A 115343-nucleotide genomic window follows, 5' to 3' on the forward strand; every position below is an offset into this window, starting at 1 on the left:
TAGTGGGTTGCCCCATTCGGAAATCTACGGATATAACTCTTATGTGCAAATCCCCGTAGCTTATCGCAGCTTATCACGTCCTTCTTCGCCTCTGAGAGCCTAGGCATCCGCCATACACCCTTAATTAGCTTATTGTACTCTTTTGCGTCTTTAATTTTTACAATCTTGCGATTGTTGTATTTTTATTAATCGTCTATCTAAATGATAAACGATAATGTCTACTCAAGTAATATTATTTTTATAATATTATTATCAATATGTCAATGAACTTTCTTTCAATTTTCAATCTTACAATGTGCAATGAACAATTTTTTAATTGCTAATTCCCAACTGTTAATTGTTAATTGAATCGTGGAGAATATCGGAGTCGAACCGATGACCTCTTGCGTGCAAGGCAAGCGCTCTAGCCAGCTGAGCTAATCCCCCATTACTAGTAGTTAGTAATTAGTTTTTAGTCATTAGTAATTACTAATTCGTAATTGTAATTATTTCTGCTTCTAGAATTTCCTGTTTCACAAAAACACATACTATAGTTGTAGTCTCGGGCAGACTCGAACTGCCGACCTCTACATTATCAGTGTAGCGCTCTAACCAGCTGAGCTACGAGACTCAATATGTGATTGTGTATATATATAAAAATTAACAGCTAATTAAAAAGTAAATAGACTTCTCATAACATACATCTCTTTTCTCTAGAAAGGAGGTGTTCCAGCCGCACCTTCCGGTACGGCTACCTTGTTACGACTTAGCCCTAGTTACCAGTTTTACCCTAGGCGGCTCCTTGCGGTGACCGACTTCAGGCACCCCCAGCTTCCATGGCTTGACGGGCGGTGTGTACAAGGCCCGGGAACGTATTCACCGCATCATGGCTGATATGCGATTACTAGCGATTCCAGCTTCATGGAGTCGAGTTGCAGACTCCAATCCGAACTGTGACAATGTTTAAAGATTCGCATCCTGTCGCCAGGTAGCTGCCCTCTGTCATTGCCATTGTAGCACGTGTGTAGCCCAGGACGTAAGGGCCGTGATGATTTGACGTCATCCCCACCTTCCTCTCGGTTTGCACCGGCAGTCTCTCTAGAGTCCTCAGCTTAACCTGTTAGCAACTAAAAATAGGGGTTGCGCTCGTTATAGGACTTAACCTGACACCTCACGGCACGAGCTGACGACAACCATGCAGCACCTTGTAAGAAGTCCGAAGAAATGTCTATCTCTAAACAATGCATCCTACATTTAAGCCCTGGTAAGGTTCCTCGCGTATCATCGAATTAAACCACATGCTCCACCGCTTGTGCGGGCCCCCGTCAATTCCTTTGAGTTTCAATCTTGCGACCGTACTCCCCAGGTGGGACACTTATCACTTTCGCTTAGTCACTGAGCTAATGCCCAACAACTAGTGTCCATCGTTTACGGCGTGGACTACCGGGGTATCTAATCCCGTTCGCTCCCCACGCTTTCGTTCATCAGCGTCAGTATATACGTAGTAGACTGCCTTCGCAATCGGTATTCTATGTAATATCTATGCATTTCACCGCTACACTACATATTCTATCTACTTCCATATAACTCAAGACTAACAGTATCAAAGGCAGTTCCATCGTTAAGCGATGGGATTTCACCTCTGACTGATTAGCCCGCCTACGAACCCTTTAAACCCAATGATTCCGGATAACGCTTGGACCCTCCGTATTACCGCGGCTGCTGGCACGGAGTTAGCCGGTCCTTATTCGTAGAGTACCGTCAGTGTGGTACACGTACCACAGTTTCTTCCTCTATAAAAGAAGTTTACAACCCATAGGGCAGTCATCCTTCACGCGGCATGGCTGGTTCAGAGTTGCCTCCATTGACCAATATTCCTCACTGCTGCCTCCCGTAGGAGTCTGGTCCGTGTCTCAGTACCAGTGTGGGGGATCTCCCTCTCAGGACCCCTACCTATCGATGTCTTGGTAAGCCGTTACCTTACCAACTAACTAATAGGACGCATAGCCATCTTAAACCGATAAATCTTTAATTAATAATCCATGCGAATTATTAACACCATAGGATATTAGTCCACGTTTCCATGGGGTATCCCCTTGTTTAAGGTAGGTTCTATACGCGTTACGCACCCGTTCGCCGGTCGTCAGCAAATTGCAAGCAATCTCTGTTACCCCTCGACTTGCATGTGTTAAGCCTGCCGCTAGCGTTCATCCTGAGCCAGGATCAAACTCTTCATCGTTATTTTGTTTGACATATTGCTATGCCTTAAATTATGATGATGCTCAAAAAAATCTTCATACTCAATATCTGAAAAACTAATCCCAAATATCAGCATGTAATTTACTCTTTAATTTTACGCTGTCAATTTTCAATAGTATCAATGAACTTACGTCTTTTCAGACTCTTCATACAACTAACTCCCTTAGAAGTTAGTAACTTAGCTGCTTCGCTAAGCGGATGCAAATATAAGAACTTTTTTCTTTCTAAAACAAATAAAATTTAAAATATTTTTAAATCTTTTTTCTTCTATCGCGAAGCTTGTTAAAACCTCTTCTAAAAACCCTTAAAACCTTATATGAACTTCAACTTTAAACTAGTTGCCTAGTCGCTGTTGCGGCTGCAAAGATACGCACCTTTTTTGCTTTTTTCCTAATCTTTTTCAACCTTTTTTTATTTATTTTTTTCTAAAATACCTAAACCCCTTATTACTCGTACTTTATACACTAATCTTAACTCTTTCTTTTTTTAATATAGCTTTCTTTATTACTTATTATATAGATGCGTTAGGGATAGAACGACTTGTTTGAGCTCTTTTTTGAATTGTTGAAATATGAAAAGATTTAGGATGGTTACCCCATAAACAATCTTTATTACTCTTATTTAAAACCAAAAAAAGCGAGTAGTGATAGCCCGACCTGAAAGGTAACGACACAATAAATCAAAAAAGACTTGTTTAACTATACTCCTTTCCTCTATATAAAGGTTTAAAATGCTCATTGTAAATTGTGGCAATAAAAAAAGTGATGGGGTGTTATAAAATCAAAAAGCCATTTAGATTAATATCTAAATGGCTTTTTGATTTATATGTTTTTGATTATCCTCCAAAGTCATCAAAACGTACGTTTTCTTTTGGCACTCCAAAATCATCACACATTTTAACTACTGCTTGGTTCATCATAGGTGGTCCACAGAAATAGAATTCTATATCTTCTGGTGCCTCATGATCGTTTAAGTAATTATCAATTAAAGATTGGTGTACAAATCCTACAAAACCGTCACCTTCTTTATCATGAATATCTTTTTTAATCTTCCAGTTATCTTCTTCTAATGGTTCAGACAACACTAAGTACAATTGGAAGTTAGGGAATTTTTTCATTAAATCTTCAAAATAGTGAATGTAGAACAATTCACGCTTAGAACGACCTCCGTACCAATATGATACTTTACGACCTGTTTTCATGGTATGGAACAATTCATATAAGTGAGATCTCATTGGTGCCATACCAGCTCCACCTCCTATATAAATCATTTCAGCATCAGAATCTTCGTTAATAAAAAATTCTCCATAAGGTCCTGAAATGGTTACTTTGTCTCCTGGCTTTTGATTGAATACATAAGAAGATGCAATTCCTGGGTTTACATCCATCCATCCACCTTTTACTCTATCAAAAGGAGGACATGCTACACGTACATTCAACATAATTTCTCTTCCTTCTGCAGGGTAAGAGGCCATTGAGTATGCACGTTCTACTGTTTCTGGGTTTTTCATTACCAACGGCCATAAACCAAATTTCTCCCATTCTGTTTGGAATTTATCAGGTTCACCTGGGTGATCTGTTGGGTGTGCTGTAATATCCATATCAGAATACTTGACCTCACAAGGTGGAATTTCAATTTGAATATATCCTCCTGCTTTGTAGTCCATATCTTCTGGAATTTCTACTACAAACTCTTTAATAAATGATGCTACGTTGTAGTTACGAACTACGGTAGCTTCCCATTTTTTGATTCCGAAAATTTCTTCTGGTATAGAAATATCCATATCATTTTTAACTTTTACCTGACAACCTAAACGAGCTCCTTTAGCTAATTCTTTACGAGTAAAGTGAGGTGTTTCTGTAGGTAAAGCTTCACCTCCTCCAGAGTGAACGTGACATTCACACTGCAAACAAGTTCCACCTCCACCACAAGCCGATGGTAAAAATATTTTTTCGTTACCTAAAGTTGCTAATAAAGAACTTCCTGTATCTACTTCGATTGTTTTTTCTCCGTTGATCGTAATTTTTACTTTTCCTGATGGTAATAACTTTGCCTTAGCTCCTAATAAGATACTTACTAAGATTAAAACAATAATCAAGAAAACAACGATACTAATTGCAATTACATTCATAATTATATCTGTTCTTTATTATTATAATTTGATTCCTGAGAAACTCATAAATCCTATCGCCATTAACCCTGTAATGATGAAAGTAATTCCTAATCCCTTTAATGGTCCAGGAATATGAGAATATGCTATTTTTTCTCTAATGGCTGCAATCGCAACAATTGCCAATAACCATCCTATTCCAGATCCTAATCCGTACACAGCAGATTCTCCTACATTAGCAAAATCTTTTTGTTGCATGAATAATGATCCTCCTAAAATTGCACAGTTTACTGCTATTAACGGTAAGAAAATACCTAATGCTCCATATAGTGCTGGTGCAAAACGCTCAACAATCATTTCTACCAATTGTACCATAGATGCAATTACTGCAATAAACATGATAAAACTTAAGAAAGATAAATCTACACTAGCATACTCTTCTCCTAACCAAGATAAAGCTCCTGGTCTTAATAAATATGAGTCTATTAAAAAGTTTACAGGAACTGTAATAGACAATACAAATACTACTGCCGCTCCTAAACCTACAGCTGTATTTACTGTTTTTGATACTGCCAAGTAAGAACACATTCCTAAGAAATATGCAAATACCATGTTCTCAATAAATATACTCTTTACAAAGATGTTAATATATTCCATTTTTTTGTTGTTTAATCGTGGAATCGTTTAGCGTTTGATTTTAAATCTGAAACGTTAAAACGAATCAACATTGATTAGTGTTGTTCAATTAATTTTCTGTTCTTAGAACGTTGTACCCAAATAATGATACCCACTGTGATTAATGCCATTGGAGACAACAACATAAACCCATTATTTTCGTATCCTAATGCGTACAAACCTGTAGAATCTGCAATAGTTTTAGCTTTGTGACCTAAAATCTCAATTCCAAATAATTTACCAGACCCTAGCAATTCTCTAAATACAGCTACCAATACTAAGATTAATGCATAACCTGCACCGTTACCAACTCCATCTAAGAAAGATTTCCATGGTCCGTTTGCCAAAGCGAATGCTTCTAAACGTCCCATTACAATACAGTTGGTAATAATTAACCCAACAAATACTGAAAGCTCTTTACTTACATCATATGCATATGCTTTTAACACCTGATCTACTAAAATTACCAAAGAGGCTACAATTAATAATTGAACGATGATACGAATACGACCTGGAATTAAATTACGTATTAATGATACAATTACGTTAGATGCGATAACTACAAACAATACCGCTAAAGACATTACTACAGCTGGTTTTAATTGAACTGTAATTGCTAATGCCGAACATATACCTAATACCTGAACTGAAATTGGGTTGTTATCATTTAATGGATCTGATAACAACGCTTTATTTTGCTTTGAAAATAATGCTTCTTTTGATTCTGCCATGACTAGTTGTTTTTAAAATAAGGTAAATAACGAGACAATCTTTCTTCAATCATAGCTGTTACTCCATTAGAAGTAATTGTACCTCCAGAAATAGCATCTACTCCATGTTCATCATCTGCTTTTGCACCACCTTTAACGGCAACTACAGAAACAAACTCGTTAGACTTGTCTAAAATTTTCTTTCCTTCATATTGATCCTGAAACCACTCTGTTGTAATTTCTGCACCTAAACCTGGAGTTTCTCCTTTATGGTCATAGCTAGCACCCACTATAGTGTTTTCATCTTCATCAAGAGCAATATATCCCCAAATAGCATCCCAAAGTCCAGCTCCATATAAAGGAACTATGTAATATTTCTTTCCATCCTTTTCAGCAATGTAAAGAGGGTATCTTTGATCTTCTATTGGTTTTTTAATCTCATTCTTTAATCCTACGGTAAAAGCATCTGTTCCTTTGTCTACTTTTCCATCAAAAGTTAATGCCAATTGCTCTTTAATATATTTGTTAAAGTTCTCTTGAGCATCATCTCTACTTTCTACATCTACACCAATGGTAGATAATATGTTTTGCATTTTTTCTGCTTCTACATTTGCATCCTGTAAAGGTTTTAAATTGGTAGCGGTAAATGCTAATAATCCTGCAATAATTGTTACAATAATGATTGCGAAGATAAACGTATATGCGTTACTATTCTTGTTCATAATTATGCAGTTTTTAAACGGTTTTTACGTTTTTTTATGTTTCCTGCAATCACGTAGTGATCGATAGTTGGAGCAAAAACGTTCATTAATAAAATGGCCATCATCATTCCTTCTGGATACGCACCATTAAAGACACGAATCATTATTGCAAAGAATCCAATTAAGACACCATAAATCCACTTTCCTTTTTCTGTTTGTGCTCCGGACACTGGGTCTGTTGCCATAAATACAGCTCCAAAAGCAAAACCACCTACTAATAAGTGTTGCCACCATGGAAAGTTCATTAGCTCATTTACACCAAGTGCATTAAATATTAATCCCATTGCAGCACCTCCAATTAAAGTACCTGTCATAATTTTCCAAGAACCTACTCCTGTAAAAATTAAAATGGCAGCTCCTATTAAAATGGCTAATACCGATGTTTCTCCAACAGAACCTGGAATAAATCCTAAAAACATATCCATTACAGACCAACCTGCTTCTGTTCCTGCTGCTAATTGTCCTAAAATAGTTTCTCCCGACACTGCATCAATTGTACTTGCATCGGCTACCCAAACTTTATCTCCAGACATTTGTGGTGCGTAAGAGAAAAATGCAAAAGCACGAGCAATTAATGCTGGGTTAAAAATATTCATTCCTGTTCCTCCAAATGCTTCTTTTCCAATAAACACAGCAAAAACAACTGATACTGCCAACATCCACAAAGGAAAGTCTACAGGCATAATTAAAGGAATTAACATTCCTGAAACTAAATATCCTTCATTAACTTCGTGTTGATTGTAAACTGCAAAAGCAATTTCTATAGCCAAACCAACACCGTAAGAAACCAACAACATTGGTAAAAATTTCCAAGCTCCAAAAATCATACAGTCTAAAACAGCTGTACTTTCTCCTAACTGAGAAAAGTGTTGGTATCCTAAGTTATACATTCCGAAGAACATAGCTGGTAACAATGCAAAAATTACAGTTACCATTACTCTTTTTAAATCTACTCCGTCTCTAATATGTGCTCCTTTGGCTGTGTTGTGTTTTGGCACAAACAATAAAGTATCAATAGAATTGATTGCTGGGGCAAATTTTTCAAGTTTACCTCCCTTATTGAAAGGTTTTCTTATTTCGTCAAATTTCTTTCTTAAAAAATCCATTATCCTACTTCTTTAATCATTAAGTCTAATCCCTTTCTGATGATATCTTGAGCTTCTAATTTAGAAGTGTTGGTATAATCAACTAAAGCAAAATCTTCAGGAGCTACTTCGTAAATCCCTAAATTTTCCATTTTCTCAATATCATTTGCAATACATGCTTTTAATAGTTGCATTGGATAAATATCTAAAGGCACTACCTTTTCCATTTCTCCTGTAACTACTAGGGCTCTATCTTCTCCGTTTGTACTTGTAGTTAACTCATACTCTTTGTTAGGGTTTAACCATGCAAAAGATGTTTTTGAGTTACTATGAATTGATCCACTTCCTACAAATGGCAACCATCCAAAGAAACGATGTTCTTTTCCTTCAGGAATAATTGTAATTACATTGTCATAGAAACCTAAAAAGTCATCTACCTCTATTTGGGTTCCTGTTAAAACATTCCCAGAAATTACTCTAGCACCTTCTACAATTGCATTTTGAGTAACAACTTCTTGAATGTTTTGACCTGCTGCCAATAAATGGTATTGAGGATTGTTTACTTGAGAACCTGCCAATGCAACAACTTTAAGCGCATTGTATTTTCCTGTTAAGAACAATTCTCCAATAACAGCAACTCCCTGTGGGCTTACTGTCCAAACTCTCTCACCTTGATTTACTGGATTTGTAGCAGCTATTTGCGTTCCAACGTTTCCGGCGGGGTGCTTACCGTAAACATTTAAAATGTTTGCGTTTTCAATCTTGCTAAAGAAAGTAGCTTGGCTACCATCTACCGCTAAATTTACAGTTCCCTCCGTTAATTTTGTTAACGCATTAATTCCTGCTTGAAAAGCCTCTTCTTTCCCTTTTAGTGCATATGCATAATCAGGTCCTAGTGGAGCAGTATCAAATGATGAAACAAAAATCGCTTTAGGAGCATCTGCCGGATTTGCAACAACATCGTAAGGACGTTGTTTTACATACGCAAAGCTTCCACTCTCTAAGATTTTTTCTAAGACAGCTTCTTTATCTAAATCTAAAGGATTTGCTGCTTCAAAATCTTTGAACTGATCTTCTGATTTTGCCTCAATAATAATTGCTAAAACTTTACGCTTAGCCCCTCTTTTAATCTCTTTCACAATTCCACTTACAGGAGAAGTAAACTTAATCCTGTTATTTTCTTTTGAAAAGAAAACCACATCACCAACAGCAACTTCATCACCTGCCTTAACAACAAGCTTTGGTGTAATACCATGAAAATCTGTAGGTTTAATAGCGTAGAAAGCGGAACGAGAAGTTGCAGCTGTAGTCAGAGCTGCCTGTCCTTTAAGCTTAATTGTTAAGCCTTTTTTTACCCTAATGTCTTGTGACATATTTATAAATTTAATTTATTTTGTACGTATAAAATATGCAACAAATTTAAATAAATTGATTCTTGATAGATGTACAAAAGTACCTTTTATTTAGGGTCATTGTTTTATTTATAATAATTCTAAGTAATTTTATTTCAATTATTTCGTTGATTTAAAACGCACCTTGAAAAATAAATACTAATTAATTTGAAAACAGTATTTTAACAAAAAAAAATTATGATTTACAAACTCTTTTTTTTCTTTCTTTTTATCAACAGTTATTTATTTTCTCAAATAAATGATGCTGATTTTATTAAAAGCGTATACATCAAAAATAACCAAAGTGAATTCCCTCATACTGTACATCCAATACAGAGTACTATTACTTTTAGTTTTGATGATGTTAACGGGTATCAAGACGAATATTATTATTTAATTACACATTGTGAAATAGATTGGACTCCATCTGGTTTGCCAACCTCTTACTACATTGATGGTTTTAACAATTTACAGATAAATGATTTTGAAAACTCTTTTGGAACTTTACAGAATTACACCCATTATAATTTTACCATTCCTAATGAAAACACCACAATTACCAAAACAGGAAATTATCTTTTTCAGATTTTAAACGAAGAGGAAACGGTTGTTTGTGAACGAAAAATTACACTTTATGAACAAAAAATTAATGTTGGTCTTAAAATATCAGAAAGTAGAGATTTAGCAAATCTTAACAAAAAACAAGCTGTTGCTTTAACAATACACACAAATGGTTTAAATATTAATTATCCCAATCAGGAACTAAAAACATTTATTTATCAGAATGGAGATAGACAACACAGAACTCCTTTTTTAAAACCTACGTTTATAAATAACAACACCTATACTTACAGACCGTCTGACAAAACTGAATTTTATGCAGGCAATGAGTTTTATTATTTTGACAATAATGAAATTTTAAGAAATTCAAGATTTGTTGCTAAAAACTATAGAGAAGATAATAATTTTCATTCTGTACTCTTTCCTAAAAAAAGTAGAGCAAATAGCCTTTATGTTTACAATCCTGATATTAATGGGAGCTTTGTATTTAGAAACTTTAACTCTGAAAATACTGCTACCGAAGCAGAATATAGCAAAGTTCATTTTGCTTTGGAAAGTCAGGAAGATTTTAAAAACAAAGATATTTATGTATATGGTGCATTTAATAACTTTCAGCTAACCAAGAACAACAAACTACATCTTGACGAATCTGGCAAATACTTAACCACAAGCCTTTTACTAAAACAAGGTTTTTATAACTATGATTTTGTAATAAGAGAGGATATTTTAGACAAACATACCCTTAGCGGTTCTTTTTACGAAACCGAAAACAATTACGAAAGCTTGGTTTATTACCAACCTATAAACTCTATATATTACGAAGTTGTTGGTTATGGAATTGCCAACAGCAAGCAACAAATAGAAAATTAGTTGTTTTCTAATTTTTTCTTGATTATATTTAAATACATCAATTTTAATGAATGACTGAAGCGACTACTCAAGGAATTAAAATATCAGTAAATTCTGTTTTTTGTGGCATGCAAGAACGCAACCAACAAAAACATTATTTATTTGATTATTATATTATTATTGAAAACTTATCTCCATACACCGTTCAATTATTCTCTAGACATTGGGAAATTTACGATTCTTTGAATCAAACCGAAATTGTAGAAGGAGAAGGAGTTGTGGGCATACAGCCCATATTAAAAAGTGGAGAAAGACACGCATACAAATCGCATTGCATATTACTTTCCAATTGCGGATCTATGAAAGGACATTACAACATGTTAAATTTAGATACAAAAACTACGTTTAAAGTTACTGTTCCTAAATTTCAACTACAAACAGATTCTTTTCTTAACTAACTCTATAAAATAAAAATTTATTATTTTCTTGAATTACAACCACCTCTTTACAATTGGTTGGGTGTACAAAGTAATACGGTTTATTTATATCAAACTTTTCTGATTCACAAACAAAACTTCCTGTAAAATCATTTTTTCCGCTTGCTGTATATCTTTTTATTTGAAATTTATTTTCTATCTGTATTTCCATCTTAAACCAAGCACCACTACCAATACCACCAAGCCAAGTTGCATTTTCTAAACTAAACAAATCTTTATTAGGTAACTCGGTTCCTATTCTATTTAACTCTCCATTAAATTTATTGGTAAAACAAGTAAAATATTCCTTTAAAACAGATCTGTTGGTATAGTAATTTACTTGCTGATTTTGTACTACAAAAATCACATTCTCGGTAGTACCTTTGATGGCATTTCCTATAGGACTTGGAGTTAATAAATTAGATGTTTTTAATTTGAATTTTACCCGTAACAATGAACATGAATTAATAATTGTATCTGTTACAAACCTTGCACAATTACTCCCATTTTTTACAAAAGCACCATAAGGAACTTCTTTTTTCATAATTAAATCATCAATAAACTTTTGGGCTTTTTTATAACAAATTTGCTTGTTAACACTAGCTACCAGTCTTCCCTCACCATGTGTTTTTTCAGGATGCTTATCTAACCACAACAACAATTCATCTAAATTCTTTAATTCATTGTTGTATAGTATGGCTTTTAAGGGAACTTCTAACTCTACATCCGTTTCTTTAGACCGCACCCTTCCTGTTCCGTAAGAGGTAATGTACCTTCCAAAATCATAATAATCAACAGTTCCCAATGATTTGTTTATTAACAACAAAGCAGCATGTCCCGCTTGCACTGCATTTTTACTCCCCACCCCTATTAATGGCCAAATTTTACTAGAAAACTCGGTATGTGCAGGACGAACAACAGTATCTGGATACGACAATATTACTATAATTCCATCAGACTCCATAAGCTATGCGTTCACTTCAGAAAAAAGATTGGAAAGCGTTTGTTTTTTGTTTACAGTATAATCATGGTATTCCATAGACAAGTCTACATTATTTTTAACCACCATTGTTGTACTAATTGTTTCTACCAATTTTCTTTTCATTTTAGGAGCCGTTTCTACATTTCCTAAATCTTTATTCTGATGAAATTCTAAAACTTTTTCTTTGGTAACACTCTTACCAGACAACACCTTTTTTGCAAACCACTTTTTACGTTCGATTTTTATTTCATCGGTATATAAAGTAGATGAAGACCATATATAAGGAACATCTATATTAAGTTCTGTAATGTGTTTTTCATTTTTACACCAAACCAATTCATATGCTTTTTGATGATTTTCCCAATCTAATGCTATTAAAGTAAAAGGAGCTACTCCATCTAAATCAATAGACTCCAAAGTATTTTGCAAATTACGACTGGTTAATATAGTAGTAACTACCACTCCTCTACTTTTAGGAAACTTTACAGTAGGATCATGATACACAAACCCTCCGTTTAACAAACAAACCAAACGTTTATGTTCTGTTACACCTATCCAAGTTCCTCCGGCTACTTTATCTTTAGGATATACTAAATTCACTCCCAATTCTTTATAACAAGCAGGTGGCAAAGTTTCTCTTATAGCCTGTTCATCTCTATTAGATGTAAAAATAAACCCATTAGTTGTTGGAACATAAGTTACGGTACACATAAGCTCTTCTTCATATAGTTATCATACTTTTGTCTGTAAATCTATTAAAAATTACACTTCTTTAATATTTAGAGCGTGGCAGTTTGTTAAGATTGTTAAATTTGCACCTTCAATAAACCAGCATGCAACGCGTACAGAAACATTTTCCTATTGATTGCCTCTCTCAAATTAAAAATCAAATTTTAACTTGGGGAAACAATCATTCTACAGTTGCTTGGCTAGATTCAAATGAAAATTCTAAATCTACCACAGAAGGATTCTTGGCCATAAACACTATTAGTTTTCTAAAAACTGACAGTAAAAATGCTTTTAACAAATTAAAACAATACATTAATAGTATTCATGATTATGCTTTTGGTTATCTAGGATATGATTTAAAAAATGATGTAGAAAATTTATCTTCTAACAATATAGATGGTAGCAGTTTTCCTGATTTGTATTTTTTTCAGCCCGAAAAACTAATCGAAATTACCAAAAACAGCATTGTATTTAGATATCCGGATTATTTGCAAAACGATATTGAAACCGATTGGAATAAAATATTACAAACCAAATACATTCCACACACTAAAAACAACTTAACTATTAAAAGTAGAGTTGACAAAAGCACTTACATAAAACAAGTTGAAAAAGCGCTGCACGAAATTCATCTAGGCGAGGTATATGAACTAAACTATTGTCAGGAATTTTACGCAGAAAATGCAAACATTACCCCTTTAGATACTTATTTTAAATTGAACAGTATTTCTACAGCTCCTTTTGCTACCTATTTAAAATTAAATGATTTGTATTTACTATCTGGATCGCCAGAAAGGTTTTTAAAAAAACAAGGAGACACCTTACTTTCCCAACCAATTAAAGGAACAGCTAAAAGAGACAAAAACACACTAAAAGATCAAGCTCTAATAAATGCTTTAAAAAACAACACCAAGGAAATAGCAGAAAACATAATGATTGTAGACTTGGTTAGAAACGATTTGTCTCATATTGCTAAAAAAGGAAGTGTTAAAGTGAGTGAATTGTGTAAAATTTATACTTTTAAACAAGTTCATCAAATGATTTCTTCTATAACCTGCAATATTAAAGACAACATTCATGCTGTAGATGCTATTAAAGCTTGCTACCCTATGGGAAGCATGACAGGTGCTCCAAAAATTGCAGCAATGAATTTTATTGAGGAACTGGAAGCCAACAAAAGAGGAATTTATTCTGGAGCTGTTGGTTACTTTACTCCCAACCAAGATTTTGATTTTAATGTAGTTATTAGAAGTATTGTTTACAACCAAACCCAAAAATACGTGTCTTTTTCTGTAGGTAGTGCCATTACCGCAAAAGCAAACCCCGAAAAAGAATATGAAGAGTGCTTATTAAAAGCCAAAGCAATGAGAGAAGTACTAACACAATAAGATTTCATAATTTTAACAAAAAACAACCCCGTGCTTCTAAAGTTACAAAACCACTTAGCAAACAACTTTCCTTTTTTAAAGGATCAAAAACTATTGATAACTGTTTCTGGTGGAATTGACAGTATTGTATTGGCCTATTTATTTCATCAATTAGATTATAACCTTGGAATTGCACATTGCAACTTTCAATTAAGAGCCCAAGAAAGCGATGCCGATGAGTTTTTTGTGGAAAATTTTGCTCAGAAAAACAACATTCCTTTTCATGCAATTAAATTCAACACTCAAGAATATTGCACAAAAAATAAAGTATCTACACAAATTGGTGCTAGAGAATTAAGGTATAAATGGTTTACAGAACTGTGCACAGACTTTAATTACGATTATATTTTAACAGCACATCATTTAAACGATGTTATGGAAACTTTTTTCATCAACTTGTCTAGAGGAACAGGCATTGATGGGCTGACAAGCATTCCCCCAATCAATCAAAATATTATTAGACCTTTGCTTGCTTTCTCAAGAAAAGAAATAGAAACATATGCTTTAGAACATCATATAAAATGGAGAGAAGACCAAAGCAATGCAGAAACAAAATATTTAAGAAATAAAATTAGGCACTATATTGTTCCAGAACTTTACAAGTTAACCCCTAATTTTGAGGAAAATTTTAAAACTACTATTGCTCATCTTCATCAAAGCAAAACTTTTATCAACGCTAAAATTCAAGCTTTAAAAAACTCAATTTTTCGTGTAGAGAACAATATCATCAGCATTCAAAAATCAACACTAACACTTTTAAGTGTTTTTGAAATTTATGAATTGTTTAAACCTTACGGATTTCATTCATCTTCCGAAATTATAAAATTGCTGCAAGCACAAACAGGTAAAAAAACAGTATCAAGCACACATACCCTATTAGTTCATAGAAATGTGCTTCTTTTACACCCAAACCATCATCAAGAAACAAAAGAACACTACTTACTTAGCAACTTTAGTGAATTAGATGAGTTGCCCATTCAACTAAACGTTTCTAAAACAGCCGTAGAATTATCTCCAAACGCAATTGCTATTGATGCGGACAAAATTCAATTTCCATTAATAGTAAGAAAATGGCAAGAAGGCGATTATTTTTATCCGGTTGGAATGATGGGAAAGAAAAAAATTAGCAAATACTTTAAAGACTTAAAACTCTCTGAACTAGAAAAAAAAGCATGCTGGTTACTTTGCAACTCTAACAATCAAATTATTTGGGTAATAGGCTATAGAGCAGACCGAACCTTAACTACCAACAAGCCTAAAAAAAACGCTATTTTTTTACAAAAACAATGATATTCGTCAACATTGGTATCCGTTGTTAACTCTATAACTATTTAGTTATAACTGTATTTTTTTACTATATTTTTTTACAGTACACGTCCATGTTGTATATTTATAAAAATTAATCTAATAAAACATGTCTAAACAAACCAAACTAACAAGATTCAACGACAATGTTCTTGCTAAATATCAGGTTTACAACAGTGTTTTTTCCACCTTACCTTTTGACAGTGTAAGCAAAACAGGAACACTATTACCCCTATTTAATGAGAGCTGTATTGAAGGTTTTAAAAGTGGCAAAACTCCCACAGAAATAGTAGATGAATTCTTTGACAAATACAAAACTGGAACTTCTGAAGAAGAAAAAATCAGTTTTTTATTCAAATTTATTCAATACATAGAACGTCAGGTAGTATTGTTTGATGCTATTGAAGATGCTGCATTCCCTATTGTAAACAACATGGCGGGTGTTGGTACCATCAGAAACATTAAAGAAGAAGCTAGTTCTAAACGCGTTAGAAAAGAATTAAGACAATACTTAACAGAGTTTAAAACTCGTTTGGTATTAACTGCACACCCTACGCAATTTTACCCAGGTACTGTTTTAACTATTTTAACAGATTTACAAGAAGCTATTAAAAATGACGATTTAAGTTTGATTAAAAAGTTATTAGCTCAATTAGGTAGAACAACTTTCTTTGCAGATAAAAAACCTAGCCCATATGATGAAGCAATTAGCTTGATTTGGTATCTAGAAAACGTATTTTATCACTCAATTAGTAAAATTTACGATTACATTCAATCGCACTTATTTGATGGTGATGATATTGATAATGAGATCATCAACTTAGGATTCTGGCCATGTGGAGATAGAGATGGTAACCCATTTGTAACCACAGAAACTACCTTAAAAGTTGCTAGAAAACTAAGACAAACCATTCTTAAAAATTACTACAGAGACGTTCGTCAACTAAAACGTAGATTAACATTCCCTGGTATTTTTGAGTTAATGAATGAAATAGAATCTGCTTTGTACGACAGCTGCATTACAGAAAATTCACCTATCAGAATATCTGTAGAGTCTTTATTAAGCAAAATGATTTCTATTAAGAAAACCTTAAAAGAAGAACACAGTAATTTATTTGTTGATGAAGTGGATAGCTTTATTAACAAAGTAAAAGTATTTGGATACCATTTTGCAACTATGGACATCCGTCAGGATAGCCGTGTGCACCACGATGTATTTACAGGTATTGTAAAAGAACTACAAGAAAAAGGAGACACTACTTTCCCTGCTAATTACTTAGAACTATCTCCTAACGAGCAAATAGAAGTATTAGCAAAAGTAAAAGGAGACATCAATCCAGATCAATTCTCAGAAGAAATGGTTGTTAGAACTTTAGGTTCTATTAGAGCTATAGGAACTATTCAAAGAGAAAATGGAGAAAAAGGTGCCAACCGTTACATTATTAGTAACAACCAAACAGCTTTAAACGTAATGGAAACCTTTGCAATGTTAAACCTATCTAATTTTGAAGATGGTTTAAAAGTAGATGTTGCTCCGTTATTTGAAACAGTAGACGATTTAGCCATTGCTCCAGAAGTAATGAGACAATTGTATTCTATTCCAGAATATAGAGCTCATGTTGCTAGTAGAGGAGACAAACAAAACATTATGTTAGGTTTCTCTGATGGTACCAAAGATGGTGGTTATTTAATGGCCAACTGGGGAATTTACAAAGCCAAAGAAGAATTAACAAAAGTATCTCGTGAATTTGGAATTAAAGTTATATTCTTTGACGGACGTGGTGGACCACCTGCTCGTGGAGGAGGAAAAACATCTAAATTCTACGCTTCTTTAGGAGAAAACATAGAAAACAAAGAGATTCAATTAACCATTCAAGGACAAACAATTAGTTCTAACTTTGGTAACTTAGACTCTTCTCAGTACAACATAGAGCAATTATTAGGAGCTGGAATTACCAATAAGATTTTTAACGATCCTATGAATGCTTCTTTATCTGACGAACAAAAAGAATTGTTAGAAGATTTGGCTGAATCTAGTTTTAAAGCATATTCTGACTTTAAAAACCACGAAATGTTTGTGCCTTACTTAGAACGTATGAGTACTTTAAAATTCTATGGTAAAGCTAACATTGGTTCTCGTCCTTCTAAACGTTCAAAGTCAGACAAATTAAACTTTAGCGATTTAAGAGCCATTCCTTTTGTTGGATCATGGTCTCAATTAAAGCAAAACGTTCCTGGTTTCTTTGGAGTAGGTACAGCCTTTAAAAAGTACGAAGATGCAGGAGAGTTTGATAAAATTCAAGATCTATACAACAACTCTAACTTCTTTAAAACATTGTTAGAAAACAGTGTAATGTCTATGGAAAAATCTTTCTTTGATTTGACTAGATATATGGCAAAAGATGCAGAGTTTGGTGAGTTCTGGAACATTATTCATGATGAATTTGAATTGACAAAGAGATTGTTATTAAAATTAACAGGACACACAGAGTTAATGCAAAATTATCCTGATGGAAAAGCATCTATTGCTGTTCGTGATTCTATTGTATTGCCATTGTTAACCATTCAACAATATGCATTAAGAGAAGTACAAAACATGAGTAGAGAAGCAAATCCTGATGCGAAACGCTTAGAAACTTTTGAAAAAATTGTAACTCGTTCCCTATTTGGAAATACAAATGCTAGTAGAAACTCTGCTTAATATTAAAAAGTAGTTTATACATAAAAAGCCTTTCTAACTATTTAGAAAGGCTTTTGTTTTTTGTAAAAGAACTTAGTCTATAAAAAGTTCTTATTTATTTTTTGTTATACAGCATCGGATTCAACTCTTCGTCATTATACATTTTCATTTGTTTGTAAACCTTCATGTACTTTTCTCCTTTTTCTATATCTTCAATTAAATCATTAATTGCCGTAGACAAATCTACTCTTTGTTCCAATAGAATATCTAATTTTTTCTGACAAGCTGCTTTATGATTCTCCGAAGCAGACTCACGGGTAGCTTCTTCTTTCATATGATATATTTTTAAAGCTAAAATAGACAGCCTATCAATAGCCCAAGCCAGACTTTCAGAATTAATTTTAGCTCCTTTATTCACTTCTACATCTGCATATTTCTGTAAAAAGTAGCTATCTATATACTCCACCATATCGGTTCTATCTTGATTAGAAGCATCTATCTTTCTTTTTAAAGCCAAGGCTTCTGTAGGATTTATTTCTGGCAAACGAATAATATCTTCATAATGCCATTGAACAGTATCAATCCAACATTTTCTATATAACAAATGCTCTAAAGTACTTGCATCATACTCATTCTTAAAAGGCTGATCTACATCATCCACTATGTGATATTTTGCTATCACTGCATCAAATATTTTATTAAAATCTTGTGCTTTTAAACTCATCTTTAATTAAATTTCCTTTCTATTAATAACAACAACCTTTCCTCATAAATTTCTTTTCCGTCCCAATTATAATCTTTTTTTATCATTTTTAGGAAAGTTGTAGCATTTTTTTGAGAATCCATTGTATTCAGCTGCGAAATTACTCTATTAAAATCTTCCTGACTGCCATCAAACAAATTTTTTACAAAAGCAATTCTATCGTTTAAATCTATTTGCAGATTTTTTTGCTGCATTATAGATTCATTTATCGATTTTTTGGGGTTTATTCTCTCTGCATTTTCAAAAATATCAGTAGCTACATCTAAAGAAACTGTAGCTCCAAATTCTTTTTCTAATGTATTTTTCAACTCTTTAGAACTATCATCTGAGCTATGTTTTATATCATCAACCTTAGAAAACAAATCTACAACACTATCTTCTTTAGGTTCTTTGTGTATGTCTGTTTCTACATGTACTATTTTTTCTTCTACCACTGTTTCTTGGACTATGGTTTCTTGAATTGTAGTAGATTCTGTAATAGCTTCAACCTCCTTTATGTCTTTTTCATCCACTTCTTCTAGCAAAGGTTCTGCAACAGTTTCTTTAGGTGTTACAAACGTTTCCTCAATTAGTTCACTTACCGTTTTTTTATTTTGTGGCGTTTCTTTAACATAATTTTCTATATATGCCAAAACCGTTAGTTTTTCGTATACCTGGTAGGCTTTGTTTTTTAACAAAACCACATCATCTCCTTTTTTTAATTTTAGAATACTATGAGCCAAACTCATTAATTCTGCTTCTAATTTTTTTTGCATAAATAGTTTGATAAATTTTGATTCGAGAGGTTCATTTTTATTTGATAAATTTGTGCAACTTATCAATGTGCTAAATTAAGCATATTAGATAGACACTAACACTGATAAAATTACAAAATGTTTCTTGAAAACACCGTAAACCATAAAGAGCAATTTGGTTGGATTGAAGTTATTTGTGGTTCTATGTTCTCTGGTAAAACAGAAGAACTAATTAGACGACTACGACGTGCACAAATTGCCAAACAAAGAATAGAGATTTTTAAACCCTCTATAGATACAAGATATGATGAAGAAAATGTGGTTTCTCATGATGAAAAACACATTAGATCTACTCCCGTTCCTGCAGCTGCTAATATTAGGTTGTTAGCCAATGATGTTGATGTAGTAGGAATTGATGAAGCTCAGTTTTTTGACGATGAAATTGTAAGCGTATGTAATGATTTGGCCAATAAAGGAATTAGAGTTATTGTTGCTGGCTTAGATATGGATTTTAAAGGAAACCCTTTTGGACCTATGCCTCATTTAATGGCTACTGCAGAATATGTTACCAAGGTACATGCAATTTGCACCAAAACAGGAAATTTAGCTCACTACAGTCACCGTAAAACAACAAGCAACAACAAACAAGTTATGTTAGGTGAAAACGATGCTTATGAACCATTGAGCAGAGCTGCTTATTACAAAGCTAAAAATAGCTCCAATGAAAAATAAGCACGTTACAGAATTACAGATTAATTTATCTGCCTTAAAACACAATTACCAATATTTAAAAAGCAAAACAAAACCCAATACAAAAGTGTTGGCTGTGGTAAAAGCTTTTGCTTATGGATTAGAGCCTAGCAACATTGCTAGCGAATTAGAAAAAGAAAGGGTTGATTATTTTGGTGTTGCCTATGCTAACGAAGGGGTTTTATTAAGAGAAAAAGGCATTAAAACTCCTATTTTGGTGTTGCACGCACAACCACAAAATTATTCTTTATTGGTTGAGTACAAATTAGAACCTAATATTTACTCACTACATACTTTAAAACAATTTTTAACTTTTGCTAAAGAGCAAAAGTTAAAAGAATATCCTGTGCATTTAAAGTTTAATTCTGGTTTAAATCGTTTAGGCTTTAATGAAGATGAAGTTGAGGAACTTTTAGAAGTTATCACAAACAATTCAACCATTAAAATTGCCTCTGCATTTTCGCACATAGCTGCTAGTGAAGATTTAAATGAAAAAGAATTTACGGAGAAACAAATCACAACTTTTAACAATATTATTACGCAACTACAGTCAAAATTAACTGACCGTTTTACGGTTCATATGAGTAATACATCGGGAGTTATTAACTACCCTAATGCTCATTTTGATATGGTTAGATTGGGAATTGGTTTGTATGGATTTGGAAACGATGCTAAAGAAACTGCTCAATTAAAAAACGTAGCCACATTAAAATCTGTTATTTCACAAATTAGAACTGTAAAAGCAGGAGAAAGTATTAGTTATAACAGAGCTCTAATTACCCAAAAGGACGAAAAAATAGCCATTATTCCAATTGGCCATGCCGATGGCTTTTCTAGGCCTTTAGGTTGTGGAAATGGATATGTTACCATTAACGGACAAAAAGCATACACTGCAGGAAATGTTTGTATGGATATGATTTTGGTAAACGTAACTCACATTAACTGTAAAGAAGGTGATGAAGTTGTTATTTTTAACAACCAAAAAACCGTAGAAGAATTTGCTACAATATGCAACACCATTTCTTACGAAATTCTAACGGCTATAGCACAAAGAATTAAAAGAACATTTATTTATTAAACCATTTTTATGGAAGCACTTAAAACTAAAACCACAGGTTTTTACAAAGAGTTTAAAGCTTTTTTAATGAAAGGCGACATTGTAAGTTTGTCTACAGCCGTAATTATAGGGGGAGCTTTTAAAACAATTGTAAGCTCTTTAGCTGCAGACATTATTATGCCGTTTGTGGGTTTATTTTTAACAGGAAAAAACGTAAATAATTTATTTCTTGTTTTAGGCAAAGGAAAATTTAACACCCTAACCGAAGCCAAACAAGCTGGAGCCGTTGTAATTACTTACGGAAATTTTATACAAGCTGTTATTGATTTTATTATTATAGGCTTTGTCATTTTTGTTTTCTTAAAAGCCTATGAAAAAACAAAAAAGAAAGAAATTGCCAAAGCCAAAGGACCTACACAAGAACAATTGTTAGCAGAAATTAGAGATTTGTTAGCAAAAAAATAAACTTAAAACCTTAATCAAAACTTTGGTAAAGCATAAGTTGTAATAGGTCTTTACAAACAAAATTTTACCTTTCAGACATCAGATTAAAAAAGTAACTTTACACCTTTAATTTAAAGCATAAAAATGTACAGAAGTCATACTAACGGAGAGTTAAGAATAGAAAATATAAATCAAGAAGTTACCTTATCAGGATGGGTTCAAAAATCAAGAGATAAAGGATTCATGATATGGGTTGATTTACGTGATCGTTACGGAATTACTCAATTGATTTTTGATGAAGAAAGAACAGAAGCTTCTGTAATTGAAAAAGCCAAAACTTTAGGACGTGAATTTGTAATTCAAGTACAAGGAACTGTTATTGAAAGAGAGGCTAAAAACAAAAATATTCCTACTGGAGATGTAGAAGTTTTGGTTAAAAAATTAACCATTCTTAACCAAGCCAACTTACCTCCTTTTACCATTGAAGACGAAACCGATGGTGGAGAGGATATTCGTATGAAATATCGTTACCTAGACATTCGAAGAAATCCTGTAAAAAACAACTTAATTTTTAGAAGTAAAGTTACTCAAGAAGTTCGTAACTACTTATCTAATCAAGATTTTATAGAAGTTGAAACTCCTTATCTAATTAAATCAACTCCAGAAGGAGCTCGTGATTTTATTGTACCTTCTAGAATGAATGAAGGAGAGTTTTATGCCTTACCACAATCACCACAAACCTTTAAACAATTATTAATGGTAGGTGGAATGGACAAATATTTTCAGATTGTAAAATGTTTCCGTGATGAGGATTTACGTGCAGACAGACAGCCGGAATTTACACAAATTGATTGTGAATTGGCTTTTGTGGAACAAGAAGATATTTTAAACATTTTTGAAGGAATGACTCGTCATTTACTAAAAAAAGTAAACAATGTAGAAATTGGAGATTTTCCAAGAATGACTTTTGAACACGCCATGAAAACTTATGGTAACGACAAACCAGACATCCGTTTTGGAATGGAGTTTGGAGAGTTGAATAATGTTGCGCAACAAAAAGAATTTAAAGTATTTAACGATGCTGAATTGGTGGTGGGTATTGCTGTACCAGGAGCTGCTAGTTATACCCGAAAAGAAATTGACAAATTAATTGATTGGGTAAAACGTCCGCAAGTAGGTGCTTTAGGAATGGTTTATGTAAAATGTAACGAAGACGGTACCTTTAAATCATCTGTAGATAAGTTTTACGATCAGGAAGATTTGGCTGCATGGGCAAAAGCAACAGGAGCCAAACCAGGGGATTTAATTTGTGTATTGTCAGGTCCTGCAAATAAAACAAGAGCTCAACTTTCTGCTTTGCGTATGGAATTGGCAGAACGTTTAGGTTTAAGAAAACCTAACGAGTTTGCTCCATTGTGGGTGATAGATTTTCCTTTGCTAGAATGGGATGAAGAAACTGAAAGATACCACGCAATGCATCATCCTTTTACAAGTCCTAAACCAGAAGACATGCCTTTGTTAGACACCGATCCTGGAAAAGTAAGAGCCAACGCATATGATTTGGTTTTAAACGGAAACGAAATTGGAGGGGGATCTATTAGAATTCACGATAAAGAAACACAATCTTTAATGTTTAAACATTTAGGATTTACAGCAGAAGAAGCCAAAGAACAATTTGGATTCTTAATGAATGCTTTTGAATATGGAGCACCCCCACACGGAGGTTTGGCTTTTGGTTTGGACCGATTGGTTGCAATTTTAGGAGGACAAGAAACCATTAGAGATTTTATTGCTTTCCCTAAAAACAATTCAGGTAGAGATGTAATGATTAATGCTCCTGCTGCTGTTACGCAAGAAGTTTTGTCTGAACTACATATAAATCTAAACACTTCAAAAGAATAAAGTTGTAATACTTTATAGAGTTCACTAAATTTAACATAAATCTTAAAAAAGTCATCCGTATTGTTTTTTTAAAATTTATCATAATCAACTAAAAAATAAAAATATGTTATCAATAACCATAGAAGAAGCACTAAATACACAAATACAATTAGAAGCTAACGCATCTATGAAATACTTAGCCATGGCAACGTGGGCAGAAGTAATAGGATACAATGGTGTGGCTGGTTTCTTTTACAACCAATCCGAAGAAGAAAGAGTTCACATGCTTAAATTGGTAAAGTTTGTAAACGAACGAGGAGGAAAAGCAACCATTCCTAGTTTAGATGCCCCTAAAGATGCTTTTAAAGATTTACACGAACTTTTTACTATGTTTTTAGAAAGTGAAGAAGCCGTTACAGAAAGTATCAACCATTTAGTATTTCAAACTTTAGAAGAAAAAAACTACACTGTACACAACTTTTTACAGTGGTACGTAGCAGAACAAGCAGAAGAAGAAGCTTTGGCAAGAACCATATTAGATAAGTTAAAAATTATTGGAGACGACAAAAGTGGTACTTATTTATTTGACAAAGATATAGAAAGCATTGTTGCTCAGACAGAAATAAATGCCAAAAACGAATAGTTAATTTAGATTTATTTAAAATAAAACTTATATTTGCACTGATTTTAAGATACTTAATCAGTGCAAATTATGTTTAAAAACGTACCTACTCAAGTTGTAGCTCCTGAACAAAGCTCATGTTGTTTTGCATATTTAGCAAAAGGCAAGAAGAAAAAATGCTGCAAAAAATATCAAAAAAAAGGTAAAGAGCATTGTAAAAAATGCCCAATACAGGCTTAAGTTAATTTGTTTTATTTTACTAATAAACACTATCTTAGCCATCCCAAAAAACAACAGGTATGCCTCAAAGAAAAAGGAGTTTATTGAATCAGTTTTTGATTTGGAAATACAAACACATTTCACAAGAAAACTTTCTTTATATATTAAGTACCATTGTAGGTTTGCTAGCCGGACTTGGTGCTGTTACCCTTAAAAATTTAACTCACTTTATTTTTGAATTTCTTAAAACGGGATTCATCAAAGACATTCATATAGGATTCTACTTTATTTTTCCGATTGTGGGGTTGTCACTTACCCTATTGGTTGTAAAATATATTATCAGAAAAAAAATTGGACACGGTATTCCTGCCACTTTATATGCTATCTCTAAAAGAGAATCCATCATGCACCGTTACCAAATGTGGGCATCGGTAATTACAGCTCCACTAACTGTTGGTTTTGGAGGTTCAGTAGGTTTAGAAGGACCTACAGTTGCTACAGGTTCAGCCTTAGGATCTAACTTTGCAAGAGTTTTTCATTTAGACCAAAGATCTAGAACATTATTAGTAGGTTGTGCTGCTGGTGCTGCTATGGCATCTATCTTTAAAGCTCCTATTGCTGCCATTGTATTTGCGGTAGAAATTTTTAGTCTAGAGCTCACTTTAGCCTCTATGATTCCCTTACTTTTAGCTTCTATATCAGCCGTATTGACTTCTTACTTTTTCTTAGGTGATGAAGTTTTATTACACTTTGAAGTGTCTGATAGTTTTGAATTAAAAGATGTTGCCTTCTATATTATTTTAGGTTTAGGTTGTTCATTAATATCAATCTACTTTACAAAAGTCTATTTTTGGTTTCACGATTTCTTTAAGAAAATTGAAAATCCTTGGTACAAACTATTACTGGGTGGTAGTTTAATTGGTGTGATTGTTTATTTTATTCCCCCTTTATTTGGTGAAGGTTTTGAAACCATAAATGCTGTTTTAAGAGGAGATGCTTCTACCATTCTAAAAAACAATATATTTAATACAGAAGCAGATACCATTTGGATGATTGTAGGTCTTTTAATAGGGTTGATCTTATTTAAAGTAATTGCCATGGCTTTAACTTTTGGAGCTGGTGGTATTGGAGGTGTTTTTGCTCCTACTCTATTTATAGGAAGTATAACAGGTTATGTAGTAGCAACCGTTGTTAATCACGCAAAGGTGTTAGCTCACTCTGTATCACAAAGTAATTTTGCCATGGTAGGTATGGCAGGTTTAATGGCCGGGGTTTTACACGCACCTTTAACAGCAATTTTCTTAATTGCAGAAATTACAGGAGGATATGATTTGTTTATTCCTTTAATGATTGTTTCTTCTATCTCTTTTTTAATTACTAAAAAATTTATCCCACACAATATATATACATCCGAATTGGCCAAAAAGGGACAGTTAATGACTCATGACAAGGATAAAAACGTATTGATGATGATGAACATTGATAAAGTTGTAGAAAAAGACTTTATTATTACCACTCCTAACATGACTTTAGGAGAGTTGATTCATAAAGCCATTGTAAAATCTAAAAGAAATAATTTTCCTGTGGTTAACAAACATAAAGAACTTATAGGTGTAATGCACATGGATGATATTCGCCCAATTATGTTCAATACCGAGTTGTATACATGTACTGTGGTTTCTGATTTAATGAATACCCCTGCAGAAGTAATTGACTACGACAAAGACTCTATGGAAGAAATAATGGAAAAATTTAAAATTACTTCTGCATGGAACCTTCCTATTATTAAAGATGGAAAATACCATGGTTTTATTTCTAAATCTAGATTGTTAAATGCATACAGAAGAAAATTAATTATGGCTAGCGACTCTTTTTCTTAAAATAATTGTTAGCCTTGTCTGGATGATCTGTAAATATTCCATCTACATTTAAGTCTTCTGCAATTTTTAACACCTCATCAAAAGAAGCGTTATTCCCTAAGTCATCTGCTCTAAAAGTAAAAGCATGTACTTTTAAATTTTGTTGATGAGCGTAGCTTACCAAGTTTTCAAAATCTTTGATATTCGTTTTATCCCCCCCTTCTATCATCTGCTTATACCAAGGTCCAATTCCGTTTGCATAAGTAGCCGTATGTGCTACCATTTCTTTAGGAGTCATGTTTTTAAAAACAGCATCGGAATACCCTATTTCTAACAACTGTACTAAAAACAAATTCGATTTGTAATTGTTTCTTATTTTCTGTAACTCAACAGCATCAAAACACTGCACAATACAATTGTCCTTTTTTGATGAGTAACCATAATTAGACAAAGTGGCTAGTACAATTTTAGAAATATCTTTCCCTTCATTTCTATGGAACTGAGGTTCTTTTATTTCTACATAAATACCTATATTTTTTTGCATAGAAATATTTAAACCTTGAATCAGTTCAATTTCATCATTTAACGTATGTAGTTTAAAGTGTGATGTATTGATTGGAAACCTGTTTTTATAAACAGCTTGTTGTGTTGTGGCATTAAACCTTTCTGACACCTTTAACGTTTGTAATTCTTCCCAAGTAAAATCTACCACATAAAATTTACCATCTGCCCTAGCTCTATCAGGATATACCTTGGCAACATTGGTTGTTGTTTCTAAATGAATATCATGAATAACAACAGGCACATTGTCTTTAGACAACACTACATCTTGCTCTATAAAATTTGGAAACATACCATAAGCCAAGGCTTTGGCTGGCAACGTGTGTTCTGGCAAATATCCAGAAGCCCCTCTGTGAGCAATAATTAGCATTTCTTTATGTTTAATAGGTTGTTTACAGCCCAATAATAATCCTAAAATTAAAAAACAATATTTATAAATAGTCGTTGCGAACTTCATAGAATGTATAGCTAATTTAAATCCAAATTAACTAATTTTACACTGTTTTATATCATAATCTATATGAAGGTATTATTAAAGTTATTAGTAAGCATTGTTTTAGTTCTTTGGAGCATTGGAGGTGTTTTGTATATAATGAACAACCCTATTAATTCTAAATTTATAGGATTTGGTGTGATTATTCTGACTATTGTACTAATGCCTTTGTTTATTTATTACAGATACAAAGGAAAAGATTTGACCAAATATTCTTTACCTCACAACGATCCTAATGCTAGTAAAATAGAAGATTAATTTGTGTTTCTTTTAGACAGAAAAAAATCTTTTAAGAGTTGACTACATTCTAATTCTCTTACTCCAGAAATTACCTTTGTTTTGGGATGTAGCAGCGTTTTTAATTTAGAATATCCTCTTTGTAAGTCTGAAGCTCCATAAACTATTTTACCAATCTGTGTCCAATAACTAGCACCTGCACACATTTGACAAGGTTCTAAGGTTACATACAACGTACAATCTTGTAAATATTTACCGCCTAAAAAGTTAGATGCAGCCGTAAAAGCCTGCATTTCAGCATGAGCTGTTACATCATTCAATTGTTCTGTTAAATTGTGTCCTCTAGCAATAATTTGATTGTTCATTACAACCACAGCTCCTACAGGAACCTCTCCTTTTTCAAAAGCTATATAAGCTTCCTCTAAGGCTTTTTTCATAAAGTAATCATCATCAAAAGGATCTATCATAATTTAGGCAGCATAAAATACATACATCTAAACTACTTTATTGATTGATAAGTTGCAAGGACAAATCTCAAAATTGTAATTTTGTGGTCGTGAAAAACATCCTTAATAACATAAATTCTCCGCAAGACCTAAAAAGTCTTTCTGTTTCTGAACTAGAACAATTAGCTCAGGAACTCCGAAATTTTATCATTAATATCGTATCTACCAAAGAAGGTCATTTAGGAGCTAGTTTAGGAGTTGTCGAACTTACCATTACTTTACACTACGTATTTAACACTCCTAAAGACAAATTAATTTGGGATGTAGGTCATCAAGCATACGGACACAAAATACTAACGGGCAGAAGAGATGTTTTTGAAACCAACCGTCGTTTGAATGGTATTTCTGGCTTTCCTAATATTTTTGAAAGTGAGTACGATGCTTTTGGAACAGGACATTCCTCTACCTCTATTTCTGCAGCGTTAGGAATGGCCATGGCTGCTCAAATTCAAGGAAACACTAAACAACAGCACATTGCTGTAATTGGTGATGCTTCAATAGCATCGGGAATGGCTTTTGAGGCTCTAAATCACGCTGGTGTTACCAATGCAAATTTGTTAGTAATTCTAAACGACAATGCCATAGGTATAGATCCAAGTATTGGTGCTTTAAAAGATTATTTAACCCAAACTAAAAACGGAAAACAATCTAACAGAGATAATATTTTTGAAGCGTTAAACTTTGACTATTCTGGTCCTATTGATGGACATGATTTACCTACATTAATTACCGAATTACAAAGACTTAAAAACACCAAAGGCCCTAAGTTTTTACACATTGTAACTACTAAAGGAAAAGGCTTGCAAAAAGCAGAAGAAGATCAAATTACTTACCACGCTCCTGGTAAATTTAACGCTATAACAGGAGATAGAATTACAGCAAAAACAGAAAATTCGCCGCCAAAATACCAAGATGTATTTGGACACACAATTATAGAATTGGCTGAACAAAATCCTAAAATTGTTGGAATTACTCCTGCCATGCCCACAGGAAGTTCTCTAAAATATATGATTGCTAAAATGCCCGACAGAGCTTTTGATGTAGGAATTGCAGAACAACATGCTGTAACTTTAGCAGCTGGGATGGCTAAAGAAGGTTTGATTCCTTTTTGCAACATCTATTCAACATTTTTACAAAGAGCATACGATCAAGTTATTCACGATGTTGCCATTCAAAAACTACCTGTTATTTTTTGTTTGGACAGAGCTGGCCTTGTAGGAAATGATGGAGCTACACACCATGGTGTTTTTGATATTGCTTTTTTAAGATGCATTCCCAATCTACTTATTTATGCTCCTATGAACGAAGTAGATTTAAGAAACATTATGTACACCGCTCAACTAGGTTTAAATACCCCTATTGCCATTAGATACCCTAGAGGAATTGGAGAAATTTTAGATTGGAAACAACCTTTTCAAAAAATTACTATTGGAAAAGGAAAAACCCTTAAAAAAGGAACAAACATCGCTATTTTAAGTATTGGTACCCTTGGGAATATTATTAATTTTGCCATAGAGCAATTGTCTAAAGCTCAAAAGAAAAATATTGGGCATTACAATATGCAATTTATAAAACCGTTAGACATAGAATTGTTGCATGATATTTGCAAGAACTATGGTACTATTATTACTTATGAAGATGGTGTTATTCAAGGAGGATTTGGTTCTTCTATTGGAGAGTTTGTTTTAAAAAACAACTATACTACCAAAGTTATAATGGGTGGTATTGATGATTGTTTTATGGAACATGGAAAAACACAAGAATTAAAAACATTGGCAAAAATTGATGAAGCCTCAATTTTAAATACTATTTTATCTACCTTATAATGATATTTATACATACCCTTATCTCTTCTTTTTTAAAACTTAAAAAACATATACTTTGTGTTTTTATGGTTCTTTTATTAGGACACAAAGGCTACTGTAGTTCTACTTTTTACCTAGACACAATTCCAACTCCCAAAGCAATAACCAACATTAAAAAAGTTTTTTCTAAAAAAAGTAAAGACTCTATACGTATTGCTAAAACTGAAAAAAGAGACACTATTAAACAAATATTAAAAGAAAGTGTTAAGCAAAACTATTGGAAACACACCAACAAACCAGAAATACTACTAACTCAAACATCCTTTTTTAACTGGACAAAAGGAGGAAATAATACGGTTGCCGGAATTGTATCTTTTAGAGGTGATTACAACTACAAGAAAGGACAATTATTTTGGAAAAACGGAGTATTATTAAGGTACGGATTAAGCAAAGAAGATGGTATTGATCATTCTAAAAAAACAGATGATATTATCGATTTAAAATCAAGTGTAGGATATAGAGCTTCTATAGAATCTAAATGGTATTACTCTGGTGACTTTAACCTAACTACCCAATTTAGCAAAGGGTATAAAGGAAACAACAGAACTACTGTAATTTCTAACTTTTTTGCACCGGCCAGAATGCGTTTAGGGGTGGGTGCTGCTTACACAGACAATGAAGATAATTTTAAACTAAACTTATCTCCATTAACCAACCAGGTTACGTTTGTATTGGATCAAGACCTTGCAGACAAAGGAGCATTTGGTGTTACTCCAGCCGTAAAAAACGATGCTGGTGAAATTATAAAAAAAGGAGAAAGCATTTCATCAGAATTTGGAGCCTTAATTCGAGTAGAATATCAAACTCCAATTATGAAGAACATGAACTTTAGCATAAAAAGCTCTTTTTACTCTGACTATTTAGACAAATTTGGAAATGTGGATAGTGATATAGAATTAAATATTGACATGAAAGTCAATCAATTTATAAATTCCAGAATCAGTTCTCACTTACTATATGATGATGATGCAAAAATATTGCAATCTGATGGTACTCAAATTGGTCCAAAACTACAATTAAAACAAATTTTAGGTGTAGGAGTTACTTATGTTTTCTAATTAGCTATTATTATTTTTTGAGTATAACTTTTTCCATCGCAATATATTTTAATCAAATACACTCCTGGTTGAAAAGGAACCTCAACTGTTTGTAAACTTCCGCTTGTAGGGTTTATTTTGTGCTGAGCTACCGTATGACCATTTATTGTATACACTAAAAGATCAAAAACAACATCAATATCGGACAGTTTTAATTGTAACAATTGGTTGTTAACAACACTGTTGCTTATTGCTATTTTTTCTTTTAATTTTTTACCATTTCCAAAAAAACTTAAAGATTCTTGAAAACTTCCTGTAAACAAACCTCTTCCATAAGTAGCTGCCAAAACAGTATGGTCTTCAGTTCTCATATCAAACTTAGTAACTTTTACACTAGACATTCCGTTTTGAGATTGCTCCCAACTAGGACTATCTGATAAAAAACTAGATGTTTTCCAAACTCCTGCATTTGTTCCAATAATTACTTCGTTTTGATTGTTTGGGTTCATTTTAATTGCCTTTACTGGAATGTCTGGAAAATCTCCATCTTTCTCCAACCAAGTTGCACCGTTATCTGGTGAGTAATAAATGTTATTTACTCCATAATTGTGCAATGTAACTAATAATTCATTTTCATTGGTTCCAAAATCAATACAAGAAATAGCCCCTGTGTTTATTTGGCTTGTTGGGTCTAAATTTACCCACGTTGGCGATTCTGTATTTAAATTGGTGGCTTTTAAAACAGAAGCTCCTTGAGTTCCTATAAACACTGTTGAAGAAGTTGTTGTATACGGAGATACTTTTATGGCTGTAGGAGGTTCAAATAAATTAGAATTAGTAATTGTTTTTTTAACCGGTGTTCCTAATAAATTTGTATATCTAAACAGTTTTTCACTAGTAGAATTGGTTCCGTAACCTGTGGTTCCATCCGCATACAAAATATCTAAATTATGATCTAAATCTGCAATGTTAGCAAATGCACCAGAACTCTGGTCGTCTGCTATTTCTACCAAATCATCCGCATCATTAAAAGGTAAAGGATACGCTGCATACACATTGTGTACATATGATACTATTAGGTAATTATTGTCTTTATCTACAAAGGTTTGTATTCCATCTCCTCCATAAATATCTACAAAGGTATTGGTTCCTGCATTTACCGTAAAGTTTACAGGGTTAATACTTGAATATCCTATTAAAGAACCATTATCTTGTGCACCTCCTAACAACAATTCGTTGTTTTTATTTTGACTAATAGCAGCAGAATAAAATTGAGTTATATTATATCCTTTATTTCTACTTTTTATGGCTGTAGTGCTATTACTAGCAGAACTTACGTTGGAACTGTAATAAATACCTCCATCGTTAGCAAAAATGGCCTTATTACTATCTAAAGGGTTAAACGTTACCGCATGATGATCTGCATGTACAAGTGATACATTTAAGTTTTCTAAATTGTTATTGTTAGACCATTTGGAAATTTGTGACCAAGTAGTTCCAGAATTGGTAGAACGAAACAAATCTATTCCCCCTGCATACAAAATAGCATCATTGGTTGGATCTACTTCTAAAGTTAAGTTGTAAAAACCTTGATTTCTAGCAAAATCATTAGCAGATATATCAGTATCTACATCATTAGGTCTGGTCATAGAAACAAAATTATTTCCATCGGTAGTTTTAACCAAATCTACCCTTGTACTATTGTAGGTTGATGCTAGTGCGTATATTATATTTGAATTTTGTTTAGATACTGCTAACTCTACCCTACCACCGTTGGTAAAAGAGTATTTTTCTGTAAAATTTTCTCCATCTGTACTTTTAAAAATCTTTCCTCCTCCTTCTCCAAAAAGATTGTCTTTGGTTGCTGCCCATATAGAATTATCGGCAGCTACTTCTACATCACTAAATACATAGGGAGTTTCCCCTTCTGTAAAAAAATTGATTCTATTAAATGTTCCTCCTTCTACTTTCCACCAACCAGAAGCATTGTAACCTACCGGATCTTCATCAAACTGACCATCTAACGAGAAAAAAACTTCTGTACTTCCGTTGTTATTCCAGGCCAATATTTGATTTACAAAGTATACTCTTTGTGTTTCGGATACATTTAAATTGACTCCCAAATATTTAGACCATGTACTTCCTCCATTTGTCGAAATCCAAATTCCATTTCCAACTCCATCATCTCCCGTATAAGCCTCTCCTGTTCCTATATACCAAATATTAGAATTGTTGGGATCTATAGCGTAACATGAAACGGCTAAATTTTCATCAATCCCAACTTGAGTCCACATAGAGTTTGCATTGCTAATATCATTATTTACCCACAGTCCGCCAGAAACACCTCCTGCAAAAACACGTTTTCCTGTAGCATCATTAGGGTCATAAAATACAACTCTAGTTCTTCCTCCTATATTGTTAGGACCTCTTTCTTCCCAAGCCATTTCTGCATTTTGACCTGGCACAGCAGAAAAACGCTGAATCGATTTTGTTGCTGTTTTGATTTTTTCTAAGTTTTCTGGATAGGTTTTTCCGGTAGCAGGATCCATTTCTAACAAATATTGTTGATCAAAATACCTGTTTGGGGGAATCCCTTGTTTTTTCCTTTGCTTTTTAGACAGCTTTAATCTTTTTTGTATTGGATGGTTTTGAACGAACTGATTGTATTCTTTTTTTGAAACGTGGGATTTGTCATAAACAACATATGCTATTAATAAACAAAGTAAAAAAGGAACTAAATAACGTAATTTTTGTTTCATAGATTGCGTTTTACAGAGGTGTTTTCTCTCTTAAAAAAGTTAAGACACAATAACCCCACTAATTTTTTTGTGAACTAAAATAGCATAACTGTCTGACATTCCTGCTATATATGAACAAACATTCATAATACGCATGTACAAACTTTCTGAATAATGCTTAAATTCTTGTGGCAACATTAGTAAAATTAGCTTGTCGTAATTAGATACTTTTCCCAAATACGAATTGTTTACTGCGTTGATAAACACATCTAACAAATCGGCAATTACTTTGTAACCTGCTACTTCTTTTTCTATAACGCTTCTACTATTGTAAATTTTATCAATACTTAGTTTGATAATATCGTTTATTTGCGCTTCATATTGGCACTTGTCTAACAATGATTTTTCAAAAGTTCCATTTAAAATGGCATCTTCGTTTTCTATAAAAATGGTAGCTGCCTGCTCTATTAAAGTACTAATTGCTAAGGCTCTTAAATAACTTACTCTATCTTTTTTTAAACCTAAAGAATGGTATTTTTTGGTGTCTATTTTATTTTGAACCAATTTTATCATGTATTCCAAAGCAAATTCTTCATCTACCAAGCCTAAATTAATTCCGTCTTCAAAATCTATAATAGTGTAACAAATATCATCAGCAGCTTCTACCAAATAGGCTAATGGATGCCTGTGATAAGCAATGTCTTTTCCAGATCTCATTACTTTTAAACCTAAGGTTTCGGCTACATCTTTAAACTTTTCTTTTTCCGATTGAAAAAAGCCAAATTTTTTATCTACTATATGTTTTGTGGCTTTTTTAGGTAAGGATTCTTTAGGGTATTTCATAAAAGCACCCAAGGTTGCATAGGACAATCTAAGACCATCTTTTACTCCTTGACCGTCTTGTGTTAAAATTTTAAATCCGTTGGCATTTCCTTCAAAATCAATTAAATCTTGCCATTCTTTGGCATTTAATTCCTCTTTGTATTTTTGACCTGCTCCTGTATTAAAATATTCTCCAATAGATTTTTCTCCGCTATGTCCAAAAGGAGGGTTTCCGATATCGTGAGACAAAGCTGCAGCTGCTACAATGGCTCCAAAATCGTTAAAAGTATATCCTAATTCTTTTAAATACGGATGTTTTTCTAACAACTGTTTTCCTACCACTCTACCTAAAGAACGTCCTACTACAGACACTTCCATGCTGTGTGTTAAACGTGTATGTACAAAGTCGGTATCGGACAACGGAATTACTTGTGTTTTGTCTTGTAAACTTCTAAATGCTGATGAGAATACAATTCTATCAAAATCTACTTCAAATCCTAATCTTGTTTCGTCTTGATCTTTTCTAAATCTACCATTTGTATCGCCAGCTCTCTTAAGAGATAATAATTGTTCCCAGTGCATGTTTAAAATTTAAATGAAAGTCCAGCCACTAACTGAAAACCTTGTACTTGATAATTGTTGTAGGATTGATAATTGTTGTCTAGTAAATTGTAAATATTTACGTGAGCATTTAATCTTTTATTGATTTTGTATCCTCCTTTTACATTTAAGTCTAAAAATCCATCAATTTTGGTAGCTACTCCTTCTACTAAATCATCTCTACTATCTACTAAATCATCTCTACCGTCTACTATATTTAATCCTACTTGACCAAACCATTTTTTGTGGGTGTAGTTTGCATAGGTCTCTATGGTCATGTTTGGCAAGTTCCACGCTTCTGCTTGTGTATCTGGACTGTAACTATTAAGTGTTGCCAACACTCCTCCTGTTAATTGTTTAGAAAACATCATTTCTATAGCTCCTTTTACAGACAAAATAGTTACATCATCATACACAACACCAAAACTATTTCCCATTTGGAATGGTTGATTGATTGATGTGGGTGCTAAAGCATCATTATGTACAAACAAAGCTTTGTTTTTTACTTGTTTGTAACTAGCTTCTGTTGAATAAGAAATTGTTTTGGTTAATTTTCCATCTAAACCTACAAAAACATCTACAGGAGTTGTTGTGGTTAAAATTTCAGCTGTTGGAGACATAAAAGGATTTTGAGCTGCCAAACTTTGATACGTATTTTGATCAAACTCGCTTCTAATTCCTCCATGTAGAATCATAATATCTTTAATAAGTTTAACATCTGCCTGAATGTTTGGCAAAATCCAAAATTTAGAGCTAGAAGCCTCTCTATTGGCATTTACATACAAGCCTAAAGCAGCACTTAATTGAAAATTATTAGCTTGATAAGTATAAGATGGTGTTACTCCTAAATTAAAAAAGCTATAATTAATATTAGTAGTATTGGTGTATTGTTGTCCAAAATTTCCGTTTAAATATTCAAAATCTATTTTAGTTTCTATGTAATTATTAAACATAGATTTGTCTAAAACGGTAGCTACTTTTAGGTCTACCTCTGAACTTTCAAATCCATCTGAAAAGAAATTAATTGAGGGTGCCAAGCTTTGAACTTTTGCATTTTTATAATCTACAATTCCTGAAAAAGTTAACGAATTGTAAACCTGTTCTACATTTTGATTTTGATAAACAGATTCTAAAACATCACTATCTAAACCATACCAATGTATTCTGTTTCTTTGATAGTCTGCATTGGCTCTCCAGTTGTATTTTCTGTTTTGTTTGCTTATAAATGCATTAATCCCAGAGGTCCATTGTCCATTATCTACCCTTTTATCATCTATTCCATTCTGAATATTATAACTAGAAAAATCAAAACCATATTCGTAACCATGAATTTTATTGGGTCTTAACATAACTTCTATTTCTGCATTTCCATAAACACCTACAGCACCATATAAATAGTTTTTGTAGTTTATTGGCTTAGGGTCGTCTATGCTTACATAGGCTGCATTTTTAGTAATGGGAACAAAGTCTGATGCTACTTGTTTGGGGGTTATTTTGTATTGAATTTTTTCTTTGGCAAATTCTTCTTTTGCGTTTGGAACCGTTTTTAACTTAAACACATCGGTTAAAGTAGGATTGAAAGAAAACTCTACAACTACGTCTTCTTTTTTAATATCGTCTTCTTTAGTTTGTGCATTTATTTGCAAAGCTCCCAACAACAGAACTCCTAATATCCACTGTTTTTTCATGTTAAATTGTATTTGTGGCATTGTTTTGTGTTTCTTCTTTTAACTCTTTACTTGTGTTGCTTTTATGACTGTATTCTTTTAACAACTCTTTAGCCTGTTCTACCAAATTGTCTTGCTCTTTTACGTTTTCTATAATATTATTTAAAATAAAATTAGCTTGAAAATTATCTTTTAATGCATGAAAATTTTGAGCCATTAACAACAATCCTTTTACTCCCCAAGTTCTATATGCCTGATATTTACTTGCTAAAATTTGAACTTGTTCATTGGACTTTTGATATTCTTTGTCTTGATGTAAGAAAAACGCTTTGTAATAATTAGCTTCTGCCTTTACATTACCTTTTCCTATAACTTCTAGTTTTTGATAATATTTTTTGGCTTTGGCAAAATCATCCAATTCAATAGCACTTCTTGCTCCATATACATAAGCATCTGCCACTGCTTGTTCGGAACTTTTTTTGTTTTCTAATACTTTTTGCGTGTAATCTAATGCTTTGGCAAACTTGTTTTCTTTGTAATAAAACTTCATTAAATTACTTTGTGCATACACTACATTTTGCTCGTTACTAACTTCTTTTTCTATTTGCAACAACAAAGTACTTGCTTGCTCCCACTGTTGATTTTCTAGATAAATTTGCGACAATCTATTTAATGCAACCTCTGTATATTCATTTGCATTTACTTTTAACACTTCTTGATATTCTGGAATTGCATTTTCTTTATTTCCCGAATTGTAATATGCTTGTGCCAAATAAAAATGAACCGTTAAAGCATGCAATCCTTGTGGAAAATTAATCAAATATTTTTTACAACTGGTAATGGCTGCTTTTAAATCATTAGCCAAGTATTTATTTTCTGCAGCCTCAAACATAGATTTGTCTATATCTTGATCTGAAATATTTACAAATTCTAATTTTTTAACCCAAGCAGCATACAAATCTACTCGGTCCATTTCTTTGTAAACCTGCTCGGCCATTTTTACGGCTTGTACCGCTTCTCCTGTCCCAGGATAACTTGCCACCAAATCTCTTAGCACCGTAACCGATTCTTGATTTTTATTAGCGTTGAACAAAACGATTCCTTTTTTTAATTTTGCCTTTGCTACTAAAGGACTTTTCGGATATTTTGTAATCAACTCATCAAACACCTTAATTGCTTCGTTACTTTTGTTTTGATTTACCAATAAGTTTCCTAATTGATAATAAGAATCATCTAAATAAGCAGAACGTGTAAACGTAGTTTGAATTTGCTTTAAAGCTTCTTTTTTCTGTTCATTTCTTCCTAAAAACCCGTAAGCCAATGCTTTTTGATGCATGGCATAATCTACCTGACCTTGGTTGGCTTTAATAATTTGATTGTAATTTTCTAAAGCACTCCAATATGTTTTATTTACAAAATGACAATCGGCAATTCTTAAAATAGCATTTCTTTTTTTGGTTGGATTTTTAGATATTTTTACATATTCTGTAAAATTTGACAAAGCCTCTTCGTATTTTTTTTGTTGAAATGATGTGTATGCCAAACCATAAATTCCATCTGCATACTCCTCTAAGTTTTTATTGCTTGTATTCTTTACAAAAGAACTATAGTAATAATTGGCTTCTTGGTAATTGTTTAACTCCGATAATGTTTCTGCTTTCCAAAACAAAGCTCTGTTTGTTATGGTTTTGTTGTTGTACAATGTTGTTGCTTTAGAAAAGTAGTTTAAGGCTTCTTGGTATTTATTTTCATTAAACAATTCAAACCCTCTTTCTAACAACAATTCTTGATACTGAGCATCTTTAATCAACCTTTGTTTTTCGTAATACGCAATGGCTCCTTTAAAATCTTTAAACTGTAAATATGCATTTACGATTAAATCTTCTATTAAACTAGCTTGTTCTGCATTTGGATATTTATCTACAAACGCTTGCAAAACTTCAGAGCTACTTTGGTATGGATTTCCTATTTCGTAACTCAATTTGGCATAATTTAAAAAAGCATCTTGTTGTACACTTACATCAAAATCCATTTCTGATGCATTTTTAAATGCGTTTAAAGCTTCTGTTTTCTGATTCTTTTTTAAATAACAATCTCCCAAATGATAGTGTGCGTTTTGTGAAACACCACTTTTTTCATCGGTAATTTTATTAAAGTTTTCAATGGCATTATCGTACTTATTTAGCTTGTAATAAGCATATCCTAAAAAGTAATAATCTACCTCTGTTAACCTTCTGTGTCTACCTTTGTATTGCGTTAAATAAGTAATTGCTTTTTGATAATTACCTAAATAAAAATAAGATTCTCCTATAATTTTTGAAACCTCAGACTGTTCCATTCCAGAAGTTTTACCGTAATAAGATTCTCCTAAACGTATTACTTCATTGTACTTTTTTTGTTCGTATAGTATTACCAATAATTGATAAGAAGCCTCTCTGTAATATTTTTTTAAATGTTTTATTTTTTCAAAATGATAACTAGCCGAAGCGTAATCTTTATTCTGAAGAGCTATGTTTCCTAAATAATAATGAGCCTGATTTTGATAAGCTCCTTGTTTAGAAATTGGCAATAAATATTCTTTTGCCTTGGTGTAATTTTTAGTTTTATAATTGGCAAAAGCCAACTTGTAATTGTAATTGGTTTCTTGCTTAGTCGTTAACGATTTTACATCAATTTGTTGAAACCACTCTAATGCTTTCTCTTCTTTTTTTTGTGCAAAATAATAATTAGACAAAGCTAATATCAACGTAGTTTTATCAATTGTATTAGGGTGTTTTTTTAAATACAACTCTGTAATTGTTCCTGCATTTTTTTCATTCAATTCTAAAGATGTTAACAACTTGTATTTTTCAAGTGCAATACTTTCTTGCGTTTTTAAAGAGGTAACTTCTTTAAAATATTCTTTAGCTAAAAAATAATGTTGATTGTCAAAAGCCTGAACAGCTTTGGTATACCATTTTAAAGACGATGTGGATTGATAACTGTTCTGTGCTGTTATTGTACACACCACCACAAACACAAATGTTAAACACAGTAAAAATTGTTTCTTCATATCTTTTAGACCTATATTTTCAATGATTAAAAATAAATAATATCCCTGTGAATTAACGGAAACATTGTCTATTTATTTGAAAGCGCTTATTTAAATTCTTATACAGACGATTATTTTAAGTTCTATGGATTTTTAAATATGTTTGTAAAAACAATCAACATTATGTCTAAACCGGTTTTACATTTAAAAGATGCCCATATTTTTCAGGACAATATTCTGATTTTAAAGAATGTAGATTTTGAAATTTTGCCAGGAGAATTCTTTTATTTAATTGGAAAAACTGGAAGCGGAAAAAGTAGTTTGTTAAAAATATTATATGGCGATTTACCTTTGACAAGCGGATTAGGTGAAGTTGTAGATTTTGACCTACCTAGTCTAAAAGAAAAACAAATTCCTTTTTTACGCAGAAAAATAGGAATTGTATTCCAAGATTTTAAATTGTTAAATGACCGTAACATTTATGACAACTTACTTTTTGTATTAAAAGCCACAGGTTGGAAAGACAAAGCCTTAATGGACACTAAAATAAAAGAAGTTTTAGGAAAAGTGGGACTGCAAGAAAAAGGTTACAAAATGCCTTATCAAATTTCTGGAGGAGAACAACAACGTATTGCCATTGCAAGAGCTTTGTTAAACGACCCTGAATTAATTATTGCCGATGAGCCTACAGGTAATTTAGACCCTAAAACCTCTATGGAAGTCATGGAATTGTTGAACGAAATTCACCAAAGCGGAAAAACCATATTAATGGCCACTCACGATTATTCTTTAATTTTAAAATATCCGCAACGTACGTTTAAAGTAGAAAACGGAGAAGTTTTTGAAGTTGCTCACCAACAACAAAATAGTTAATTTTTACACGAATTAATTAAGTAACCTAGCTTATAAAATTTTAGCATTCTACAGGAATAAAAACCTGCAATCATTCTTTTTTTAAGTGTAGGTCCTACTAACAGGAACAAGTTTTTTAACACAATTTTTTGCACACTATTCAACCTTTTATAATACTCTAAAAGGCGAACATGCTCTGTAAAATCAAGGTTTATGGATTTGTTTTTTAATTGAATTAAATTCTTAATTGCCTCTTCATTTTTTACGAAAAAACGTTGATTTGTTTCTATATCTATGTTTAAAACAGGATTTTCTATGTGTAGAATTTTTATATTGTTTTTAGACAATTCGTATCCAAAATACGTATCTTCATGACCATACCTATCAATGGATTCGTTAAAAGATATGTGATCAAAGATAGATCTATCAATCAAAAAATTATTGGTCATAAAAGACAAATACGGATTTTTACTTCGTTCCTCTGCGTTTTTACTTTCAACCTTAACTCCATATTTCCAACTCAGCAATTGTTCTTGGCTAGGCAATGTTGCTGGATAGACTCTTCCTCCGTAAATAACTGTTTTTAGTTCTAAAGAATTTATGTATTTCTGAATAAAATCATCTTGTACAATCATAGAATCACAATCCATAAAAAGCAAGTATTGGTAACTTGTGTGTTGCTTAAATAGATTTCTAATTTTAGACCTCCCTATATTTTTTGGCAATTCTATATAAGTATGTTTTTGCAAACATTTCTTGTTTTCTGTTTTATAAACCTCCTGAGAGCAATCATCTATAACAACCAATTCGTAAGCAACCTCTATTTTTTGCTGCTCAATGGCTTTTACCAATAATGTAATGTTAAAATTATATACAGGAATGCAAATAGAAATCATATATCTGTCTCTTCTTATTTTACTAAAAGTAACATTTCTTGATAGACTTTTCTCCATCCTTGCCAACCAAATTTTTCTGACAATGATGAATTGTGCCATAAGGAAACAAACAAACCTTCAACTTTTTTTACCTGATGAATTAACTCCTTTATTTCTTCTATTGCTTCTTCTGGACTTTGTTGTAAGTATTGATTTAACGTTCCATCCATTACCTGAAAAGGAACAATAAAAAATGCTTTTTCTTGTTCTGTACTTAAATTATAAAACGGATATGCATTGCAAATTCCAGCTCTAAACCCAACTTGACTAGCAAAACCCATAGAATAATCTACCTTTATGCCATTGCTTATTAAATGTTCATAGGTTTTAGGAAATTCTAATTTTAAAAAATGCTGCCTGCTGTTGGTAACCTCTGAACCTATTATTTTTTCTAAACGTTGCTTTTCTTTTAAAACTCTATGTTTTTCTGTGTTAGAAAGATAGGATGGATGAATTCCTACCGAATGTTTTTTAGCTATTTTTTTAATCAGTTTTTTTAAACACCTTCTAGAATATTTAACATTGGTATCAAACTCCGATTTATCTCCTAACAAAAAAAAGTAATGTGTTTTTATGTTTTTAGAAACTGTTTCAATAAAATCAAACGTATCAAAAACATCTTTTCTATTTTTTAAGTACCTTAATTTTACTTGTACTTTTTCTTTTCTCTTTTTTAAAACATCTACCAAAAGTCCTCCAAAAAAGTTAAACACTCCTTTTCCTCTAGAAAAATAAGCTGCATCTATATCTAATGTGTTTTGCACAGAAAATTGTCTTTTTGGAAAATGATATTCGGGAAATTTAGCGCTTATTGCTTCTTGAATTTTTTGAGTCCAAATATTTACTACAGGTATTTTTAAAAAACCATGCTGATAAGCCAAACTATCTTCTGCCTTAAATCTTTGATGTGTATCGGGGGTAAAAGGCAAATATTCTTCATATCTGGTAAGCATATAAAAGCAAGAAGCTAGCAAATCGTATTCATTTTCTTGGGTTTTAAAAAAATAAGGAACCTCATCTATCCAATCTACCTGAATGTTCTGTACTGAAATTGTTGATTCCCACAGAATTTTAGAAGGAATTATTTGAACACATTTTTGAAGTTTATTGTCTGAATAATTTAGTTTTGCCCCCTTATAGTTTTCAAATTCTACCAAAGATTTGGTCAGTTTATAATTGACACCTAATACATATTTAAACACCACGTTTAAAACATAGATCAATCTTCTACTAATGGTCTTTGAATATACTAGTATCATAAAAATTTAGAATATACCTGTTTTATAATTTCTGATTCTTTTTCCCAATTGTATTTCTTAGCAGCAGCTTTTAAGTTTATTTTCCAAACATTATACTCATCGGAACACAGCATTTGTTTTGCTGTTTTTGCCATTTCTTGAGGATTGTGATGCGTAATTACTTTTCCTATATTTTCAGCAGTCACTAATTGTGCAACTACTTTTCTATTAGAAACCAACAAGGGTACTTCTGCTTGAATGTAATCAAACACTTTGTTGGGCAAGCTGTATTCATAATTTAAATTGGTGTTTTTATCTAAAGACAATCCTAAATCTGCAATTTGTGTGTACAACATTAATTCTTTATAAGGTCTTCTGCCCAACAAAAACACTTTCTTTTCTAGGTTGTATTTTTTTATCATTTTTTTTAACACAGGAAACACATCTCCACTACCAATAATATAGAGTATTGCATTGTCTATATAATTCATCATTAATACAGCCTCTTCTGCTCCTCTATCAATATTAATTCCTGCTCCTTGTAAAATAATTATTTTAGAATTTCCTTTAACCTTTGAAAGAAATTCTGAATCTACTTTAGAAAATTGAAACATAGGAGCTATATTCCTAAGCACGTGTACCGGTACCTTGTATTTTTGATAATACACATTTGCGATGATCTGATTGACTGTAAATACATGCTTTAACTTGGGAAAAATAAACTGCTCTATAGTTAACCAAATTTTTTGAATTTTGGGTCTATGAATCAATTCTGGCACTTCTGTAAAAAGCTCATGACTATCGTAAACCAAGTTTTTATTTAACAAGACCGACACTATATAATTGGGCAAAAGCGTATCTAAATCGTTAGCTAGTAGCACGTCTTTTTTAGAAAACAACAACAGAAAAAAAAGCCTTAAGTTGTACTCTGCATAAAACAAAGGGCCTTTGGTAAAAACAAGTTTCATTCTTGTGGTTTTGTAACTTCTTTCTACCGGCAAACTTTGTTTTAGTTTTCTACCTATTAAATGGATAGAAAACCCCATTTGTTGCAACGTAGTACATACTTTATGAACACGTTGATCGGTTACCAAATCATTTGTTACAGAAACAGCAATTCTTTTCAATTATATTTTTTTTGGAATATACTAAAATTACGCTTGCGTATTGGGCTCATCTTTTAAAATCTCAATCCCTTTTTGCATAATTAAAGAGTTTGGAAATGTTATTGTTTCTCCTTTGTCTGTTTTCATAAAAAAGTAAAATCCTGTAATATCTTTTACCTCTCCTGTTAGTTCAAAATCTTTGTCTAAAATTCTAATTCTACTCCCTATTCTTACAGGGTGATTAAAAAATAAAATAACACTAGCTGTTAAGTTAGACAGCAAAGACCATTGTGCAAAAAAACCAACTCCTAAAACTGCTAAAATAGAAGAGATAAAAATAGACAACTGCTTAAAATCTACTCCCCAAACAACAGCTAAAAATGCTCCAAAAACAAGGTATACAATTAAGTAAGTAAGTATAAAAATTATTTTTCTTCTATTGGCATCAATAGCTTTTACAAAGCTAAATTTTTTAATAGCTCTTTTTATTGATAAAATAATTGTAACCATTACCACAACGGTAACAAGTGTAAATAATAATTGATATTTATATTCGCTTAAATTTTCCATTTCTTTTTGTTATAATACTCTATGTAATTTTTCAAACAGCAATGTTTTTAGTTGTGTATAGTTCATTACATTTTGCAAAGCCTCTATTCTTTTTTCTTCTTCGTTTACTTCTTCCATTAACTCTTTAACTTTTAACTCTATTAAAACCCTTCTTAAGTTTAAAATGGCATCTTGAACTAATTTTTGTAACACATCTGTTTTTTGAGTCACCTCTATTTCTTTAGATTCCCAATCACTTAAAACATAGTGTTCATCATCCATTAAAATATTGGTTACCTCTTGTGCAATTTCTTGATTTTCATGACTTGTCAATCGCTCCAAAGCTAACTTTTCTTTTTCGTTAATTTGATAGGTAATTTCTTTATATATTTTTTGAAACAATGGATTGGTAAACTCTATTTCATCGTCTTGTAACTGTAAATACAATTCGTGAGCAACCGTGTTTACATATTCTTCTTTTACCATAATTACCTTACCTCTTTTGTCATGGTCTTCTATCCAATCTATAAACGTTACTTCGTGATTTCCATACAACAGCAAAATTTTAATAATCTCACGCTCATACAAATCCAACGTATTTACTTTGTTAGGAACAATTTTATTTTTGGTGCTTGCAGAAACTTGTTTAGAACCAGAAACTCCAGCTTCTTGAGCCATCATCATTTCTCTAAACGCTGCATCATCGGGTACATCTCCTGCCAAAGAAGTATTTGATTTGTTAGACGATGCAATGGTCATTCTAGGCTTAGAGTTTGGTCTACGCTCTGCCTCTCTAGCGTTTTTGTCTAACATTTGAGCCAACTCATTGAACAAAACTGTTTCTGATATGTCCATTAATCGAGCACATTCCTGTATATAAACTTCTTGTTTAATACTGTCTGGAATTTTAGAAATACTCATCACAATATCACGAATCAATCCTGCTTTTTTAATTGGATCGTTTTGTGCTTCTTCTAACAACAAAGAAACTTTAAAGCTGATAAAATCTTGTTGGTTATTTTCTAAATACTCCTTTAGTTCATCGGTTGATTTTTTCTTAGAAAAAGAATCTGGGTCGTCGCCATCTGGAAAAGTAACTACTTTCACATTCATTCCTTGTTCCAAAATCAAATCAATTCCTCTTATAGAAGCTCTTAATCCTGCTGCATCCCCATCAAACAAAACTGTCATGTTGGGAGTTAATCTTTTTACCAAACGAATTTGATCTGGTGTTAATGCGGTTCCCGATGAAGCCACTACATTGGTAATTCCTTTTTGATACATAGAAATTACATCTGTATAACCTTCTACCAAATAACAATTATCTTCTTTAGAAATTGTTTTTTTGGCTTGATACAAACCATACAATATTTTACTCTTATGGTAAATATCACTCTCTGGAGAGTTTAAATATTTAGCTGCTTTTTTATCGTTGGTTAAAATTCTACCTCCAAACCCTAACACACGACCGCTCATACTATGAATAGGAAACATTACACGACCTTTGAATCTATCAAATTGTTTTCCTCCTTCTTTTACAATAGTCAAACCTGTGCTTTCTAAATACTGTAAATCGTATCCGTTTTTTAAAGCGGTGTCTGTAAAAGCTGTCCAATCATCCAAACAATATCCTAACTGAAACGTTTCTATCATTTCATTGGTAAAACCACGTTCTTTAAAATAACTTAACCCAATGGCTTTTCCTTTTTGGGTGTTTAGCATGGTGTTGTGAAAATAGTCTTGTGCGTATTTAGAGGCCAAATACATACTTTCTCTTTCATCTGCAGCTTCTTTTTGAGCATCGGTCTGCTCGGTTTCCTCTATAGGAATATTGTATTTATCTGCTAAATAACGAATGGCTTCTGGATATGAGTAATGCTCATGTTCCATTAAAAAAGAAATGGCATTCCCTCCTTTACCTGTACTAAAATCTTTCCATATTCCTTTTACAGGAGATACCATAAAAGATGGAGATTTTTCGTCTACAAAAGGAGACAATCCTTTAAAACTACTTCCCGATTTTTTTAAGGTCACAAATTCCCCTATCACCTCCTCTACACGAGCAGTTTCAAAAACACGATCTATGGTTTCTCTAGATATCAACTTCTAATTATTTTTTAAACAAATATAACAAAGAATTAACGGTATCTCATTTGGAAACTTTACTAAAACACAATCTCTTATTACAACAAAAAAAGAGCTACTTTAAAAAAAGTAGCTCTTTAATTTATTAGTTAACAGTCTTTATTTTTTACTTAAAAATTTTAATACATGTTCTTTTATTTTTAACTGCTCTATCTCTTTAGGAGTTAAACCTTGTTCTGCTTTTAAGAAAGCACCAAACAAATGACTTAAGTACAATGGAGAATTATTTTTAGTTGTAAAATTTGAGGCACTATGGCATGAAAAACAATTGGCTAAATTGCCTACTGCTATTGTATTTATTTCAGAATTAAAAGTCTGGGTATATGTTTCCATAGTTACATTTGCACAATTTACAGATCCTCTTGCTAAATCTCCTGGTTTTGCATTGGCTATTTTATCTCCTAAATGTACAATTTTAGTTGCTTGATCTTGAGTTGTAGGATACTTATCTGTATCTATCCAAAGAGAACCGTTATAAAAATAATTAGACCAAACATCTATAACCTCTTGATTTTTAAACGCTTGAGCAACACAATTGTTTATGCTATCAATATTTGTATAATTTTCTGGCTCCGCTTGTGATGTTTTCATAAAACCTCCTCCTTGAGATAGCGGAACACCATATTTAAAAAGCTCAAATGCTGCCAATGGTTTTTTAGCATTATTAGACTGGGTATTCCAAGTAATCCCATCCAATGTAGTGGGCTTGTCTCCTCTATAAATTAACGTATTAAAACTTTCTTCAGCAATATCATCATTCCAATCATATATAGGTGCTAAATCATTGTGTTGAAAAGTAGCCCAAATAAATTCAGGATGATTCTCTACAACTCCAACTACGTGCATTCCTAACATAGCTACTTGTTTATAACCATAAGTCTTGTCTGGTTTTATATATGCTGCTTCTGTTGTATAGTAGTTTTCTATTTGACTTTCTGGTATAGAAGTTACTGGCACCCATGAAACTTTAAGTTCTAAAGAACCAACAGGAAACACTAATGTATTATCAAATAATGCATTTTTCAAAATTGTATCTCTAAATTTTCTCGAAGCTTTTAACATTGTTTTGCTAATATGAATGGAATACAAAACAGTGTCTATTTTTGTATTTGTTTCTGATACATATTTTGGATTTGTTTGCAACACTCCATTAGAACATGCTTGTTCATCATAAAACAAAACTACTTTAGAATTTTGAGGAATTTGAATCGTGTCCATCATTAAATCTGTAACCTGAATAATTTCCTCTTTGTTTTCTAAGAAAAGAGGTGTGTTATCTGTTGCAGATGTCGGCTTTGTTAACCATAAAAACTTTTGCCAAGACCATTGGTGAAAAACCTGATTTGTAGCTTTTTCTGGTGTAGCAAAAACACTTGTTGTACCTTCTAAAGGTGCATTGATGTTTAAATGAGGGAACCAACTACTTACGGGACCACACACTCCTGTTGTTTGGCTTACATAATTACTTTTTACTTCTTTTTTAGAAGGCTTACAGGCTTGCAAACATACAAGCACAGATACTGCTAGAAATAGCAGCTTAAATTTGATTGATTTCATAACAATTTTAAGTTTAGTTCAACCAAAATAAACATTTGTTAATCATTTCTACTATAAAAGCAATAGTTTAACATAAGTTTAAAACAAAAGCCCATTAGAATTTCTAATGGGCTTTTGTTTTAAACATTTATTATATAATATTATGATGCTGCTTTTAACTGCATCAACATATTTCTATTCAATTTACTTTCAGCATATGCTTTAGTAACTTCTAATTTTTTATGCTCAGAACTTGGCATTTCAAACATCGCATCTGTAAAAATAGCTTCACACAAAGAACGCAATCCTCTGGCTCCTAATTTATACTCTAATGCTTTTTCTACAATGTAATCTAAAGTTTCATCGGTTAATGTAAACTCTATACCATCCATTTCAAAAAGCTTGGTGTACTGTTTAATTAAAGAGTTCTTAGGCTCTGTTAAAATAGCACGCAATGCTTTTGCATCTAAAGGATTCATATAGCTTAATACTGGTAAACGACCTATAATTTCTGGAATCAACCCAAAATTCTTTAAATCGGTAGGGATGATATACTTTAACAAGTTTTTTTCATCTACTTTGTCTTCACTTAAAGAAGCTCCAAAACCAACCGCTTGTCTATTTAAACGTTTACTTATATTACGCTGTATACCTGCAAAGGCTCCACCAGCAATAAACAAAATGTTTTTCGTATTTACCTCTACAAATTTTTGATCTGGGTGTTTACGTCCTCCTTTTGGGGCTACATTTACCACCGTACCTTCTAACAATTTAAGCAATGCTTGTTGTACACCTTCTCCAGAAACATCGCGAGTAATAGATGGATTGTCTCCTTTACGAGCAATTTTATCTATTTCATCAATAAACACAATTCCACGTTCCGCACTTTCTACATCGTAATCTGCAGCTTGCAACAATCTACTTAAAATACTTTCTACATCTTCACCCACATACCCTGCTTGTGTCAATACTGTCGCATCAACAATAGAAAAAGGTACGTTTAACATTTTAGCAATGGTTTTTGCTATTAATGTTTTTCCAGTTCCGGTGTCTCCCACCAAAATCATATTACTTTTTTCTATTTCTACTTCTTGCTCCAAAGTATCTGGCTGAGTTAATCTTTTGTAATGATTGTACACAGCAACTGCCATGGTTTTTTTGGTCTGATCTTGCCCAATAATATATTGATCTAAAAATGCTTTAATTTCCATAGGTTTTTTTACCACCAAGTCTGCATTTTTATCACCAGTTTCTTCTGCAATTTCTTCTGATAAAATTCCATAAGCTTGAGACACACAACTATCACATATATGTGCATCAACTCCTGCTATTAACAAGTTTGTTTCTTCCTTCTTACGCCCACAAAACGAGCACTCCATTCCTTCTTTTGACATTATTCTTTATTTTGGGTAATGGTTTGTGGTTTTTGATTGATTTGTTGATTTATAATTTGATCAACTAAATACGAACAACCAACCTTTAAACACTAACAACCAATTTATTTTCTTGCAAGAATTTCATCTACCATTCCATAAGCTTTTGCTTCTTCGGCTTTCATCCAATAGTCTCTGTCAGAATCTTGAGAAACTTTTTCAAAAGGCTGTCCCGAATGATTAGAAATTATGGTATATAATTCTTGCTTTAACTTGTTAATTTCTCTTACCGTTATTTCCATATCCGTAGCTTGCCCTTGTGCTCCACCTAAAGGTTGGTGAATCATTACTCTTGAGTGTGGCAATGCAGAACGCTTACCTGCTGCTCCTGCACACATTAGAACGGCTCCCATACTTGCAGCCATTCCTGTACAAATTGTAGCTACATCTGGTTTTATAAATTGCATGGTGTCATAAATACCTAATCCGGCATACACACCTCCTCCCGGAGAGTTTATGTAAATAGAAATATCTTTTGTAGCATCTACAGATTCTAAAAACAACAACTGTGCTTGAATAATGTTTGCTACCTGATCGTTAATTCCTGTTCCTAAAAAGATAATTCTATCCATCATTAAACGAGAAAAAACATCCATTTGCGTAATGTTTAACTGACGTTCTTCCATAATGTATGGGGTTACAGAACTAACTATTTTATCATAATGTGTACTACTAATCCCGTGGTGTTTCGTAGCATATTTTTCAAATTCTTTTCCGAAATTCATATATATCTGTTCTTATAGGTTACAAAGGTAAATATACTAAAGTAAACTGGAATTAACATATCCATAAAATTGCGGATTGGCCTTATATTTGATGAAATTATTACCTTTGTATAACTCCCTTATTTAAAACTACTATTTATGAAAAGGTTACTTTATTTTTTTCTGTTAATTGCAACAACTCTTTCTTTTGGACAAAACAGTGAAAATAAAACTGAAGAAACCGATTTAGAAACAGAAAAAACACTTAACAATCAGTTTGATTATTTGTTTAGAATTTCTACTAAATATCAAGAATATAAGGTAATTTCTATTGACAAATACAAAGATTTAAAGCAAAACGTATTGGACTCTTTAGAGGCTCAAAAAAAAATCATTGTCAAAAAAACAAATACTATTTCACAAACCAACAAAGAAACTTTAGCTCTTAAAGAAAAACTAAACAAAACAGAAAAGGAATTATCACAAGCCATAAATTTAAAAGATAGTAGATCTTTATTTGGTGTTCCGGTTAACAAATCTATTTTTTCTACTGTTATTGTTATTACCTACAGTACTTTAATTATTTTACTTGGATTTTTTATTTTTAAATACAAACAAAACCTAAGCACCACTCAAAAAGCTGTTGCTGATTTAAAAGATTTAGAAAAAGAATTTGAAAGTCATAAAAAATCATCTCTTAAACGTTTTCAAGAAGTAAGTAGAAAATTACAAGATGAATTAAACAAAAACTGGAAAAAAGAAAAATAAGCTTTTTATGATTCATCTATTCCTTAGTCTTGTTTGTCTATCTTTGCAGCAAGAAATCTAGGAACTATGTCTTTTGAAAATTTAAATCTTAACAACCAATTACGCAACGCTATATCGGATTTAGGGTATACCGAACCTACTAAAATACAACGTGATGCATTTCCATGCATAATGTCTGGTAGAGATGTAGTGGGTATTGCACAAACAGGAACAGGTAAAACTTTTGCTTACCTAATGCCTATTTTACGCATGTTGCCTTTTTCAGAACAAAAACATCCTAGAGTTTTAATTGTAGTTCCTACGCGTGAATTGGTTATTCAAGTACTAGATGCATTAGAAAAACTAACTCCTTATTTAAATGTTCGTTTTGGAGGTATTTACGGAGGTGCCAACATTAACAAACAAAAAGAAATGATTCACAATGGATTAGATATTTTAGTATCTACTCCAAGACGTGTTATTGATTTAGGAATGGCAGGGGCTTTAAAACTAAAGTTTATTCAAAAATTAGTAATTGATGAGGTTGATGAAATTTTTAATCTTGGTTTTAGGTTACAATTGATTGATATTATTGATTTGGTTCCTAAAAAGAAACAAGCTATTTTATTTTCTGCAACCATGACAGAAGAAGTTTCTGAACTGATTGAAGAGTTTTTCCAAAACCCAATAAATGTAGAAGCTGCAGCATCTGGTACTCGTTTAGAAAACATAGAACAAATAGCATTTGAAGTTCCCAACTTTTACACAAAAATTAATCTATTAAACTATTTATTGCAAGAAGATGATGAAATGACTCGTGTACTTGTTTTCATCAAGCATAAATATTTAGCCGACTTGGTTTTTAACGAAATACACGGAATGGCAGCATACCCAGAAGATAGTTTTGCTTTAATTCACTCTAACAAAACGCAAAACTACAGAATGCGTTCTGTAGAAAACTTTAAAGCAGGTAAGCACAGGGTTTTAATCACCACAGATGTATTGTCTAGAGGAATGGATATTCCAGGTGTTACACACGTAATTAATTTTGATTTACCCAAAGAAGCTGAAGCTTACATGCACCGAATAGGTAGAACAGGTAGAGCTGAAAATGATGGTTTTGCTATTTCTTTTATTACTGAAAGGGACACCGAAAAAGTTACAGAAATTGAAGCTTTAATGGATTATGAAATCCCTAAATATGGAATGCCTGATGAAATTCATATTGAAACCAAATTGCTAGAAGAAGAAGTAGAAATAGAAGACATTACTCCTTATCAAAAACTAGGCTCTAAAGAATTTGCACCAGGACCTGCCTTTCACGAAAAGAAAGAGAAAAACAAAAAAGTTAATTTAGGAGGTAGTTACCGAAGAGAAATTGCTAAAAAATACAAAAAACCTCAACGCAGAAAGCCTAAAAAATAATAGGTTCTTTTATTTTTTTCTATTCTTTTTGCTTTATTAACGAAATAGGAAACCACTTAGCAAGTAAATAATTGGCTAATTTTAAATACAAAACTGCTTCTGTTACTCCCAATGCATATCCGCATAAAATATCTGTTGGGTAATGTTTACCCATATAAATTCTACTATATGCAAACAATAAAGGATATATATAAAACAAAACAGTCCATTTAAACCTGTCTTTAAAAAGCAAATACACAAAGGTGGTTACCGCCATTGATGTTGTTGCATGCCCCGAAACAAAACTAAAACTACGAGAACATTTTAAGATTCTTATGTGTTCCAAGACTCCATTTTGCCAACACGGTCTTGGTCTTGCTGTACTGTACTTAATAATATTCACCAACACATCAGACAAGCCTGCCATAATACAGATAAACAAAAATAGAAACAATCCTTTTTTCCAGCTATAGTTTTTAATTAACAAAAAAAGCCAGAAAAGAAAAAGTGGAATCCAATTGGTTGGTTTTGTTACAAATAACCAAAAAGCATCATAAGGCTGATTACCAAAGTTGTTTAGCAAAATTAATAATTGGTGATCTACTTGAATAATTTCATCTAAAAAACTCATCTTTTAGTTCTTCTTATAGGTCCTGTCATATCATCAATATTCTCCTTCACATCATCTACTGCTTTTTTAATATCCTTAGTCACATCTAAATCAATTCCAGATTTTGTTGCACTGTTGTTTATTTCACGCTTAATATCGTTTGTTGCATTTTTAATTTGATTCATTCCTTTTGCCAATCCTCTAGCTATTTCAGGAATTTTATCTGCACCAAAAAACATAACCACAATAAGTAGAATAATAAAAACTTCTGGACCTCCAATAAATAAAAACATAGTGTTCTAATTTTTAACAAAGATAGTGGGAATAAATGAATTCTATAAATTTAAAATTTCACAAAAAAGACCTCGCAAAAACGAGGCCTTTTTAACTATATTATACAACACAAATTAACTTAATTTAATGTTGTTTTGTTCCATAATAATGTGAATATCTTCATCAACCACTTCTTTTTTAGTGTCTGCATAATCTAAAAACTTAGGATATACAGCATCTAACTCTAATTTAGTTAATTCGTACCCTACATTTTTAGCTCTATAAGCTAAAGCAGCTCTACCACTACGCGCTGTTAACACAATCGCAGATTCAGTAACACCTACATCTGCAGGATCCATAATTTCGTAAGTTTCTCTGTTCTTAATTACACCATCTTGATGAATTCCTGAAGAGTGAGCAAACGCGTTTGAACCTACAACAGCTTTGTTCGCTTGCACAAACATTCCCATGTGTTCTTGCACCATTTGAGATGTGCTATACAACAACTTGGTATTAATTCCTGTATCTAGATTTAAATCTGGGTGTTGTTTCATAATCATAACTACTTCTTCTAAAGAAGTATTCCCAGCTCTTTCTCCAATACCATTAATAGTACATTCTATTTGACGAGCTCCATTAATTGCACCTGCTATAGAGTTGGCTGTTGCCAAGCCTAAATCGTTGTGACAGTGACAAGACAAAGTTGCTTTCTCTATACCTTTTACGTTTTCTTTAAGGTATTTAATTTTTGCTCCATACTCCTCTGGCAAACAATACCCTGTTGTATCTGGAATATTTAATACTGTAGCACCGGCTTTTATAACTGCTTCACAAACTCTTGCTAAATATTCATTATCAGTTCTTCCGGCATCTTCTGCATAAAACTCTACATCTTCTACAAATCCTTTTGCAAACTTAACTGCAGCAACTGCTCTTTCTATAATTGCATCTCTGTTAGAGTTAAATTTGAATTTGATATGAGAGTCTGAAGTACCAATTCCTGTATGTATTCTTGGTCTTTTAGCATATTTTAATGCTTCTGCCGCTACTTTAATATCATTTTCTACAGAACGAGTTAAACCACAAACCGTAGCATTTTTAACTAGTTTTGCTATTTCTTCTACAGATTTAAAATCTCCTGGGCTAGAAACAGGAAAACCAGCTTCAATAATGTCTACCCCTAATAAATCTAAACGTTCTGCAATAATTAATTTTTGCTGTGTGTTTAGTTTACATCCTGGAACTTGCTCTCCATCTCTAAGAGTAGTATCAAATATTTGTACGTGATCCTTAGCCATTATTGTTGTTTTTAACTTTATAAGCAAACAAAAATAAACTTCTTAGCAGGCGAGCAAAACTGTTATTAAATTACCTTTCCCTTAGTCAAAACCTATTTTAACAGCTAAACCCCAACAAAAACAAGCTAATACACAAAATAAGTTTACGACATCCAATCAAATAAATCTGAATATTTTTGTATTTTTGATAGAAACTTGGCAACTCTAAAACATGAAAAAAGAAAAAAAGAAAGATCCTTTGTTTTCTCTTATAAAATCTTTGAGTAAATCAGAAAAAAGACAATTTAAATTATATGCTGGTAGGTTAGAAGGAAACACACAATCTAACTTTATGGCTTTGTTTGTTTTAATGGATAAAATTAAAGACTACGATGAAAAATTAATTTTAGCCAAAACAGGTATTAGAAAACAACAAATATCTAATACTAAGGCTCATTTGTATCGTCAAATTTTAATTAGCTTACGATTGAGTCCTATTCATCAAAATAGCATTACTCAAATTCGTGAACAAATAGACTTTGCTACCATATTGTACACCAAAGGACTGTACAAACAAAGTTTGCGTTTGTTAGACAAAACAAAACTGGTAGCTGTAGCCAAAGAACAATACAATTTGGCTTATGAAATTATTGAGCTAGAAAAAGTTATTGAGTCGCAATACATTACCCGTAGTATGAGTGATAGAGCAGACACATTAGCTATTGAGGCCAAAAACATCAATCAAAAAAATGTAGTTACTAGCAAACTCTCTAACCTTTCTTTGCAATTATACAGTTGGTTTTTAAAGCACGGATATGCTAGAAATGATAAAGACACAACCACGGTAGAGCAATATTATGCCGATAGAATCCCTAAATACAAATTTTCTGAATTGGGTTTTACAGGAAAAATGTATTTGTATCAGGCCAATTTGTGGCAAGGTTTTATTACTCAAGATTTTTTATCGTGTTATCGTAATTCACAAAAACTGGTTCAGCTATTTCATGATTTGCCAGACATGAAAAAACTGCATCCTGTATTTTACTTAAAAGCAGTAAATTATTTACTAGAATCTCTTTTTTACTTACAAAAAAAAGACAAATATCAAGAAACGTTAGATGGTTTAACAAAGGAAATTAATGATGAAAAAATATTCTCATCAGAAAACACCCAAAACCTATGTTTTTTATACTTGTATCAACATAAAATAAATGCATTTTACCTAACAGGAGAGTTTAAAAAGGGAACCGTATTTGTAGAAAAAGTATTGCTAGAATTAGAAAAAACAGACAAAAAAATAGATGCACATCACGTTATGCTTTTTTATTACAAAATTGCTTGTATGTTTTTTGGGGCTGGTGACTATGAAAAATGTATTTATTATTTAAACAAAATTATTAAAAACAAAGACCTTAAAATGCGTGAAGATTTGTTATGCTACACACGTGTTTTAAATTTAGTTGCCCATTACGAATCTGGAGATGATGAATACATAGAAGAGCTTATAAAATCTACTTATAAGTTTTTATTAAAAATGAACAACCTGTACGAGGTACAAAGAAAGATGATTAAATTCTTAAGAAACTTAAGCAATTTGTATCCTCATGAATTAAGAAAAGCTTTTAAAGAACTGTACGAAGAATTAAAGGTATATGAAAATCATCCCTATGAAAAACGATCTTTTTTATATTTAGACATCCTATCTTGGTTAGAGTCTAACATAAAAGGAGTTCCTGTAGAAGACATTGTAAAACAAAAAATACAAAGGCAAACATCTTGAAATACGAAAACGACTCTTACTACTTAATAGAATTGCAATATTTAGGCTTCCGATTTCATGGATGGCAAAAACAACCAGACGTTAAAACAGTACAAGGAACCTTAGAAAAAACTTTCAAGTTTATTTTTCAACACAGTTTGTTTAAAACATTGGCAGCCAGCAGAACAGATGCTATGGTGTCTGCCAACCAAACCTATTGCCATTTAATTACCAAAACAGCATACGACCCTAATTGGATGTTAAACGAACTGAACAAAAACCTACCGCAAGACATCAACATTTTATCTTTACAAAAAGTAGACATTAGTTTTGATATTATACAAGCATCTAAAACAAAAGAATATCATTACCTGTTTTCACACGGACAAAGAAATCATCCTTTTTGTGCTTCTATTTTAACAGGAAAAAACAATACACTAGATATTGACTTAATGCAAAAAGGGGCTGAATTATTTATTGGGAAACACAATTTTAAAAAATACACCAAAAGAGCCAACAGCAATACACTTTTTGAAAGAGAAGTATATAGTTCCGAAATTGTTAAAAACAACATATATAAGGCTAATTTTTTTCCTAAAGAAAGCTACATTTACAAAGTCTCTGGCCCTGGATTTATGCGTTATCAAATAAGAATTATGATGGGTACATTGTTTAGATTAGGAAACCATGAAATAGACTTGGAGTTTCTAAAAAGCACTTTAACTAATTTTAATGATGATGTTGTTCTAAACGAAATAGCCCCATCAAGCGGATTAATTCTACACAAATCTACCTTTAAATAAAATTCATTAGTAGAAACACCACACAAGCATCCGTAGTAATACCTATTTTCACTAACTATCAACACATTAAGTAGTTTAAACTTTTTTCATTCACTATTTTCGATCCATTGAAAATTCAAATATCTATTTTTTAAGAAATAACTCGAAATGAAAAAAACAAAACTCTTTAAAGAATTTTTTAACAGTGAAAAAACAGGCGGACTCATTCTTATTCTTTGTACCATTTTATCTTTAACAATTGCCAACTCTGGTTTAGCTACTGATTATAATTCTTTTTGGCATCTCCAATTTGCAGGACACAGTTTAGTTCATTGGATTAATGATGGATTGATGAGTATTTTCTTTCTATTAATTGGTTTAGAACTAGAAAGAGAAATATATCATGGAGAATTATCCAACATTAAAGATGCATTGTTACCCATTTTTGCTGCTTTAGGAGGAATCATTATTCCTGCTGGAATTTATATGTTTTTTAACATCGGTACAAACACACAATCTGGAGCAGGAATCCCTATGGCCACAGACATTGCATTTGCTTTGGGAATTTTATCCTTATTAGGTAAAAAAGTGCCTACAGCTTTAAAAGTATTTTTAACCGCATTAGCTGTTATAGATGATTTAGGAGCTATTCTAATTATAGCCACCTTCTACACCAAAACTATTTTCTGGACAAACCTACTAATTGCCCTAGGAATATTTGGAACCTTATTGCTTTTAAACAAACTAAAAGTAAAAAGTTTAATGGTTTATTTAGTTGGAGGTGTAGCCATGTGGTATTTTATGTTAAACTCTGGTGTACATGCAACTATTACAGGAGTTTTGTTAGCCTTTGCCATTCCTTATAGAGATGGTAGTAAAAACTCAACCTCTTACAAACTGCAGCACTTTTTACACAAGCCTGTAGCTTTTATTATCCTTCCTGTATTTGCTTTAGCAAACACTGCTATTGTATTAAGTGGTGATATTGCAGAAACTTTAACACAAAGTTATAGCATTGGTATAGCCCTAGGCCTTATTATAGGTAAACCTTTAGGTATATTTATCCTCACATTTTTAGCCGTATCATTCAAACTATGCAAACTTCCTAAAGAATTAAATTGGTCATCAATTATAGGAGTAGGTTTTTTAGGAGGTATTGGTTTTACCATGTCTATATTTATTACCCTACTTGCTTTTGACAATGATGTTATTATCAACAAAGCTAAATTCATTATTCTAATTTCATCTTTAATTGCTGGAATTATTGGGTATCTAAGTTTAAAAGTAACCTTAAAAAAGAAGAAACTAAAAACCACACAACCTACTGTTTATTAGCTATATATTTTTTTAATTTCAACAACATATATTTAAATAAAAGCTTTATATTTGCCGTCCGATTATCAAAGAGGTAATCTGCATAATAATCATTTACAAAAATATTAGCATGTATTTATCAGCAGAAAAAAAAGCTGAAATTTTCGCAAAACACGGAAAATCAGCAACAGACACAGGTTCTACAGAAGGACAAATTGCATTATTCACTTACAGAATTGCACACTTAACAGAACACTTAAAGAACAACAGAAAAGATTTTAACACTCAACGTTCTTTAGTAAAATTAGTAGGTAAGCGTAGATCTTTATTAGACTACTTAACAAAAGTAGACATTTTACGTTACCGTGCTATCGTTGCAGAATTAGGATTAAGAAAATAATTCAACACATAAAAAAGAGGCTTAATCGCCTCTTTTTTTTATTTTAGACACTTCGTTGATACTCGTTTTTTCAACGTTACAAAATAAGAGGTCAGAACATAGCTTCTGAGTCCATTGTTAACAAAACCCTACAACAACACAACATTTTTGTTAAACAATAACCGTTGAAATTTCTTATTTATTTCAACACAAAACATTTTATTTATGATACCTAAGGTATTTAAAGAAGTTATCGAATTAGGAGACGGGAGAACCGTATCTATCGAAACTGGAAAATTAGCAAAACAAGCTCATGGTAGCGTTGTTGTGCAAATGGGAAAAGCCATGTTACTTTGTACAGTAGTTTCTAACTACAAACAATCTGATGTAGATTTCTTACCCTTAACTGTAGACTACAGAGAAAAATTTGCTGCTTCAGGAAAATATCCTGGAGGATTCTTTAAAAGAGAAGCTAGACCATCTGATGATGAAATTTTAACCATGCGTTTAATTGACCGTGTACTACGTCCTTTATTCCCAAAAGATTATCATGCAGAAACTCAGGTAATGATTCAATTAATGTCTCATGACCCAGAAGTTATGCCCGATGCATTAGCCGGTTTAGGTGCCTCTGCAGCTATTCAATTATCAGACATTCCTTTTGAAACTCCAATTTCTGAAGCACGTGTAGGTAGAATTAACGGAGAATTCGTAATCAACCCAACAAGAGCTCAATTGGCAGAATCTGACATTGATATGATGATTGGAGCTTCTGCAGATTCTGTAATGATGGTTGAAGGAGAAATGGATGAAATTTCTGAAGAAGAAATGGCTGATGCCATTAAATTTGCTCACGAAGCGATTAAAGTACAATGTGCTGCTCAGGTTAAATTAGCAGAAGCATTTGGAAAAAAAGAAACTCGTGAATATACTCAAGCTGAAGAAAAAGAAGAATTAGCAGCTCGTATTAAAGATTTAACATACGATAAATGTTACGCTATTGCTGCTAAAGGAACTTCTAAAGTAGAAAGAACAACTGCTTTTGAAGAACTTAAAGAAGAAGTTTTAGCAACATTTTCTGATGAAGAAAAAGAAGAATATGGAGATTTAATTGGTCAATACTTTAACAAATCTCAAAAAGAAGCTGTTCGTGAATTAACTTTAGCAGAAGGTTTACGTTTAGATGGTCGTAAGACTACCGAAATTAGACCTATCTGGGGAGAAGTAGACTACCTACCTTCTACTCATGGTTCTTCTATTTTTACTCGTGGAGAAACACAAGCTTTAGCAACGGTAACTTTAGGAACTTCTAGAGATGCAAATATTATTGACTCACCAACTCACGAAGGAGAAGAGCGTTTCTATTTACACTACAACTTTCCTCCATTTTGTACCGGTGAAGCTAGACCATTAAGAGGAACTTCTCGTAGAGAAGTTGGACACGGTAACTTGGCTCAAAGAGCTTTAAAAGGAATTATTCCTGCAGACTGCCCTTATACAGTAAGAGTGGTATCAGAAGTATTAGAATCTAACGGTTCTTCTTCTATGGCTACAGTATGTGCTGGAACTATGGCTTTAATGGATGCTGGTGTTCAAATTACAAAGCCAGTTTCTGGTATTGCAATGGGATTAATTTCTGATGGTGATCGTTACGCTGTATTGTCTGATATTTTAGGAGATGAAGATCACTTAGGAGATATGGACTTTAAGGTTACTGGTACTGCTGATGGTATTACTGCTTGTCAGATGGACATTAAAGTAAAAGGATTGTCTTACGAAATTTTAGTAAATGCTTTAAAACAAGCTAGAGAAGGACGTTTACATATTTTAGGAAAAATTACAGAAGTAATTGATACTCCTAATACTGATGTAAAACCACATTCTCCTAAAATGATTACTAGAGTAATTCCTAACGATTATATTGGAGCCTTAATTGGACCTGGAGGTAAAAACATTCAAGAATTACAAAAAGAAACGGGATGTACTATTGTAATTAACGAAGACCCTACTACTACAGAAGGAATTGTTGAAATATTAGGAACTAACCAAGAAGGAATAGACAAAGTATTGGCAAACATAGAATCTATGTTGTTTAAACCTGAAGTTGGTGAAAAATACGAAGTAAAAGTAATTAAAATGTTAGATTTTGGAGCTGTAGTAGAATATACTCAAGCACCCGGAAACGAAGTTTTATTACACGTAAGTGAACTAGCATGGGAACGCACAGAAAATGTTTCTGACGTTGTAAACATGGGAGATGTATTTGAAGTAAAATACTTTGGTAAAGATCCTAAAACACGTAAAGAAAAAGTTTCTAGAAAAGCATTGTTACCAAAACCAGAAGGTTTTAAAGCTAGACCGCCTAGAGAGAATAACGACCGTGGTGGACGTGATAATAACAGAGGTAGAGAAAATCGTAGAGACGATAGAAAACCAAGAGAAGAAAAGAAAGCTGAATAGTTTTTAATTCTTAAATATTTTAAAAGCACCTCTAGTGAGGTGCTTTTTTTATTGAAAACACAACACACTGTATAACAGAAGATTGAAATGATTACGAAAATAAATTTACTTTTTATTCGTTCTTTTTGTAACAAAAAAGCAAAAACCAACGTATTTAGAAAGACATACAAAAGTTTAATTCGTAGAAACCAATGAGACAACTTAAAATTACCAAGCAGGTAACCAATCGTGAAACAGCTTCTTTAGACAAATACCTACAAGAAATAGGTAAAGTAGATTTAATTACTGCCGACATGGAGGTAGAATTAGCACAAAGAATTAAAGCTGGAGATCAGGCTGCTTTAGAACGTTTAACCAAAGCCAATTTACGTTTTGTGGTATCTGTTGCAAAACAATATCAAAACCAAGGTTTAACCCTTCCCGATTTAATTAACGAAGGAAACCTAGGGCTTATTAAAGCAGCTAAGCGTTTTGATGAAACTCGTGGTTTTAAATTTATCTCTTATGCGGTTTGGTGGATTCGTCAATCTATTTTACAAGCCTTAGCAGAACAATCTCGTATTGTCCGTTTGCCATTAAACAAAATTGGTTCTATCAATAAAATCAATAAAATGTATGCTTTCTTAGAGCAAGAAAACGAACGTCCACCCTCTGCAGAAGAAATAGCTAAGAAATTAGATATGACTGTAAATGACGTAAAAGAGTCTATGAAAAACTCTGGTCGTCACGTATCTATGGATGCTCCGTTAATTGAAGGAGAAGACTCTAATTTATATGATGTATTGAACTCTGGAGAATCACCAAATCCTGACAAAACATTATTACACGAATCTTTAAAAGTAGAAATTGAACGTGCATTAGAAACGTTAACTCCTAGAGAAGCCGATGTAGTTCGTTTGTATTTTGGTTTAGGAGAACACCAACCTATGACTTTAGAAGAAATTGGAGAAACTTTTGATTTAACTCGTGAACGTGTTCGTCAGATTAAAGAAAAAGCAATCCGTAGATTAAAGCACACATCAAGAAGTAAAATTTTAATGACTTACTTAGGTTAGTCAAACCTATATACAACAAAACAAAGATGAGTAAATTAGTAGCTCCATCGGTTTTAGCAGCCGACTTTGCAAACATCCAACGCGATGTAGAAATGATTAACAATAGTGAAGCAGATTGGTTTCACATAGATATTATGGACGGAACTTTTGTCCCTAATATTTCTTTTGGAATGCCGGTAATGCAAGCCATTAAAAAACACGCTACCAAACCTTTAGACGTGCATTTAATGATTGTAAACCCAGATCAATACATTAAAACATTTAAAGATTGTGGTGCAGATATTTTAACCGTGCATTACGAAGCTTGTACACATTTACATCGTACCATTCAGGCAATTAAAGCTGAAGGTATGCAGGCTGGTGTAGCATTAAATCCACACACTCCAGTTGCTGTTTTAGAAGACATTATTCAAGAGTTAGATTTGGTTTGTATTATGAGTGTAAATCCTGGTTTTGGGGGACAATCTTTTATAGAAAACACCTACACCAAAGTTCAACAACTAAAAAACTTAATTACTTTTAAAGGTTGCGAAACAAAAATTGAAATTGATGGTGGCGTAACCAATAAAAATGCAAACAACTTAATAGAAGTTGGTGCCGATGTTTTGGTTGCAGGTAGTTATGTTTTTGGTGCAGAAAACCCTATTGAAACGGTAAAAGAACTTAAAGCAATGATTAACTAATATTATTTCTTTACACCTAATTATTAAAGCCCCTCATATTTGAGGGGCTTTTTATTTAATACAATTTTAACACAAGAACCATAACTCTTTTTTATTTCTGTAAACAAGGATTTATATATTTACCAAACACACAAAATATATTCCTATGAAATTTTTTATTGACACGGCAAACCTCGATCAAATTAAAGAAGCACAAGCTTTGGGAGTTTTAGATGGAGTGACCACAAATCCATCTTTAATGGCTAAAGAGGGAATTTCTGGCACAGAAAACATCTTACAACATTATCGCGATATATGTGATGCTGTAGATGGAGATGTTAGTGCAGAAGTTCTTTCTGTTGATTTTGATGGAATGGTTAAAGAAGGAGAAGCCCTAGCAGCTTTAAACCCTCAAATTGTAGTAAAATTACCTATGATTAAAGAAGGAATTAAAGCTTGTAGATACTTTACTGCTAAAGGAATTAAAACCAATGTAACTTTAGTTTTTTCAGTAGGTCAAGCTCTATTAGCAGCCAAAGCAGGAGCAACCTATGTATCTCCTTTTATTGGTCGTTTAGACGATATCTCTACAGATGGTCTGCATTTGATTGGTGAAATTAGAGAAGTATATGACAATTATAATTTTGAAACTGAAATTTTAGCCGCTTCAGTAAGGCATACAATGCACATTGTAGATTGTGCTAAAATTGGTACCGATGTTATGACCGGACCTTTACAAGCAATTGAAGGATTATTAAAACATCCTTTAACAGATATTGGTTTGTCTAAGTTTTTAGAAGATGCCAAAAGTTTGTAATCTAGCAAACAATCTTAAAAAAAGCGACACCTTGTGTCGCTTTTTTTAAGAAATTTCTAACGCTACTTTATAACCTTCATAGCTTCTAACATTAAAAACCTTACCGTCTTCAAAAATTAAATATTGTCCTTTAACTCCTTTAAGCACTCCTTGGTAAAAAGGTTCCTTATCTAAATTTAAGGAACGTACTTTTTCCGGATATACATCTACAGGGTAATTCAACTCTACCACAATATCATCATTTACATAATATTCTTTTGTTTCTTCTGGTAAATATTGTTTCAGTTCTTTTTTAATTGCAATTAAATCTTCATCAGCCACATCATTCTTTAGCATTTTTTGCCAGCTGGTTTTATCACTTACATAATTTTTTAACGCAACTTCTGTAATTCCTGCCAAAAAACGATTGGGTACTTCTACAAAAACAATCGCTTTATTTGCCCCTTGGTCTATCCAACGGGTTGGAACTTGTGTTTTTCTTGTAACTCCAACTTTAATGTTACTAGACAAGGCCAAATAAACAATGTGTGGTTGCAATTGTACCTTTTCTTCGTATGCTAAATTTCTGTCTTCAATACCTAAATGAGCTTTACTCAATTCAGGCTTCATAATCCACTCACCTACCGAAGGCTGTTCATAAAAACATTCGTAACAATGCCCTTGTCTAAATATTTTTTTTTCTTTTCCACAATTCAAACACTCATAACCTTCAAATGTAATAGACATCGTTTTGTTTAATAATTGATTTAAATTGAGCACATGAGAAGAGGTACTTAAATAATACTGTACTTGTTCTGCATTTTCTGTTGCCATTTTTAATAATACCCCCTTATATTTCATAGAAAAAAACTAAATTAGATTATCAAAGATATAATTTTTAACCTGTAAATAGTATTTTAATCTATGGCATTGCCTATTGTCAACTCAATTATTTCATGGTTTCTTAAAAAAAGAAAACACCAAGTAGAGCTGTTTATAAAGTATCCTGTAGAGGTACAAAATGAACAAATGCTTAAACTGCTAAAAACTGCTGCTAAAACTAGCTACGGTAAAAAGTATGAGTTTAAAAATATTAAAAACTACAATGCATTTAAAAATAAAATTCCTTTAATGAATTACGAAGGATTAAGTCCTTTTATACAAGAACAAAGAACTACAGGGCAAAGTATTTTATGGCCTAATAAAATAAAATGGTATGCAAAATCTAGTGGAACAACAAACGCAAAAAGCAAATTTATTCCTGTTAGCGAAGATGCTATAAAACTCTGCCATTTTAAAGGAGGAAAAGATATGTTAACCTTATTTTGTAACAACAATGAAGATGCAAAACTATTTACCGGAAAAAACTTAAGGCTTGGAGGAAGCAGTGCTGTTTACGAAGATAATGATGCTTATTTTGGTGATTTATCTGCCATTATTATAGAAAACTTGCCTTTGTGGGCAGACATGAGCAGCGCTCCTAAACAAGAAGTAGCTTTAATGTCTGAATGGGAATCTAAAATGGATGCCATTATTAAAGAAACCGTAAACGAAAACATTACAAGTTTAGCTGGTGTACCCTCTTGGATGCTGGTTTTATTAGAACGAGTTTTAAAGTATACAGGTAAAAATAACATTTTAGAAGTATGGCCTAACTTAGAAGTATATTTTCATGGAGGAGTCAATTTTAACCCTTATAGAGAACAATATAAAAAGTTAATTCCTTCTGATAAGTTTAAATATTATGAAACTTACAATGCCTCTGAAGGTTTTTTTGCCATCCAGGATCAAAACAATAGCGATGAGTTATTACTGATGTTAGATTATGGTATTTTTTATGAATTTATTCCTATGGATGAATACAAAAGCATCAACTCTAAAACCATTCCCTTAGCAGATGTAGAACTTGATAAAAACTATGCCCTGGTTATTACAACCAATGCTGGACTGTGGAGATATATTATTGGAGATACTATTAAATTTACCTCCTTAACTCCCCACCGAATTAAAATAACAGGTAGAACCAAACACTTTATCAATGCTTTTGGAGAAGAGTTAATTATAGAAAATGCTGAGGAGGCTTTAAAAATTGCTTGTAAAAAAACCAATGCTTTAATTAAAGAATATACAGCTGCTCCTGTTTTTATGGCAGAGAATGAAAAGGGAAGTCACGAATGGCTGATTGAGTTTGAACAAGCTCCTGATTGTCTTGAAGATTTTCAAAATGAACTAGACCTTGCGTTGCAAAACATAAATTCTGATTATGAAGCTAAACGATATAAAGATATTACACTAACCTTACCCATAATTAGTATAGCTCATAAAAATCAATTTCATTTATGGTTAAAAAGTAAAAACAAACTAGGAGGACAACACAAAGTACCAAGGTTGTACAACAATCGAAATTTTATAGATGAAATAAAGGAATTTGAACTAGAGCAACAATACTAATTTTCTATAACTACATCTTTTAAAATGGGTTCAATAGTATCTCTAGGAATGTCTTCTATTTTCATAAAAATTAAAGCATCAATTGCATCATTAAAGTCATGGTCTATGTTATAGGCCACAAACTTTGCGTTTTGTTTAATGTATTGTTTTATTAAAACTGGCAAACGCAATTTATCTCCTTCTATTTCTTTAATCAGCTTGTCTAACTTTTTCACATCATTATTAATATGATGATCTATGTAAAATTTTTCACTCTCGGTTAAATCAACCTTAAAAGGATTTTTTGAACTTATAAAATGTTTTACTTCTGTATTGCTGTAATACTTATCTAAAAAGTACATCAACATAGACTTAGAATAATGCGTAAACAAATTGCTAATAGTAGCCCCACCCATTAAATATTTATATTGTGGATATTTTACGGTAACGGCAGCAATTCCTCTCCATAGTAAAAATAAAGGCATCGGTTTTTGTTGATATTCTGGAACAATAAAAGCCCTACCCATTTCTATAGTTTCAGAAAGTTTTTCGTTCATTTCACAAGAAAACTTAAAGAAATTAGCTACATAAAAACTCTGGAAACCACCCCTTTTGCATATTTCTTCACCCAAGCCCATACGATATGCACCTACAAACTTTTCCTCTTCTTTGTTCCACAAAATTAAATGGTGGTAGTAATCGTCATATTTATCGGTATCACATTTTTTATTGGTTCCTTCTCCAATCAATCTAAAAGTTATTTCTCTTAATCGCCCTATTTCTTCCATTAAATTAGGAATTACAGCTGCTTTGGTAAAAAACACTTCATATTCATTAGATACAAATAATCTTTTTTTTGCAGCTCTAACAGCATCTATCTCTCTGCATATATCTTCATGATTTTTAGGCAACGCTACTTGTTTAACACGTTTCTTTAAGCGTTTTCTATATTGTTTAACCAACTTTTTTTTTCTTAAAAAGGATTTAGACAACAAATAGGTTTTTTCTCTTAAAAAATTACTTAAAACAAGTAAATCATCTATGTTTTGAATTTCTTTTTCTTTTATAGGTGCTCCTATTTTAATCTGAATAACTTGTCTTTTTTTATTATTTAACTCTGAAGGTAGTTTTAATGTTCTTAAAACGGGATTAATTTTAGATAAAACATAAAAAAGCCTACTATTTTTGGCATGAAAATAAATAGGTATTACAGGCACATTTGCTTTTTTTATAAGCTTAATGGCTCCTAGCTCCCAAGGTTTGTCTACATAAATATTTCTTTGTTTTGTGGTAGAAACTTCTCCTGCCGGAAAAATACCCAAACAATTTCCTTCTTTTATATGTTTTAATGCTGTTATCAATCCTTTTACACTTGACTTATCTTCTTTTCTATCGTCAAAAGGATTTACAGGTAAAATATACGGACTTATTGGAGCTTGTTTTTGTAATAAAAAATTTGCGATTACTTTGTAATCAGAGCGAATTTCTAACATATTTTTTAGCAACAAAACCCCATCTATTCCACCTAAAGGATGATTAGAAATAGTAATAAAAGCTCCGTTTCTTGGAATTTTATCTAAGTCAGATTGAGATACATCGAACTTAATTTCATATTCCTCTAAAAGACCATTTAAATATGGTAATACGGGCTTGTGTTTGTATTTGTCATATACTCTATTGGCTTTATTTAATTGAGTAATGAATAAAAAAAACTTTCCTGTTAAAAAACCTAGTACAGGAATTTTATCAAGCTTTAACAAAGCAGCAAAATCTTTAGAACTCACTAACGACATAATCAAACTATTAATTCATAGCCTGCAAGGATAAAAAAAAACTTTCGGTGTTACCGAAAGTTTTTTTTATATAAATATTAACAAATTGTAATCTAATAGGTCCACATATCGGATTCTAAATTTCTGATTTCGTCTTTAATTTTCTCTGCTTCTCTTAATTGGAATAGTGAATTACCTCTAATGTATTCGTTTATGCTTCTGTTCCCAAACATATTTTCTTCTTTAATTATTACCGAAGAAAATGCACGGGTATTCAATATATAATCATAGGATTCTACATGAGCAGCAAATCCATTTTTTATAGGATGAGAATTGTGTAACACCAACCTAGCATCTGGATAAAACACCCAAAATAAAGGATAAAATGCATCATCTACAATATCATCTCTACCAATAGTTTGTACATCTGGTGCCATAGGAGCTATAGCTAACAAACGATAATTCATTTGTCCACTTAACTTGTTAAAATACCATATTCCTTTAATTTTATAAGATTGTATATCTTGAGGCTTTATGTAATTCTTATCAATATACTCATCAATATTGGTCTCTCCCTGATTTAACATATCGTAACCATAACTTGCCGTATCTATTCTAACCAACTTTTTCTCAATTTCAGAAACAGGTAGTTTGTTAATAAACTGAGAATCTTCATAAACCTCTGTTATATTTCCGTTACGAATGTTTTCTAACAATGTAGAGAATAAAGATTTGGTATTGTCCAACATGTTTTCTTCATTAATTGGATAATACAATCTGTAATTTTGTTTCTGATACAAATCTATGGTTTCCCAAACAACTTTAGACCATAATATATCACGTTCATCAACATACTCATAAGGCAATGGTTTGTCATGATCCAAACGTATTCTTTCATCAGATTTTACCTCTGCTTCAGACACCTTTTTAGCATTTAACAAACGATAGTTTGATTGTGAAAAGGCTATTAACGTTGTTGTAAAAAACAAAAACAAAAATGCACTTACTATTTTATAATTTTTCATTCTAGTTCTTAATTAGAAATTTCTACACTAATAGGCAACACCTCTTTAAGCTTGTATGATGAGTTTCCAACAATACTTGCTCTTATTCCAAAGATAGTAACTATATCTCCTCTTTTAGCAGAAGCAATAGCTTTTTGTGCTTGAGAATTCATTCTATTTCCATTAACAATTACTGTTGTCTTCCCTGGAACTTTTACTTTAAAACTTAATACTTTTAAGTTTAAGTCAAAAACAAAATCTGGCAATGCTGCTGCTATAGACGATTTTGCTAAGCTTGTTTTTGGCATGGTTATAGAACCAAACTCTCCTCTAATACTTGCCATAGCCTGAGGAACGTCTTTAATTCTAAACGTTACAGGTGGAGATTTAATTGTTTCTCCGGCATCGGTTGTTCCTGTTACATTTATATTTACGGTAGTACCTGTACCTGGTTTTAATACATAGCTAGATCCGCTTTTTTTAACCAAACCTGTGGCTCTAGCATTTACCTTTGTAGGGCTTATTCCTGGCATAGAAATAGTTATTGGATTTTCCAAACCTCTATAAACCACATTCATTTTATCTGCAGATACAATAGCTTGGTTAGAACCTGCTACTACCGAATAATTACCATTTACGGGAACTACTACTGGTTTTCCATTTTCAACAAATGTAAAACTACCTACAATAGGTCTATCTCCTACAGCTCCTGCTTTAAATTTGTACACTATTTTTCCATCTTCAAAATTCTTAGGATTCTTTAAATCAATAGTGCTTCCGTTTATCTTAACTTCATTAGGTACTTTCGTATTGTCTTTACTTGCTAAAAACACTGTTGCCTCAACATTATCTCCAGGGCTAAAAGTATTTTTATTCAACTTTACAAAAGCTTCTAAATTTGTTGCCGATGTAGCCTTTTTTAAACGTCCCGAAATAAATCCGCTTAGCGTTTCATTTTCTATGCTTAATACTACATTTTCCATACTAGATAAAACAGCCAAAGAACCGATAGATGGCAAACCATAAAAATTATAATTTAACCATGGAATTCTAACTCCGTCAACTTTTGTTCCTTCTGTATTAAAGCTTGCCTCTATTTGTTTTTTTATAGCAGGATTATCTCCTACTAATTCCAACATTTGTGTTCTGTATGTATCTACAGTTGCTACAAATTTCTTACCTACTTTAGAAGTTCCACTTCCGCTAAACAAATAACTATCTAATACTTCGCTTTTATCCATTTCTGATGCAGGTAATTTTCCTGTATCTTCATCTAATTCTACCGATTGAATTATTTTTGTTTTTAGAAGGTTTAATTCTTCTACCAAGTTTTCAGATAACTCTCTAACTTTTTCTCCTGTTTGATATAAAGTTCCGTATTGAGCAGGCTTTTCTTGACTTAATGTTTTTAATTCTGATAGAATTTCTTTATTCTTTTGAACACTTGATTCTATTGTTTTCTCTGAACTATCAAACAACTTAGAAAAGGCCTCCATTACCTCAGATGACACATTTAATGCTAACATTGCCATTAGCACTAAATACATCAAATTGATCATTTTCTGCCTTGGGCTTAATTTTGCTGCTGCCATAAAATTTAGTTTTTAAATGATTACTAGTTTATATGCAGAAACTATTTATTTCCCATTGCGCTTAACATACCTCCATAAACATTGTTAAGTGATGCTATGTTTTTAGATAATGTTTCCATTTGTTTTGTTAATTCTTCTGACTTTTCTGACACAGAGCTCACTAATTTAGATTGGTTATTTAACACTTCCATTTGAGCAGACTGTACTTTAGTCATACTTTCTTCTTGACTTGCATACATAGAGTTTATTTTCTCTAAGTGATTGGCTGCCAAGTTAATTTCTTTATTATACTTACTTGTATCTGCAACAGAACCAGAGCTTTCTCCTATTTGTTTTGCTGCATCAGAAAGATTATTCATACTTGTGGTTAACTTATTAATCACATTTGCATCTAAGTTAGATGCTGCAAGCATTTCATCAATCTTTTTAGTTAATACACCTTCTGGTGTTTCTTTTTGTTTTCTTGTACCTCCTTGTCCACCAGCTAATTCAGGATACACTAAAGACCAATCCAATTCTTCTTGAGGTAATGGTTCAAATGCAGATAATAAGAATATGAAAGCTTCAGTTCCTAGACCAACAATTAACATTAGGTTTGCATATGGCAGGTGAATAATTTTAAATAAAGCACCAATAATTACAACAGCTCCTCCAATACCATAAGCCATTGCCATAAACTTTTTAAATCCTTTTGAATGTAACATAGTTAAGTATAATTAATTTAATCTGTAATTCTTTTTTAATAGTTTAATCCTCCCCATCTAGCTTCTCCTAAATAGTCTTGCACAGTTCTAAATCCAATGTAAGATTTTGCAGAATCTGCATATTCGTAGTCTTGAGTACTTACCTCTAAAAAATAAGCTATGTCTTTCCAAGAACCTCCTCTAATAATTTTTCTTTTGTTTGTTGGATCATCAACATCTACATTTAATGAAGATGTTACATAAGATGCTGATGTATTATACGCTGTTGAAGTCCACTCTGAAACGTTTCCAGCCATATTGTACAAACCGTAATCGTTAGCTTGGAACGACATTGCCTCTACAGTATATGTAAATCCATCTGCTGCTAAATTATTTCTCTTAGGTTTAAAATTGGCTAAGTAATAACCATATCTATCTGTTACGTATGGTCCTCCCCAAGGATATTTTCCATTTTCAATTCCTCCTCTAGCTGCAAATTCCCATTCAGCTTCTGTAGGCAATCTAAAATCTGGAGTTTGTACTCCAGATCCTATGGCTTTTAAATAATCGTTTTTCTTTTTAGTTCTCCAATTACAAAATGCTTTTGCTTGGTTCCAATTAACTCCCACAACCGGATACTCTTCATAAGCTGTATGCCAAAAATAATTTCTAACCATAACATCGTTATGAGCATATGCAAAATCTTTTGCCCATACAGTAGTATCAGGATAGACATTGATGTCTACCTCTTTGTATTTATTTTTTTTAGAAACATTCATCACATTACTCTTTTGGCTAGAGTAATACGAGTATTTTAACAAAGAAACATCAAAAACTCTTACATTACCATTGTCTTCTGCTGGTAAATATAATTGATCCATTACCTCTGCATATTCTTCATCAGGATATTCTTGTGCTTTCCAAAACAAAGGAACTTTCCAATTTAAAGGCAAACGTCCATTTGTTGTTTGTTTGATAGAACCATAAGTTTTGATCATGTATTTTTGATAAGGTGTATATTTATCCTCATCTTCAATATTGTCTAATTTTGGTTCAATGTATTTATAATCTTCAATCGTAAAGTTTCTTTCTTTTTTGTCTGGATCGCTTACTATAGATTCTGCGTAATTAGCTAATTCTGTTCTTACAATAGAATCTCTAACCCAATACACAAATTCTTTGTATTCACTATTGGTAATTTCTGTATCATCCATAAAGAATTCTTTTACAGACACAGATCTTGGAGGAATTTCAAAACCTCCCCATCTATTTTCTTCGGTTTTACCCATTGTAAAAGATCCTCCTGGCACTAAAACCATTCCATATGGTTTTTCTGCAAACCAAGCGATTTCTGATTTTGAACCTACAAGTTCTCCACGATCTCCAAAACCTCCACAACCAACCAAGGTGGTTATTATTATGGAAAAGAACAGTATTTTCTTCATATTGTATTGTTATCTCTTTGTATATAGAATTTGGTAAACTTAGAAAAAAAATCTAAACCTACAATGAAACTCTACACCATATTATATTCCTCTTAAACTAAGTTAATTTCTTATACACATTAAACCATCTTTCAGGTACATTTTGCTCTATCGTTTTCAGATAATCGTCGTAAGAACAAGGCACTAAAACGTGTCTTTTGTACCTACTCATCGTAGGAACATCTACTTGCATCCACCAACGCTGACTCTTGTCACTTTGATAAAAACTAATGACTTCTCCTTCATAGGGAACCATATATTTTAAGTAATTTTCCTTTGATCCGTATGGATAATCATTTGTTCTAAGAGAAAAACCTTCTATAAAATACCAAATGACTTGAGAAATTAACTTACTGGTTTGATGATTTACATCAAAAATCTGATTGTATTCATAAATTCCAAACGAGGTTACTTTATCACTTATTCCTGCATATCTTGCAAGTGCACAAATTGCATCTCCTTTTAATCCATTTGGATTTGCGTTTCCATTGGCTGGAGCCACGCTAGACTCTACAACTCCTATGTCTATGGCAACAATATCTGCATCTCTCATTACAGGTTCTGCTACAGATATGTCTTTTAAGCTTCCAACTCTATAGGCTTCAAAACTTAAACTTTCTATAAGCGATATTTCTTCTTGAGAATTGTAATAAGTTTGATATCCTAGATTTGCATAATTAAACAAATTACAAGGTTCTTCTAGTATAATTTTACTTAAATAAGAGCTAGAATTTAAGGTGTCTTCTAAATTTCCAAAATTAAATTTTGGACTGGCAACAGCTAAATTTACCGTTTGATCTAATTGATTATATCCTCTATAATTCGCATAAATTAAATCTTGTCCTCCTCCTAAAATTACCGGAATAATGTTTTTTTTTACCAAAAAAGCAACTGTTTCTTGAACAGCATAATAAGTGTCTGAAACTTGATTTCCTGCATTGATACTTCCTAAATCTGCTATGGAAACATTCCAGTTTCCCATACATAATTTATAGAGTTCTTTTCTTATATGGTTTGCTCCAATTGCTGTTTCTTGATTATTAACAGCCATTCTACCTTCTTTTACATCAAAAAAAGCCAAACTAACATGGTCTAACTCTGGAAATCCTTTTTCTGCAGTATGCTTAATAATTTGATGACCAAACAGTTCTCTTTTGTCTTGTTGCTCATCAAAAACATTATCTGCTATTGGTGTAAAAAACTCTTGAATCATGACTTAGTTTATTTCTTTTTAGCAGCTCTTTTTGCAGGTGTTTTTTTAGCGGGTGCTTTTTTTGCTCTAGTTTTTTTCTTTGGAGCATTTTTTTCAATAATGTCTTTTACTTCTTCTAACGTTAAAGCGGCAGCATCTATTGTTTTAGCCAACTCAATTTTTGTTTTTCCTTTGATAATATTATGCCTTCCCCAACGAGCTTTTTCTACTCTAATTCCCTCATCTTCCCAGTTATGAACAACTTTATCAATCTCTTTTTGTTTCTTAACTTCAATTAGCTCTACAATGTCCTCATTTGTTAAGTTGTCAAAGTCATATTTTTTGTTTACGTTAATAAACATACCATTCCATTTAATGTAGGGACCAAAACGACCTACTCCTTTCTGCACAGGTAAGTTCTCATATTCTGCAATTGGAGCATCTGCTTTTATTTTTGCTTCAATCAACTCTACGGCTCTATCAAAATCTACAGACATAGGATCTTCTCCTTTGTCTAAAGAAACATACATGGTTCCATATTTAATATAAGGTCCAAATCGTCCGTTAGAGACTATAGCTTCTTCTCCTTTGTAATCTCCTAAATTTTTAGGCAATAAAAACAAATCTAAAACCTCTTCTAGAGTAACGGTTCCTAAGTTTTGTTCTTTTAATAAACTAGCAAATTCTTTTTCTTCATCATCTGGATCACCTATTTGAGCCAACGGTCCAAATTTACCCAAACGAACCAACACCGTTTTTCCAGATTCTGGATGCTTTCCTAAAATACGTTCTCCACTTTCTCTATCAGCATTTTCGGCAACATCTTTTACATTGGTATGAAATCCTTGGTAAAATTCTTTAATCATACCAATCCACTCTTCATTTCCTTCTGCTATTTCATCAAATTGAGCTTCTACTTTTGCTGTAAACCCGTAATCTAATATTTTCTCAAAATGTGCTACCAAAAAGTCGTTTACAATGTTCCCAATATCTGTTGGCACTAATTTTCCTTTATCAGATCCTACTTTTTCTGTCAACGTTTTTGAGACAACTTTATTGTTTTTCAACACAAATTGTTCGTATTCTCTTTCGGTTCCTTCTACGGTTCCTTTTTCTACATAACCTCTACGCAAAACGGTAGAAATGGTAGGAGCATATGTAGACGGACGACCAATTCCCAACTCCTCTAATTGCTTTACCAAAGAGGCTTCTGTAAAACGATAAGGTGCTTTGGTAAAACGTTGGGTTGCTGTTATGTATTCATGTTCCAAAACATCGCCAATGGTTAAACGTGGCAACATTCCATCTTGTTCTTCATCTTCATTATCGTTTCCTTCTAAATACACTTTTAAGAAACCTTCAAATTTGATCATTTCACCATTTGCTGTAAAAACTTTATCATTCTGATTGTTTTCTATTTTTACATTGGTGCGTTCTAACTGTGCATCGCTCATTTGGGAAGCCAAGGTTCTCTTCCAAATTAAATCATACAACCTGTTTTGATCGTATTCTTGATTGATTTCATGACGAGTCATATCAGTCGGACGAATGGCCTCGTGTGCCTCTTGCGCTCCTTTTGATTTTGTATTGTAATTTCTTGGTTTGCTATATTCTGAACCATAGGATGCTGTAATCTCTGCTGCTGCTGCTTTTTTTGCTTCTACAGATAAGTTTACACTATCGGTTCTCATATATGTAATAATTCCGGCCTCATATAAACGCTGAGCAACTGTCATGGTTTTAGACACTGAAAACCCTAATTTTCTAGCAGCTTCTTGTTGTAAAGTTGATGTGGTAAAAGGTGCTGCTGGAGATTTTTTTGCAGGTTTGGTTGTTAAATCTGCAATTTTAAATTCAGCCCCAACACACTCTTTTAGAAAAGCTTCTGCTTGTTGTCTCGTGTCAAAAGCCTTAGGAATAGTTGCTTTAAAACTTTTTCCTTCATCGTTATAAAACTCGGCTACTACCTTGTAACTAGCTTCACTTTTAAAGTCTAAAATACTACGTTCTCTCTCTACAATTAAACGCACTGCAACCGATTGAACTCTACCTGCAGACAAACCTGCTTTTACTTTTCTCCATAAAACTGGAGACAATTCATATCCTACAATTCTATCTAACACTCTACGTGCTTGCTGAGCATCTACTAGATTGTAATTTATTTTTCTTGGATTTTCTACAGCCTTTAAAATAGCAGACTTTGTAATTTCATGAAAAACAATACGTTTTGTATTATCTTCTTTTAACTTTAACTGTTCTTTTAAATGCCAAGCAATCGCTTCTCCTTCACGGTCCTCATCACTTGCTAACCAAACTGTATCTGCTTTTTTAGCTAATGATTTTAATTTTCTAACTACCGATTTTTTATCATCTGACACTAAATAGGTAGGTGAAAAATCTCCTTCTACATCAATTCCTAAACCGTTCGAAGGCAAATCTGCTATGTGTCCAAAACTAGATTCTACTTGAAAATCCTTCCCTAAAAACTTCTCTATTGTCTTTGCCTTTGCTGGTGACTCAACGATTACAAGATTACTTGCCATATGCTATTTTCTTCCTTATTTAGTTCTATAACTTGCCACAAAAGTAGGGAGAAAAATTAAAACCCACGTTCATAATCTTTGTTTTACCACTTTATTCCTCATATATATTCTGACATCTTGTCACAAATCGCAATATTTATTGTAAATTTGCAACCTTAGAAATCTACACAAAATGAGCAGAATTACAACAGAAGAAAAAATTATTGATGCCAATAAACAAGGTCATCCTCTTTCTACTGAGCAAAAAGACGGTAACACCAAAAAACTGTACATAGAAAGTTATGGTTGCCAAATGAATATGAATGACAGTGAGATTGTTGCCTCTATTTTATCTGAAACAGGATACAACACAACATTAAAGCTAGAAGAAGCGGATTTGGTAATGGTAAATACCTGTTCTATTCGTGAAAAAGCAGAACAAACGATAAGAAAACGTTTGGAAAAATACAATGCCATTAAAAAAATTAATCCCAACATGAAAGTTGGTGTATTAGGATGTATGGCAGAACGCTTAAAATCTAAATTTTTAGAAGAGGAGAAAATTGTAGACTTGGTTGTAGGTCCAGATGCTTATAGAGATTTACCTAATTTGTTAGAAGAAGTAAACGAAGGTAGAAATGCTGTAAATGTAATATTATCAAAAGAAGAAACCTATGCAGATGTTTCTCCGGTTCGTTTAAACTCTAACGGTGTTTCTGCATTTGTAACCATTACACGTGGTTGCGATAATATGTGTACATTTTGCGTAGTACCTTTTACTCGTGGAAGAGAACGCTCTAGAGACCCACAAAGCATTATTTCTGAAATAAAAGATTTACAAGCAAAAGGATACAAAGAAGTTACTTTATTAGGTCAGAATGTAGATAGCTACCTTTGGTATGGTGGTGGACTTAAAAAAGATTTTGACAAAGCAAGTGAAATTGCCAAAGCAACTGCCGTAGGTTTTGCAGAATTGCTAAAAATGGTTGCAAGCACATTTCCAAACATGTGGGTACGATTTTTTACCAACAATCCGCAAGACATGGATATTCAAGTGCTACATACCATGGTAAAATACTCTAATATTTGTAGATACCTACACTTGCCTGTTCAATCTGGTAGTACTTCTGTATTGCAAAGAATGAATCGTCAACACACTCGTGAAGAGTACATGGAATTGATTGATAACATTAAGACTTTATTGCCAGACTGTGCCATTTCTCAAGACATGATTGTTGGTTTTTGTGGTGAAACCGAAGAAGAACACAAAGACACTTTATCTTTAATGGAATATGTAAACTACGATTATGGATTTATGTTTGCCTATTCTGAGAGACCAGGAACCTTGGCCGAGAAAAAATTTCCAGACGATGTACCAGCTGCCGATAAAAAAAGACGTTTACAAGAAGTAATAGACTTACAAAGAAAGTTAAGTGCCAATAACACCAATGCTTATGTAGGCAAAACTATAGAAGTTTTAATAGAAGGAAACTCAAAAAAATCCGATCAGCATTGGATGGCAAGAAACTCTCAAAACTACGCAGTAGTCTTTCCAAAAGGAAATGAAAAGGTTGGAGATTTTGTGAAAGTTAAAGTTACAGATTGTACTTCTGCAACCTTATTAGGAGAATATGTAAGCCACTCTTAAATATATTAGCCTTATCAAAAAAACAACTATGGAATCTGTTCAAGTAATAAAACAACGTTTTGGAATTATAGGTAACGATCCTCAATTAAATAGATCTATTGAAAAAGCAACACGTGTTGCTCCTACAGATATTTCTGTTTTGGTTGTTGGTGAAAGCGGAGTAGGAAAAGAAAGTATTCCTAAAATTATACACTCCCTATCGCACCGAAAACATAACAATTACATTGCTGTAAACTGTGGAGCCATTCCCGAAGGAACCATTGATAGTGAGTTGTTTGGGCACGAAAAAGGAGCTTTTACAGGAGCTACCAACACACGTAAAGGTTACTTTGAAGTTGCCGATGGTGGAACTATTTTTTTAGACGAAGTTGGAGAACTACCACTTACCACGCAAGTAAGATTGCTACGTGTGTTAGAAAATGGTGAGTTTATAAAAGTAGGGTCTTCAGAAGTTCAAAAAACCAATGTAAGAATTGTAGCTGCTACCAATGTAAAAATGATTGAGGCCATTAAAAAGGGAACTTTTAGGGAAGATTTGTATTACAGATTGAGTACCATTGAAATTGAACTACCACCTTTACGCAACAGAAACGAAGACATTCACTTACTATTCAGAAAATTTGCTTCAGATTTTGCTCAAAAATATAAAATGCCAACAGTTCGTTTAAGTGATGAAGCAGTTCTTTTACTTTCCAGATATCATTTTCCTGGAAACATTAGACAACTTAGAAACATTGCAGAACAAATTTCTATTATTGAAGAAAGCAGAAACATAAGCCCAGCAACCTTAAAACATTACTTGCCAGATTTAAGTAAATCTTCTTTACCGATGATTTTAGAAGAACAAAAATCATTTAGCGGCGAAGAAAAAACCAATTTGCTAAAAATGATTTACGAATTGCGCTCTGAGTTAAATGAGTTAAAACAAATTACACTTAACTTAATGCAAAATGGTAAAGAACTAGAAAAGGAATCTTTCTTAGAAAACGCAATTCCAAAAGCATTGGCTCCATCTATAAACAAAAGTTCTAATTTACTAGCTTATCAAAAAGAGGATCTTGACTCAAACCCGGAAGACGACGAGGAATATCCGTATATTGAAACTATTGAAGAAGATGAAAATTTATCTTTACAAGACAAAGAAATAGAAATGATAAAAAAATCGTTAGAACGCAACAACAACAAACGCAAACTAGCAGCCAAAGAATTGGGTATTTCAGAACGAACTTTGTACCGAAAAATAAAACAATACAATTTATAAACTATATTTGTCTCTTAAGCCTTTACATATTATGTTTAAAAAAATCTTTTTAAAAATTACATCTTTAATTGTATTAACAACTGTTATTAGTTGTGGGATATATAGCTTTACAGGTGGAGACACAGGAAATGCTAAAACCATACAGATAGATTTTTTTAACAACAATGCAGATTTGATTGAACCTAGTTTAAGTCAAGAATTTACTATAAACCTTCAAGATTTTTTTATTACACAAACCAATTTAAATTTGGTAAAAAACGGAGGTGATTTACATTTTGAAGGAGAAATAACAAGATACACCATAACTCCAATGTCTGCCAATGCAGACCAAGGAGCTTCACAAAACAGATTAACGATAGAATTTAACGTCCGTTTCTATAACAGAACAGACGAGTCTAAAAACTTTGAAAAAAGATTTAGTCATTTTTATGATTATGATGCCAATGATATTTTACAAGGAACTCTTTTAGAAACGGCTTTTGATGAAATTTTTGAAAGAATCAATCAAAACATTTTTAACGCATCTGTAGCCAATTGGTAAAATTATGCACGAATTTTTTAATCAAGCAATCAAAAACAACCAAACAGAAACTCTAAGTATTCAACAACTAGAGACTATTGCCGATGAATTTTCATATTTTCAATTTGCTAAAACGCTTCTTTTAAAAAAATACCATCAACAAAAACACTATAAATACAACAATACTCTAAAAGTTGTTGCTGCGCATACAGTTAATAGAGAAGTTTTGTTTGACTACATTACACATATAAATAACAACAATGCAGAAACTGTTGTAGAAGAAAAAGTTGTGGAAAACAATTCTACAACCAATTCTAACAACAAAGATTTTCAAAAATCTCCCTTTAATTTTACTGCTTCAGAAAAACACAGTTTTCATCAGTGGTTACAGCTTTCTAGCAGCACTCCTATTGTTAGAGAACCTCAAAAAGAACCAGAGAACAATACCAGTTCAAAACTAAAAATCATCAATCAGTTTATAGAAAACAACCCCAAAATAAACCCGATTAAAAAAACAGCTCAAACTCCTTCAACCCTATTGTCTACAAACAATTCAGACATTTCTAACGAATTAATGACAGAGACTTTAGCAAAGGTATATTTGGCTCAAAAAAAATATGACAATGCCATACAAGCATATAAAATTTTAAGTTTGAAATATCCAGAAAAAAGTGGTTTATTTGCAGACCAAATACAAAGAATAAAAAATTTACAAAATACATAAATCATGACATACAATATATTGTTAATCTTAATCATGGTAGTAGCAGTACTACTTATCTTAATTGTTTTAGTTCAAAATCCTAAAGGAGGAGGATTATCATCATCTTTAACAGGGGGTTCTGGTAGCACAATAGGAGGAGTACAAAGCACAAATAACTTTTTAGACAAAGCTACTTGGACATTGGCAATTTCTTTACTGGTTTTAATTTTAGGATCTAGCTTGGTAATTCCAAGAGGGGAAGCTAGCAAATCAGAATTACAAGAAACCATTCAACAAAGAGATGTAGTTGCTCCAGCTCAAGAAGAAGATGCAGCAGATATAGAAGATATTATTAATGACAATACTGCAAAAGAAGAAAATTCTGCAGAATAATAATACAAACATTATACACATAAAAATGTCATCATGTCACCACATGATGACATTTTTGTTTTAGAAACTATTTGTTTGTCAATTGGCATACTTTTCGTTACCCCAATAACATCTAATAACAATTTTAATTAAATAATTATGAGCATAAACATTAAACCATTAGCTGATAGAGTTTTGGTAGAGCCAGCTCCAGCGGAAACAACAACTGCTTCTGGATTAATTATACCAGATTCAGCAAAAGAAAAACCATTACAAGGTAAAGTGATTGCTGTTGGTAACGGAACTAAAGACAATCCTATTACCGTAAAAGAAGGTGATACCGTTTTGTATGGTAAATATGCTGGTACGGAATTATCTTTTGAAGGAAACGATTATTTAATCATGAGAGAGAGCGATATTTTCGCAATTATCTAATTAAAAAACATTAAAAAATGGCAAAAGAAATCACATTTGATATTGAAGCACGTGACGGATTAAAACGTGGAGTTGATGCATTAGCAAATGCAGTAAAAGTAACTTTAGGTCCTAAAGGACGAAATGTAGTAATTGGAAAAGCTTTTGGAGGACCACACATTACCAAAGATGGTGTATCTGTAGCAAAAGAAATTGAATTATCAGACCCATTAGAAAACATGGGAGCTCAAATGGTAAAAGAAGTAGCTTCTAAAACCAACGATTTGGCTGGAGACGGAACTACAACAGCTACTGTATTAGCCCAGTCAATTGTGCAAGAAGGTTTAAAAAACGTTGCTGCTGGAGCCAATCCATTGGACTTAAAGAAAGGAATAGACAAAGCAGTAACATCTATCGTAGCAGGATTGGCAAAACAATCTGAAGTTGTGGGGTCTGACTCTGATAAAATTCAACAAGTAGCCGCTATTTCTGCTAATAACGACAACTCTATTGGAGATTTAATTGCTGAAGCTTTTGGAAAAGTAGGAAAAGAAGGTGTTATAACTGTAGAAGAAGCAAAAGGAACTGAAACATATGTAGACATTGTTGAAGGAATGCAATTTGATAGAGGATACTTATCTCCTTACTTTGTAACTAACTCTGAAAAAATGTTAGCTGAGTTAGAAAACCCATATATTTTATTATATGACAAGAAAATTTCTAATTTAAAAGAGTTACTACCAATTTTAGAACCTATTTCTCAAAGCGGAAAACCTTTATTAATTATTGCTGAAGATGTTGATGGTGAAGCTTTGGCTACTTTAGTAATGAACAAATTACGTGGTGCCTTAAAAATTGCTGCTGTTAAAGCTCCTGGTTTTGGAGACAGACGTAAAGCCATGTTAGAAGATATTGCTATTTTAACTGGAGCAACAGTTGTATCTGAAGAAACAGGATTGACTTTAGAAAACACTACTTTAGAATCTTTAGGTACTGCAGAAACAGTAACTATAGACAAAGACAATACTACAATTGTAAACGGTTCTGGTGCTACAGAGGCAATTAACGCTAGAGTAAACCAAATTAAAGCTCAAATTGAAACAACTACTTCTGATTACGACAAAGAAAAACTACAAGAACGTTTAGCTAAATTAGCAGGTGGTGTAGCTGTACTATATGTTGGTGCTGCTTCTGAAGTTGAAATGAAAGAAAAGAAAGACCGTGTAGACGATGCTTTACATGCTACTAGAGCTGCAGTAGAAGAAGGTATTGTTGCTGGTGGTGGTGTTGCTTTGGTTAGAGCTAAAGCTGCATTGGCAAACTTAGCTACAGAAAATGCTGATGAAAAAACTGGAATTGCTATAGTAAACAGAGCTATTGAAGAGCCTTTAAGACAAATTGTAAACAATGCAGGAGGTGAAGGATCTGTAGTAGTTGCTAAAGTAATAGAAGGAAAATCTGATTACGGATACAATGCCAAAACAGACGAATACGTAGAAATGTTTAAAGCAGGTATTATTGACCCTACAAAGGTTACCAGAGTTGCTTTAGAAAACGCTGCTTCTGTTGCTGGTATGATTTTAACAACTGCATGTACATTAACAGAAATTCCTGAACAACCACAAGCTGGTGGAGGTCATGACCATGGACATGGAATGCCAGGAATGATGTAATTTTAACAACATTAGAATAAAACAAAAAGCCCAACCATAAAAATGGTTGAGCTTTTTACATTGATAAAATTTTATATACTTTTAATTATTTATTTTAGAATAAATAATTTCTAATTGCGGAGCTTTAGTTGTACTTGCTAAATCATTTAAAAACACCAATCCTTTTGCTGTAGTAGATCTTAAGTCTACAAATGTGCTTTCAGATCTATTTTCTTTAATTCTTAATTCCGAAATTTTACCATCAGCTAAGGCATCTTTAATTACCTTGGTAATAAAGAATTTTACATAGGGATCTTTTTGATTTTCACCATCTTCAAATCTAACACTACCATCTACAAAACTGCTTCTTCCTAAATAAAAATAATCATCTATAGCTACAGCCTTTCCCTCATCATCTACTCCATGTATTAACAACGATGTGATGGTATTGCTATAATCTCCATCTGTATTTTCTTTAATATAAATTTTTAAACTTGCTTGGTTTAACAACCAATTTTCATCTATAGCTTTTGTACTATATGCTGCTATGGCATCTGACAAATCAACTTTTGCATGATAACCACTTGCCCCTTGCACATATACTTCGTTTGTTAAATTTGCACTGTTATGATCATGTTCATACAAATTATGTAAAGCACCATTTAAGCTAAAAGACAATTCTTTCTCTTCGTCTTCTTCACCACTCACTTGATTTTTATAAGTTATCTTTAACTTAGCTCCTGCTAAACTTACAGGAACCACCAACCCTTGTCCCGAAGTTTTTGTAGCTTTAAACTTTAACCCTTTAAAAAACGCTCTCATTTCATCGTCAGAGGTAATAGGGTTTGAGTCTAATTTTTCCAAAAACTCAGTTTTAAAATCGTATAAATCCAATGGTATTCTTAACGTATCAGCTTCTGTATATGTTTCAGAAAAACTATACCCTGTAAGTATCCCTAAATCTATTAGCCCTCCTAAATCTTCTTTTGTTCTTGCATCGTTGGTTCCATTAGAGTAATAAGTTCTTGTAGAACCATCTGCATTAAATCTTTCTAAATAAGTTGTAAAAGTAGATACTTCAAAATTGAACACTGTTGCTATGTCTCCTAAAGCATTTGTCAACTCTAGTTCTTCTGTAGAATCTTCTTTAAAAGAAAAAGAAAGCGGAATTTCTAAAACAGCACTTACATCGGTTGTTGTTACGTTTTCTGGTGTTTCACTAGTGGTTCTTTTAACAGGATAAACATCTGTTATTATTTGACCTACAAAACCAGCATTTAAAGTTCCAAAGTCGCTATTTGTATATTCACCTATTAGGTAAGTAGATAACAGGTTTGAAGGAACAGAATCTATTGCGACTGTTTCAATAACCGGAAAAATACCATCTTCTTGATTTAATGTATCTTTTTTAAACGTGTCATTATTAATAAAACCGTCTGCCGAAGTTATCACATCATTACTGCAACTCACAAAAAAAAACATAGTACCTAAAGCTGCTATGTTTTTTAAAGACTTTATGTTAAAAAGTGTCATATTTTTTTAATTAATTTAAAACTTTTTCTGAATAAAATTCTAGATAAGCTTCTGCAAATGTATCTTCTGTTTGATAGTCTAAAAATGGTTTTTCCAAATCATCTAAATAATCTTCCAAATCATCGTTCACAAATCTGCTGGCTTTTACAACAGCATCAGAATTATCTATGGCACTTTTTAAAATATTAGCAAAAGTTGGTTCTTTTAAAACTTCTATTTTGTCTTCAGAAATTTCATCATATCTAACTTTATCTGCCAAGTTATTTGCCAAAGTTCCTTCAAACTCATTATCGTAAACAGACGTTACAATTTTTGTATTTGCAAACAGAGCATCATCTTTATAATATTCTTTTAAGTACAAAGGCAATAAACATGCCATCCACCCATGTACATGAATTATATCTGGAGCCCAGTTTAATTTTTTTACAGTTTCTACAACTCCTTTTGCAAAAAAGATTGCTCTTTCGTCATTGTCTGCAAACATTTCATCGTTTTCATCTGTAAAAGTTGCCTTTCTTTTAAAGTATTCTTCGTTATCTATAAAGTAAACTTGCATTCTTTCTTTAGGAATAGATGCTACTTTAATAATCAAAGGCATATCCATATCATTAATTATTAAATTCATTCCAGAAAGTCTAATCACTTCATGCAACTGGTGTCTTCTTTCGTTTATCACTCCGAATCTCGGCATAAAAATTCTTGTTTGTACTCCTTTGTGATGTGCTTTTTTTGCGGCCTCGAAAGACATTTCTGACATTTCAGTTGGAGGTGTGTAGGGTGTTACCTCACTAGAAACGTATAAAACTCTCTTATTTTTCATAAATCATTCAATTATTGAATATAATTTTGCAAAAGTACGAAAAAATACCCAATATATAAGGATTTATAGTAAGTTTGCAGTTGCTTAAATGTAATTCTACGGAATGAAAGTATTCACTATTAGAGATTTAACTCAATCGTATCTTCAAGACCAAAAAAACAAAGGTCTATCTATTGGTTTAGTTCCCACTATGGGTGCACTGCACCAAGGCCATTTAGCTCTTGTAAAAAAGGCACAAGAAAATAATGATCTTGTTGTTGTTAGTATTTTTGTAAACCCTACGCAATTTAACAACCCAGCCGATTTAGAAAAATATCCTAGAACGCTGGAAAATGACTTAGAAAAACTAAAAGAAATTAATTGCGACATTGTTTTTACTCCTACTACTTCTGAAATGTACAGCAACAATGAAGAAGCAGAAATTTTTGATTTTGAAGGGTTAGACAAAGAAATGGAAGGAAAGTTTAGAGACAATCATTTTAACGGAGTGGGTACCATTGTTAAAAAATTGTTTGATGTTGTAAAACCAAATAATGCTTATTTTGGTGAAAAAGATTTTCAGCAACTACAAATTATTAAAAAGCTAGTAACCATTACCCAACAACCGGTAAACATTGTGGGCTGTCCAATTTATAGAGAAGCTGATGGATTGGCCATGAGTTCTAGAAACACACGCTTAACTTTAGAACACAGGGCAAGCGCTCCGTTTATATATAGAACGCTAAAAGAAGCTCAAGAAAAAAGCAAACACGCAACTCCTACAGACGTTCAAAAATATGTGAGTGATAAATTTAACAATCATCACAATTTAGTTTTAGAATACTTTTCTATTGCTAATGAAAACAATCTAAAACCCTCAAATTCTTTTAACTCTCCGCATAAACAAAGAGGGTTTATAGCTGTTTTTGCAGGTGATATTAGATTAATTGACAACATTCCTTTTTATGAATTATCTAACTAGATATAGTTTAAATTCAGATATAAATAATTAATTTTGCACCATGCAAATTGAAGTCGTAAAATCTAAAATACACAGAGTAAAGGTTACTGGAGCCGATTTAAACTATATTGGTAGTATTACTATTGATAAAGCATTAATGGAGGCTGCCAATATGATTGAAGGTGAAAAAGTTTCTATTGTTAACATTAACAATGGAGAACGTTTAGACACCTACATTATTCCTGGTGAAAAAAATAGTGGAGAAATTACACTAAACGGACCAGCCGCTAGACGAGTTGCTCCTGGAGATATTATTATTATTATTTCTTACGGATTGATGGATTTTGAAGAAGCTAAAAACTTTAGCCCAGCCATTATTTTTCCAAACGAAGAAACAAATACACTCAATTAATATTGAAAGTCAATCTCAAAAAAACATTAAAAACTACATTACCACTACTTTTAGGTGCTTTTTTAATTTGGCTATCTCTTTCTAAATTTACACAAGAGGAGTTAAACGAAATAAAAACCTCTTTTTACAATGCCAATTATTGGTGGGTTGGTCTATCTATATTTCTAGGTTTTTTAAGTCATGTTTGTAGGGCACACCGTTGGAGGTATATGCTAAAACCTTTAGGTTATCAACCTAAATTTTACAACAATGCCATGGCTGTTTTTGTAGCCTATCTGGTAAATTTAGGAATTCCTAGAGCTGGAGAATTTAGTAGAGCAGCAACCATTAATCAATACGAAGACGTTCCTTTTGACAAAGCTTTTGGAACCATTGTAGCCGAAAGATTAGCAGATATGGTGGTTTATTTACTTTTAATTATCCTTGCTTTTTTTGCACAATACGAGCTCATCAAGGAATTAATCATCAATAAAATTCCACCCAACCCTATCTTACTTGCTACTATTGGCCTAGTATTGTTAGGTATTATTTACTTTTTATTTACCGCTATCAAAAAATCTAAAAGACCTCTTTTTATAAAAATAAGAGAGTTTGCCATAGGTTTAATAGAAGGGATTAAAACTCTTTTTACCATGGAAAAAAAGTGGGCTTATATATTCTACACATTTTTAATATGGTTTTTATACGTACTAATGTTATACGTGGTTATTTATGCTTTTCCACAAACTAGCCATTTAGGATTAGATGCCATTTTAATCTGTTTTATTATGGGAACCTTTAGTTTTGCGACCACTAATGGCGGAATTGGAGCATATCCTTACGTTATACAACAAGCCTTGTTAATTTATGCCGTTCCGGAAACTATTGGAGCTAGTTTTGGATGGATTGCATGGACATCTCAAACCATACTAGTTATAGTTTTAGGTGGTTTGTCTTTTTTATTCTTGCCTATTTTAAATAAGAGCAGATAAAACGCACACATGTGTTGTTATTTTACCAACAACAACCTAATTTTATAATACTTTGTAACAACTGAGTTATGGCCAAAACAAAAACAGCATACTTTTGTCAGAATTGTGGAACCCAACATTCTAAATGGATGGGACAATGTGGTACTTGTAAAGAATGGAACACCATTGTAGAAGAAGTAATTGCCAAAGAAGAAAAAGCAGACTGGAAATTAGAAAACACTCCCAAAAAAGCCAACTTACCATTAAAGGTAAAAGATATTCAGGTTCAAAATGAAGTACGCTACAATGCGGTTAGTAATGAACTAAACAACGTGTTGGGTGGCGGAATTGTACCAGGTTCTATCATCTTATTGGGTGGAGAGCCTGGTATTGGTAAATCTACCTTAATGTTACAAGTAGCCTTAAGCATGAAATACAAAGTGTTATATGTTTCTGGAGAAGAAAGTCAAACTCAAATAAAACTAAGAGCAGAACGTGTACAAAATCTAAACGAAGATTGTTTGATTTTAACCGAAACCAATACTCAAAAAATATTTAAAGCCATACAAATAGAACAACCAGAAATTTTGGTGATAGATTCTATACAAACCCTACATACAGATTATGTAGAAAGTTCTGCTGGTTCTATTTCCCAAATAAAAGAAACCACTACCGAGCTAATTAAATTTGCCAAAGAAACCAACACTCCCGTTTTGGTAATTGGTCATATTAATAAAGAAGGGAGCATTGCTGGTCCTAAAATTTTAGAACACATGGTAGATGTAGTTTTGCAATTTGAAGGAGACAGAAACCATACGTACCGAATTTTAAGAGCCTTAAAAAATCGTTTTGGATCTACCCAAGAATTAGGAATTTTTGAAATGCGTAGCGGAGGATTGCGAGAGGTAAAAAACCCATCAGAAATATTAATTTCTAAAAAAGATGGAGATTTAAGCGGGACAGCTATTGCAGCTACTTTAGAGGGAATGCGACCTTTAATGATAGAAGTACAAGCACTAGTTAGCACAGCTGTTTACGGAACCCCCCAACGTTCTGCCACAGGGTACAATTTAAAACGATTGAACATGATTTTAGCAGTTCTAGAAAAAAGAGCTGGTTTTAGATTGGGTGCAAAAGATGTGTTTTTAAACATTACGGGTGGAATTTCTGTTGATGATCCTGCCATTGATTTGGCGGTAGTTGTAGCCGTACTATCTAGCAATGAAGACGAACCCATTCCGCAAAACTATGCCTTTGCTGCCGAAGTAGGTTTGGCTGGAGAAATTAGACCTATTAACCGAGTAGAACAAAGAATTATAGAAGCAGAAAAACTTGGCTTTGAAAAAGTTTTTATTTCTAAATTCTGTAAAGTTTCTCAAAAAGAAAGCAATATAGAAGTTGTTAAAATATCTACTATTGAAGATTTGGTTGGTTTGTTATTTTAAAAAAATAATTTTTATTTTTCTTAAAACTTACTTTTCTTATGAAACTCATAAAAACACTAGCATTCACCTTTGTTTTGTTTTTAAACAATCTACAACTTAATGCGCAACATTTAGAAAATTGTTCTTGGCACACTATAGAAACCACAAACCAACCCGTACAAAGACACGAAGCTGCGTTTATAGAAGCCAATGGAAAACTTCACTTGTGTGGAGGAAGAGGAATAAGACCTGTTTCTATTTTTAACCCTAAAAACAATACTTGGACCAAAGGAGCAAAACCACCAATAGAACTACACCATTTTGAGGGAATAGCTTATAAAAATAAAATTCTGGTTGCAGGTGCTTTTACAGGACCATATCCAAATGAAACCCCTGTAGACTATGTATATTTTTATCATCCTAAAAAAGATAAGTGGACAAAAGAATTTAAAATCCCTAAAAACCGAAGACGTGGAGCAGCCATGGCCAAAATTTATCAAAACAAATTGTACTTAATTTGCGGAATACAAGATGGTCACTGGGACGGTCATGTAAATTGGTTTGATGTGTATGATTTCAAAACCAAAAAGTGGGAACAACTACCCAATGCTCCCAGAGCTAGAGATCACGCAGCCTCTGTTATTGTAAATAACAAATTGTATTTATTAGGTGGACGTAGAAGCTCCGGAAAAATAAAAAAAGTGTTTCACTTAACCGTTCCCGAAGTAGATGTTTTTGATTTTAAAACACAACAATGGAGTACTTTACCACAACACGTACCTACCCAAAGAGCAGGTTGTATGGCATTGGCTATTGGCGATAAAATCCTTTTTGCTGGAGGCGAAAGTATTGGTCAAAAATTAGCTCATAATGAAGTAGAATGTTACGATACCGAAACTGAAACTTGGTCTACATTAAAGCCCTTAAACCGTGGAAGACATGGCTCTCAACTGGTTTTGTACAAAGGAAAAGTATATACGGCTTCTGGTAGTGGAAACCGTGGTGGTAGTCCTGAATTAAAATCTATTGAAGTTTTTAAAATTGAATAACTGTTAAAAATCAATCCTCAAATTGTTTTAAATCAATAGGTTAAAAATACACTTACGCTACTTTTATGTTATTATTAACCATATAATTTAATCAACATGAGAAATTTATTTACACTTTTAGCCATTTCAATATCATCTTTAACCTATGCACAAGACTGTTGTAATGTTATTGACAGTGGAAGCACCAATATAGTTACATCTAACGGAAACTGCGTAGTTACTCAAACAGCAGATGGAGATTGTGGTAAGGAAACTTTATTAATAGCTGCTTTGGTAGAACCAGAATTAAAACCTTATGAGGTAAACATTTTAAACAAAGCACTTAGAGGTGTAAAGTTTAAAACCGATAGCGATGTTTTGTTACCAAAATCGTATCCAAAATTACATGATGTTTCTACCTTATTAAAAAATCATGAGGATTTTATGTTAATAATTAATGGTTACACCGATAATACTGGGTCTTCTGAATACAATCACAAATTATCACATGAAAGAGCTAATGCTGCTAAAGAGCATTTGGTAAAAATTGATGGAATTGATGCTGATAGAATTACCACAAAAGGGTATGGTGAAGAAAATCCTATTGCCACAAACGACACAGAAAAAGGAAAAGCAAAAAATAGAAGAGTTGAATTTAAGGTATATCTTAAGAAATAATACTTCTATTCTAGAACAACATTATAAATAAGGTCAAGTTTTAAAACTTGACCTTATTTATTTTCATACACTTAAAAATATTGTATCCTAAATTTAATGCTGTAGTTTTTACTATTGAGGAATATATTGGTTCAGTTTGTAGGGAGATAAAACTAAAAACAGACCTGTAAGGATACTCATTACCAATCAATTACATTTCTATAACAAACAGAAAAAAATCATTTAACAATCCAATACCTACTATTTGCTGTAATCCTTTTTTTAACTGACTTGGCAAATACCCCAACATTTTTTTAAAAGCAACCGTAAAGTGCTGTGGGTTTTTATATCCCACTTCATAAGAAGCTTGTGCTATGGTATAATTTTCGTCCGTTATCAATCGAGTAGCTTTTTCTACACGCAACTGTGTAATATATTTAAAAACGGTAGTCCCAAAATGCTCTTTAAAACTTTTTTTAAATTTAGAGGTATTCATACCAGCAATTAAAGACAAATCTGTAATGGTTAATTCTTTTTTTAAACTACTTTGAATATAGTTTTCAACTTCTTTTAAATTATCTTTTTCTGTTAAACTTACACTTGCTACTACCTTTTTCTCTAAATTATTAATTAAAGACACCAACAACAACTCTGTTAACTTTGCTTGTAAAAAAGAGTGTTTTACGGTTCCTTCATAACCACAATCTAAAAATTCTTTTACTAATTGCTTTATCTTAAAATTCATAGGCAATCCTTCTCCTAAAAAAGAATAGATTCTATTCTCTTTTTTTGCCTTTTGTAGTCCTGAATGTTTACCCGTATAACAATATCCCATTTTAGTTTGTAAATAAGATTCAGGAATATGAATTTTAAGCCCTTCTCTTCTTTCTGACGTATAGCTATAACTTCTTGTACAAGGAGGAATGTAATGCAAATAATACATATCCTTATCTAATACAATAGCATTTTCTGTACTATCTACCTGTTTACATTTTACACCACCTTCCATTTCAAAATGCAATAAAAAAACAGCTGAATCTTGTGTTATTTCTAAACTTGCATTTTTTACATCTTTATTGTTGTAATTCTGATGAAGCACATATGCATTGTTTATTAAAATTTCTTTTACTTTTCCGCTAAAAACATCATCATAACAAACCATTTCATCTTCTTGTAAATTAGAACACTCAAAATTTTTATTAAAATTCTTAACAATCTCTCCGTCTTTACATACAGAAGTTTTAAACCGAATCTCCATTTGTTCCTTTTGCGTTATAATAATTCCCTATTGCGTTATCTAGACTAGTTAAAGATAAGATACTTTTGCAAAAGTAAATTATTTTTATCAAATCTAAATAAGTAACAAAAAGAAATAATGAAGAAAGTTCTTCTATTCCTTACAATGGTAAGTATTGCTGCAATTGCGCAAAAAAAACACCACGGAAAACATCATGTTTTAATAGGAAAGGTGTTAGATACTAAAGGTGTTCCGCTAATGGGGGCCACTATTTTAGTTGATGATAATAAATACGCTACTGTTGCTAACGGAAAAGGAATGTATTTTATTCATGATGTAGCACAAGGTGAACACACCATAAAAGCCACTTACATGGGCTATTCTCTACAACAAAAAAAAATTGTTGTTAAAGAACCTAAAACTCTTTGCGATTTTGAATTAAAAGAAGACTCTCAATCTTTACAAGAAATCAAGTTGTTGGCCAAATCTCACAAAACAGAAATAGAAACCAAAGGTTTTGCTGTAAATGTGGTAGAAACCAAAGAAGCAAGCTTTAGAAATATACAAACCAACGAATTGTTGAATTCGACAGTAGGTGTTAAAATTCGTCAAAACGGAGGACTAGGATCCAATGTAGAATATTCTTTAAATGGTTTGTCTGGGAGTTCTGTACGTATTTTTATTGATGGAATTCCCATGTCTATGTATGGTTCTTCATTTAGTTTAAACAGCATCCCTCCTGCCATGATAGAAAACATAGAGGTGTACAAAGGAGTAGTTCCTGGTCATTTGGCTGATGATGCCTTAGGTGGAGCCATCAACATAGTAATGAAAAAAGGTACGGATCGTAATTATGTAAATGCTTCGGCTTCTTACGGATCGTTCAACACATTTCAGGCAAACGCAAGCGGATTTTATCGTTTTAACAAAGGTTTTACCGTTAAATTTTCAAGTTTTTACAATTACTCCGACAACGATTATGAAGTTTGGGGACCTGGTGTGGTAGATGTATTGCCCAATTCCAAAACGGAGGAGATCAAAGCAAAACGTTTTAACGATGCTTATGAGTCTAAGGGAGTTGTTTTTCAAACAGGGTTTACCAATGTTTCTTGGGCAGATCAATTTTACATCGGTTTTACAGGATCTGATGATTATAAAGAAATTCAACACGGTGCTTTTATGTCTACCTATCCTTACAAAGATCGTTTTATGGAGTCGGATGCGCAGTTGGCAACTTTGTTGTATCAAAAAAAGGATTTGTTTATTAATGGACTGGATATCAACCTTAATGGTTTGTATGGAATTAGAAATCGAATGGTGAGTGATACCAATCCATTTATTTACACTTGGCGTGGTGAATTGTGGCAAGATGGTCAGAATAATAATCAACCTAGAGAATACAATTACGGTTCACAGCAAGAAAAAGACACGTATGGACCCGTGTTAAATTTTATTGAACGTAATGTGTCTTCTATACGTAGCGGATTGTCCTATGAAATTACTCCACAACACAAAGTATTGTTAAACCATGTATATAGTGGTATTGAAAGAGATGATTATGACGAATATGCAACTGATTTGAGCAATGCGTTTACAGAAACCAAAGATTTGTACAAACAGATTTACTCGCTTAGTTATGAGCTCAATTTATTCAAAGAACGACTGAAGCTTAACCTGTTCGGCAAACACTACAGACAAAAGGTATTGAACAACAAACCTTCTTTTAACGAAGATCGTACCGAGGTAATTAACGATGTATATAAAAGTGATAAAGATTACAACGGCTATGGTCTTGCAACTTCTTTTGAAGTCTTGCCTGTTATTACGTTAATGGCATCGGCAGAAAAAGCAGTGCGTTTGCCTAGTGAGGATGAGGTTTTTGGAAATACAGGAGATAATATTTCTGGCAATCGAAGCATTAAGCCTGAAATTAGTAACAATTTTAATCTCGGTTTCCGATTGGGGAAATTCAACTACAAAAACCATGGGCTAGTTGCTACTACCAATTTTTTTACTAGAAATATACAAGATTTAATTGGTTTGCCTATCAATGCCAATCAATTGGAACAAGATGATGAAGTCATTACCTATGGGAATTTAGAAAACACCACCAAATCTAAAGGTGTTGAACTGCAATTGAATTACAATTTTAAAAACAACTTAACCGCTCACTTTAATTACTCACGTTTGAGTTTAAAGACGACTCGTAATGGCTTGGAAATAGATGTAGCCAACACCCCTTTGTTTACCATGAATGGAGGATTGCGCTATACTTTTCAAAACGTATTCCAGCCACAAGGGCGACTTAACTTATTTCACAATTTTTATTTCACCGATAGCTTTTCTTATAAGTACGCAGATGGAACACATACAGCCGATAATGGATCACACATTGTACCTACGCAATGGATACAAGATCTAGGTTTAAGCTACGCATTTCCTAAAAATCAGTGGGTTGTAAGTTTTGATGTAAAAAACCTTTTTGACAAAGCGGCTTATGACAACTTATCGGTACAAAAACCAGGAAGAGCTTATTACTTAAAATTAAATTATACAATCAATAAATTATAAATAACAAATCAATATGAAAAAACAAATAATTCGACTAAGATCTTTAGTGATCGCCTTGGCAGCTTTCACTTTTACAGTAGCTTGTTCAGACGACGATTCTGGTACCAGTGTAGTTACAGAAACTAAAGCTGATTCTGACAGATGGATTACAGTAGCAGGAGCAAAAATGGGAACCAATCCAGGAGATGGAAATGGTGGAACTTTGGTGTACGCTGTAAGTAGTCAAGAAGCAAAAAATCCGAATAAAGAGATTGATGTGTTCAACTACGGATACATAGTACCATCTAACAGAACAGCAAGGCTGCAAGCTTCTCAAGACGGAAGTACTTTGTTTAATATTACCTATGCAGGAGATACAGGAGGAAGTTTCTTTAGATACGCAGTAAACGGAGGGCAAAACTACAACCAAATCGGTTTGCCAGTAACGGTAGCTCAGTATGTAGGTACAGCACCAAGATGGATTAAGTTATTTGATGGAGATCAGACTGGAGCTGCAGTGTACGTTTCTACAAATGATGTTGTGGATGACAAAGGAACTGATGAGGTAACAGATGATGAATACATCAAAACAGAATCTAAAATTGCCATTGTTACGTTGGACTTAGAAAATCAATCTATTAACGAATTTAAGGAACACACCATTGCTTTAGATGATGCGGATGCTGCCAAAGGATATTACATTTCTAGAATAGACATGCCAACCTTAAACGCAGCAGGAGACAAATTGTACATTGGTGCACAGGTACGTAAAAAAAATCCTGAAACTTTAGAGTCTGATAGTGGTTACGAAATTTTAGGTTCTAAAACTATTGTGTTAGATTATCCTTCTTTAGACAATCCAACGATTGTAACTTCTACCGTAGGGCATGGTAATACTAACGGATACCGTAGTATCAACTCTTTTTTATATAACGGAAATGTATACCAAGCAAACCAAAGTGACCCTGAAGGTTCTCACATTTTAAAAATTGGTGCAGACAACCAATATGATAATACCTACGACTTTAATTTAGACAGTGCTTTAGGTATAACAGGTGCTTATATATTGGCATGGAGACCTGCTGCTAACGGAAAAGCTGTATTAGCATACCGTCATGGTGGTTCTGCAGAAGGAGCATCTGGAAGAGAAGAAAGCTTTTTTGCATTGGTAGATTTAAATGCAAAAACTGCAACTAAAATTGATGCAATTCCTTACGAAGTAGATATGGAAATGTTCCAATTTCAACACTATGCAGTTTATGGAGATGAAATTTATTTAACTGCTGCCCCAGTAGGAAAAGATGGAAACATTTATGTAGTTGATACTGAAACAGGAAATGTAACTAAAGGAGCTAAATTAATCAACACTACCGGAAGTCACTTTATTGGTGCTTGGTAAGCTTTAAAAACATTATAAATTTAAGTCCCTTTCTAAATTCAATTTTTAGAAAGGGATTTCCTAATAAAAACAAAATGAAAAAAATAATCACGCTTTTATTACTTGCACTTCCTTTGTTAACTTTTGCACAAAGACCGCAGCAAGAGAATAGCAATATTTTTCACGACCGTTCTTTTTGGCAAACAAAACCAGATGTTGCAACCGTAAAACAAAAAATTAAAGAAGGAAACGATGCTGTTAAGCAAAATAGAGCTGCTTTTGATGCCCTTACCTTTGCTATTATGACCAAAGCCCCTGTAGAGACAATTGCATACATTTTAGATTTGCCTGGAAATAATGTAAACAAATCTACACACGATAACAGAAGCTATTTAATGTGGGCTGGTTACGCTGGCGATTTATCAACTATGAAATTATTGCTAAATAAAGGAGCAGATACCAAAGTAGTTGGTAGTCACGGATTCAACTGGTACACCTTTACGCTAAATGCAGGACATGAAAATACCGAGATTTATGAGTTGATGGTGGCCAACGGAGTCGATTTAAAAGAAACCAACCGAGCTGGTGCCAATGCTATTTTATTATTAGCTGCACATAGTAAAGACGGTAAAATTCTAAACTACTTTGAGCAAAAAGGACTAGACATTAAAGCAACAGACAAACAAGGAAACAACTTATTGTTTTATGCTGCACAACGTGGGAATTTAGAGTTGATGAAGAAATACATTGCTAAAGGATTTGACTACAAAAAAACAAATACGGAAGGAGAAAACATTGTACTTTTTGCAAGTCATGGAGCAAGAGGTTACAGCAACTCTTTAGAAGTCTATCAATATTTTGATTCTTTAGGGCTAGATTTTACTTTGGCAAATAAAAAAGGACAAAACGCATTACATTACATCGCTAGAAGTACTAAAGAGACAGGTGTGCTAGCTTATTTTATCAAAAAAGGAGCAAACCCACATCAAAAAGACGAAAATGGAAACACTCCATTTTTAAATGCAGTACAAGGAAATAATGAAGTGGTGGTAAAACAATTATTGCCTAATGTAAAAGACATCAACCACAAAAATAACGAAGGTTTTACCGCTATTACTCTTGCTACACAACGTGTAAACGTAGCTCTTTTTACTACTTTAAAAGAAAAAGGAGCAAATGTAAATGTTGTAGATGCTGATGGAAACAATTTATTCTATCACCTATTTAATGCTTATAACAGAAGAAGTGCTAAAGGATTTGATCCGTTTGCTGCGGCTTTGGAAAATGCAAATGTTTCTTCTAAAAACGCTTCTAAAAACACAACATTGTTACACATTGCTATAGAAAAAGGAGAAAGAAAACTAATTCAGAAAGCCATGGAGTTAGGAATCGGTATCAACCAAAAAAATAGCGATGGTTTAACACCATTACACATTGCAGCTATGAAAGCAAAAGATGTTAAAATGTTACAAATGTTATTACACAAAGGTGCTGATAAATCTATAAAAACAGATTTTGATGAAAGTGTATACGATTTGGCAAAAGAAAACGAATTGCTAAAAAATGCTAACATTGACTTTTTAAAATAATTTAATTTAAAATTTTATGAAACTTTTTAAATATACATTCTTAATAATTTGCCTATCGTTAATGGCATTTACGACCTTACAAAATACAGAATCTACAGAAAAATATAAGTGTATGGTTCAGTTAAAAAATTATGAAGGTGAAGGTGCTTATGTTATTGTCTCTGTAGTTGATAAAGATGATAATTACATCAAGACTCTACAAATTTTAGGTGATGATGAAAAATGGTATCCAGATTTACCAAAATGGTGGTCATTTTTTGAAAAAGTAAAACAACCAGAAACAGATGCTATTACTGGTGCAACAATTGCGGGTGGAGAACGTTCTGTTTTTATATTAAACGTTGCCAAAAGTGATTTAAACATCGGGAACAAATTAAGATTTGAAACTGCTGTAGAACATCAAAATCATCATTTAAAAGATTTAGAAGTTGTATTAAATACTGAAAATCTAAAAAACAAATTTGAAGGATCTGGATACATTCGTTACGTAAGAATTATCCCTAACTAATTTAGCACATGCTTCACAAAATATGGAGATACAGTCATTTTTACCTGACTGTATCTTCTTCTTTATTTTTACTATTAGCTGCCATTACGGGGGCTATTTTGGCCTTTAAACCTATACAAAATAAACTGCAACCTTTTAAAGTTGAGCAGGCAGAAAATGTAGTATTGGCAGATTTGGTAGACAGTTTAAAAACCAAATATGAAGAAGTTTTAGATCTAGAAATAGACAAAAATTATTTTGTTAAAGCTAGTGTTTTTAGCATGGAATCGGAATTGGATGGACAATTTTACATCAATCCTACTAACGGAGCTAAATTGGCCAACATTCCTAAACCCAATGCTTTTTTTGAGTTTATTACCGATTTTCATCGTTCTTTATTTTTAAAAACTCCAGGAAGAATTTTTGTCGGAATCACTTCCTTTTTACTGTGTTTAATCTCCATTACAGGTTTATTATTGGCTATAAAAAGGCAGGGAGGTTTCATTCAATTTTTCTCTAAAATTATTAATGATAAGTCTATACAATATAACCATGTTGCTTTGGGTAGGTTGTTGCTAATTCCTATCATCATTATTGGTTGTACGGGAACCTATTTATCTATAGATAGATTTTCCTTGTTGCCTAAAATTCAAAAACAAAACCTTGAGTCTAAACCTGCAACCAATCAAAAAGAAATTCCGTTTGCCGAGTTTCCTATTTTTAAAAACACCACACTTAAAGATGTTCAGAAATTAGAATTTCCTTTTTCTACAGATGAAGAAGATTATTTTATATTGAGTTTACACGACAAAGAAGTACAAATCCATCAAAAAACAGGAGAAATAGTTAAAGAAACTCGTTATCCTTTTGTTCAAATTCTATCCGTCTTAAGTTTTAACTTACACACAGGAACCGGAAGTATACTTTGGTCTATTGTTTTATTAATAAGCTCTGTTGGAATTTTGTACTTTATGTACTCAGGAACCGTTATTTCTATTCAGAGATTGCGTTCTAAAATAAAGAATAAGTTTACTGCCCACCAAGCAAACATTGTAATTCTTATAGGTTCAGAAAATGGAAGTACCAAAAGATTGGCCAAAACGCTGTTACAGTCTTTATTAAAAGCGAACAAAAAAGTGTTTTTAGATGATTTAAACAATTATCAGAAGTACAACAACATAGAACAGTTAATTATATTAACCGCCACCTACGGACAAGGAGAACCACCTAGCAACGCACATTTGTTTTTAGACAAATTGCAACACACCAAAATAGACCGCTCTTTTGATTGTTATGTGATTGGTTTTGGCTCTTTTTCTTATCCTAAATTCTGTGAGTTTGCTAAGACTCTTTTTAAACAAACCTCAGCACATCCACAAATAAATGTTCCTGCAGAAACACCGTTGTTAATTCATAATCAGAATTACAAACAATTTAAAAACTGGGCTATAAACTGGTCTCAATCTTTAGGAATTCAATTGGATTTACCAACCGAATTAGCAGCTAAAAAAACAAAGGAAACAACCTTTAAAATTATTGACAAAGAAATGGTAAAAGATAACTACGATGAAACTTTTACGTTGACCTTGGCTTTGCAAAAAAGAAAGCGTTTTTTACCTGGTGATTTGCTAGGAATTGTTCCTCCTAATGAAGCTTCTGAAAGATTGTATTCTATTGGAAAAAATGCAAAAGGAAATTTGCTATTGAGTATTAAAAAACACACGCACGGAATTTGTTCTAACTATTTACATCAGCTAAAAATTGGAGATAAATTTAATGGAACCATTCAGCAAAACAAAGAATTCCATTTGCCTAAAACCAACAAAACCGTTACGTTAATTGCCAACGGAACAGGAATTGCTCCTTTTTTAGGAATGATACATCAACCAACAAAAGCAAACCTTAATTTGTATTGGGGAACTAGAACTCACAACTCTTTTAATTTGTACAAAGCAAGCATTTTAGAGGCTGAGCAAAAAGGAACTTTACAACAATATAACATTGCTTTTTCTAAAGAAGTTACGGAGCACAACTACGTTCAAAACCTATTGGCTAAAGATGAAAACACCATTGCAAACAGCTTAAAAAATGGTGGTTATTTTATGTTGTGTGGTTCTTTAAACATGCGCGATGCCGTTTTTATTCAGTTAGAAAAAATTTGTATAAAACATGGTTTACAACCTTTTGAAACTTATAAAAACAACGGACAAATTTTAACCGATTGTTATTAAATAAAAAAGCTCAACTTAAAAATTAAGTTGAGCTTTTTTAAATATTGTATATTTTTTAATTACACTAACGGGAACCTTGTCATATCTTCTGGTTGTTCCACACCAATCAATTTTAAAATAGTTGGAGCCACATCACCTAACACACCGTCCTTAATTTCTTTAATTTCTTCATCAATTAAAATCATAGGAACTGGGTTGGTGGTATGTGCTGTGTTTGGAGATCCATCAGGATTCATCATTACCTCACAGTTACCGTGGTCGGCAATTAATAAAGTAGAGTACCCATGTTTCAATCCTGTTTCTATTACTTCTTTAGCACAAGCATCAACAGCTTCACAAGCTTTAATAGCCGCATCCATATCACCTGTGTGTCCTACCATATCTCCATTGGCAAAATTCAAACACACAAAGTCTGCTTCTTCTTTAGCCAAATCTTCACACAAAGCATCTTTTAATTCATAGGCACTCATTTCTGGCTTTAAATCATAGGTAGCTACTTTAGGTGAATTTCTTAATATACGAGACTCTCCTTCAAATGGTTCTTCTTGTCCACCAGAGAAAAAGAAAGTAACGTGAGGATATTTTTCTGTTTCTGCAATACGGATTTGCTTTTTACCTGCCTTAGATAAAACTTCTCCTATGGTGTTTTTAATATTATCGTTGTTGTAAATTACGTTAATTCCCTTAAACGTTTCATCGTATAAAGTAATGGTTGTAAAGTACAAGTCTAATTTTTTAGTGTCTTGCTCTGGAAAATCGCTTTGAGACAACATGTTCGTCAACTCTCTACCTCTATCCGTTCTGTAGTTAAAGAAAATTACAGCATCTCCTTCTTCTATTTTCGCTTTTGGGTTACCATCAGCATCGGCCATAATTACAGGCTTAATAAACTCATCAGTAACACCAGCTTCGTAGTTTTCTTTTAACGTAGCTACTGCATCTGTAGACAACGTTCCTTCTGCTTTAACTACGGCATCGTAAGCCAACTCAACACGTTCCCAACGGTTATCTCTATCCATTGCGTAGTAACGTCCTGTCATACTTGCCAACTCTCCTGTAGTAGCGGCCATGTACTCTTGAATTTCGTTGATAAAGTACGCTCCAGATTTAGGGTCTGTATCTCTACCATCCGTAAAGGCATGTAAAAATAAATTGTCTACTTCATTTTCCTTAGCCACATCTAACAAACCTTTAATATGATCTATGTGTGCATGGATTCCTCCGTTAGAAACCAACCCCAACAAGTGAACTTTTTTGTTGTTTTCTTTAGCATATTTGTACGTATCTACCAATACTTTTTCTTGTCCTAAAGTTTTATCTCTAACCGCCATGTTAATCTTAGTTAGGTTTTGGTATACAATTCTACCAGCACCTAAATTCATGTGTCCTACTTCAGAATTCCCCATTTGTCCATCAGGCAACCCTACAAATTCACCATCGGTACGCAATTCTGCGTTTGGATATTTATCATACAAAGAATCAATATATGAGGTGTTTGCATTGTATACTGCAGATACTTTTGGGTCTTGAGTAATTCCCCATCCGTCAAGAATCATTAAGATTACTTTTTTATTCATTTTAGTCGAGTTTTTATTCTGTTCACAAATATAAGTAGATATGCTTATAAATCTAGGTTAAATAATTGGGAAACAAAGAAAACCTTTTCGCAAACCCAGCTTGTTTTTTATTTGCAGCAGAAACCCCATTAACCGCATAACAAATACACAAAACCAAACATTAACGTGTATTACTTGGGCACTTCTCCCAAAGCATTGGGAGCCGGGCTTTCATTACTCGCTTTTTGTTTTGTTTTTAGAATTTAAGAATATGAGTAGTTAAGAAGTCAAAGGAGTTTCTGAGATTCTTAACTACTCTACTCCTTAACTTCTGAATTCTAAAAACAAAACAAAAGAGCTCAAACAGACCATTCAATCCCTAGTGCATTAACAAACAAAACACATTTTTAATAAATGATTCTAAATCTTTTTTGAATTTGATTGAGATTCTGTTAAATTAAGGTCCGCAAAAAAATGCAAAATCCATGAAAATAAAATCCTACAGACAATACAAAGAAGACTATAAAAACAGCATTCAAAATCCAGAAATATTTTGGTCAGAAATTGCCAATCAATTTACATGGCGAAAAAAATGGGACAAAGTAGTAACAGCAGACTTTAACAAACCAGAAGTCAAATGGTTCTTAGGAGGAAAATTAAACATTACCGAAAATTGTTTAGACCGTCATTTAGAAAAACAAGGGAACAAAACCGCCATTATTTGGGAACCCAACAACCCTATTGAAGAATCTAGGCACATTACCTACCGTCAATTGTATCATAAAGTTTCGGCTTTTGCCAATGTCTTAAAAAACAAAGGCATTAAAAAAGGAGATCGTGTATGCTTGTACATGCCCATGATTCCAGAATTGGCCATTGCCATGTTAGCCTGTGCTAGAATTGGAGCTGTGCATTCCATTGTGTTTGCTGGTTTTTCTGCATCTGCATTGGCTAGCAGAATTAACGATTCTGAATGCAAATTATTAATTACTGCCAACGAAGTTTACAGAGGTACCAAACCCATTAACCTAAAAGCCGTTTGCGATGAAGCCCTAAAAAGTACTCCGTGTATTAAAAACGTAATTGTATACAGAAGAACCGTAGAACCTACAACAATGCAAGCAGGAAGAGATACTTTTTGGTTTGACGAATTGCAAAAAATAGAAGATGACTACTGCCCTGCCGAAGATATGGATAGTGAAGATATGTTATTTATTCTGTACACTTCTGGCTCTACTGGAACCCCTAAAGGAATGGTACATACATGCGGTGGTTATATGGTAGGTAGTAGCTTTACATTTCAAAACGTATTTCAAGTAAAAAAAGACGATGTATATTGGTGTACTGCCGACATTGGTTGGATTACAGGACACTCTTACATTATTTACGGGCCTTTGGCTAGTGGAGCAACCACAGTAATGTTCGAAGGAGTACCTTCGTACCCAGATTATGGACGTTTTTGGGAAATTGTAGATAAGTTAAAAATAACACACTTTTACACAGCACCAACTGCCATTAGAGCTTTGGCCAAACAACCTTTACATTTGGTTGAAAAACACAAACTAGATAGTTTAAAAGTTTTAGGATCTGTAGGAGAACCTATTAATGAAGAAGCTTGGCATTGGTACAATGACCATATAGGAAAAGGAACTTGTCCCATTGTAGATACTTGGTGGCAAACAGAAACCGGAGCTATTATGATCTCTGCTCTTGCAGGAATTACTCCTTTAAGACCTACTTTTGCCACACAACCTTTACCAGGAGTAAAACCTGTTTTGTTAGATGAAAATGGAAAAGAAGTTACAGAGTCTCCAGCAGAAGGAAGTTTAGCCATTAAAGGAGCATGGCCTAGTATGGCACGTACCATTTACGGAAATCATCAACGTTACAAAGAAACCTATTTTTCTGCTTTTCCTGGTTACTATTTTTCTGGTGATGGGGCTTATAGAGATGCCATGGGAAATTATAGAATTACAGGACGTATGGACGATGTAATTATTGTATCTGGACATAATTTAGGAACAGCTCCTATAGAAAATATAATTAACGAACACGAAGATATTGTGGAATGTGCTATTGTTGGCTTTCCGCATGACATTAAAGGAAACGCTTTATATGCCTACGTAACCAAATACAACGATGTTACTACAGATGAAGAGGTGCTACGTAAAGAAATTAACGCTTTAATTGCCAAAACCATTGGAGCAATTGCCAAATTGGATAAAATTCAGTTTGTAAGCGGATTGCCAAAAACTAGATCGGGTAAAATTATGAGACGTATTTTAAGAAAAATTGCCGCTAACGATGCCGAAAACTTAGGAGATATTTCCACACTGTTAAACCCCGAAGTCGTAGAAGAAATAAAAGAGAATGTGATTTTGTAACAAAAAAATAAGTTACTAAATAAAAAGCTATCTGAAAAATCAATTCTCAGATAGCTTTCTTATTTTTTTATATGTTTTTATAATTGTTTAATAAATTCTAAACCAATCTAAATGCAATAAATCTTGTGCATTTTTTCCTTTAAAAATAAAATATATATTTTCTGCATTTTTAACATCATCACTTAATTGACAACTTACCTTTTTATAATTTCCCCAATCAGTCGTACTTTCAAACTCACATCTTCCGAGTAGTCTCCCATTTGTTGCCTCAGATCTAATTTCTATTGCCCCTCCTTCTGTATTATTACTTGACAAGTAAAATTCAATCTTTGCTTTCTTTGGAATATTATACACATGAGGAAAAAATAAAAAAGAATTGTTTTTAATTTGCTGAACTTCAAAACCACTATCAACTTCTTTCTTTTCTAATTCATTAGAAGCAGCAAAAAAGCATTCAGCTTCTAATTTGTCCAAGCTCGCATCATACCTACCCACTCCTATTTCTTTTTTCTCTTTATCATAAATCCTCTCAGCAACTATTTCTCCATTATTTTTATAGTGGGCATAAGAAAAATAAGTATATCTAAAATACGAACTTTGCCACCCACCCGCTACATAATACGTTTGATTGTGCCATGTAAAATAAGTCCCATGATCACCATGTGCCTCTACCTCTCCTCTGTATTCATAGGGACCATATAAATTATTAGACGTTGCATATTTACCATGATGAGTACTTAAGTAATAAGTTTTTTTATGTTTATGTAGATAACTAGCATCATTCCTAAAAACATCATTTTTAACTACTAAATCTCTAGGTTCTGTTTTTAATGAAGTCATATCTTCATTCAATTCAGCTATTTGATAATATGTTCCCCATCCTGTATATCCCCAAATAATATAATATTTACCATTTTCTATAAAAATAGTTGGATCATACTTTTTGTTTCCTTTAATTGATTCTGACAGAATAGGCTTTCCCGTATCAATATATGGTCCTTCAGGTGTATCACTAACAGCTACACCTGTACTTTTATTATAATTACTAAAATAAAAATAATATTTTCCATTACGAGTTGCCCCGTCTGTAGCAAAGCACTTATCTATAGATTTTCCAATATATGTATTCTCAGGTTTCAAGACAAATTCTCTATCCCAATTAATTAAATCCTTTGATGAATACAAGTGCCAATCTTCCATTGTGTAATCCTTATTCCCCTCTCCAGAATCATGACTAGCAAATAAATAAGCTTTATTTTTAAATATATGTATATGAGGATCATTCACCCCTTTGTTAGGAAGTATCCCCTGACCTAAATAACCAATATCACTTGCCTCTCCTACATCAATAGATATTTTTAATAACTGCTCTATATCTGTAGTATCGTTTTTAATTTCTTCTTCTGCATGTACTGCTCTTAACTCTCTGCCATTACTAGAACAACTTAAGTACAGTGCAGCTGTTATTAAAATTAAAAGTATTTTTTTCATTGTTTCTAAAGTTTATTTTGTGTTAACCTCCAAGTTCGCACCCAATCCACTCGCATAGTGTTAATGGCATCGTCTAACAATTCTTCTTTTTGTGGCAATCCTCCTACCCAAGGCGAGTCTTGAGTCCATAAATCCCAAATTAAATATTGCTCCAAAGTAAAAGGCTGCTCTGTAGTTACACTACCAGATGGTTCTCCATCTAAATAAAACTGAACATTGTGAGCATCTTTCCACCAAGCTCCAACCACATGGTAAGCTTCATTCCAAGCTACTCCTTTTAAGGTGTTTCCTTCGGATAAGTTTTTGTTAGATGAATTTCCTTTGTTACGTTCTGTTACACCATCTTTTACAATAAAATATTGTGAATTCATTTGCCATGGATATTCATCTAAAGCAAAATTTCCCGTAGGTTCCAACGTAGGCTTAGAGTTGTTTTCTATAATATCTATTTCATCTCTATTGTTACTATCTCCGTTATTTAACCAAAAGGTATTAAAAGCAGAAATATGTGCTGTTTTAATACGACACTCTGTATACATAGGAAATTTTATTTTGTTTTTAGAACGAACTCTAGAGGTCTCAAACCATTGATCTTCACTTTTTGCATCTAACGTTGCTTTGATCCATAAATTCCCCTCTGCTACTCCAGAGTTTTTATTCAGCATATTCACAGGAGTCCCTCCGTAGTTCCAGTTGGTTTTAGTCCATTTGTTACTGTCCCAAAAATCAAACTCATCAGACAATTCTGTTACTTTTTCCCAAACCATTCCTTCTGGAGTTGTATCTTCAAAAGAAGTAAAACTTGGTTGTTGTGGATTTGCTGTATCTACATCAATTACCTTAACTGTTGGTTCATTATCCTTTTCTTCATCATCTATGGGTTCTTCTGTAGGTTTTTCTTCTACTGGTGGTACAAATACATCTGCATTGTTATTTCCACAACTTGCAAACACAATCAACAAAAAGAAGAATGGTTTCATTATTTTCTGTAGTAGCTTTCTTTTGAACATGACTTTCTTTGAATTTTAATGTGTTACAAAATTAGCATGCATTCTGCTTGAAAAGGGGCACATATTCTGAAAAAAGCACAACAAAACAAGAACAAATATTTAACTACTAGACAAAACTGAACATAAAAAACCCTTAAAAAGTAGAACACTCTTTAAGGGCTTATTTAGTTTATTTTGTTGTGATTACAACAAATCTCTTAATCTTTTGGCTGCACCTTCTGCAGTTATATCACGTTGTGGTGTACCAAACATTTCGTAACCTACCATAAATTTCTTTACCGTTGCACTACGTAACAATGGTGGGTAAAAACTCATGTGCCAATGCCAATGAGAATTGTCTTGACCATCTGTAGGAGCTTGATGAATTCCACTTGAATATGGAAAAGAAGTATTAAACAACTTATCATATACTTTGGTTAATACAGAAATGGCATCTGCATATAAAGCTGCCTCTTCCTCGTTCATGTCTAAAATAGAATTTAAGTGTCTTTTTGGAGCAATCATTGCTTCAAATGGCCAAACTGCCCAAAAAGGAATTAATACCACAAACGCATCGTTTTCGTATATAATTCTTTCTTTATCTCCACTTAATTCCTGAGCTAAATAATCTCCTAATAAGCTCGATTTTTTATCAGCAAAATACGCACGTTGTTTGTCGTCTTTCTTTTGTACTTCGTTTGGCAAAGTAGATTGAGACCAAATTTGCCCATGTGGATGTGGGTTACTACATCCCATTACAGCTCCTTTGTTTTCAAAAATTTGTACGTAGTTAATCATATCATTACTACCCAATTCTGTGTATTCTCTTTGCCAAGTTTTTACTACTTCTGTAATTCCTGGCACATCCATATCTGCCAAACTTTTAGAGTGGTCTGGACTAAAACAAATTACTTTACAAATTCCTTTTTCGCTTTGTGCTTGCAACAAACCATCGTTTACTTCAAACTCTGGAGAATCGCTTTGTAAAGCAGCAAAATCATTTGTAAAAACATATGTTCCTGTATACTTAGGGTTTACATCGCCACTAATTCTTGTGTTTCCTGCACATAAATAACAAGACTCATCGTATGCTGGTCTTTTTTCGTTGTTTACAGCTTCGTTCTGACCTTGCCAAGGTCTCTTAGACCTGTGAGGAGATACTAACACCCACTCACCAGTTAAAATATTAAGTCTCTTATGAGAGTAATCTTCTAAATGCTTATCCATTTTATATTTGTTTTCTTGATTTTTGAATTAAATTTTGTGTGTTCCATCAGACAGTGCTACTTCGTATGGAGAACATGCGTGTCCAAATTTTTGGGTATATGCTGCTACTGCTTTTTCTTTAAAATCGGCAACGGCAGTTTTTTTAATTAAGTTAATGGTACAACCACCAAAACCACCACCCATCATTCTTGCTCCTAACACATCTGGGTTTTCTTTTGACAAGTCTACTAAAAAGTCTAATTCATCGCAGCTTACTTTGTATTGATGTTGCAAACCGTTGTGTGAACCGTAAATTAAGTTTCCTAATTCTACCAAATCTCCTTTTTTCATAGCAACTGCTGCTGCTTGAGCTCTGTTGTTTTCTTGTACTACATACACTACTTTTTGAAAATCTTCTTCTGACAATTGGTCTTTTACTTTTTCTAAATCTGCTTCTGTAGCATCTCTTAAAGCTTCAATTCCTAACAACTCTGCTGTTTTCTCGCACACTGCACGTCTGTCGTTATATGCACTGTCTGAAAGTTTGTGTTTTACGTTGGTGTTGAATAACAATAATTGATAGTCTCCAAAATCAATCGTAAAAGGTTCTGCTTTGGCAGTTCTACAATCTAATAACAAAGCACTATTTTCGATTCCGAACATAGATGCGTATTGATCCATAATTCCACACTTTACTCCTACGTAATTGTGTTCTGCTGCCTGAGAAATTAGAATCATTTCATATTTTGTTAATCCTAAATCAAACAACTCATTAATTCCATATACCACACTATTTTCTAATGCTGCAGATGATGACATACCCGCTCCATCAGGAATATTCCCTCCAAAAACGATGTCAAAATTCCCAACTATTTTTCCTTTCTTTTGAGTTTCTGCCACAACTCCTACCACGTAGGCATGCCAGCTAGATAGGTTTTCTGTATTTAAGTTGTTGGTATCAAATTGATAGGTTTCATTCATATCTATTGCAATGGCTGTAGATACATTTCCTTCTGCTTTTTGAATTGCGGCTACAATTCCTTTGTCTATAGCAGCTGGAAATACAAATCCTGCATTGTAATCTGTATGTTCTCCAATAATATTAATACGTCCAGGTGAATAAATCAATACTGGTTGAGATGAAAATTTTTGCGCAAAACTTTCTGTAACTTTTTGAACTAATTTTGTATCCATTATTTATGAATTTATCTATTAATGATGTATTAACTTTTATGCTAAAGTTAATTTTGGTTTATGTTTAATTGATATTGATATTCCAGTTTACACTATGTGAGTCTCCGGCTTGCAACTCTTCTAATCCTAATTGATTGTTAAAACTATCCGATATTCCTGTTACTGGCTCCAAAGCAATGGTATTTGCTCTTGGTGGTGTGTACATTTGAAAATAATTTTCTTTGGCAGATGATGTTATAGTCATTTTATAACTAGGTGTGTTAAACACCACGGTTCCATTATCTAACGCATAACAATTGTCTAATTGCTGGTTTTTAATTTCAAACGGCATGTTTACTTTTCCTTCAACAATACCACTTGTAATCATTCTATCATCAAAAGAAACTGTTTTAGAGCTAGAAAACTCTAAACTACTTTTTGATAAGTCTTGACATACAAAGTAAGGATGCCAACCTAGTGTAAAAGGAAAACTTACCACATCGTTGTTTTCTATTGCTATACTTAAATCTAAATTAGTTTCAGTTAAGGCAAACGTTAATAGAATGGTATATAGATATGGAAATCCTTTAGCTTTTTGAGTTTCTGTGTATTTTAAAGTAACTGTTGCTCCGTTTTCAGTAGCATCAGAACTTACAACCGAAAAGGTTTTGTTGTAAATTAATCCGTGTAATGCATTGTTTAAATTGCCCTCATTGCAATCTAACTGAAATTCTTGATTGTTATAAGTGTATTTTCCGTCTTTAATACGATTGGCAAACGGGAACAAAACAGAAGATGCATAGGTATCTTTATACTCTAACGGACTTAAATCTTCTATTACTGTTTGAGATTTTAGCATTAAGCTTTCTAAAGCACCTCCTCTATTTAAACAAATTTTAGCTTTTGCTGTAGCACTTTTAAGCTCTACATATGCTAAACCTTGTGGCTGTGTTTGATTAACTGTATACAATTTTTTATATTTTAAAGTGATTCTCTAATTATTAAATGATTTGGATTTTCTATTTGTAGCTGTTCTTTATTGTTTAACATTTGTGCCAAACGTTTTCCCATTTCATTAAAATCTGTAGATATTGTTGTAATTCCACCTTCTACTATTTCTTTTAACAATGTATCATTGTACGATATGATTCCTATATTTTTAGAAAGGGTTAATTTTTGTTCTTTTATTTTTTTTACAATTCTTATCAAGTTTCTATCATCAGGAATTACATACACTTCTCCTTCTTGTAAAGTTCTATCTTGAATGGTCTCTAAAACTTCAGATGAGATTTTATAATCTTTACAAAAAGCTTGAAACCCTTTTAACATTCCTTTAGGTTGATTTTTCTTAGAAAAAAGCAACACCATCTTAGAATATTTTTTAATCAACTCTAAACCTTCTTCTAAGTTTTGATAAATGTCTTTTTCAAAGTTTTGATAAACTCCAGAATATGCCCTTAACGCAGGATGCATTTGATCCAAAATATAGACTTTATCTTTAGGTAATTTTTCTATAACTTGTTCTGTCTTTTTTAAATTGGCAGGCATAATTACATAAGAGCTGTAATTTCCAATACTATCAAACAATAGCTTGCTAAAAACTTCGTTGTTAAAATGATGAAAATAAATATCTACCTCTGTATTTACCTCTAAATACTTTAACAAAGAGTTGTACAAATCTTCTTTAAAGGCATTCAATTCATCAAACAAAACAAATACTTTTTTACCAACCTCAATATGCTCACTTAACACATAGTATCCTTTTCCTGCTATAGACTGAATAATTCCTCTCGTTTTTAATTCATTAAAAGCAGTTAGCACCGTATCTCTAGAAACTTTGTTTTCTTTTTGAATTCTACTTATAGAAGGTAACTTATCTCCTTTTCTTAAAACCCTTTGAACAATAGCCTCTTCTACAGATGCAATAATCTGTTTGTACTTAGGCACACCTAATTTTCTTTCTACTGGAGTTAACGTCATGACACAAATATACAAAACTAGTATGTACTGGTATGGTTTTTTTATTAAAAAAATAAAAAAAAGTAAAATTCAGGGATTTAAAAAAAGTTTAAAGCAAAAAAAATCCAACTCAAAACTGAGTTGGATTTGTACCTAGGGCGGGAATCGAACCCGCACTTCCGAAGAAACTGGATTTTGAATCCAGCGCGTCTACCAATTCCGCCACCTAGGCATTTGGACTTGGAGGTTGCAAATGTAAAAAAATATCGATGTATTCACACATAGTAAACCAAAAAAATTTCTACTTTTGCAAACAAATTAATCCATATACAACAATACAAACACAAATGTCTGTTAATCAATTAACTCCAAAAGTTTTTGCATGTTCGCAAAGTAGAGAATTAGCCAAATCAATCGCTAAACATTACGGTACCGAATTAGGTGATTTAACTGTTTCAAGGTTTAGTGACGGTGAATTTCAACCTGTAATTAACGAAACCGTTCGTGGAAGAAGAGTCTTTATTATAGGATCTACTTTTCCAAATTCAGACAATTTAATGGAATTGTTATTAATTTTAGATGCCTGTAAACGTGCATCTGCCAAACACGTAACTGCTGTTATTCCTTATTTTGGATGGGCTCGTCAAGATAGAAAAGACCAACCACGTGTAGCTATTGGTGCTAAAATGGTAGCTAACTTATTAACCGCTGCAGGAGCTACTCGTGTTATGACTATGGATTTACACGCAGGTCAAATTCAAGGATTTTTTGAAAAACCTGTAGATCATTTATACGGATCTACTATATTTTTACCTTACATAGAAAGCTTAAAATTAAGCAACTTAACCATTGCTTCTCCAGACATGGGTGGTTCTAAAAGAGCCTACGCATACGCTAAGTACTTAAATAGTGATGTTGTAATTTGTTACAAACAAAGAGCCAAGGCCAATGTAATATCTCATATGGAATTAATAGGACAAGTAAGCGGACAACATGTTATATTAGTAGATGACATGGCAGACACAGCCGGAACCCTTACCAAAGCTGCCGATTTAATGATGGAAAGAGGTGCCTTAAGCGTAAGAGCCATTGTAACACACCCTATTCTATCTGGTGATGCATATGAAAAAATAGAAAACTCAAAATTAACAGAATTAATCACTTCTGATACTATTCCACTAAAACAACAAAGTTCTAAAATAAAAGTGTTATCTTGCGCTCCCTTATTTGCAGAAGTAATGGATAAAGTTCAGAATTTCAAGTCAATAACGGATAAATTTATCATTTAATATATATTATGAAATCAATTACAATCAAAGGATCTCAAAGAGAAAGCGTAGGTAAGTCAGCGACTAAAGCCTTACGTAATGCTGGACAGGTACCTTGCGTTATATACGGAGGGGACAAAGTTTTACACTTTTCAGCAGATGAAAAACAATTCAAAAACTTAGTTTATACACCAAACGTATATACAGCTACGATTGAATTAGAAGGACAAAAAGTTGAAACTATCTTACAAGATATTCAATTTCACCCAATTAACGACTCTATTTTACACGTAGATTTTTACCAATTACAAGCAGACAAGGAAATTACAATGAACGTTCCTGTTAAAGTTGTAGGTAAATCTAAAGGAGTTGCTATGGGAGGTGCTTTACGTAACAACTTACGTAAATTAAAAGTAAAAGCAATACCTGCTAACTTACCAGATTTTGTAGAAGTAAACATTACAGAATTACAAATTGGTAACAAATTATATGTTTCTGAATTAAGAAACGATACTTACCAAATTTTACACAACGACAACACAGTTGTTGCACAAGTAAGAATGTCTCGTAATGCTGCTAAAGCTGCTGCAGAAGCTGCCGAATAACATTCAGATAAAGAATTAAAAAGCGTTACAATAAATTGTAACGCTTTTTTTATGCACTATACTTATATTTGCCACAAAAACTATATGGCATTTTTTTCTAAATGGTTTTTACCAAAACAAATTTCTAACGAAACCCCTATGAAAAAATTCTTAATTGTAGGACTCGGTAATATTGGGTCGGAATACACAAACACAAGACACAATATTGGTTTTAAAGTTTTAGACGAACTAGCCCAACAACAAAACACCACTTTTAATACCGAAAAGCTTGGCGATGTAGCCGTTTTTAAATTCAAAGGCAGAACATTTATTCTATTAAAACCATCAACCTATATGAATTTAAGCGGAAAATCCGTAAAATATTGGATGGACAAAGAAAAAATTCCGCAAGAAAACATTTTAGTAATTTCTGACGATTTAAACATAGACTTTGGAACCTTTAGACTAAAAGCCAAAGGAAGTGCCGGAGGGCACAATGGCCTAAAAGACATTAACGAAAAACTAGGCAACCAAAACTACGCAAGATTCCGTTTTGGTATTAGTGCCATGTTTGGAAAAGGAAAACAAGTAAATTACGTTTTAGGCGAATGGAACAAAGACGAGGAACGTTATTTTCCTGAATTGTTAGACAAAGTCGCAAAACTTGTTCTCTCTTTTGGAACTGCAGGAATTGGCAACACTATGAACCAATACAACGGAAAACAAGTAGACGATATTTAGGGCATTTCCCTGAAACAAGTTCAGGGTCGGGCTTTTACTACTCGCTTTTTAAAACGCTAAAACAAGTTTAGCATTTTAAAAGAGCTCAAACATACCGTGCAATCCCTAATGCAAAATTATTAATCACTTGCAAACCACTCTGCAAAAGAACTACTTGTTTCTTGCAATCTTAAAGAATGTAGCTCTATATGATTAGGCAATCTCTTTTTAATTTTTTCTGCAAAATCTAAAATCATCATCTCACTAGTAGGCTGATAATCTACCAAAATAACATTATGACCTCTATCTTGTAACTCTTTAGCCAGCTCTACATGAGGTGTGTTTTTATTAAACACAGTTGCATGATCAAAAACATCTTCAATTTCTGACTTTACAATATTTTTCAAATCTGTAAAATCAATCACCATTCCATTTTTTACATGGTTTATGTCTTGAATAGGAGATCCAATTACGGTAACATACAACTTGTAACTATGTCCGTGTACATTTCTACACTTACCATCGTAACCGTGCAAAGCATGCCCTGTTTCAAAATCAAACTTTTTTGTTATTCTTATTTTCCTATTCATTCTATTTATTTTTAAACTGAGCTAACGCATTTTTGGCTTGTTCAGACAAAACCAATTTACCACTTATAGTGGCTCTTTCTTTTAAAAGTTCTCCCCAATTATCAGTACCTCTCCACAATGTTTTCTTTAAAGCCGATACTGCATCGGAATTGTAACGAGTTAACTCTTTAAAAAAAGCTTCTGTCTGTATATTTAAATCGTTAGGAGTTTCAAAAACCTTTGCATACAAACCAACTTCTTTAGCCCAGGCAGCTGTTTTCCATTGAGTAGGATTTAAACTTAAATCTGTAAAGTTAGACAATCCTATTTTTCTTGTTACTGCAGGTTCTATCACAAAAGGCCCTATTCCTATAGTAAGCTCAGACAATTTAATACTTGCAGCTTGTGTTGCAAAAACATAATCACTTGCAGCTACAATTCCTACACCACCTCCTACGGTTTTACCTTGTACAGAGGTTACAATAATTTTACTACTCTTTCTCATAGAATTAATAACATTGGCAAACCCCATAAAAAAAGCAGTTCCTTTATCTAAACTATTTATTTCTAGCAACTCATCAAAAGATGCACCTGCACAAAACACTTTTTCTCCTACGCTTTTTATATGAATTACACGTGCATCTTCATTGTCTTCACAAATAAAAATAGCTTTGCTTAATTGTTTTAACTGCTCACTATTTAAAGAATTACTTGCAGGATTATAAAATTCTATAGTAGCTACCTTGTCTACCAAAGTAGTTTTTACATAGGCTAACTCTTTCATAATTGTATTTTTTTATTAACATTTAACTTTATTAATTTCACAAATTTTATACGCAAAAGTAAAGCTCTTAACAGCATCCAAACTAAAAAAGCTATCCAAATTGCAAAAATTTCAAACTCTAATATATCCAAAATAATTAATGTAGGTACAAAACCTACAAACGTGGCTATTAACTGTGTATTTCTTAGCGTAACAGCTTCTGCCATTCCTTTATAAACATCATCATAAACAAATGCAATAGCATTTAAGGGCTGCATAATAAGAACCATCCAAAAGAAATTTTCGAACGTATTG

At 32.7% G+C, this 115343-nt stretch carries 96 protein-coding genes, 3 tRNA genes and 2 rRNA genes (2 of these 101 cut by a window edge); 48 read left to right on the forward strand and 53 right to left on the reverse strand.

Annotated features, from left to right (window positions below; genetic code table 11):
* The 10 genes from ACY2IJ_RS08510 to ACY2IJ_RS08555 all read right to left on the reverse strand — a co-directional run.
* Window positions 1–135 (reverse strand): 23S ribosomal RNA (locus ACY2IJ_RS08510) (it extends 2658 nt beyond the left edge of the window).
* A gap of 217 nt (window positions 136–352) precedes the next feature.
* Window positions 353–426, reverse strand: a tRNA-Ala gene (locus ACY2IJ_RS08515).
* A gap of 110 nt (window positions 427–536) precedes the next feature.
* A tRNA-Ile gene (locus ACY2IJ_RS08520) sits at window positions 537–610 on the reverse strand.
* An 86-nt stretch (window positions 611–696) separates the two neighbouring features.
* A 16S ribosomal RNA gene (locus ACY2IJ_RS08525) occupies window positions 697–2218 on the reverse strand.
* The 16S and 23S rRNA genes sit together here with 2 tRNA genes alongside, the layout of an rRNA operon.
* An 855-nt stretch (window positions 2219–3073) precedes the next feature.
* On the reverse strand, window positions 3074–4369 hold the full coding sequence (gene nqrF / locus ACY2IJ_RS08530) for an NADH:ubiquinone reductase (Na(+)-transporting) subunit F (protein WP_476723937.1): 1296 nt from the start codon (window positions 4367–4369) through the stop codon (window positions 3074–3076).
* 21 nt (window positions 4370–4390) lie between these two features.
* On the reverse strand, window positions 4391–5005 hold the full coding sequence (gene nqrE / locus ACY2IJ_RS08535) for an NADH:ubiquinone reductase (Na(+)-transporting) subunit E (protein ID WP_476723938.1): 615 nt from the start codon (window positions 5003–5005) through the stop codon (window positions 4391–4393).
* A 74-nt stretch (window positions 5006–5079) separates the two neighbouring features.
* Entirely contained in the window at window positions 5080–5754 is a 675-nt protein-coding gene (locus ACY2IJ_RS08540) for an NADH:ubiquinone reductase (Na(+)-transporting) subunit D (protein ID WP_476723939.1), read from the reverse strand.
* Between the two features lie 2 nt (window positions 5755–5756).
* Complete coding sequence (gene nqrC / locus ACY2IJ_RS08545; protein WP_476723940.1) at window positions 5757–6455, reverse strand: NADH:ubiquinone reductase (Na(+)-transporting) subunit C; 699 nt, start codon at window positions 6453–6455, stop codon at window positions 5757–5759.
* Between the two features lie 2 nt (window positions 6456–6457).
* A complete protein-coding gene (locus tag ACY2IJ_RS08550) occupies window positions 6458–7600 on the reverse strand; it encodes an NADH:ubiquinone reductase (Na(+)-transporting) subunit B (RefSeq protein ID WP_476723941.1) in 1143 nt (380 codons plus the stop codon).
* Entirely contained in the window at window positions 7600–8952 is a 1353-nt protein-coding gene (locus tag ACY2IJ_RS08555; protein WP_476723942.1) for a Na(+)-translocating NADH-quinone reductase subunit A, read from the reverse strand. Before ACY2IJ_RS08555 ends, ACY2IJ_RS08550 begins: the two co-directional genes overlap by 1 nt.
* A gap of 216 nt (window positions 8953–9168) precedes the next feature.
* On the opposite strand from ACY2IJ_RS08555, the gene ACY2IJ_RS08560 reads away from it, so the two are divergent.
* Window positions 9169–10401 (forward strand): type IX secretion system plug protein, encoded by a 1233-nt coding sequence (locus tag ACY2IJ_RS08560; protein WP_476723943.1) that lies wholly within the window; start codon window positions 9169–9171, stop codon window positions 10399–10401.
* A gap of 50 nt (window positions 10402–10451) precedes the next feature.
* On the forward strand, window positions 10452–10838 hold the full coding sequence (gene apaG, locus ACY2IJ_RS08565) for a Co2+/Mg2+ efflux protein ApaG (protein ID WP_476723944.1): 387 nt from the start codon (window positions 10452–10454) through the stop codon (window positions 10836–10838).
* Here apaG and ACY2IJ_RS08570 read toward each other — a convergent pair.
* Together ACY2IJ_RS08570 and ACY2IJ_RS08575 are read right to left on the reverse strand one after the other, a co-directional pair.
* Entirely contained in the window at window positions 10831–11820 is a 990-nt protein-coding gene (locus ACY2IJ_RS08570; protein WP_476723945.1) for a DUF6695 family protein, read from the reverse strand. The two genes, apaG and ACY2IJ_RS08570, sit on opposite strands and share 8 nt — an antisense overlap.
* 3 nt (window positions 11821–11823) lie before the next feature.
* Window positions 11824–12549, reverse strand: a complete 726-nt coding sequence (locus ACY2IJ_RS08575; RefSeq protein ID WP_476723946.1) for an NRDE family protein — start codon at window positions 12547–12549, stop codon at window positions 11824–11826.
* Window positions 12550–12671: 122 nt separating this feature from the next.
* Here ACY2IJ_RS08575 and ACY2IJ_RS08580 point away from each other — a divergent pair, with 122 nt between their 5' ends.
* The 3 genes from ACY2IJ_RS08580 to ACY2IJ_RS08590 all read left to right on the forward strand — a co-directional run bounded on the left by ACY2IJ_RS08580 (window position 12672) and on the right by ACY2IJ_RS08590 (window position 18000).
* Window positions 12672–13955 carry an anthranilate synthase component I family protein gene (locus ACY2IJ_RS08580; RefSeq protein WP_476723947.1) on the forward strand — a complete coding sequence of 428 codons (1284 nt, stop codon included), beginning with the start codon at window positions 12672–12674 and terminating at the stop codon, window positions 13953–13955.
* Window positions 13956–13985: 30 nt separating this feature from the next.
* A complete protein-coding gene (tilS, locus tag ACY2IJ_RS08585) occupies window positions 13986–15284 on the forward strand; it encodes a tRNA lysidine(34) synthetase TilS (protein ID WP_476723948.1) in 1299 nt (432 codons plus the stop codon).
* 124 nt (window positions 15285–15408) lie between these two features.
* Complete coding sequence (locus tag ACY2IJ_RS08590; protein ID WP_476723949.1) at window positions 15409–18000, forward strand: phosphoenolpyruvate carboxylase; 2592 nt, start codon at window positions 15409–15411, stop codon at window positions 17998–18000.
* Window positions 18001–18094: 94 nt separating this feature from the next.
* Here ACY2IJ_RS08590 and ACY2IJ_RS08595 read toward each other — a convergent pair whose 3' ends face one another.
* Together ACY2IJ_RS08595 and ACY2IJ_RS08600 are read right to left on the reverse strand one after the other, a co-directional pair.
* Complete coding sequence (locus tag ACY2IJ_RS08595) at window positions 18095–18703, reverse strand: DUF4254 domain-containing protein (RefSeq protein WP_476723950.1); 609 nt, start codon at window positions 18701–18703, stop codon at window positions 18095–18097.
* 2 nt (window positions 18704–18705) lie between these two features.
* On the reverse strand, window positions 18706–19497 hold the full coding sequence (locus ACY2IJ_RS08600; protein WP_476723951.1) for a hypothetical protein: 792 nt from the start codon (window positions 19495–19497) through the stop codon (window positions 18706–18708).
* Between the two features lie 117 nt (window positions 19498–19614).
* Between ACY2IJ_RS08600 and ACY2IJ_RS08605 the strand changes: the two genes are divergently transcribed.
* From ACY2IJ_RS08605 to ACY2IJ_RS08630, 6 genes are all read left to right on the forward strand, one after another.
* A complete protein-coding gene (locus ACY2IJ_RS08605; protein ID WP_476723952.1) occupies window positions 19615–20208 on the forward strand; it encodes a thymidine kinase in 594 nt (197 codons plus the stop codon).
* Entirely contained in the window at window positions 20198–21304 is a 1107-nt protein-coding gene (gene alr, locus ACY2IJ_RS08610) for an alanine racemase (RefSeq protein WP_476723953.1), read from the forward strand. The genes ACY2IJ_RS08605 and alr overlap by 11 nt, the downstream gene beginning before the upstream one ends.
* A gap of 9 nt (window positions 21305–21313) precedes the next feature.
* The gene (mscL, locus tag ACY2IJ_RS08615) at window positions 21314–21748 is read left to right on the forward strand and encodes a large conductance mechanosensitive channel protein MscL (RefSeq protein WP_476723954.1); all 435 of its coding nucleotides are present in this window, start codon (window positions 21314–21316) and stop codon (window positions 21746–21748) included.
* A 123-nt stretch (window positions 21749–21871) separates the two neighbouring features.
* Complete coding sequence (gene aspS / locus ACY2IJ_RS08620) at window positions 21872–23629, forward strand: aspartate--tRNA ligase (RefSeq protein WP_476723955.1); 1758 nt, start codon at window positions 21872–21874, stop codon at window positions 23627–23629.
* A gap of 103 nt (window positions 23630–23732) precedes the next feature.
* A complete protein-coding gene (locus tag ACY2IJ_RS08625) occupies window positions 23733–24251 on the forward strand; it encodes a ferritin (RefSeq protein ID WP_476723956.1) in 519 nt (172 codons plus the stop codon).
* 278 nt (window positions 24252–24529) lie between these two features.
* Window positions 24530–26329, forward strand: a complete 1800-nt coding sequence (locus tag ACY2IJ_RS08630; protein WP_476723957.1) for a chloride channel protein — start codon at window positions 24530–24532, stop codon at window positions 26327–26329.
* On the opposite strand, the gene glpQ is transcribed toward ACY2IJ_RS08630, so the two are convergent.
* The gene (gene glpQ / locus ACY2IJ_RS08635; protein WP_476723958.1) at window positions 26310–27326 is read right to left on the reverse strand and encodes a glycerophosphodiester phosphodiesterase; all 1017 of its coding nucleotides are present in this window, start codon (window positions 27324–27326) and stop codon (window positions 26310–26312) included. The two genes, ACY2IJ_RS08630 and glpQ, sit on opposite strands and share 20 nt — an antisense overlap.
* Window positions 27327–27389: 63 nt before the next feature.
* Here glpQ and ACY2IJ_RS08640 point away from each other — a divergent pair, with 63 nt between their 5' ends.
* Window positions 27390–27620 (forward strand): hypothetical protein, encoded by a 231-nt coding sequence (locus ACY2IJ_RS08640; protein ID WP_476723959.1) that lies wholly within the window; start codon window positions 27390–27392, stop codon window positions 27618–27620.
* On the opposite strand, the gene ACY2IJ_RS08645 is transcribed toward ACY2IJ_RS08640, so the two are convergent.
* On the reverse strand, window positions 27617–28066 hold the full coding sequence (locus ACY2IJ_RS08645; protein WP_476723960.1) for a nucleoside deaminase: 450 nt from the start codon (window positions 28064–28066) through the stop codon (window positions 27617–27619). The two genes, ACY2IJ_RS08640 and ACY2IJ_RS08645, sit on opposite strands and share 4 nt — an antisense overlap.
* An 89-nt stretch (window positions 28067–28155) precedes the next feature.
* Here ACY2IJ_RS08645 and ACY2IJ_RS08650 point away from each other — a divergent pair, with 89 nt between their 5' ends.
* Both ACY2IJ_RS08650 and ACY2IJ_RS08655 read left to right on the forward strand, forming a co-directional pair.
* Entirely contained in the window at window positions 28156–29931 is a 1776-nt protein-coding gene (locus ACY2IJ_RS08650; protein WP_476723961.1) for a 1-deoxy-D-xylulose-5-phosphate synthase, read from the forward strand.
* A 65-nt stretch (window positions 29932–29996) separates the two neighbouring features.
* Window positions 29997–31028, forward strand: a complete 1032-nt coding sequence (locus ACY2IJ_RS08655) for a DUF3078 domain-containing protein (RefSeq protein WP_476723962.1) — start codon at window positions 29997–29999, stop codon at window positions 31026–31028.
* Here ACY2IJ_RS08655 and ACY2IJ_RS08660 read toward each other — a convergent pair.
* Genes ACY2IJ_RS08660 through ACY2IJ_RS08675 form a run of 4 tightly spaced genes read right to left on the reverse strand, consistent with a single transcriptional unit; the run spans window position 31025 to window position 39886 of the window.
* Window positions 31025–33766, reverse strand: a complete 2742-nt coding sequence (locus ACY2IJ_RS08660; protein WP_476723963.1) for a T9SS type A sorting domain-containing protein — start codon at window positions 33764–33766, stop codon at window positions 31025–31027. The genes ACY2IJ_RS08655 and ACY2IJ_RS08660 overlap by 4 nt on opposite strands.
* A gap of 39 nt (window positions 33767–33805) precedes the next feature.
* Window positions 33806–35149, reverse strand: coding sequence for a deoxyguanosinetriphosphate triphosphohydrolase (locus ACY2IJ_RS08665; RefSeq protein ID WP_476723964.1), 1344 nt, complete (start codon window positions 35147–35149; stop codon window positions 33806–33808).
* Window positions 35150–35151: 2 nt separating this feature from the next.
* Window positions 35152–36876, reverse strand: a complete 1725-nt coding sequence (locus ACY2IJ_RS08670; protein ID WP_476723965.1) for a TonB-dependent receptor — start codon at window positions 36874–36876, stop codon at window positions 35152–35154.
* Window positions 36857–39886, reverse strand: a complete 3030-nt coding sequence (locus tag ACY2IJ_RS08675; RefSeq protein ID WP_476723966.1) for a tetratricopeptide repeat protein — start codon at window positions 39884–39886, stop codon at window positions 36857–36859. Before ACY2IJ_RS08675 ends, ACY2IJ_RS08670 begins: the two co-directional genes overlap by 20 nt.
* A gap of 162 nt (window positions 39887–40048) precedes the next feature.
* Between ACY2IJ_RS08675 and ACY2IJ_RS08680 the strand changes: the two genes are divergently transcribed.
* Window positions 40049–40738: a cell division ATP-binding protein FtsE gene (locus ACY2IJ_RS08680; protein ID WP_476723967.1), complete on the forward strand. Its 690-nt coding sequence runs from the start codon at window positions 40049–40051 to the stop codon at window positions 40736–40738.
* Here ACY2IJ_RS08680 and ACY2IJ_RS08685 read toward each other — a convergent pair.
* From ACY2IJ_RS08685 to clpP, 8 genes are all read right to left on the reverse strand, one after another.
* Window positions 40735–41670, reverse strand: a complete 936-nt coding sequence (locus tag ACY2IJ_RS08685) for a glycosyltransferase family 2 protein (protein WP_476723968.1) — start codon at window positions 41668–41670, stop codon at window positions 40735–40737. The genes ACY2IJ_RS08680 and ACY2IJ_RS08685 overlap by 4 nt on opposite strands.
* Window positions 41628–42911, reverse strand: a complete 1284-nt coding sequence (locus ACY2IJ_RS08690; protein WP_476723969.1) for a polysaccharide deacetylase family protein — start codon at window positions 42909–42911, stop codon at window positions 41628–41630. The genes ACY2IJ_RS08685 and ACY2IJ_RS08690 overlap by 43 nt, the downstream gene beginning before the upstream one ends.
* Complete coding sequence (locus ACY2IJ_RS08695) at window positions 42908–44017, reverse strand: glycosyltransferase (RefSeq protein ID WP_476723970.1); 1110 nt, start codon at window positions 44015–44017, stop codon at window positions 42908–42910. Before ACY2IJ_RS08695 ends, ACY2IJ_RS08690 begins: the two co-directional genes overlap by 4 nt.
* A gap of 27 nt (window positions 44018–44044) precedes the next feature.
* A complete protein-coding gene (locus tag ACY2IJ_RS08700) occupies window positions 44045–44566 on the reverse strand; it encodes a mechanosensitive ion channel domain-containing protein (RefSeq protein ID WP_476723971.1) in 522 nt (173 codons plus the stop codon).
* 9 nt (window positions 44567–44575) lie between these two features.
* Window positions 44576–46648 (reverse strand): DNA primase, encoded by a 2073-nt coding sequence (gene dnaG, locus ACY2IJ_RS08705; RefSeq protein WP_476723972.1) that lies wholly within the window; start codon window positions 46646–46648, stop codon window positions 44576–44578.
* A 141-nt stretch (window positions 46649–46789) separates the two neighbouring features.
* The gene (locus tag ACY2IJ_RS08710; protein WP_476723973.1) at window positions 46790–48247 is read right to left on the reverse strand and encodes a hypothetical protein; all 1458 of its coding nucleotides are present in this window, start codon (window positions 48245–48247) and stop codon (window positions 46790–46792) included.
* 140 nt (window positions 48248–48387) lie between these two features.
* On the reverse strand, window positions 48388–49620 hold the full coding sequence (gene clpX / locus ACY2IJ_RS08715) for an ATP-dependent Clp protease ATP-binding subunit ClpX (RefSeq protein ID WP_476723974.1): 1233 nt from the start codon (window positions 49618–49620) through the stop codon (window positions 48388–48390).
* A 104-nt stretch (window positions 49621–49724) separates the two neighbouring features.
* A complete protein-coding gene (gene clpP, locus ACY2IJ_RS08720; RefSeq protein ID WP_476723975.1) occupies window positions 49725–50384 on the reverse strand; it encodes an ATP-dependent Clp endopeptidase proteolytic subunit ClpP in 660 nt (219 codons plus the stop codon).
* Between the two features lie 138 nt (window positions 50385–50522).
* On the opposite strand from clpP, the gene ACY2IJ_RS08725 reads away from it, so the two are divergent.
* Together ACY2IJ_RS08725 and ACY2IJ_RS08730 are read left to right on the forward strand one after the other, a co-directional pair.
* A complete protein-coding gene (locus ACY2IJ_RS08725) occupies window positions 50523–51131 on the forward strand; it encodes a hypothetical protein (protein ID WP_476723976.1) in 609 nt (202 codons plus the stop codon).
* 66 nt (window positions 51132–51197) lie between these two features.
* Complete coding sequence (locus ACY2IJ_RS08730) at window positions 51198–52535, forward strand: DEAD/DEAH box helicase (RefSeq protein ID WP_476723977.1); 1338 nt, start codon at window positions 51198–51200, stop codon at window positions 52533–52535.
* Between the two features lie 19 nt (window positions 52536–52554).
* Here the strand turns inward: ACY2IJ_RS08730 and ACY2IJ_RS08735 are convergent, their stop codons facing one another.
* From ACY2IJ_RS08735 to ACY2IJ_RS08745, 3 genes are all read right to left on the reverse strand, one after another.
* Window positions 52555–53145 (reverse strand): phosphatase PAP2 family protein, encoded by a 591-nt coding sequence (locus ACY2IJ_RS08735; RefSeq protein WP_476723978.1) that lies wholly within the window; start codon window positions 53143–53145, stop codon window positions 52555–52557.
* Window positions 53142–53417: a Sec-independent protein translocase subunit TatA/TatB gene (locus ACY2IJ_RS08740; protein WP_476723979.1), complete on the reverse strand. Its 276-nt coding sequence runs from the start codon at window positions 53415–53417 to the stop codon at window positions 53142–53144. Before ACY2IJ_RS08740 ends, ACY2IJ_RS08735 begins: the two co-directional genes overlap by 4 nt.
* 114 nt (window positions 53418–53531) lie before the next feature.
* A complete protein-coding gene (locus ACY2IJ_RS08745) occupies window positions 53532–54695 on the reverse strand; it encodes a 2-isopropylmalate synthase (RefSeq protein WP_476723980.1) in 1164 nt (387 codons plus the stop codon).
* A gap of 211 nt (window positions 54696–54906) precedes the next feature.
* On the opposite strand from ACY2IJ_RS08745, the gene ACY2IJ_RS08750 reads away from it, so the two are divergent.
* The 8 genes from ACY2IJ_RS08750 to fsa all read left to right on the forward strand — a co-directional run bounded on the left by ACY2IJ_RS08750 (window position 54907) and on the right by fsa (window position 63902).
* Window positions 54907–56454: a hypothetical protein gene (locus ACY2IJ_RS08750; protein ID WP_476723981.1), complete on the forward strand. Its 1548-nt coding sequence runs from the start codon at window positions 54907–54909 to the stop codon at window positions 56452–56454.
* Window positions 56451–57236: a tRNA pseudouridine synthase A gene (locus tag ACY2IJ_RS08755; protein ID WP_476723982.1), complete on the forward strand. Its 786-nt coding sequence runs from the start codon at window positions 56451–56453 to the stop codon at window positions 57234–57236. The genes ACY2IJ_RS08750 and ACY2IJ_RS08755 overlap by 4 nt, the downstream gene beginning before the upstream one ends.
* Before the next feature lie 147 nt (window positions 57237–57383).
* Complete coding sequence (gene nhaA, locus ACY2IJ_RS08760; protein ID WP_476723983.1) at window positions 57384–58550, forward strand: Na+/H+ antiporter NhaA; 1167 nt, start codon at window positions 57384–57386, stop codon at window positions 58548–58550.
* A gap of 109 nt (window positions 58551–58659) precedes the next feature.
* Window positions 58660–58929: a 30S ribosomal protein S15 gene (gene rpsO / locus ACY2IJ_RS08765; RefSeq protein ID WP_476723984.1), complete on the forward strand. Its 270-nt coding sequence runs from the start codon at window positions 58660–58662 to the stop codon at window positions 58927–58929.
* Window positions 58930–59133: 204 nt separating this feature from the next.
* Window positions 59134–61368, forward strand: a complete 2235-nt coding sequence (locus tag ACY2IJ_RS08770) for a polyribonucleotide nucleotidyltransferase (protein WP_476723985.1) — start codon at window positions 59134–59136, stop codon at window positions 61366–61368.
* A 191-nt stretch (window positions 61369–61559) separates the two neighbouring features.
* Window positions 61560–62423, forward strand: a complete 864-nt coding sequence (locus ACY2IJ_RS08775; protein WP_010134614.1) for a sigma-70 family RNA polymerase sigma factor — start codon at window positions 61560–61562, stop codon at window positions 62421–62423.
* A gap of 26 nt (window positions 62424–62449) precedes the next feature.
* A complete protein-coding gene (rpe, locus tag ACY2IJ_RS08780) occupies window positions 62450–63106 on the forward strand; it encodes a ribulose-phosphate 3-epimerase (protein WP_476723986.1) in 657 nt (218 codons plus the stop codon).
* Between the two features lie 145 nt (window positions 63107–63251).
* Window positions 63252–63902 (forward strand): fructose-6-phosphate aldolase, encoded by a 651-nt coding sequence (fsa, locus tag ACY2IJ_RS08785; protein ID WP_476723987.1) that lies wholly within the window; start codon window positions 63252–63254, stop codon window positions 63900–63902.
* A 45-nt stretch (window positions 63903–63947) separates the two neighbouring features.
* Here fsa and ACY2IJ_RS08790 read toward each other — a convergent pair whose 3' ends face one another.
* Window positions 63948–64742 (reverse strand): DUF2797 domain-containing protein, encoded by a 795-nt coding sequence (locus tag ACY2IJ_RS08790; protein WP_476723988.1) that lies wholly within the window; start codon window positions 64740–64742, stop codon window positions 63948–63950.
* Window positions 64743–64805: 63 nt separating this feature from the next.
* Here ACY2IJ_RS08790 and ACY2IJ_RS08795 point away from each other — a divergent pair, with 63 nt between their 5' ends.
* Window positions 64806–66332: a GH3 auxin-responsive promoter family protein gene (locus tag ACY2IJ_RS08795; protein WP_476723989.1), complete on the forward strand. Its 1527-nt coding sequence runs from the start codon at window positions 64806–64808 to the stop codon at window positions 66330–66332.
* Here the strand turns inward: ACY2IJ_RS08795 and ACY2IJ_RS08800 are convergent.
* The 7 genes from ACY2IJ_RS08800 to topA form a co-directional block, all read right to left on the reverse strand.
* Window positions 66329–68104, reverse strand: a complete 1776-nt coding sequence (locus tag ACY2IJ_RS08800; RefSeq protein ID WP_476723990.1) for a lysophospholipid acyltransferase family protein — start codon at window positions 68102–68104, stop codon at window positions 66329–66331. The two genes, ACY2IJ_RS08795 and ACY2IJ_RS08800, sit on opposite strands and share 4 nt — an antisense overlap.
* A gap of 92 nt (window positions 68105–68196) precedes the next feature.
* Window positions 68197–69108 carry a type IX secretion system ring subunit PorN/GldN gene (gene porN, locus ACY2IJ_RS08805; RefSeq protein ID WP_476723991.1) on the reverse strand — a complete coding sequence of 304 codons (912 nt, stop codon included), beginning with the start codon at window positions 69106–69108 and terminating at the stop codon, window positions 68197–68199.
* Between the two features lie 8 nt (window positions 69109–69116).
* On the reverse strand, window positions 69117–70679 hold the full coding sequence (gene porM / locus ACY2IJ_RS08810; RefSeq protein WP_476723992.1) for a type IX secretion system motor protein PorM/GldM: 1563 nt from the start codon (window positions 70677–70679) through the stop codon (window positions 69117–69119).
* Between the two features lie 41 nt (window positions 70680–70720).
* Window positions 70721–71383 carry a type IX secretion system motor protein PorL/GldL gene (gene porL / locus ACY2IJ_RS08815; protein WP_476723993.1) on the reverse strand — a complete coding sequence of 221 codons (663 nt, stop codon included), beginning with the start codon at window positions 71381–71383 and terminating at the stop codon, window positions 70721–70723.
* Between the two features lie 35 nt (window positions 71384–71418).
* The gene (porK, locus tag ACY2IJ_RS08820) at window positions 71419–72807 is read right to left on the reverse strand and encodes a T9SS ring complex lipoprotein PorK/GldK (protein WP_476723994.1); all 1389 of its coding nucleotides are present in this window, start codon (window positions 72805–72807) and stop codon (window positions 71419–71421) included.
* 97 nt (window positions 72808–72904) lie between these two features.
* Entirely contained in the window at window positions 72905–74059 is a 1155-nt protein-coding gene (locus ACY2IJ_RS08825) for a formimidoylglutamase (RefSeq protein WP_476723995.1), read from the reverse strand.
* Window positions 74060–74067: 8 nt separating this feature from the next.
* A complete protein-coding gene (gene topA, locus ACY2IJ_RS08830; protein ID WP_476723996.1) occupies window positions 74068–76581 on the reverse strand; it encodes a type I DNA topoisomerase in 2514 nt (837 codons plus the stop codon).
* Window positions 76582–76753: 172 nt separating this feature from the next.
* Here topA and miaB point away from each other — a divergent pair, with 172 nt between their 5' ends.
* From miaB to groL, 7 genes are all read left to right on the forward strand, one after another.
* Window positions 76754–78208 carry a tRNA (N6-isopentenyl adenosine(37)-C2)-methylthiotransferase MiaB gene (gene miaB / locus ACY2IJ_RS08835; RefSeq protein WP_476723997.1) on the forward strand — a complete coding sequence of 485 codons (1455 nt, stop codon included), beginning with the start codon at window positions 76754–76756 and terminating at the stop codon, window positions 78206–78208.
* Window positions 78209–78236: 28 nt separating this feature from the next.
* Entirely contained in the window at window positions 78237–79469 is a 1233-nt protein-coding gene (locus tag ACY2IJ_RS08840; protein ID WP_476723998.1) for a sigma-54 interaction domain-containing protein, read from the forward strand.
* 31 nt (window positions 79470–79500) lie between these two features.
* Window positions 79501–80010, forward strand: a complete 510-nt coding sequence (locus ACY2IJ_RS08845; RefSeq protein ID WP_476723999.1) for an LptE family protein — start codon at window positions 79501–79503, stop codon at window positions 80008–80010.
* Between the two features lie 4 nt (window positions 80011–80014).
* Window positions 80015–80713 (forward strand): hypothetical protein, encoded by a 699-nt coding sequence (locus tag ACY2IJ_RS08850; RefSeq protein WP_476724000.1) that lies wholly within the window; start codon window positions 80015–80017, stop codon window positions 80711–80713.
* A 3-nt stretch (window positions 80714–80716) separates the two neighbouring features.
* Complete coding sequence (gene secG / locus ACY2IJ_RS08855; RefSeq protein WP_476724001.1) at window positions 80717–81085, forward strand: preprotein translocase subunit SecG; 369 nt, start codon at window positions 80717–80719, stop codon at window positions 81083–81085.
* A gap of 138 nt (window positions 81086–81223) precedes the next feature.
* On the forward strand, window positions 81224–81499 hold the full coding sequence (locus ACY2IJ_RS08860; RefSeq protein WP_167182336.1) for a co-chaperone GroES: 276 nt from the start codon (window positions 81224–81226) through the stop codon (window positions 81497–81499).
* A gap of 17 nt (window positions 81500–81516) precedes the next feature.
* Complete coding sequence (gene groL / locus ACY2IJ_RS08865) at window positions 81517–83151, forward strand: chaperonin GroEL (RefSeq protein ID WP_476724002.1); 1635 nt, start codon at window positions 81517–81519, stop codon at window positions 83149–83151.
* Between the two features lie 81 nt (window positions 83152–83232).
* Here the strand turns inward: groL and ACY2IJ_RS08870 are convergent, their stop codons facing one another.
* Window positions 83233–84663 (reverse strand): DUF4270 family protein, encoded by a 1431-nt coding sequence (locus tag ACY2IJ_RS08870; RefSeq protein WP_476724003.1) that lies wholly within the window; start codon window positions 84661–84663, stop codon window positions 83233–83235.
* Between the two features lie 10 nt (window positions 84664–84673).
* Window positions 84674–85483, reverse strand: coding sequence for a glycogen/starch synthase (locus ACY2IJ_RS08875; RefSeq protein ID WP_476724004.1), 810 nt, complete (start codon window positions 85481–85483; stop codon window positions 84674–84676).
* A gap of 103 nt (window positions 85484–85586) precedes the next feature.
* Here ACY2IJ_RS08875 and panC point away from each other — a divergent pair, with 103 nt between their 5' ends.
* The 6 genes from panC (at window position 85587) to ACY2IJ_RS08905 (ending at window position 90915) form a co-directional block, all read left to right on the forward strand.
* On the forward strand, window positions 85587–86444 hold the full coding sequence (gene panC / locus ACY2IJ_RS08880; RefSeq protein WP_476724005.1) for a pantoate--beta-alanine ligase: 858 nt from the start codon (window positions 85587–85589) through the stop codon (window positions 86442–86444).
* A gap of 40 nt (window positions 86445–86484) precedes the next feature.
* A complete protein-coding gene (panD, locus tag ACY2IJ_RS08885; protein WP_476724006.1) occupies window positions 86485–86835 on the forward strand; it encodes an aspartate 1-decarboxylase in 351 nt (116 codons plus the stop codon).
* A 2-nt stretch (window positions 86836–86837) separates the two neighbouring features.
* The gene (locus ACY2IJ_RS08890) at window positions 86838–87806 is read left to right on the forward strand and encodes a lysylphosphatidylglycerol synthase transmembrane domain-containing protein (RefSeq protein WP_476724007.1); all 969 of its coding nucleotides are present in this window, start codon (window positions 86838–86840) and stop codon (window positions 87804–87806) included.
* A gap of 68 nt (window positions 87807–87874) precedes the next feature.
* Window positions 87875–89230: a DNA repair protein RadA gene (gene radA, locus ACY2IJ_RS08895; protein ID WP_476724008.1), complete on the forward strand. Its 1356-nt coding sequence runs from the start codon at window positions 87875–87877 to the stop codon at window positions 89228–89230.
* Window positions 89231–89268: 38 nt separating this feature from the next.
* Complete coding sequence (locus tag ACY2IJ_RS08900; protein ID WP_476724009.1) at window positions 89269–90258, forward strand: Kelch repeat-containing protein; 990 nt, start codon at window positions 89269–89271, stop codon at window positions 90256–90258.
* 96 nt (window positions 90259–90354) lie between these two features.
* Window positions 90355–90915 carry an OmpA family protein gene (locus ACY2IJ_RS08905; protein WP_476724010.1) on the forward strand — a complete coding sequence of 187 codons (561 nt, stop codon included), beginning with the start codon at window positions 90355–90357 and terminating at the stop codon, window positions 90913–90915.
* Window positions 90916–91105: 190 nt separating this feature from the next.
* On the opposite strand, the gene ACY2IJ_RS08910 is transcribed toward ACY2IJ_RS08905, so the two are convergent.
* Window positions 91106–92152 carry a helix-turn-helix domain-containing protein gene (locus ACY2IJ_RS08910; protein ID WP_476724011.1) on the reverse strand — a complete coding sequence of 349 codons (1047 nt, stop codon included), beginning with the start codon at window positions 92150–92152 and terminating at the stop codon, window positions 91106–91108.
* 117 nt (window positions 92153–92269) lie between these two features.
* On the opposite strand from ACY2IJ_RS08910, the gene ACY2IJ_RS08915 reads away from it, so the two are divergent.
* The 5 genes from ACY2IJ_RS08915 (at window position 92270) to ACY2IJ_RS08935 (ending at window position 100366) form a co-directional block, all read left to right on the forward strand.
* Complete coding sequence (locus ACY2IJ_RS08915; protein WP_476724012.1) at window positions 92270–94702, forward strand: TonB-dependent receptor; 2433 nt, start codon at window positions 92270–92272, stop codon at window positions 94700–94702.
* 13 nt (window positions 94703–94715) lie between these two features.
* Entirely contained in the window at window positions 94716–96080 is a 1365-nt protein-coding gene (locus tag ACY2IJ_RS08920) for a hypothetical protein (protein ID WP_476724013.1), read from the forward strand.
* Window positions 96081–96154: 74 nt separating this feature from the next.
* Window positions 96155–97648, forward strand: coding sequence for an ankyrin repeat domain-containing protein (locus ACY2IJ_RS08925; RefSeq protein WP_476724014.1), 1494 nt, complete (start codon window positions 96155–96157; stop codon window positions 97646–97648).
* A 16-nt stretch (window positions 97649–97664) separates the two neighbouring features.
* Window positions 97665–98156: a DUF2271 domain-containing protein gene (locus tag ACY2IJ_RS08930; protein WP_476724015.1), complete on the forward strand. Its 492-nt coding sequence runs from the start codon at window positions 97665–97667 to the stop codon at window positions 98154–98156.
* Between the two features lie 8 nt (window positions 98157–98164).
* Window positions 98165–100366: a PepSY domain-containing protein gene (locus tag ACY2IJ_RS08935; RefSeq protein ID WP_476724016.1), complete on the forward strand. Its 2202-nt coding sequence runs from the start codon at window positions 98165–98167 to the stop codon at window positions 100364–100366.
* 59 nt (window positions 100367–100425) lie between these two features.
* Here ACY2IJ_RS08935 and gpmI read toward each other — a convergent pair whose 3' ends face one another.
* Window positions 100426–101943 (reverse strand): 2,3-bisphosphoglycerate-independent phosphoglycerate mutase, encoded by a 1518-nt coding sequence (gpmI, locus tag ACY2IJ_RS08940; RefSeq protein WP_476724017.1) that lies wholly within the window; start codon window positions 101941–101943, stop codon window positions 100426–100428.
* 464 nt (window positions 101944–102407) lie between these two features.
* Here gpmI and acs point away from each other — a divergent pair, with 464 nt between their 5' ends.
* Window positions 102408–104306, forward strand: a complete 1899-nt coding sequence (gene acs / locus ACY2IJ_RS08945; RefSeq protein WP_476724018.1) for an acetate--CoA ligase — start codon at window positions 102408–102410, stop codon at window positions 104304–104306.
* Window positions 104307–104393: 87 nt separating this feature from the next.
* Here the strand turns inward: acs and ACY2IJ_RS08950 are convergent, their stop codons facing one another.
* The 7 genes from ACY2IJ_RS08950 to ACY2IJ_RS08980 form a co-directional block, all read right to left on the reverse strand.
* Window positions 104394–105797 carry a carbohydrate-binding protein gene (locus ACY2IJ_RS08950; protein WP_476724019.1) on the reverse strand — a complete coding sequence of 468 codons (1404 nt, stop codon included), beginning with the start codon at window positions 105795–105797 and terminating at the stop codon, window positions 104394–104396.
* 5 nt (window positions 105798–105802) lie between these two features.
* Entirely contained in the window at window positions 105803–106777 is a 975-nt protein-coding gene (locus tag ACY2IJ_RS08955) for a LamG domain-containing protein (RefSeq protein WP_476724020.1), read from the reverse strand.
* A gap of 213 nt (window positions 106778–106990) precedes the next feature.
* On the reverse strand, window positions 106991–108013 hold the full coding sequence (locus ACY2IJ_RS08960) for a UDP-glucose--hexose-1-phosphate uridylyltransferase (RefSeq protein WP_476724021.1): 1023 nt from the start codon (window positions 108011–108013) through the stop codon (window positions 106991–106993).
* A 27-nt stretch (window positions 108014–108040) separates the two neighbouring features.
* The gene (galK, locus tag ACY2IJ_RS08965) at window positions 108041–109186 is read right to left on the reverse strand and encodes a galactokinase (protein WP_476724022.1); all 1146 of its coding nucleotides are present in this window, start codon (window positions 109184–109186) and stop codon (window positions 108041–108043) included.
* 64 nt (window positions 109187–109250) lie between these two features.
* The gene (locus tag ACY2IJ_RS08970) at window positions 109251–110135 is read right to left on the reverse strand and encodes an aldose epimerase family protein (RefSeq protein ID WP_476724023.1); all 885 of its coding nucleotides are present in this window, start codon (window positions 110133–110135) and stop codon (window positions 109251–109253) included.
* A gap of 11 nt (window positions 110136–110146) precedes the next feature.
* Window positions 110147–111145, reverse strand: a complete 999-nt coding sequence (locus ACY2IJ_RS08975) for a GntR family transcriptional regulator (RefSeq protein ID WP_476724024.1) — start codon at window positions 111143–111145, stop codon at window positions 110147–110149.
* 129 nt (window positions 111146–111274) lie between these two features.
* Window positions 111275–111356: transfer RNA gene (locus ACY2IJ_RS08980), tRNA-Leu, on the reverse strand.
* A 115-nt stretch (window positions 111357–111471) separates the two neighbouring features.
* Between ACY2IJ_RS08980 and ACY2IJ_RS08985 the strand changes: the two genes are divergently transcribed.
* The 3 genes from ACY2IJ_RS08985 (at window position 111472) to pth (ending at window position 113717) form a co-directional block, all read left to right on the forward strand.
* Window positions 111472–112413: a ribose-phosphate pyrophosphokinase gene (locus tag ACY2IJ_RS08985; RefSeq protein ID WP_476724025.1), complete on the forward strand. Its 942-nt coding sequence runs from the start codon at window positions 111472–111474 to the stop codon at window positions 112411–112413.
* Window positions 112414–112421: 8 nt separating this feature from the next.
* Window positions 112422–112997: a 50S ribosomal protein L25/general stress protein Ctc gene (locus ACY2IJ_RS08990; RefSeq protein ID WP_476724026.1), complete on the forward strand. Its 576-nt coding sequence runs from the start codon at window positions 112422–112424 to the stop codon at window positions 112995–112997.
* Between the two features lie 84 nt (window positions 112998–113081).
* Window positions 113082–113717 carry an aminoacyl-tRNA hydrolase gene (gene pth / locus ACY2IJ_RS08995; RefSeq protein WP_476724027.1) on the forward strand — a complete coding sequence of 212 codons (636 nt, stop codon included), beginning with the start codon at window positions 113082–113084 and terminating at the stop codon, window positions 113715–113717.
* Window positions 113718–113836: 119 nt separating this feature from the next.
* Here pth and ACY2IJ_RS09000 read toward each other — a convergent pair whose 3' ends face one another.
* The 3 genes in view from ACY2IJ_RS09000 to ACY2IJ_RS09010 are tightly spaced (at most 1 nt apart) and all read right to left on the reverse strand, a layout consistent with a single transcriptional unit that may run on beyond the window.
* Window positions 113837–114286, reverse strand: a complete 450-nt coding sequence (locus ACY2IJ_RS09000) for a 6-pyruvoyl trahydropterin synthase family protein (RefSeq protein WP_476724028.1) — start codon at window positions 114284–114286, stop codon at window positions 113837–113839.
* Window position 114287: 1 nt separating this feature from the next.
* Window positions 114288–115049, reverse strand: a complete 762-nt coding sequence (locus ACY2IJ_RS09005; RefSeq protein WP_476724029.1) for an enoyl-CoA hydratase/isomerase family protein — start codon at window positions 115047–115049, stop codon at window positions 114288–114290.
* Window positions 115046–115343, reverse strand: partial view of an MATE family efflux transporter gene (locus ACY2IJ_RS09010; RefSeq protein ID WP_476724030.1) — the 3' portion only. Its footprint extends 1049 nt past the window's final position; the window shows 298 of its 1347 coding nt (coding positions 1050–1347); its start codon lies beyond the right edge, outside the window; its stop codon occupies window positions 115046–115048. The genes ACY2IJ_RS09005 and ACY2IJ_RS09010 overlap by 4 nt, the downstream gene beginning before the upstream one ends.

Source organism: Wenyingzhuangia gracilariae, assembly GCF_056387575.1.

What these genes read in the sequence shown, in the direction of transcription:
- nqrF (WP_476723937.1), bottom strand. Translation starts at nt 4,369, where the DNA reads ATGAATGTAATTGCAATTAGTATCGTTGTTTTCTTGATTATTGTTTTA.
- nqrE (WP_476723938.1), bottom strand. Translation starts at nt 5,005, where the DNA reads ATGGAATATATTAACATCTTTGTAAAGAGTATATTTATTGAGAACATG.
- ACY2IJ_RS08540 (WP_476723939.1), bottom strand. Translation starts at nt 5,754, where the DNA reads ATGGCAGAATCAAAAGAAGCATTATTTTCAAAGCAAAATAAAGCGTTG.
- nqrC (WP_476723940.1), bottom strand. Translation starts at nt 6,455, where the DNA reads ATGAACAAGAATAGTAACGCATATACGTTTATCTTCGCAATCATTATT.
- ACY2IJ_RS08550 (WP_476723941.1), bottom strand. Translation starts at nt 7,600, where the DNA reads ATGGATTTTTTAAGAAAGAAATTTGACGAAATAAGAAAACCTTTCAAT.
- ACY2IJ_RS08555 (WP_476723942.1), bottom strand. Translation starts at nt 8,952, where the DNA reads ATGTCACAAGACATTAGGGTAAAAAAAGGCTTAACAATTAAGCTTAAA.
- ACY2IJ_RS08560 (WP_476723943.1), top strand. Translation starts at nt 9,169, where the DNA reads ATGATTTACAAACTCTTTTTTTTCTTTCTTTTTATCAACAGTTATTTA.
- apaG (WP_476723944.1), top strand. Translation starts at nt 10,452, where the DNA reads ATGACTGAAGCGACTACTCAAGGAATTAAAATATCAGTAAATTCTGTT.
- ACY2IJ_RS08570 (WP_476723945.1), bottom strand. Translation starts at nt 11,820, where the DNA reads ATGGAGTCTGATGGAATTATAGTAATATTGTCGTATCCAGATACTGTT.
- ACY2IJ_RS08575 (WP_476723946.1), bottom strand. Translation starts at nt 12,549, where the DNA reads ATGTGTACCGTAACTTATGTTCCAACAACTAATGGGTTTATTTTTACA.
- ACY2IJ_RS08580 (WP_476723947.1), top strand. Translation starts at nt 12,672, where the DNA reads ATGCAACGCGTACAGAAACATTTTCCTATTGATTGCCTCTCTCAAATT.
- ACY2IJ_RS08590 (WP_476723949.1), top strand. Translation starts at nt 15,409, where the DNA reads ATGTCTAAACAAACCAAACTAACAAGATTCAACGACAATGTTCTTGCT.
- ACY2IJ_RS08595 (WP_476723950.1), bottom strand. Translation starts at nt 18,703, where the DNA reads ATGAGTTTAAAAGCACAAGATTTTAATAAAATATTTGATGCAGTGATA.
- ACY2IJ_RS08600 (WP_476723951.1), bottom strand. Translation starts at nt 19,497, where the DNA reads ATGCAAAAAAAATTAGAAGCAGAATTAATGAGTTTGGCTCATAGTATT.
- ACY2IJ_RS08605 (WP_476723952.1), top strand. Translation starts at nt 19,615, where the DNA reads ATGTTTCTTGAAAACACCGTAAACCATAAAGAGCAATTTGGTTGGATT.
- alr (WP_476723953.1), top strand. Translation starts at nt 20,198, where the DNA reads ATGAAAAATAAGCACGTTACAGAATTACAGATTAATTTATCTGCCTTA.
- mscL (WP_476723954.1), top strand. Translation starts at nt 21,314, where the DNA reads ATGGAAGCACTTAAAACTAAAACCACAGGTTTTTACAAAGAGTTTAAA.
- aspS (WP_476723955.1), top strand. Translation starts at nt 21,872, where the DNA reads ATGTACAGAAGTCATACTAACGGAGAGTTAAGAATAGAAAATATAAAT.
- ACY2IJ_RS08625 (WP_476723956.1), top strand. Translation starts at nt 23,733, where the DNA reads ATGTTATCAATAACCATAGAAGAAGCACTAAATACACAAATACAATTA.
- ACY2IJ_RS08630 (WP_476723957.1), top strand. Translation starts at nt 24,530, where the DNA reads ATGCCTCAAAGAAAAAGGAGTTTATTGAATCAGTTTTTGATTTGGAAA.
- glpQ (WP_476723958.1), bottom strand. Translation starts at nt 27,326, where the DNA reads ATGAAGTTCGCAACGACTATTTATAAATATTGTTTTTTAATTTTAGGA.
- ACY2IJ_RS08640 (WP_476723959.1), top strand. Translation starts at nt 27,390, where the DNA reads ATGAAGGTATTATTAAAGTTATTAGTAAGCATTGTTTTAGTTCTTTGG.
- ACY2IJ_RS08645 (WP_476723960.1), bottom strand. Translation starts at nt 28,066, where the DNA reads ATGATAGATCCTTTTGATGATGATTACTTTATGAAAAAAGCCTTAGAG.
- ACY2IJ_RS08655 (WP_476723962.1), top strand. Translation starts at nt 29,997, where the DNA reads ATGGTTCTTTTATTAGGACACAAAGGCTACTGTAGTTCTACTTTTTAC.
- ACY2IJ_RS08660 (WP_476723963.1), bottom strand. Translation starts at nt 33,766, where the DNA reads ATGAAACAAAAATTACGTTATTTAGTTCCTTTTTTACTTTGTTTATTA.
- ACY2IJ_RS08665 (WP_476723964.1), bottom strand. Translation starts at nt 35,149, where the DNA reads ATGCACTGGGAACAATTATTATCTCTTAAGAGAGCTGGCGATACAAAT.
- ACY2IJ_RS08670 (WP_476723965.1), bottom strand. Translation starts at nt 36,876, where the DNA reads ATGCCACAAATACAATTTAACATGAAAAAACAGTGGATATTAGGAGTT.
- ACY2IJ_RS08675 (WP_476723966.1), bottom strand. Translation starts at nt 39,886, where the DNA reads ATGAAGAAACAATTTTTACTGTGTTTAACATTTGTGTTTGTGGTGGTG.
- ACY2IJ_RS08680 (WP_476723967.1), top strand. Translation starts at nt 40,049, where the DNA reads ATGTCTAAACCGGTTTTACATTTAAAAGATGCCCATATTTTTCAGGAC.
- ACY2IJ_RS08685 (WP_476723968.1), bottom strand. Translation starts at nt 41,670, where the DNA reads ATGGAGAAAAGTCTATCAAGAAATGTTACTTTTAGTAAAATAAGAAGA.
- ACY2IJ_RS08690 (WP_476723969.1), bottom strand. Translation starts at nt 42,911, where the DNA reads ATGATACTAGTATATTCAAAGACCATTAGTAGAAGATTGATCTATGTT.
- ACY2IJ_RS08700 (WP_476723971.1), bottom strand. Translation starts at nt 44,566, where the DNA reads ATGGAAAATTTAAGCGAATATAAATATCAATTATTATTTACACTTGTT.
- ACY2IJ_RS08710 (WP_476723973.1), bottom strand. Translation starts at nt 48,247, where the DNA reads ATGAAATCAATCAAATTTAAGCTGCTATTTCTAGCAGTATCTGTGCTT.
- clpX (WP_476723974.1), bottom strand. Translation starts at nt 49,620, where the DNA reads ATGTCAAAAGAAGGAATGGAGTGCTCGTTTTGTGGGCGTAAGAAGGAA.
- clpP (WP_476723975.1), bottom strand. Translation starts at nt 50,384, where the DNA reads ATGAATTTCGGAAAAGAATTTGAAAAATATGCTACGAAACACCACGGG.
- ACY2IJ_RS08725 (WP_476723976.1), top strand. Translation starts at nt 50,523, where the DNA reads ATGAAAAGGTTACTTTATTTTTTTCTGTTAATTGCAACAACTCTTTCT.
- ACY2IJ_RS08730 (WP_476723977.1), top strand. Translation starts at nt 51,198, where the DNA reads ATGTCTTTTGAAAATTTAAATCTTAACAACCAATTACGCAACGCTATA.
- ACY2IJ_RS08735 (WP_476723978.1), bottom strand. Translation starts at nt 53,145, where the DNA reads ATGAGTTTTTTAGATGAAATTATTCAAGTAGATCACCAATTATTAATT.
- ACY2IJ_RS08740 (WP_476723979.1), bottom strand. Translation starts at nt 53,417, where the DNA reads ATGTTTTTATTTATTGGAGGTCCAGAAGTTTTTATTATTCTACTTATT.
- ACY2IJ_RS08745 (WP_476723980.1), bottom strand. Translation starts at nt 54,695, where the DNA reads ATGGCTAAGGATCACGTACAAATATTTGATACTACTCTTAGAGATGGA.
- ACY2IJ_RS08750 (WP_476723981.1), top strand. Translation starts at nt 54,907, where the DNA reads ATGAAAAAAGAAAAAAAGAAAGATCCTTTGTTTTCTCTTATAAAATCT.
- nhaA (WP_476723983.1), top strand. Translation starts at nt 57,384, where the DNA reads ATGAAAAAAACAAAACTCTTTAAAGAATTTTTTAACAGTGAAAAAACA.
- rpsO (WP_476723984.1), top strand. Translation starts at nt 58,660, where the DNA reads ATGTATTTATCAGCAGAAAAAAAAGCTGAAATTTTCGCAAAACACGGA.
- ACY2IJ_RS08770 (WP_476723985.1), top strand. Translation starts at nt 59,134, where the DNA reads ATGATACCTAAGGTATTTAAAGAAGTTATCGAATTAGGAGACGGGAGA.
- ACY2IJ_RS08775 (WP_010134614.1), top strand. Translation starts at nt 61,560, where the DNA reads ATGAGACAACTTAAAATTACCAAGCAGGTAACCAATCGTGAAACAGCT.
- rpe (WP_476723986.1), top strand. Translation starts at nt 62,450, where the DNA reads ATGAGTAAATTAGTAGCTCCATCGGTTTTAGCAGCCGACTTTGCAAAC.
- fsa (WP_476723987.1), top strand. Translation starts at nt 63,252, where the DNA reads ATGAAATTTTTTATTGACACGGCAAACCTCGATCAAATTAAAGAAGCA.
- ACY2IJ_RS08790 (WP_476723988.1), bottom strand. Translation starts at nt 64,742, where the DNA reads ATGAAATATAAGGGGGTATTATTAAAAATGGCAACAGAAAATGCAGAA.
- ACY2IJ_RS08795 (WP_476723989.1), top strand. Translation starts at nt 64,806, where the DNA reads ATGGCATTGCCTATTGTCAACTCAATTATTTCATGGTTTCTTAAAAAA.
- ACY2IJ_RS08800 (WP_476723990.1), bottom strand. Translation starts at nt 68,104, where the DNA reads ATGTCGTTAGTGAGTTCTAAAGATTTTGCTGCTTTGTTAAAGCTTGAT.
- porN (WP_476723991.1), bottom strand. Translation starts at nt 69,108, where the DNA reads ATGAAAAATTATAAAATAGTAAGTGCATTTTTGTTTTTGTTTTTTACA.
- porM (WP_476723992.1), bottom strand. Translation starts at nt 70,679, where the DNA reads ATGGCAGCAGCAAAATTAAGCCCAAGGCAGAAAATGATCAATTTGATG.
- porL (WP_476723993.1), bottom strand. Translation starts at nt 71,383, where the DNA reads ATGTTACATTCAAAAGGATTTAAAAAGTTTATGGCAATGGCTTATGGT.
- porK (WP_476723994.1), bottom strand. Translation starts at nt 72,807, where the DNA reads ATGAAGAAAATACTGTTCTTTTCCATAATAATAACCACCTTGGTTGGT.
- ACY2IJ_RS08825 (WP_476723995.1), bottom strand. Translation starts at nt 74,059, where the DNA reads ATGATTCAAGAGTTTTTTACACCAATAGCAGATAATGTTTTTGATGAG.
- topA (WP_476723996.1), bottom strand. Translation starts at nt 76,581, where the DNA reads ATGGCAAGTAATCTTGTAATCGTTGAGTCACCAGCAAAGGCAAAGACA.
- miaB (WP_476723997.1), top strand. Translation starts at nt 76,754, where the DNA reads ATGAGCAGAATTACAACAGAAGAAAAAATTATTGATGCCAATAAACAA.
- ACY2IJ_RS08840 (WP_476723998.1), top strand. Translation starts at nt 78,237, where the DNA reads ATGGAATCTGTTCAAGTAATAAAACAACGTTTTGGAATTATAGGTAAC.
- ACY2IJ_RS08845 (WP_476723999.1), top strand. Translation starts at nt 79,501, where the DNA reads ATGTTTAAAAAAATCTTTTTAAAAATTACATCTTTAATTGTATTAACA.
- ACY2IJ_RS08850 (WP_476724000.1), top strand. Translation starts at nt 80,015, where the DNA reads ATGCACGAATTTTTTAATCAAGCAATCAAAAACAACCAAACAGAAACT.
- secG (WP_476724001.1), top strand. Translation starts at nt 80,717, where the DNA reads ATGACATACAATATATTGTTAATCTTAATCATGGTAGTAGCAGTACTA.
- ACY2IJ_RS08860 (WP_167182336.1), top strand. Translation starts at nt 81,224, where the DNA reads ATGAGCATAAACATTAAACCATTAGCTGATAGAGTTTTGGTAGAGCCA.
- groL (WP_476724002.1), top strand. Translation starts at nt 81,517, where the DNA reads ATGGCAAAAGAAATCACATTTGATATTGAAGCACGTGACGGATTAAAA.
- ACY2IJ_RS08870 (WP_476724003.1), bottom strand. Translation starts at nt 84,663, where the DNA reads ATGACACTTTTTAACATAAAGTCTTTAAAAAACATAGCAGCTTTAGGT.
- ACY2IJ_RS08875 (WP_476724004.1), bottom strand. Translation starts at nt 85,483, where the DNA reads ATGAAAAATAAGAGAGTTTTATACGTTTCTAGTGAGGTAACACCCTAC.
- panC (WP_476724005.1), top strand. Translation starts at nt 85,587, where the DNA reads ATGAAAGTATTCACTATTAGAGATTTAACTCAATCGTATCTTCAAGAC.
- panD (WP_476724006.1), top strand. Translation starts at nt 86,485, where the DNA reads ATGCAAATTGAAGTCGTAAAATCTAAAATACACAGAGTAAAGGTTACT.
- radA (WP_476724008.1), top strand. Translation starts at nt 87,875, where the DNA reads ATGGCCAAAACAAAAACAGCATACTTTTGTCAGAATTGTGGAACCCAA.
- ACY2IJ_RS08900 (WP_476724009.1), top strand. Translation starts at nt 89,269, where the DNA reads ATGAAACTCATAAAAACACTAGCATTCACCTTTGTTTTGTTTTTAAAC.
- ACY2IJ_RS08905 (WP_476724010.1), top strand. Translation starts at nt 90,355, where the DNA reads ATGAGAAATTTATTTACACTTTTAGCCATTTCAATATCATCTTTAACC.
- ACY2IJ_RS08910 (WP_476724011.1), bottom strand. Translation starts at nt 92,152, where the DNA reads ATGGAGATTCGGTTTAAAACTTCTGTATGTAAAGACGGAGAGATTGTT.
- ACY2IJ_RS08915 (WP_476724012.1), top strand. Translation starts at nt 92,270, where the DNA reads ATGAAGAAAGTTCTTCTATTCCTTACAATGGTAAGTATTGCTGCAATT.
- ACY2IJ_RS08920 (WP_476724013.1), top strand. Translation starts at nt 94,716, where the DNA reads ATGAAAAAACAAATAATTCGACTAAGATCTTTAGTGATCGCCTTGGCA.
- ACY2IJ_RS08925 (WP_476724014.1), top strand. Translation starts at nt 96,155, where the DNA reads ATGAAAAAAATAATCACGCTTTTATTACTTGCACTTCCTTTGTTAACT.
- ACY2IJ_RS08930 (WP_476724015.1), top strand. Translation starts at nt 97,665, where the DNA reads ATGAAACTTTTTAAATATACATTCTTAATAATTTGCCTATCGTTAATG.
- ACY2IJ_RS08935 (WP_476724016.1), top strand. Translation starts at nt 98,165, where the DNA reads ATGCTTCACAAAATATGGAGATACAGTCATTTTTACCTGACTGTATCT.
- gpmI (WP_476724017.1), bottom strand. Translation starts at nt 101,943, where the DNA reads ATGAATAAAAAAGTAATCTTAATGATTCTTGACGGATGGGGAATTACT.
- acs (WP_476724018.1), top strand. Translation starts at nt 102,408, where the DNA reads ATGAAAATAAAATCCTACAGACAATACAAAGAAGACTATAAAAACAGC.
- ACY2IJ_RS08950 (WP_476724019.1), bottom strand. Translation starts at nt 105,797, where the DNA reads ATGAAAAAAATACTTTTAATTTTAATAACAGCTGCACTGTACTTAAGT.
- ACY2IJ_RS08955 (WP_476724020.1), bottom strand. Translation starts at nt 106,777, where the DNA reads ATGAAACCATTCTTCTTTTTGTTGATTGTGTTTGCAAGTTGTGGAAAT.
- ACY2IJ_RS08960 (WP_476724021.1), bottom strand. Translation starts at nt 108,013, where the DNA reads ATGGATAAGCATTTAGAAGATTACTCTCATAAGAGACTTAATATTTTA.
- galK (WP_476724022.1), bottom strand. Translation starts at nt 109,186, where the DNA reads ATGGATACAAAATTAGTTCAAAAAGTTACAGAAAGTTTTGCGCAAAAA.
- ACY2IJ_RS08975 (WP_476724024.1), bottom strand. Translation starts at nt 111,145, where the DNA reads ATGACGTTAACTCCAGTAGAAAGAAAATTAGGTGTGCCTAAGTACAAA.
- ACY2IJ_RS08985 (WP_476724025.1), top strand. Translation starts at nt 111,472, where the DNA reads ATGTCTGTTAATCAATTAACTCCAAAAGTTTTTGCATGTTCGCAAAGT.
- ACY2IJ_RS08990 (WP_476724026.1), top strand. Translation starts at nt 112,422, where the DNA reads ATGAAATCAATTACAATCAAAGGATCTCAAAGAGAAAGCGTAGGTAAG.
- pth (WP_476724027.1), top strand. Translation starts at nt 113,082, where the DNA reads ATGGCATTTTTTTCTAAATGGTTTTTACCAAAACAAATTTCTAACGAA.
- ACY2IJ_RS09000 (WP_476724028.1), bottom strand. Translation starts at nt 114,286, where the DNA reads ATGAATAGGAAAATAAGAATAACAAAAAAGTTTGATTTTGAAACAGGG.
- ACY2IJ_RS09005 (WP_476724029.1), bottom strand. Translation starts at nt 115,049, where the DNA reads ATGAAAGAGTTAGCCTATGTAAAAACTACTTTGGTAGACAAGGTAGCT.